Here is a 115,343-nt window from a genome sequence, read left to right as displayed (position 1 = left end):
CCGAGATAGACACGAGCTTGAGGAGCATTAATAATTTCAGATGCAATGGCGTTTTTGGTGCTGTTAGTTTGAAAACTATTATCTTTCATGACCACAACTACTCCCAAGCTTAATAAAGCAATCAAAACGAAGTTAAAAAGACGAGAGGTTTTCATAGTCCGTACCTAGAAAGAAAAAGTAGTTCTAACAGTTCCTATATAAATCGTGTCGCTATTGTATTTGTGTTCTGGATTGGTAATTACTAATAAACTAGGGGTAATAGCAATATTGTCGGTAGCTGGAAAACGGTAAAACAGTTCTAAATGCCAAGAATTAGCTTCGTCTGTAAACTCTCTGCCGTATTCGTTGCTAATAACTTTCGGCGGTTGACCAATAACAATGCCAGCTAAATCACCATCTTTCCCTGCATCAGGAAAGGCAAGGGTTATTGCATAGTTAAAAATATCTGCTGTTGGTTTGCTTGATAAATCTTCGGCTGTAGCTTGTGTAAAACCGACCCAACCCCCAAGATTAAAATGACGATTCAATCGCCAACTTCCTTGGACTCCATAAGAATTGGCTGTGATGCGATCGCTATCATTATCAAAGGGTTCGTTAGCAAGTTCGCTTCCAGTCCCCGTGTTGATATTGTTGTATGAGCGCACATAAGTTAAACCAATTTCCGCATTTTTTATCGGTTCCAAGGTCAACTGTGCAATTGCACCGTAAGGACTTTCACTAATTCCCACTTCAGGATCGTTAGCACGATCAGCAATATAACCTACACTCAAACTTACAGCATCGCTAAATTCGTAATTAATTCCTACTCCTGTACCAAAACCTTGACGGTAGATCGGGTTACGTCGCCCGAAACGCGAGATTGCACCACTACTACTACTGCTAAAAAAGGGATTGAGAATATCAGTAAAATCATTGAGTTCACCAGCTGTCGCCTCAACATAACCTCTTGCTTGTTTGCTAATTGGGAAGCGATATTCTAAGCGACTGATTTCTAATTCATTATTACTATCTCCATCAAACCCCAAACGAGCCATTGCAGTACCTGTAACTCTATCGAGTGAAGAAGTATTTGTAGCTTGCAAACGAACTCTCAGACGGTCTTCACCTGTGAAACTTGTATCAAAATTCAAACGTACTCGACTACCAACAAAGATATTATCGTTGATGGGTTCATCTCTATCATCAGCTTTATTTGTGCCAGTGAAGCCTGCGATCGCAAATATCGCTTCTCCGCTCAACTTGGTGGTTATGGAAAACTGCTGTGCTTGTAATTGAGTTGTCTCCACCTCCAAATTGTCAACTCGTGCCTGTAAGCTATTTAACTCGCCAGCAAATTCCGTTTGTAACCGCCGCAAGCTAGATAAATCATCTTGATTTACCAAGTGATTACTACCTGCGGCTATAAGTTGATTTATACTGAGCAAACAAGCATTCAAACTTATTGCAAATTCGGAACGAGTGAGAACTCGCTCGCCTTCATAGGGACTAAAATCAGCTTTGCAACCATAGCGTTTTACTAAAGATTGCAAAGCTGGAAATTCCCAGTCCGTAGGTTTGATATCTGCTAACTGAGAAAAGCTGGTCATCTGGGCTAAGGAAGAATTTTGTTGTTCTGTGACAGCAAAAGCCTTTCCTGTTAGCACGAGACTGACAGCTAAAACTACTGAACCTAGCTTAAAAACTTTGGACATTACAAATTCACGCACTGACCTTGTTTTTGCTTGGCGATATTATTACCACTAGGTAGGGGGCGGATTGTTGTCCTGACATAGAACTGCGGTAAATTGTGAAATTACAATCTTTTTCATGGTTTTCTCCTCACTAAACTGATTTATTTGTTTTGTAAATTTTTAAGCAGACAAAACTTTTTCTTCGCTGTCTTGAAACAACCGTGCGGTGAGACTATCACTGTTGAGCAGCACTTCTGGTGAACCTGTTTCAATCAACCGTCCATTTTCTAAGTACCAAATTACATCGGCACAGAGAAGACGCTCTTTGCGGTGGGTGATAATTAATACTGTGCCTTTGTGTTCCGCTAGTACGCGGTCTACAATGGCTGTAGCTTGGGCATCTAAATTAGCATCTACTTCATCAAGCAGTAATAGTGCTGGATTGCCTAAAATTGCCCGTGCTAGTGCGATGCGTTGGCGTTGTCCAGCTGATAAACTCTTTCCACCTTCAGAGACTTTGGTTTCCTCACCTTGGGATAGTTCTGCCAGCACTTGATCAATGCCGCAAAGTTGCCAAACTCTGGTAATTTCTTCAATGGGAGCATTGCGCCAGCGATAGCGGAGATTTTTAGCAACAGTTCCCCGCAGTAAGGGTAAATCTGGGCCAGCCATGCCAATTGCTCGGCGGACTGATTGTAGGCTGTGTTGTGATAAATCCTGCCCATCCAAGCGAATCACACCTTCATCGGGGTCAATCAGACGTGCGGCTAGAGAAATTAAGGTGGACTTGCCAGCGCCATTCGGCCCCACTAACGCAACAATTTGACCTGGTTGGGCGATCGCACTTACTTTGTGCAATGACCCCTCTAAGCTGACATCATCAAATTCTAAAAGTCCGTTCCCTAATTTGAGTTTCGGAGCATTTGCCTTTTGGGTGACTAAAGAAGGAGTGTCCAGAAACTGTTTAACCTTTTGCAGTGCTACCCGTGAGTTGTGCCAGTATTCCTGTACTCGGCCCAAGTCTCGCAGTGGAGGAACTAAAAGCCCGACAATGGTCATTGCCGCTACGACTACGCCGACAGAAGTGCGCCCAGCAGAGACTTCCAGCGCCCCCACAACCAAAGCTGCACCAGAAGCGATCGCGGCGGTTCCTTCTGTAATTCCCCGCAATTGACCAGCTACCATTGCCCGATCTACCATTGCCTTCTCTAAACGCCGACTCTGGCGAGCAATGCGCTTTTTCTCCCGTTGCGACTGCCCAAAAACTTGCACTACAGCAATAGACGCTACTTTTTCATTAATATTTGCCGCTAGGTTACTCAACCGCCGCCTAGACTCTTGAGCAACTAACTGCATTCGTTTACCCAACTTCAGGGAACTTAAGCCACCAATTGCCAAAACTAAGCCAACAGTCAAAGCTAAAGGAGTACTGACAATCGATAAAGCTGCTAAAGAGACCACAGTTGTAGTCATAGCTACAGTTAATCGCGCCAAACCTAAGCTTACCCACTGACGTAGAGCAGTCAAATCGCCCACGAAGCGGAGCATGACTCCTCCCTGACTGCGATTTTGGAGAGCGCGAGGCGCAAGGCTCATTAAACGCTCGTATAAAATCATCCGCATTTCGTAGGCGTAATCTTGACCGATCCGTTCAGCATCAGCTCGTTCTAGTACCCGAAGTAAGGCTGTGACAATTGCTGCTGCTGCCAAACCCAACCCAATCTGCCACAGCAGTTTGTTATTTAAACCAGGATTGACAGTTGTAATCAACTCGTCAAATGCCATCTCTACTAGCAAAGCATTTGCAACAGTAGCAGCAGCCTGACAAAAACCGTTAATTACCAAGCGGGTAAGGAACCAGCGACGGTTGCCACTAATTGCACGAGGAATCTGCATCATATCTCCGTAGCAATTAGTTGGTACTCACCTGCTGAGTCAGCATTAAATCGGGAAGAGGGCGAGGAGATGGAAGAACTATTTTTGCTGCTTTTATACTTTCTAATAAATCTGTCGCTTGTTCGCGCAGCATTTGGATATCGAAAATCGGTAAATTTGTGGCTTTTTCAGTTTCACGTGCAGCTAACGGAGATGCAGTTACCAAGCCACTAACTGCTAAGACGGGCAGATTAAAGCTTTGCAACCATTCTATGCCTGCGGCTGCTCCCAGAGCGCCACCAGTGGCAAACAAAACACCATCAATAGCCTCGCGGAAGGCAACAGAAGAAACTAATGCTGATGTTTCTTCTTGATACAATCCATCTGCTACCTCTAGTACGATCGCATCTACACCCTCTGCTCCTAGATAATTAGTTAGAGTATCTAGAATTCCTTCGACTTGTTCAGGGGTAGCTCGGTAAGTGGAGGGAAACCCGGCATGGGTGAAATCTAAAACTAAGCTAGCTCCGGCATCGCGCATCAGCCAAATGTCTCCACCCGCGCCAGTGCCAGTAATTTTGGCGGCTCCTACTTTCATACCTGCATTAACTAAGCCCCTAATCAGGTTGGCTGCTGTGGTAGTTTTACCTGAGTTCATCGATGTACCGACAACAGCAATTGTGCAAGGGCGCTGGCCGATATAGCTAGTTGGTGGTAAAGCCCAATCTGCAATGTTGATCCGTTTTCCTTGTTGATCGCCCAGTAAGCCAATAGGAGTAATGGCTGTGGGTGGTTTCATTTTGACGTGCTGGGATAAAACTTTTGCTGCTATGCCACCTGCTGCTGCGAGATTGCATGGTGACAAATCTTCGGGAATCTCCGCTTCAAATTGATCTGGGGCGTAACGATTCCCGTAACAAATTATTATTTCGTCACCGGGAAACATGATGGCTTTGCGACTATCGCAGAGTTCGAGACGCTCGTGCTGTCCTGTTTCGTCTACTCTTGCCAATACTAAATCACCACATTCAGGCTTTATGTCTCCGGTAATCAGTGTAGCGATCGCATCTACATCTACGTGACGCGTGGTGTACGCCATTTTCGCTTGAGCAAGTCTATCAGATTCTAATACTAAAATATTCATTGAATTGGCTCCTCAAATGCTGGAAAATTTTTCTTGAATCAGAATTTTCATGGATTTTAATCACAAAAACTCTGAACTATGAAGGATAAAAAAGAAAAATTAGTGGGAATTTCTTCATCTTCATAGATTCAATTTTTATTTCTAAACTTTCAGCATTTTCTCTGATCCCTCTTTATTTTTATTCTATTCCTAAAGAAGTATGCCTTTAGTAATAGACAATTTAAATTTGAATAAGCAAACAAATATTTGTCTGATTGCTATTATTTAGCTTCCCACATCAAAATAAGTTGAAATTAAGAAAAACATGAGAAAATTCTCATAATCCCAGTCGATAACCCATGCCTCTAACTGTTTCAATAAACTTGTTGCCTAGCTTCTTGCGGAGATAACCCACATAGACATCAACTATGTTATTGCCAGGGTCATGGTCATAACCCCAGACATGGCTCAGGAGTTGTTCCCGGCTGAGGACTTGTCCAGGATGACGTAAAAAAGTTTCAGTTAAGGTAAATTCACGAGCAGATAATTCGATTATGCGATCGCCTACTTTGACTTTACGAGTACGGAGGTCAAAAACAACATTACCTGTGCTGAGTATCATCTCATCTTCGCCGTTGGGTGAGTGGCGATCGCGCAACCGCGCACGCACCCTAGCTAAAAGTTCTTCAAATCGAAATGGTTTAGTAACGTAGTCATCAGCTCCTCTTTCAAAACCGTTGACTTTATCCTTCACATTGTCATGAACAGTGAGAATGATAATAGGCAACTGCTGCCCTTGTCCGCGCAATTCTTCTAAAACAGTCCAGCCATCCTTTTCAGGAAGACCAATATCAAGGATAAGCAGGTCAAAATTATTGCTGTTAGCCATAACAATAGCTTTCTCACCGTCTTCGACTACATAGGTAGTAAAGCCATTAGCCTTAAAACCTTTCTGTAAAAAGCTAGCAATGCGAGATTCATCTTCAGCAATCAGAATTCTTTTCATGTAAAAATACTTCCTGTGGCGGTTCTAAGGGAAGGATTAGAGTAAAAGTCGCTCCACCCATCTTACGACTAAAGACTTTGACCGTTCCTCCGTGAGCAAAGGCTATGGCCTGAACAATTGCCAATCCCAAACCAGCACCATCAGAACGGCGACCGTTAGATCCACGCGCAAAGCGCTGAAAAATCCGTTTTTGGTCGTTAGGGTTGATGCCGTTACCAGTGTCACGTACCCATAAACGCACCCGACCTTTTTTCAGGGATGAACCCAGTGCAATTACATCTACCTCCTGAGTATGCTGAGTGGCATTTACAGTTAAATTCATAATTGCCTGCGTCAGCCGTTGTCGATCAGCTACAATGCAACCTGAAGCTTTTGCCTCCAACCGCCAGTCTCGAACGCCTAAAGCTTTAACTTTGGCGTATAGTTCTTCAGTTAACGAACCAATTTCTACAGTTTCTAAGTTTAAAAAATCTGGTTGCTCTGCCTTAGCTAGTAACAATAGATCATCGACAAAACGATTCATCCGATCTAGTTCGTCGGTGACTAATTCTAGTGTTTCTCGTCGCTCTTTGGGGTCATCACCTACACCCAATAGTTCTAGATGACCCCGGATAATAGTAATTGGCGTTCGTAGTTCATGGCTGGCATCGCTGATGAAGTCTCTTTGACTAGAGAAAGCGGCTTCAAGCCGTTGCACCATGTCATTAAAGGTAACAGTGAGTTCAGCAATTTCGTCTGACCCTTGTACAGGAATGCGTCGACTGAAGTCAGATTCAGTAATCGAGCGAGCTGTTTCAGTCAGTAAACGTAGAGGGGAAAGTACTCTTCCAGCTACTACCCAAGCTAACAACGAAGCTGCAAACAGTACGGCTATAGTTACCTGAGTAACGATCATAATTGCCTCATTTACTTCTTGATTCTCAAGGGCAGTAGAATGAACTACTACCATTACCCCACGGTTTTTTTCCTTGATTACTGGTTCAGCTACATAGTAGATAAGAGTACCAGATGAAGTGATGTGTTTGCCTTGCTTGGGCTGGGTCAGCTGTGCCCAATAGTTTAATAATCCTGTATCTGGATATATAGATTTTGGAATAACTTTAGGGTCTGATTTATAAAATTTACCATTTAAGAGCGCAATGAAATACTCGTTTTCGTCAGGAAAGTTACGAGCCACGTATTTATCAAAGATAGAAATCACATCATCTCCAAATGGTTTACCTGTAGCGGGGTTTGTTCCTTGAACAACTTTTTGAAATTCTTTTAATTCTTGGATTAGAGAGTCTTCTATACGTTTTTCTTGACGGATAAAAAAAGCATGACGGATTACCAAAATGGATACTATGGCAGACAAAGCCATCAGGACTACATACCAGTTCAAAATACGTGCGCGAACGCCAAAGAAGTTTTGATAGCATTTAAAGGATGAATTTGTCTTTCTCACCAGTTAGCTTTATTCTCTAGACATATATAATAAGATTACGTGCTGCCTTAGCTTTTGGATACAATCCTAAGTAATAAAAAGCAATTGGAAATCGCGGCTATACAGACTAAACCCGCCTGCGCGGGTTTTAGAGAGTCCGCGCAGGTGATCACTGAGCCAGTCGTTGTGCAGACTTCGTTTGTATAGCCCCAGACTTCTAGTCTGTTCGCGTAGCGTGCGCCTTAGCGCAGGGCGATCTGCCAAAACGGGATGTTCCCAGTTATCGCGTCTTGCAAGACCTTTTTTAAAAATTGGGATACTGATTATAAATCTGGATTGATACATTTAAGATGCTCACAGCCAAAACCTTGAGTCATCATTGCAGATAGCTGTGGAAAAACTTGTTCATCAAAGTTGAGTTCTCGGATGATTTGGTCATAAGCTTGTCCTTGCGCTATCCGGTTTGCCATTTCCTGAAACTCTAGCCAAGTTAAATTACTCTCAACAAATGCTTTCGCAAGGATAATTACCAGTTCTTCATAATCATTGTCTTCTAATTTTGTCATCATTCGGTGTTCAATGTGAAGCGAATCATCGAAACAGTAATACCAGGATTTCGGTTGCTGCCTAAGTATTCTTCGGAAAAAATCCTGCTGTTTCGAGCGATTAACAGCACCATCTGCCTCACTACATACCATTAAGATTGGAGCAGAAACACAGCCTTGAGCCTTGTCTAAAACCTGATATCCCAATTCTAGAAATATCCGTAAGGCCTTGAGACGAAAACCTTTATAACCAAAATTCCCAGGTGCATCTTTGTTGAACCATTCAAAGTAAATTGGCAGAATTTTGATGAGTTGATCGAATACTAAATAGCGGCTACCTAAAAAAGGTGTGAACAATAAAGTACGGTCAATCTCTTCAGGATGCTCTAAAGCTAACCAAGCAGCTAAAGTTCCACCTGTTGATAATCCACCAATTACAACTTGTTGCCCTAGCGTTTTGGCAATCTGCAACCATTTGATGACAAATTGTTGATAAATCTCAATATCTGTTGGCAGCGGTGGAGGATTTTGAGACTTCCAGTCACCTGAGCGTCCATGACCGGGTTGTAAAGGAATTAAAACGTTATATCCCTTGTTGAATAAGGCTTTACCAAGCGGCTCGAACTGGTAAGGACCTGCTGTAAAACCATGCAAAAACAAAAAAACTTTTGACGTGAAGTCAGGATGAATCAAAAATTTAGAACGGCAAGCTTCATTTTTAAGACCTATTGTGGACTCTAATTGGTCAACTTGTTCTAAAATTTCTACTGTATTTTGAATGCCAACTTTCATTTATGTAATTATCATATTCACATATATAAATCTTACTTTAATCTTACTCAATATACTGAAAAATAAATCTTTGTCTGGCAAGCTTTGAAGCAGCTTAGTTATTCAAAAATTAAATATGAGTCTTATATATGTTACTTGATTAATTAAGTAGTTCCTCCGAATCTAGCAAAGGACATATTATTGAGTTGCCCTGTCAGAAATAAGAAATATTTTTAAAGTCGGATGTGTATTCACTCCAAACTAATTTTCCACAACCCCTCTAGCGGATTAGACTGTTGGAATTGACTATCATTGCTACCGAGCCAATTATTGTCATACACCAACCCCACACTGAATGTTCTATTTAGAGGATATTGTCCTAGTTTTCCAAAACCTTCAATATTCTTTGAGTCAGCGATCGCTTGCTGGTTCAACTGTATAGTTGTTTGGTTGCCGTCGTCAAAGTAAATTGTGGCTCGTTTGTTGTGAAAGCGCACCTGAACTTTGTAAACTCCACCAGTTGCATAGTAATAAGCTGTAGCAGGCAGCTTTTGACCATCAATATTTTGTCCTTTAAGCTCAACTGCCATAGCAGGACTGCATAACAACAGGACTGGCAGGACTAACCCTAAAACTTTCATTGGTAGTAACAAACACTTTCAATCAACTACTTTCTACTTTAAAACATAAGTAGAGTGACTTACAGCAGATTTCAAGTTGGTGAAGTACACAAGCTAACTCTGTTACCCAGATGTAAAACGTGTTTACTTCTGAATTCTGCTGTAAGTTTCACAGCCAATGCCAAAAAGCCGTCTTTCCATACTCTTGTAGAGAGACGCGAGATATCGCGTCTCTAACCTTACGCCCTACTCATTAAATAAATCCAAGTCTGTGACAGCACCAACACTACTAGAGGAAACTAACTTAGCATATTTTGCTAAGATGCCTTTTGTATAACGGGGTGAATGGGGTTGCCATTTGGCGCGGCGACTGGCTAATTCTGCATCAGAAATGTTGATTTGTAACAAGCGAGAATTAGCATCAATAGTGATGCTATCACCTTCTTCGACCAGAGCGATCGCACCACCAACGGCGGCTTCGGGAGCAACGTGTCCGACTACCATCCCATAAGTACCGCCTGAAAAGCGTCCATCAGTAATTAACCCGACTGCATCACCTAAACCCGCACCAATAAGTGCTGAGGTGGGTGCTAGCATTTCCCGCATCCCAGGGCCGCCTTTCGGCCCTTCGTAGCGGACGATAATTACATCACTAAGCTTTAATCTTACCTGCAAGGATGGCATCTAAGCATTCTTCCTCGGAATCAAATACCCGTGCAGAACCAGTGATAGCAGGATTTTTCACCCCGGTAATTTTTGCTACTGCTCCCTCTGTAGCAAGATTCCCTTTCAGGATGGCTAAGTGACCTTGTGCATACATCGGGTTATTCCAAGGACGAATCACATCTTGATTGCTTGGTGGTTCATCGGGGACATCTGCTAAAATTTCGGCGATGGTTCTACCTGTGATGGTGATGCAGTCACCGTGAAGTAATCCATGCACCAATAGCATTTTCATCACTTGGGGAATACCACCAGCTTGATGTAAGTCTGTGGCGACATATCTACCACTGGGTTTTAAATCGCATAAAACAGGGACACGACCACGAATAATTTCAAAATCATCTAAATTAAGTTCTACACCAGCCGCACGAGCGATCGCCAGAAAATGTAACACGGCGTTAGTTGAACCACCCACAGCCATAATTACAGAAATAGCATTTTCTATAGATTTGCGCGTGATAATGTGCCGGGGTAACAATTGATTACGAATTGCTTCTACTAATACCTTGGCTGATTCTTCAGTGCTATCAGCTTTTTCGTCATCTTCCGCCGCCATTGTGGAAGAATAGGGTAAACTCATACCCATCGCTTCAAAGGCCGAGGACATAGTATTGGCTGTGAACATCCCACCGCAAGAACCAGCACCAGGACAAGCGTGGCGTTCTACTTCCATCAGTTCGGTGTCGTCAATTTTTCCAGCACTGTATTCACCCACAGCCTCAAAGGAACTCACAACAGTCAAGTCGCGACCCTGGTAGTGTCCGGGTTTAATTGTCCCACCGTAAACAAAGATAGCCGGGATATTCATCCGTGCCATTGCAATCATTGCCCCTGGCATATTTTTATCACAGCCACCTATGGCAATTACGCCATCCATACTTTGACCATTACAGACGGTTTCAATGGAGTCAGCAATCACTTCTCGTGACACTAGGGAATATTTCATCCCCTCAGTTCCCATAGAAATCCCATCACTAATAGTAATTGTGCCGAAGATTTGCGGCATTGCCCCGGCTAGTTTAATTCCAGCTTCAGCTATGAGTGCAAGTTGATTAATTCCCATGTTACAGGGAGTGATGGTGCTGTAGGCATTAGCCACACCGACAATTGCTTTCTTAAAGTCTTCATCCTGAAAACCTACTGCACGCAGCATAGCCCGATTTGGCGATCGCTGTACCCCTTGTGTAACAACTTTACTTCTGAAATTCTCTGACGTTGTTTTTTCACTCATGGCTCTGGCCTCAATCAAATCTCTGTACGAGTATGATATTGAGCCTTTTTTGAGATGTCCAATATATATTTATTCAGAATTGAGACTTATAAAGTCTTAAAAAGATGGGACTACAACACCTGAGCTACTTTATTGCTGTAGCTGAGTAATTACATTTCAGCAGGAATTAGACAAACGTACAATTTTTATTCAGCCATAAATCGAATGGCTCTCTGCGTTCATATTACTCACCCACAGAAATTATCAACTCTCAACTCGCGCCACACATCAGACGGTTGCCAGCCAGAGTTACCAACGGAGCGCAAAGGGCGATAGTGTTCAGAGATGTAGTCTGATTCGGATGCTTCGATGTACACAGGTAGATTTGGTTCAACCACCGATTCAGGAATATCTTGACTCTCAGCCATCTCAATCAGTTCAGTCGATGGTGGAGTTACTTCTGTTGTCTTGCGAATTGGGTTAGAAGTTTTTTTGATCAGTCGTTGCATATTCATAGTCATTATTTGGCTTTCCACAAGGTAAGATATCCCAGAATACATTAAGTTATCAGAAAATCCGAAATATTTTGTTGGAAAGTTTTTCCAAGTGCGGATTGCTTTTCGCTTTTCAAAGATGGGAGCGTAACATGATTGCACTAATAGGCGTTGCAGAAATGCAGAATAAATTAGCTAAATACGGGTATTTATCTATACTCAAAATAGATAAGTAACAATCGAATTGAATACTCTTAAGCATATCTACTGATTTGGAATAGCATAATTTTTTCAATAGCGAAGCGGTAGCGACGTTAGAACCATCTGTAGGTGTGCAAGATAATCACGTAAATGTGTATTTTCACTTCTACTCTGGTCATATATGTTTTACTGACGATATGATCCTCTGGGTTAATAAAACTGGGGTAAACTTTCCATCCATCCGTTACATAAAAATAGCACTGCCAACAGCAAATAATGTCCCATAAAGCTTTAAATGTTTCAGCACTATGGTCTCCTAAGACCCAAGCTAAAATTCCCAAAATTTTCCCTCATCAAGAGGAATTTAACAACAAAAATAACTGATCATTTTACAAAAAAAATTATGAATAATACTAAATCATTTAATCAATTTAAACGCAGATTCATCGGTAATTTTGCTGTCAAAGCGCTGTTATTTACAATAACACTATTATTTACAATAGTTTTATTAAATCATAGCACTACTGGAGTAAGTCTTGTACCTCAAGCCCTGCGTCCTGATATCAAGGTTCGCAATATTGTTAATACACTATCAGTCTCTCCTTCTGTGCGGATTGTAAAAGACCCACGAAACAATACTCTCTATTACCTCAAACGAAATGGTGAGATTTATCAAGTCAATTTAGCCTCCTCTACTAGAACCCTTGTGTACAACTCTGGTAATCATAATATCAGTGAAACTCAAGGTATGGCCATTGGCCCTAACGGCACAATTTATTTAGTTGGCAATGCAGACCTTGTGAAGAACCAAACTCAAGGAATTATTGTTAAAGGTGTAATTAATTCGAGTACAAGACAGCGTATCTGGTCTATCTTAGCTAAGAGTGAAGCCTATCCCAAAAGCAAAACAGCTTATGACCATCGATTCAACGGCGTAGTTGTTAGCCTGGATGGTAACTTTATCTATGTAAATAGCGGTTCTCGTACCGATCATGGTGAGGTTCAGTCTGTTGATGGTCTATATCCCAATACTCGCGAAGTCGGATTAACCGCCTGTATACTCCGTCTTCCTAGTAATGGTAACAATCTTTTTCTGGCAAACAATCGAGCAACTTTAAAGACAGCTGGCTATATTTTTGCAGAAGGAATACGTAATACTTTCGATATGGCTTTTGCACCCAATGGGGATTTATTTGGCACAGAAAATGGCCCAGATCGCGACATGTCAGAAGAGTTAAATTGGCTACGTTTAGGTGGTAATTACGGCTTTCCTTGGCGTATTGGTGGAACAGACAATCCACAACAATTTCCCAATTATAATCCTGCCACTGACCGATTGTTAAGCCCTCAGTTTAACGCTATCCAAAGGGGCTACTATCGTAACGATCCAACCTTTCCTACTCGGCCTACTGGAAATTTGATTGAACCAATTCCTAATCTTGGGCCGGACGCAGATAATTACCGCGATCCTGTAGATGGAAAAATCAAAGATGCCAGTGTTATTGGGCAAACTTTTAGCACTTTTACAACACACCGTTCTCCTTTAGGCTTAGTTTTTGATACACAAGGAGTAATGAGTCCAGAATTCAACAGAGATGGATTTATGCTGAGTTGGACACCAGGCGATCCCACTGGTGAAACACTAATAGGCCCTTTTAAAGATGCCAGCCAAGACTTACTGCATTTAAAGTTAACTAAAGTAGGAAATACCAACTATGAACTTAATGCTACGCGCCTTGTCAGAGGTTTTAGTAATCCCATTGATGCTGAGATTATTAGCAATAAGATTTATGTTCTCGAATATGGCGGAAATCAAGGAATTTGGGAAGTCTCTATGCCTACCAAGTAAGGTAAATTCGACATTCGCCCAACAAGTGACAGCATCGACAAGGCCAAACGAAAATAGATTGCGAGAATCTAACGAGTACTGTTATTTTTAAGCCATGTTCATGTAAGTAACATGAATCTTGTGATGTCTTTTTCGATGCCTACAGACCTTAATTTGCCGTTGGTGTTCTTGGAGGATTGTGTTACGCAAAAAAAGCGATAATGCTATAGTAGTATAGGGAATTAAGCAAAATTTCCCTAAATTTACAGCATTTGAATGTACAATAGATACTCAAATGTCTGAATAAATAGTTGGAGAGGTGTCCGAGCGGTTCATGGTGACGCACTCGAAATGCGTTTTGGGGAAACCCAACGGGGGTTCGAATCCCCCCCTCTCCGTTCAAAAGATTACTGAAAATTTACTACAATGTGGCTGAAATTTGCCTACCTTTAGCAAGGGTCTTGAGCAACTTGTCTGTTTATTTGCAAGTTAGATAGGATTATCGCTTAATATTTACGTAGTCAAATATTTGCCAAAAACACTAAAATATACACCGCCAACACAGATTTTACAGATTTTTGGGATAAACTAATGCCATCGTGTGAGGAGTGAACGATGGTAGATCGCAGCTTGGGGCGAGTATTCTCATTTAGTCTGATCAGCATTGGTTTATATCTGGGTATTAGTATAGGAGTCATTATCCGGCTTGGTCAATCACAGCGATTGAACGCTGCTACTATGCCTACTAAGGCTGTGCAATTTCCATTAGTTATTCCTGTTACGCCATCAAAAACACAACAACAAACCTTTGCAGATACTATTACCATCAAAGCCGTTGGAGATATTATTCCTGGCACTAATTTCCCTAACTATAGATTACCCCGTTTTCGAGAACAATTATTACCAAAGTCAGTGAGAACTCACTTGCAAGGATCTGATATCTTGTTTGGGAATTTTGAAAGTAGCCTAACTAATTATCCCTATACTGCCAAAGATATTAGTCGAGGACAAGTCTTTGCCTTTCGCTCTCCACCTGCATACGCCCAGCTTTTTGCTGAGGCTGGTTTTAATGTGTTCAATATGGCAAATAACCATGCTATGGACTTTGGCCCAGTAGGGTTCAAAGATACAATGAAAAATCTTCAGGCTGTGGGCATTGCAACGTTAGGTCATAAAAATCAAATTCTTTATTTGGAAGCTAACAATATCCCTGTGGCAATGATCGGATTTTCTCCTTATGAAATGTATAATTCCATCCATAATTTAGGAGCAGCTAAAGCACTTGTGGCAGAAGCCAAAAATAAAGCCAATATTGTAATAGTATCGATGCACGCTGGAGCAGAAGGAACGGGGGCACTACACGTTAAGAATCAAACAGAGTTTTTTTATGGAGAAAACCGAGGTAATGCGATCGCGTTTGCTCGAAACATGATTGATGCCGGAGCAGACTTAGTACTAGGACATGGCCCTCACGTTCCGAGAGCGATGGAAATTTATCAGGGAAAAATCATTGCCTATTCTTTAGGAAACTTTTTGGGATATCGAACTTTATCTACAAATGCCCAAACAGGTGACTCAATGATTTTAGAAGTCAAACTCAACTCAGCAGGAAATTTGGTATCCAGTAAAATTATTCCCGTTCGGATGGATCGGCAGGGAATTCCTCATATCGATCAGAGTTTTCAAACTGTAAAACTTATGCGTTATTTGAATAATCAAGCTTTTCCGAAGAATCCGGTGAAGATTAATAAGAAGGGGGAAGTTGTTGTACAGAATAAACTTAATCCTTCCTAAAATAATTCGTAATTCGTAATTCGTTAATAGGAGTCAGCGTGGTGCTGGACTCACCGCGCTGCTTTACCAAAATCCAAAATTGACTAATTATTGTCATCTTGTGGCTTTTCCTCGAACTTCTGAATATTCTGGGATTCACTATTAGTCAGTGAATTTTGCTTTTCTAGTGTTGGTACTACCACAGCAGAAGGATCTGATTGTTTGGATTCTGTTGGTGGTGCTGGTCGTATAAGTAGAGGTTTTGATGGACTTACGGGTTGAGGGGAGGCAGGATTTTGACTAGAAGCAGGTAAGTTCTTTTGTGGAAATGGCAATGGTGCGGGGGAAGCATTCCGCTTATCTCGGAATGCCCGTAGTTTTTCCACTACCGAGGGTGTAGGTGAAACGCTAGGTGGAGGTGTGGATTGTTCGGAATCACCGCGTTGCGGTTCTCTTGTAGGGCTGCTGGTAGATTCTTCTTGGGAAGAACGACGATTGCGGCGACGCTGCTTGGAATTAGAGACGGGTGCTTTTTCGGTTCTTGAAGTAGTGTTAGTCTCTTCACCTCTGGGTGAAGATGTACTATCAAAATTAGGTGCTTTCGCGCCTGATTCTTGAGTTGGCTTTTCAACAAGTGGCTTGGCAGTCGGCTGCTGAAATTTGGGTAATATACTGGCGATCGCAAAACCTGCTGTCGCAGCAACTAGGGCTACACCCATACCAATAAATACTTTAGATGACCCCAGGTTTTTAGCCAGTACAGTTTCCTTAGCCATACCTGGGTTGGGCTGCGCCAACACAGATGGTCTATGAATAGAATTTTGGGCACTTTTCCCAATTAAAGTTACTGCTTGCTGGGCAGATAAATTGACAGTTGGCACTGCGTAAGTGGGTAAAACTTGCGGTGTTCCATTCACCCCATTTCCAGGTAGCAATTGCAGCCAGTCAGCAACTGTCGCTGGACGAAAACGAGACTCTACCGCCATACCGCGCATTACTGCCTGGTTGACAGCAGCACTCAAATGTGGTTGCAGTTCGCGGGGGGAAGGCATTTGTTCGCGATCGCGCAATAATGCTGGCATAGGAACTTGGGCTGTCAAGAGTGCATACAAGGTTGCTGCTAAACCATAAACATCCGTGGCGGGTGTGCGCGCCGCTTGCGTCATATACTGCTCAATGGGAGAATAACCCTCAGAAACCAAACCTGTGTGAGTCTGCCTGACACCGCCATTAAATTCCCTGGCAATGCCAAAATCAATTAGTATTACTTCCTGCGTTCCTTGACGAAGAATAATATTATCTGGTTTGACATCGCGGTGTAATAAGCCGTTGTTATGTACTACCTGCAACGCTGCCCCAATTTGCCGGATGTAATGAATTGCTGTGGTTTCAGGCAAAGTTATCCCTGGTAATACAAATGCGTCTCCCAAGGTTTCACCAGGAATGTATTCCATCACCATGTAAGGCAGTCCAGCTTCCACAAAAAAGTCACTAACTCGGACTATATTTGGGTGAATACACGTAGCTAATCGTCTGGCTTCATCTTGGAATTGACGCTCGAATTTGGCAAAATCAGGATGTTGTCGCAGCCGTTCATTGATGGTTTTCATCACCACCTCCTGACCCAAGTAGTGATGCGTAGCTTTAAAGGTAATGCCAAAGCCACCCCGCCCTATTTCTTGAATTAGGGTATATTTCCCATCCTGCAAAATTGTGCCTGCTAACATAAAGAGTCCTGAGTCCTGAGTGAGCAGATAAGTACCGAGTCCTGAGTTTTGAGGGATTTCCCAAAAATTTTCCCATATTTTTATCGGGCAGGGTTCTTGCCTGTCTATTTTACGGGATGATTTAGTTGTTGGAATTCCTGAAGTGAGAAAGACCTCCCCACGATCGCAACAGTTTTATCTTTCTCAGATGATAACGCGGGAGTGCGGCAAGCTTAAAGCGGAAGACGCGCTAAGGCTCTTTTTTCGGTTTTATAGAAAAGTAGGCTAAAGTTTAGTGTCAAAACAGAATTCAGAAGTCAGAATTCAGAATGGGCTAAACACCCCGCTAACGCTAACAGAATGAATGATGTACAACTGGCAAATTTTGGGAAATTTCTGTTTAAACTCACTAGAATTTTGCTTAGTTTTGGATTTTAGATGTCTCTGAAATCTAAAATCCAAAATCTAAAATCCAAAATTATTACAGTTGCCGCACTAATGGCTGACCATCTTTGACTTCGCCAATTAAAACTAAATCGACACAGTTCACAAAGATCCCATTTTCCAGAACGCCAGGAATGTTATTCAATGTCTTTTCTAGTCCGGCTGGATCTTCAATGGAGTCAAATCTGACATCTAAGACAAAGTTGCCTTGGTCAGTGATTACTGGCCCAGCTTTTTTTACACCCATGCGGAGTTCTGGTTTACCACCGAGTTTTTTGATGGCATTGGTGACAGGGGTAATTGCCATTGGAATCACTTCCACGGGTACAGCGAAAGTAGAACCTAAGCGTTCTACTAACTTGCCACTGTCTACTACGACGATGAACTGTTCTGCTAGGTAGTCTACAACTTTTTCGCGGGTATGTGCTGCACCACCGCCTTTAATCAAATTCTTCTGCGGATCGACTTCATCTGCGCCATCAATGGCAATATCGATGTGGTCAATAGCATCCAAGGTGGCGAGAGGGACACCGTACTGCTTCGCCAGCACTTCTGACTGAAACGAGGTAGGTATACCAATGATATCTTTGAGTTCACCAGACTTGAGGCGATCGCCTAAATACTGAATCGTATATGCTGTAGTTGACCCCGTACCCAACCCGACAATGGAACCCGACTTGACTAGGGCGGCGGCGGCTTTGCCAACTTCTTGCTTCATCAACTTTACGGGATCTGCTGCTGCTGTCATTCCCAAAACTCCTGAAAAACTGACTATAGTCCATAGTAGTGGGCGGATAACGCCAAAACATCAAAGGTAAAAAACAAGTTTTTGCTGATTTTTACTCCCTTGATGATGAAAACCAGCTAACGCACTACATAGCTACGCAACATTGCCTAGCCGAAATTCGTCATTAACTGAGACTAAATTTTGCGTTAACCTCAGTAACGTAGTTTTTTAATTCACGTTAGCAGCTAAAAGTAGTTATCATGATGCGTCAGCTTTCAATTACTCTATCTTTAATGGCACTACTACAAAGCTTGCCAGCAATTGCTCAAGTACCAGAATCTAATTCTGGAATAACAGCTGATTCCATTCAACAAGTAACTGCTGTCAAATGGATGACAAACTTTCCCGATGGCAAATTTTATCCAGAAAGATTACTGAGTCGGGCAGAATTGGCCTCGATTATGGTCAAAACATTTCGGTTAGATAGAAGAGAAGCTGTTACCAAAGAAAATTTAACTATTCCAGATGTTCCTCGTTCTTATTGGGCATTTAATGATATACAGACAGTTCTAAAAACTGACATCATGAAAGGCTATCGGGGCAATGAATTCTTCCCTAATCAAAAGGTGACAAGGGCAGAAGCTCTGGCTATTTTCGCTCAGGCTTATGGTGTATTTCAATTTCCTGATGCCGCTGTAAATGAGATTCTGGCTTCACATCCAGATGAAAAGTCTATCCCAACTTGGGCTAGAAAAGCGATCGCTACTGTAGCTACTGAGGGATTTCTAAATACAGATGCTCAAGGCAATATTTCCCCATTAAAACCCGTGACCCGTGGGGATATGGCTTATGTATTGAGTAAATATTTGCAACGACAACAGCAACAACCCGAAACACCGGAAGTTCCGATAATCCCAAATAGCCCACAATCTCCTTAGCTAGACTTTATCAAGCCAACGGACTCAAAATCAGTTTTGACCCGGATTTCTATACCTGTCTCGAAGTTGACGAAGATATACGGAATTAGACTGTGTTGGTTGCTGCAACACATTATTCCCATAGGTAGATTGTGGTAGTTGCGTCGGTTGCTGCAAGCCATAATTCCCATAATTAGTTTGTGGTAGTTGCGTCGGTTGCTGCAACACATTATTCCCATAATTAGTTTGTGGTGGTTGCATCGGTTGCTGCAAGCCATAATTCCCATATCCTACGGGGTTTGTGGGTGTGACAACACTTTGACTCGGACTCTGGCTAGAGTAAGGTACAGTATTACTTGGTGCTACGTTAGGCACTACTTGACCGTTATTTAAATAAGTGTAAGGATTTTGCGGTAAGTTCGTACCCGTAGTTAACCCATTATTAGGCACTACTTGACCGTTATTTAAATTAGTGTAGGGATTTTGTGGGAAGTTCGTACCCGTTGACGTGTTGCTTGTCCCAGGAGTTGACCCAGTGTTTGGTAGAGAATTCTGACTGGTTAAGCTATTGATGGGTGGCATTAGGGTTGTTCCTGGAGCGGGGACTTGCCCGAAAGCGTTTGTCTGAGTTGCAGTGTTGCCACTGAAGCTAGACAATTTTTGGTTTGTCGATTGATTAAGCGCTGCTTGCAGAGGGTTGATAGAGAGAGAATTTTGATTCTTATTGGTTTGATTTGTGAATCCAATACCCAGGCTAGAAGACGTTTGGTCTCCCCCTGTTGGTTCAGATGCCGCATTTAAGGTTTTAATACCTAGAAAGGGGTTACTATTATCAACTGTTCCAGTACGCAATAAATTGTCTGTTTGTTGGACAAAGGGATTTTTCACGGCTGGGGAGGTATCGCCGTTAACACCTAAACCAGGATTTAATTTGGTATTATTAGCAGACTTTTGTTTGTTGATGACATCATCTAATGAGCCTTTGGTCTTTTTTGCGTCGGTCTTTTCTTCAGGCGCATTTGCGTTTAATGAGAGAGTTGCTTGCTCAAAGTCATTAAATAAAACTGGTAGGTTATCAATATCTGCTGCAATAGCTTTGTTTTCTTCTGACAGTGAGGAATCAGCAGACTTTTGTAAAACGACTGGTTTTTTTTGCTTATAAACGAAAATACCTGGGTTTGACCAGTATTCCCAGGTTGCTAGCCCAACTACAGATAAAAAAATCGCAGTTCCCCAAAAACCAGGTCGCCCTAGATTCCATAACCTGGCTTTGAGATAGCGTAAGTAGGCGGGAGGATAATGACGATGTGGCATGGGATTTGCTAAATGAGATTTACTATAAATTGGTAGAATTCGACGGAAGAGGCATTGCTGTTTGATGCTTTTATTGTCTGGGAAGGAAATGTCTCAACTAAAGTTTGATTGTGATTTCATCGTAACTTCTCAAGAAATTATTAGTTACAAGTAAGTCAAAAATTAACTAATCACTATTTTAAACTAAACGGTTTAGTCTAAAAAATAATTTTGAGTATTTTAGCTGCGATCGCCCCAGTTTCAATTTCCTACAGGACTAGCCGACAGATTAGCAGAGGTGGCATCTCTGCGGTGAAAATGGTTGACCGCTATTGACTAAAGCGATCGCCAAGTCTATTTTTTATACCTGATAAAACTTGATTTATGAATTATAACTGTACAGACGGGCTATGACGCTCCTAACTTCTTCTTTAAATTATGATATACAAACTCCCTCAACAAAAGCTGTTGAGATGGATTGCATTGTTCCTAATTGGAACATTTCTGCAATTTTTGTTTTACATCCCGACACCAGTCTTATCTCAAAATTCCAATAGCTGTAGCAATATTACAACCCCGCTCACATCTGAAGAACAAACTTATGCTCGTGCGTCTTGGCAGTATTTTGTCAAAAATTATCAGCCAGCAACGGGATTTACCAATTCTACTGGGGGTTATCCTTCCGGTACACTCTGGGATATGGGTAACTACCTGATGGCATTGAATGCTGCCCGATGGTTGAATCTTACCGATCAAGCAGACTTTGATTCCCGCCTCAATAAGTTTTTGACAACTCTTAGCAGTCTGAAGTTATTTGAAGATGCTTTGCCCAATAAAGTCTATAATGCAGCCACAGGACAGATGGTTGATTATGGCAACAATCCCCTAGAGCGTGGTCTTGGCTGGTCTGCTTTGGATGTTGGGCGAATATTGGCTGCGTTTGATGTCATCCGTACCTGTCATCCTCAATATAATGACTGGCTCAAAGGAATTATAGCCAAGTGGCAGGTGGCGCGATCGCTCAAAGATGAACAACTTTATGGCGCTACTGTTCTCCCTGACAACAAAACCTTACTAGTACAAGAAGGACGACTCGGCTACGAAGAATACGCCGCTAGGGGTTATCAACTTTGGGGTTTTTCAGCACCCAAGGCTATTGCTTTAGAACCGTTTAAATTGGTCGAAGTTAATGGTGTGCAAATTCCCGTTGATACGCGTGACTTTCAAACCACCAACGCTAATAATTATGTTGTGAGTGAGTCTTATATCCTTGATGGGATCGAATTTGGCTTGCAGGGTGAGTTAGCTGATTTTGCTGCTAGGGTTTTAGATGTACAAAAACGGCGTTTTGATACCACAGGTCAGTTAACTGCGGTGACAGAAGATAATATCGACCAACCACCTTATTTTCTCTACAACACCGTTTACGCCAACGGTACAAATTGGGCAACTATTACCGATACCAATCAACCTTATCCACAGTTTCGCAGCCTCAGTACAAAAGCTGCTTTTGGCTGGCACTATCTTTTTCCAGAGAATGCTTATGCCCGAAAAGTTTTTGATGCAGTCAAGGATCTCCGCAGTCCTGAAGATAGCGGTTACTATGCTGGAATCTATGAAGAATCAAAACAACCCAACAAAGCTTTGACAGGTAATACTAATGGGTTAATTTTAGAGATTTTATACTACAAAGCTAAGGGAAATCACCCGTTAATTGCTTCCAGTTCTGCGAGTGTGTCTACTAGCAAGCCTAGTGAAAATGCTTCTTCAGCAACCCCTGCAAATCAATCGAATTCTACTGTTACGACTCCGAGCGCAACACCTGCAAATCAACCGAATTCTACTGTTACGACTCCGAGCGCAACTTCTAAACCTACAGAAGTAGCTGTTGCACCTATTCCACCAGTGGATAGTCCCCAGCCATCATCCAACCTGAAACTAGATCGACCACTAACGCCTGTTGAACGGCGCTATGCAGAGGCGGCTTGGCGATACTTCCAAGCAAATTATCACCCCAAAAGTGGGCTGATAGACGATCGCAGTGATTTTAAAGGTGCAACCCTTTGGGGATTGGGAGATTATCTTGCAGCACTTCATGCAGCGCGATCGCTTGATACAATTACCCCCAAAGAATTTGACCAGCGCACCCGCCATCTCTTAGGAGCTTTGACAAAGTTACCGTTATTTGCGGGTGAATTGCCGAGTCGGAGTTATAATACGCGATCGCTCCAACCAGTCGATTATGGTGGAAATCCAGTTCCCGAAGGAAATGGTTGGTCAGCTTTAGATTTGGGTAGAATGCTGGCAGCGCTTTACAACTTAAAAAGCTGTCATCCAGAATACACGGCTGCTGTAGATAAAATTGTCCTGGATTGGTCATACTTGCGTGTGGTGCGCGAAGGTATTCTTTCTAGTGCCACCGTTACCAAAGAGGAAGATGGGCGATATCTCACCCGCGTTAACCCCGAAATCCGCTTGGGTTATGAGGAATATGCCGCTCGTGCTTTTCAATTATGGGGGTTTAATCTCGATCGTTCTGCTGTTGGGGGTGAATATCAAACTGCCTCAGTGGAGGGATTGAAAGTCCCAATTCAACGCCATCGCACAGATACTAATTCCAAAGTTAACCAATACACAGTTAGCAATCCTTTTGTACTCTATGCATTGGAGTTTGGATTAGATCCAAAAATGCGATCGCTCTTTGAGCCAATTTTCCAAGCACAAGCTGAACGTTACCGCCGCCTAGGCACTCTCACAGCCTCAGCTACCACCTTAATCGATCGTAAACCTTACACTGTCCACAGTACAATTACTGCACAAGGGGACTCTTGGGTAGCTTTAGGAGATGATGGTCAACCAGTACCAAAGGGGCGATTGGTAAGTACAGCGGTAGCTTTTGCCTATAATGCCCTGCTTCCAGACAATAAGTATAGTCAACAGTTACAGGAAGGAACGACTGACTTATATAATCCACTAATTGGATTTTATGAGGGCTTCTACGAAACCACCGGCAAAACAGCAGTTGGTTTCACCAGCAGCACCAACAGTATGATTTTGCAATCCTTGCTATACAATGTGACAAATCGACAACCCTTAATTCGTCCGATTACCACTATGAAATCTCTTTGGTGGCAGACAGTTACCAAGGGAAATTCTGGGCGAGGTCTACCAAATAGTGCCACACAACAAACCAAGTTAACTTCTGATAGTTCTGGAAGTTACTGGGTTTCAAGTGGTGAAAATACTCACCTAGTAACTGGCACAAAATAACATAACCAAAACCCTCATTTTCAGGTAGGGGCAATTCATAAAACATTGGTGTCAACTTAAGCCGAGAACTATATCAGACAGGCGTTTTGCAAATCCCTCATGCCCTCATCCCCTAACCCCTTCTCCCAAAGGAGAAGGGGAATTGAATATCTAGCTCCCCTCTCACGGATGGGAGAGGGGGGTGAGGGCAAAACGTTGTCACCAAGGGGGTTTAGCGTTAATTTGACACCAATGTTCATAAAATTGCCCCTACAGTATGTAGTTTTGCATAAGTCTTAGTAATACCAAAATCCTTGTAGAGACATAGCATTGCTATGTTTCTATATCCAGATTCATAACTCAAATCAGCAACGCCAATTTTAGGTTGATTGAGAAAAAGTTGTTAGTCACAAATTTAACTAGGGAATACTTATTTTGATGGGGATGCAGATACATTAACTATCGGTACTAAGATGACTTCAGTTTCTCTGACAAACTTTTCTGGGAACAGCCGCTCATTACTCAAAAAAAGAACGCTATTATTTCGTTATTTAGCAGAAATCAATTTAATTTTTGGTATCTGGTATTTGCAATGGCGCGTCACCCATTCGATCAATCTTGATGCCCTCTGGATTTCTATTCCTTTGCTGATAGCTGAGATTTACAGCTATTTCGGTGGCGTAATGTTTGTAATTGGGTTGTGGCGACCTTTAGTCAGACAAGTTAAATCTCTCGACCAGATGACCCCACCCATACCCAGAGCCGACTGGCCAACAGTGGATGTGTTTATAACCTGCTACAATGAGCCGCCGGAAATTGTCGAAGAAACTGCCAAAGCGGCCCTAGCAATGGATTATCCGCCCATCAAGTTACGCGTTTATGTGCTGGATGATGGTAACTCGGCTGATATGCGAGCGATGACAGAGAGATTGTGTATTGAAGATTTGCAGTCAGAACAATTACAGCTAGAAGCGGAACGGATTGATGCAGAACATGCTGGATTGTTGGAGCGCTTGAAGCAACTGGAAAATCTGACACCTAATACTCAAGCTGCCGAACAATGGCTGCAAACATCAGAATCAGTGGTGAATCAGCCTGCGGCTGGATTTGTGCAAAGTTTGCGATCGCTGATTCTTTGGCTACCTCCGACTCATCAAAGTATTCGCGATCGCCTAATTACCGAACGGAAAGCTTTAGAAGAAGCTATTTACAAAAAAGAACTAGAACTAGTTGAACTCACTCGTTTTCGCTACATTGCTCGTCCTAAGACGCCTGGTGTGGCACATCATGCGAAAGCAGGCAACATCAATTACGCAATTTTTTCTGGAGAAACTTCAGGAAATTTTATTGTTACTCTAGATGCTGACCACATTCCCAAGCGAAATTTTCTCAAGCGAGTTCTGCCTTATTTCTACGCCTATAATCTTTCAACCGGAAAATACGACCAGAATCAAATTGCTTTTGTACAGACGCGCCAAGATTTTTACAATATCCCTCCAGGCGATCCTTTTGGACATCGAGCAAATTTATTTTATGGGCCACTTCAACAAGGTAAAGATGGCATGAATGCCGCGTTTTATACGGGCACAAATGCGATCCTCAGACGTGAGGCATTAGTTAGTGTAGGATTGCAAAACTTTGCTGATGAATTCGCCAAAGATGAAAAACGTTTAGATGAATTTGATTTAGTTGGTGGGGTATCCAGTAATAGCATTACGGAAGATATGAATACAGCCATGCGTCTACATAGTGCTGGCTGGAAATCTATTTATCACAATGAACTTTTGGCAGAAGGTTTAGCCCCAGACGATCTAAGTTCTACTCTTAAACAGCGGCTACGCTGGGCACAAGGAACTATCCAAGTGCTAGTGAGAGAAAATCCACTGACAAAATCAGGGCTAACGTTTTGGCAAAGGTTGCAATATTTCAAGACGATGTATAGCTATTTCTCTGGTTTTGCAACTCTGGTTTTTATTTCTTGTCCAATTATCTATTTTTTTACGGACATTGTTCCAGTCAAAACCTACGGCCCTGACTTTGCCATACACTTTTTCCCAGCTTTTATTATTAACCGTCTGACTTTCCTTACAGCCACCTGGGGCATTCCAGCTAGAGAAGTTTGGCGTTCTGAACAATATGCGATCGCTTTATTTCCCTTATTAATCCAAGCTGTATGGAGTGTGTTAATAGGGCAAAAACTCAATTTTCAAGTCACACCTAAGCAACGGCAATCCGGGATTTATCTCCGGCTCGTTTAGCCACAGTTGGTTGTTTTTATCCTTACCATCTTGGGAATGTTATGGAGCCTTTACCAATTCGCAATTGGCCATTTAAATAATCCTGATGTTCACCTACTCAATGGTGCATGGGCTATCTATAATTTATTACTTTTGTGGGCGATCATCCGCGCATCTGTTTGGCAGCCTCCAAAATAGGTTGAAAAGCTCAAAAAGATGGCTATTTTGGAGCTTTGGAAATTTATCGGAGATGGGTTGACGCTAGCTTTTTTACTGCCATAGCAAATAATAGTAATCAGCAAGTATTAAAACAAAACTAATTGTGGACTTTATCTCTTGCAGTTTGCATGAATTCAATGCCAAAATATAACTATACAATAGGGAAATAAAACCATGAATTTGAGTGTAAAAGTACTAGAAATATCTGGAATTTTAGATGGTATTAGAGGTAACGAACTACGTCGTGAAGTTAGAGGTATGCTAGCAAACGGGGCCGATATTTTGTTGATCGATATGAAAGAAGTCAAGTTTATTGATAGCTCTGGTTTAGGTGCTTTAGTATCAGCCATGCAAATGGTACGAACTGCTAATGCTAAACTGTTTGTTTGTTCGATAAGCGATCAAGTCAGGATGTTGTTTGAACTGACTAAAATGGATAGGATTTTTCAAACCTTTGCTGACAAAGATGAATTTCGCCGCCAAATATTGGCAACACAATAAGCTATTATTCAATCCCAAGTTAACTATGCATATTTGACTATTCTAACCAAAATTAACTTTTACTAAAGATAAGTCATCATCAAGATTGTCTTGAGCATTTAAGGTGAGAATTTTTGCTAATAGTTGATTGAGGTTGCAAGTATGTTTTTGACTATATTTGGTTAGTAATTCCATGAAAGCATCGATACCCCAAATTTTACCATCTGACTGATTAATTTCATAAGCACCATCACTAAAAATGTATAAAGTGCTGTTTTCTTCAATTTCAAAAATAGCATCCTCAAATTGAACTTCAGGCAAAAAGCCAATTGGTAAATCTAAAGAAGTTAGCTGTTTAACTTCGATGTTGTTAGTAGAGGTATTAGATAACAGTAAAGCTGGTGGATGTCCGGCGTTGGCATAAATGAGTTGACGTTTAAGGCGGTGATAAACTCCATACCAGATTGTAAAGTATTTATCACCGTGCTTACTCATTTGAAAGGCATGATTGAGAGCTTTTAGGACTTCACTTGGTTGACAAAAGTTAGTGTTAGGTAGAGATTGCGATCGCAAAACATTTTGTACGGATACCGATAGGAGGGCTGAACCCACCCCATGACCAGATACATCTAACAAATAAATTGCCAAATGATCCTCGTCAATCCAATAATGGTCGAAGCAATCACCCCCTAGCTGCGCTGAGGGAATAAACAGATTTTCTGTAGTTACTGCTCCTACAAGCGGTGAGGGTAAAAGCGATCGCACATAATCAGCGGCCTCAGCCAATTCTGCTTCCAAAATTTGCTTTTGAGTTTGCAAATCCTGATTTAGTGTCTCCAAAGCTTGCTTTTGACTTTGTAAATCCTGATTTAGCTGGTGTAACCTTAGTCCTGCTCTTACGCGTGCTTTCAATTCATTCATCTCTATTGGTTTAGAGATAAACTCATCTGCTCCAGCGTCAAGTCCCCTAACTCTATCTTCCTCTTCTCCTCGAGCTGCTCCCCTAGCCGTCAATAGAATAAAAAAAGTAGTTGCCAATTCTGGATCTGTTCTAATTCGACGACATACTTCTAGCCCATCTACTTGTGACATCATCCAGTCACAGATAATCAGAGCCGGATGTAGCAGTTGTGCTTGTTTAATTCCTTCTTCGCCATTGCTGGCTACAGTAGTCTCATAACCTTGCTTTTGGAGTGTACTTTTTAGTACAGCTCGTACTGTTGGGTCATCATCAATAACCAGAATTTTAAACATAAATTACAATTTACTAAGTAAAATGTTCGGTAAATAGTTGCTTTAATTTAAGTTATATGCAATTTAGTTTTTAATGTATAGTAAAAATACTCAAATTAAATAAACTAATTAAAGAATATGATTATTTCACAATATTTTCTTAGTTAAAAAGTGAATCATAAAATTTATCTCAAAGTCAATACAGACCTGACAGCTTCATCTCAAGTTTTGTCTTGGTTCGAGCAGATGAATCAACCACCTATTCCCGATCAACAAATGTGGTGGCAGTGTCAAACACTTTTGATAGAAGGCTTTACTAACATTGTTGAACATGCCCACAAAAATTTGCCTATTGAAACTCCTATTGAGATAGAAGCTGTGCGGTTAGATGAATATATAGAAATCCGCATTTGCTCTCAAGGACAGCCTTTTGACTTAGAGCAAAAATTACGGCAAACATCTGAATTTGAGAATAACGATCGAGAGCGCGGACGTGGTTTAAAAATCATGTCCACCATTGCTGACAAGTTAAGTTATGAGCCGACAGCAGATAATCGTTACTGTTTATTTATTATTAAATATTATTAAATATACTGATGTTGAAGAAGAATTCAGAATTCAGAATGGGCTAAACCTTAGCTATCCGCTAACAGGAGTCAGAATCAAGACGCTCGTTCGCCCTTGAGAGAAGACTCGCTTTCCCCCAGCGATGCACTGAGTTTCGACACTTCGACAAGCTCAGTGCATCGCTGCGCGGTAATCGAGCGACTTGTGCCGAGCGAAGTCGAGGTAAGTCAAGATTAAACTACCGTCTGTCGTTGTGTCGTACAAAATTCATTCTGAATTCTGACTCACCTCGACTGCGCTCGGCGAACACCTGACTCCTGAATTATGTTCGATAAAAGTGGAAAATTAGGAGTTAGGAGTTTTCATTAAAAACTCTTGAATGCGTTTAATAAAATCTTCTAACTCTAAGATTAAGTTACTAGTACCTCGACGCTCTTGTTTATAAGCTAATTGTTCTAGTTTTTCTGCTGCCAGATGCATGGTTGTAACTCCCATATTGGCACTAGAACCTTTAATTTGATGACCTTGGAGTACTATTTGATCAAAGTCATGATCTGCGATCGCTATTTTAATTAACTCTAGACGAGGTTGAATATCCTCAACAAATATTTGCAGTAGTTCCAATTCAAATTCTGGGTTATTTTCTGAGAGTTGGTGCAAACGTTCCCAATCAATTGGGAGGTTAACTGAACCTACATCTGTTGTAGAAACTGTTTGCTCTGTGGCAGCTGTTTCTTTTGCCTCGAATATCACATTTCCCCAACGCTCTAGCGTCGCCGCCAAATCTTCTTTGATTACTGGCTTGCTCAAATAGTCATCCATTCCGGCATCTAGACACATTTGTTGGTCTTCTCTCATCGCATTAGCTGTCATTGCAATTACTACCGGACGATAACCACTAGCAAAGTAGTTTTCTTGCCAACGATGAATTTCTTTTGTGGTTTCTAAACCATCGAGAACTGGCATTTGGCAATCCATCAGAATTAAATCGTAGGGAATTTTTTCTAATAGCTGCAAAACTTCTTTCCCATTCCCAGCAACGTCAGCACTATAACCCAGGCTTTTGAGTTGCTTCAAAGCGACTTTCTGATTCACCAAATTATCTTCGGCTAAGAGAATTCTTAATTTTTGGGAGTTACGAGGTGGAAGCCGCGAACTAGAAGAATAATAGTTGAGGTTGTTTTCAGAATTTTGCAGTTTTAAATCCTGACTTCTGTTAGAGAAGCGGGGCGTAGCCCATTCTAACTCCTGAATTTTGACTTCAGACTCCTCTTGCATCTGTGTTCCTAAAATAGTCATGATGGTATCGAGGAGCCGCGATGGCTTAATAGGTTTGACTAAATAAGCCGCAAATCCTATTTTTAGCGCTCGTTGGATTTCATCGCGTTGATTAGTAGAGGTAAGCATAATCAAAGGTAGCCCAGCGATCGCTGAATTTGCTTTAATTTGTTCTCCTAAAGTCATGCCATCTATTTTTGGCATCTGCATATCAATCACAGCTATGTCATAGAAATTTTTTTGCTTGGCAGCTTCCTGAATAGCTTTGAGAGCAACACTAGCCGAGGCAACCTGATCCACCAGCATCCCCCAACGGGTAGCTTGATGGTAGATAATTTTGCGATTAGTAGCATTATCATCTACCACTAACAAGCGCCGATTGATCAAAAGTTCGCGTTCGCCTTCTAAGGAAATAGAGTCAAGTTGCTTGGCAAAAGTTACTTCAAACCAAAACTTAGATCCTTTCCCCAAGCGACTTTCTACACCCATTTCTCCTCCCATCAAGCTTACTAGTTGCTTGCAGATGGCTAATCCCAAACCTGTGCCGCCATATTTGCGGGTGGTGGAAGCATCTACTTGGGTAAATGGCTTAAACAGTTTGGATTGATCTTCTGGGGTAATGCCAAGACCGGTATCTACGATCGCAAAATAGATGGTGGCTGTAGTTAGGGAAAGCGAACGCAATTCTGCGCGTAATACTACCTCTCCTTTACTGGTGAACTTGATCGCATTGCTAATCAGGTTCATAAGAATTTGCCGCAGACGGCCAGCATCGCCTTGGAGATGGGTAGGGACGTTGCTATAGATTAATCCTGCAATTTCTAATCCCTTATGATGAGCTGAGGGAGCCAATAATTCCAATACTTCTTCTACACAGGTAGATAAATTAAAATCTAGAGTTTCTAGTGCCATTTCCCCAGCCTCTAGTTTGGACAGATCCAAAATTTCGTTGATCAGGCTTAAGAGAGCATCGCCACTAATGCGAATTGTCTCCATAAAATCCCGTTGCTCGGAATTTAGGGGAGTTTCTAACATTAAACCTGTCATGCCTAATACAGCATTCATCGGAGTCCGAATTTCATGGCTCATGTTGGCCAAAAAGGCACTTTTGGTTTGAGAAGCTAATTCAGCTTGGTGACGAGCAATTTCGAGTTCTCGTCGTTGTTGAGTTTCTGCATCTAACATTTGGGCTTGGGCTAAGGCAATACCTACTTGGTCGGCTATTTGCCGTAAAAGATGAGTTTCAAAGCTAGACCATTGGCGGGAACTGCCGCACTGATGGACAATCAGTAAACCGCAGAGTTCTTCTTTGACAAGAATGGGTATGACTAAATTACACTGGACTCCAAATTGTTGTAGTAATTCGAGATGGTTGTTTTGGACTTCAGCTATATCCAAGTCAGCAAGCCCCAGATTCGGTTTTTGACGGTACTGCTGTAGATAGTACTGCTGGATATATTCGGCTTGAAAGTAAGCATCGACTAGCTCTTTATCTTTAATTGCCAGCCAGCCAGAAATTACTGCCTCAACCACGGTAGCTCCAGAGCCATCAGCCAAAGGTTGATAAATCAAAACTCGATCGCTATGGAGAATTTTTTGTACCTCAGTGACAGTGATTTGGAAAATTTCTTTGATTTGCAAAGACTGACGAATTTTGAGGGTGATTTCAGTAAATAGTTGCGATCGCAAGTTTTGGCGTTGGAGTTGTTCTTCTGCCTGCTTGCGCTCAATAAACTGCCCTACTTGCTCGCCAATCAAATTCATGACTTTTGCCAAATCTGGGTCAGCTTGCTGGATTTCATGGCTAAAGCAGGTAATGACACCGATGATTTTTTTACCACTACAGATCGGAAAACCAAAAGCTCCATGCAGTTCTGCTTCGGCAGCGATTTGAGAGCGAATGAAACTCCGATCTTTAACGACATCAGCGATCCAAACAGGTTCAAGACTAGCCCAGACACGACCAGGCAGCCCAATTCCTGGTGCAAATGTAATCTGCCGACTGAGGATGTCAAATTCTTGCATCTCAAAGGAGATTTTATACCATGCATTTAGCAAGGACAGTAGATTTGCTCGCCGATCCAGCATCCAAAATTCACTAAAATCCCATCCCAAACTTTCGCAGATTCCTTGCAAGATTTGGGGCATGGCTTCATTGATTGTGGTTGACTCTGCCAAGACACGGGTTGTAACATACTCTGCTTTCAAATGCTGTTCAGTTCGTTTGCGTAAGCGAAGTTCCTCAAAGACATCGCTGATGTCAATACCTGTAGCAACAATGTATTCAACGTGCCCCTCATAGTCTTTCAAGGTAGTGTTAGTCCAAGAAATAAGCCGCTGACTGCCATCCTTAGTTACCCAATAGTTTTCGTATTCTTTGGGCGCTTCACCAGATCGCAACTGCTCAAAAACTGCTTTAACCGACTCTACCTGTTCAGGAAGTAGAAATAGGTTCCAGAAATGCCTTCCTTTCACCTCATCAAATGAGTAACCAGTAATTTGTTCGCAAGCTTGATTGAAGCGAACGATTTGCCCTTTCGTGTCAAGAACTATTACTAAAGCGCTGGTTGTATTAAGGACTGCTGAGATAAAGTTGCGTTCTTGATTGAGTGTTTCCTCTGTTAATTTCCGCTCTTTTCCTTCACGGTAAATAAAGTAGTAGACTATAGCCAGAATCAAAAAACTTAGACAAATCGCGATCGCCAGTGTCAAAACCGTGTTGTTAGCACTGGCTTTTGCAGCTTGTGACTGTTGTTGAAGCAACCCTCTATCCTGATTTTCTATCTCATGGACGATCTTGCGGATATCATCCATGAGATGTTTTCCTTGATTTGTCTGGATTACCTGCAACGCCGCCTCAAATCCCTGATTTTGACGCAAGTATATAGTCTGCTTAAGTATGGCAAGTTTTGCAGCTATCAAAGATTCAAGAGTTGCGAACTGCTTTTGTTGGTTAGGTTCATCTGCAATTAAATCCTTCAGTTTTACAATTTTGCGATCGATGTTTCCAATTACTGCTTGATAAGGTTCTAGATAACTTTCTTGTCCAGTGAGGATGTAACCGCGTTGTCCAGTCTCAGCATCTTTTATCTCAGACAGTAATTCTTCTAGTTTATTGATTTTCTCTTGGGTTATTTGTACTTGGTTATTTGTATCAATCAATATATGTGTATTTTGATAAGAAATCACACCAATCAAAACTAAAACTGCCGATGCTAACCCAAACCCTCCAGCTATCCTTTGAAAAAATTGTTTGCGTGTCTTCTGGGACTGTTTGCGTGTATCACTTGCCAATACCAAACTTGCTAAATTGCGGCGCATTTCTAGTTGCTTAATTACCTGATGACCAATAATTCGTAATGCTTCAAGTTGTTCTGGAGAGAGGTTTCTTGGTACACGATCGATTACACAAAGTGTTCCTAGTGCATATCCTTCAGGGTTAGTTAGCGGTACTCCAGCATAAAACCGAACATTTGGGTCAGAGGTGACAAAGGGGTTTGTCGCAAACCTTTCGTCTTCTGTTGCATCAGGTACAACAAAAACTTCAGGTTGCAGAATAGCATGGGCGCAGAATGCCAAATCACGGGGTGTTTGTAGGGCATCCAAACCAACTTTTGATTTGAACCACTGACGATTAGTATCAATTAAGCTGATTAAGGCAATGGGAGTTCCACAAATATATGAGGCTAAACGGGTGAGGTCGTCAAAGGCTGCTTCTGAAGGAGTGTCGAGTATTTTATACTGCAAAAGAGATTCGATTCGCTGTGTTTCGTTATCAGGTAATGGTGCTTTCATTCTCCAGCCTTATACCATTTTGGATTTTAAAAACAGAATTCTGACTCCTGAATTCTTTTTTGTTAAAATTTGACCCGCAACTGTCCTGTGAAGGAATTACCACCGTAAGCACTTCCGCTGGTTTCTTGATTGCGGACATTACTAAAGCTATAGCCCAAGTCTGCTTCTATACTGGGCGACAGTTTTACCGTACAGCGCGTTTGATAGGTATTGGCGTTGTCAAATTCTCCTTTAAGTCGCTGCCGTCCTAAGTTGGCAGCAAGGCGACAGCGTAAGAATTGAGCAATATCTCCCTCCCAAGCTAACTCACCGTTGTAAACTAAGAAATCTGGTGGAGAAAAATAACCGCTTGTGCGTTCTAAATCGCGATCGTAACTCCAAGTGAATAAGTTAGCTGCCAAAGAAAATTGTCCGAACTTGCGCTCTAACCTACTAAAAGACTGCACCTCAGAATTACCATCGTTGTAATTACCCAAACGCAATGATGAAAATAAGCTGGTATTACGGTCAATCTGCCAGTATAAATCAGGCCCAAATCGCCAAACAGTAATTTGATTGTCTAAAGTTCGAGCATTAGATTTATGAGGCCCTTGTTCTAAATTACCTGATATTATTACTGCCGATAGCAATCGACCTGATGACGAAACTCGCGGCGGCGCAATCGGAGCATCCACCTTAACATTGAGATTGATAGCTGTGGGTAAACGATTGAACACATCGACTCCGGCTGCTGTTTGTAGAGTCACTTGTCCAATTTTTCCTTGCCATCCAACTTGCAAAGGAAAATTGGTAATTGATTCAACACCGCGTTGCTCAAAGAAGTTAAAACCTGTCTTGAAAAATATTTTATTGCCATTTCTCAATCGAAACTGAACTGTTGGTTCTAAGAAAAAATTAGTTTGGCCAAAGTTGTCTGTATCATAGCGATAGTCTGTATGAATACTTTCCAAAACTGCATCCGGTGTTTTTGCTTCGGTGGCAGTTGTTGGTGGGCTAGAATTCGGCTGCGGTGGTTCGGGTAGCGGTGGTGGGCTAGAATTCTGCGGTGGTTCGGGTAGCGATGGCGGTAATCGCAAATCAGGATTGAAGTTTTCGGGTGCCGCCAGCAAAATAGGTGTTGATTTTAATCGATAGGGGAGTGGTTTTGAGTATTGCTCTGCTGACTCAGGATTTATTGTGGTGACTTGCTCAGTCAATCCTAAAGGTGATTTCCAGGTCTGATGTGCTTGGGCTGCTTGTAATTGAGCTTCTGATAATATCCAAATACCTACGCTACAGATTACTCCCAATTGAATCTGTAGACATCCCAAAAGAAATACAGCGTACAAACTATATCGAGAAACAAAGAGATAAGGTCTAAAACTACATACCATCGGTTGATACTATATTTATAAATGAAAAACTTGCTGCCAAATAGTTTTCTGGCTGCTAGCTGATGTATTCGGACTGGGATTATGATGCCCATAATCGATGCTTGTTAAGACATAGGAAAGGCAAAAGGCGTAAAAACGTTAATTTGGCGGAATATAGAAGTTCCCAGGTGCATGAAGTGCATATTAAAAACTCACCCCCAACCCCTCTTTTTATTAAGAGGTTGGGGGTGAGGTTAAGTTATACCTCATTCTGATTAGTAAATGCTATATTCGAGTCGATATTTACTGTGATTTTGACCAACTGCCAACAGTTATTGTTGAGTCTGCTGTTTCTATCTCAGAGTTTTCAGTATTGTCAACCTCAAGACCTCGGAGCAATTCTCGAATTACATCTGTTGCTGGTCTTCCCGTGAGAGCGCAGTATTGTTCAAGTTTCTTCATTTCCTCGGTTGTAAGATTTACTGTCAGTCGTTTAACAGCCCATTTTTTCTTCATGTTCCTCTTTTATCTTGAATATGTTGCTTTTCTCGAAATCACCAAGTCATTACGATTACTCCCGTAGTGCATAGCCTACACCACGGACTGTATGAATCAAACGTTTTTCGTTATTTTCTTCTAACTTAAGTCGCAAATAACGAATATATACTTCAATAATATTAGAATCACCCATGAAATCGTAACCCCAAACTTTCTCTAAAATTTGATCTCTAGTAAATACTTGACGGGGATGTGAAAGGAGATATTCTAATAAGTCAAATTCTTTTGCTGTTAACTGAATGCTTCGTTTTTCCCGAAATACTTCACGAGTGCGCCGATTTAAGCTTAAATCTTCAAATTGCAACAAATCCTCGTCTGTTTCTTGCGTGCGCCGGAGATGAGCGCGAATTCTAGCTAATAGTTCCTCAATGCTGAATGGCTTAACTACATAATCATCGGCTCCTGCATCTAATCCGGCGACGCGATCGCTCACTTCATCTTTTGCTGTCAACAAAATCACTGGTACTGTACTACCTGTTGTTCGCAAACGCCGACAAATTTCCAAACCTGTCAACCCTGGAAGCATCCAATCTAGAATCGCTAAATCTGGTGATGAGTCTCGCGCCAGAGTCAAGCCCGCAATGCCATCATGGGCGACACTTACCCGGTAGCCTTCGCTATTAAGTTCTAATTCGACAAATCGCGCCAGTTTGACTTCATCTTCCACCAAAAGGATATGTGCTGTCATATTTTTGCTCCTAAAGCAGGTGATGTGAGAATAAAAGTGCTACCCATAACCTGGCTTTGAAAGGATGGCAATTTTGCCTCCCAGACCTTCGGTTAGGTGTTTCACAATCGATAAACCCAAACCCGCTTTGCCAGTTAAACGAGGGCTGCCTTTATTCTCACAGGAAACGGAGTGACTTCCAAATAGATTACCCGATGCTTAAATTTCTGGCATTGCTGATTAGATGTATGAATCTTGGTGTAGAAATGTTACATTACCAAGTATCTACAAAGGTTTTGAAATCAAGCAAAATCATTTTCATCCTGGAATTCAGCAACGCCAAGTTTATCTGTAATCTGTACTATATCTGCAATAAAATCAAGAAATTGGGGATCTGAGTCTTGCAAATTTTACAAATCAGATAGAGCTACTATAGCAATCCTAAATCATTTGTGAAAAATTAGATCCCCGACTTCTTTGAGAAGTCGGGGATCTAAACACCGTGCATTTTTACAAATCAGATAGAGCTACTATATGTAGGTAAACTGATTGTAAACATACTCCCTTCTCCTAACTTTGATTCCACACTGACACTACCTCCCATACCTTCTACAAGAGTCTTAACAATCGATAAACCCAAACCACAACCCCCAGTAGTATGAGAGCGAGATTCATCTACACGATAAAATCTCTCAAATATCCGTGCTTGTTGTTGTAAAGGAATGCCATAACCTTTGTCACAAACTTGAATAATGGCTCGATCTTGAAGCCGATCTAACTTAAAAATTATCGGTGTATCAGCATCAGAATACTTAATGGCATTATCAATTAAATTTAATAATACTTGTTTCAAGCGACTATAATCTGCTTTTATCTCAATTGGATAAATTTCTGACTCGATTGTAATTGTGCGATCGCTATATTTTTTTGCCATCATGACAACTTCTTCAACCAAGTCATTTAGCACATAAGATTTCATTTGAAAATATAAGTAACCACTATCTGCACGTGCTAAATCAAGTAAATCTTGTAGCAGACGAATAGTGCGTTCAGCTTCCGATGCCGCAGTTTCTAAAGCTTCTTGTTGAGTTTGGGTTAAGTTATTCTGCCTTCGTAAGACGCTTTGCAAATAACCATGTACAATTGTCAAAGGTGTGCGTAATTCATGAGAAACATTACTGACAAATTCTCGTTCTTGCTCCCATGATTGGGAAAGGCGCGATAACAGCATGGTTAAAGTTTGAGCTAATTCTTTAACTTCACTGGGTGCATTATCAAGATATAGCTGCGCTTGTCCTAAATCTTCAGCGGAAATCACAGAAGCCATTTGATTTAGCTGACGCAGAGGTTGCAGAGAACGCTTAATATAAAGTGCGATCGCAGCAGTTAAAACAATAATTGCCAAAATACTAGTAATACCTAAACTCTGCACCATTACTACAAACATTCTCTGTTCGCGGGTAATATCCTTGACTACAAATAACTCACCTAATAATTTACCTTGCACTTGTACAGAACTACCACATAGAACAAAGTAGCTTTGGTTCACTTTGTAAACTTGTGGTTTAATCGGCATCTTAGTCAGGGTAATTAATTCAGCTACCGTAGTATCAGATAATAAATTCAAAGTGGTAGATTTTGCTAAAATTTTATTATCAGGACTTTTTAGCCATAATAATGTATTGGTATTTGCTAAATTATTAATAGCTTTTTGTAACCCAGTTTCAGGTTGCATCATTTCACTATAAATTTGTACATCTTGCGGCAAGCGCTTGGCAATTTGTTCTATATTATATTTATGACTATCAACTAAAATTTGCTGCATTTTCCAACTAGTCCATGTAGCAAGACTACCTAATACCAAAGCTGAAAATGATGCAATACCAACCGTGAGGCGTAATTGTAAGGAACATGGATCTATATTTATCCCAAGTTTGATGATTTGCTTCACTGTTCAGGTTGCGTTTTAGGTGTTTAATAAAGCTTGAAAAATAAAACAGGAGTCAGAATTCAGAATTCAGAATATTCTACCCATAAAGGGATAGAGTTTTAAGGCGAGAATATTTTAATTTTTTTCGCCCACTATTCCACTCGCTTTTAAGCAATATTCAGACCTTGCAGACTCGCTTTACGCGTCGCTATCACCCACTCGTACATAATTCATGCTGAATTCTGACTCCTGAGTTCTGAATTCTTCTCATAAAATCAGACTGCTAAATGTAAAGTTACTGTTAACCGCTACATCTTTAGTTATAGCTGATTTTAACTTACCTCTGTTGCATACCTACAGTGAAAAGTGCAGCCATTCCAAAAAGATTGCTAAATATTTTTATTTAATTGCCATCTCAAATCCGCGAATTTTTATCTAATAATAATCTAAATGCATTTACTAGTAATTAAATTAATTTCTGCTGAGAATTACCTTAAAATTTTTAATCCTCGAAATTGATTCCGAGGCGGGGTGGTAACAACAAGCCTTTGTCACTATTTAGAGAGAATCAGATTTGGATGTCGGTTGTCTATTTGCCTTCGATCATCATTCCTGACGCCATATTTTCCTCCTAACACTAAAGCGTGTCTATAAACTTTTGAGGATTACTTCAGCATTACGTCTTTCCTCTTCTGAAGGATGTTAATTTCTTAAAAATTCTTGACAAAATCGACTTTGTAGATAGAACACGGTTCGGCATATCAACTCATTGTCGCAAACCAAGCACGCAAAACCTCTGCCACTGTCCACGCTTGGGCAATGCATCCCCGTGGAGTCATGGGGGCATCACCATCAAAAATTTCGCTGAGACTGCCAACACCGTGTGCAGTCAAATGATTAGCCATTGGTTCCAAAAATTGACGAGCCTGTTCGGGATTTTTGTAGACGCGCAGGTGTGCTAAGACGAACGGCCCCAACAACCAACCCCAAACTGTCCCTTGGTGGTAGGCTCCATCACGTTGATACTGATTACCACCGTATTTACCCTGATACTGAGGATGATCGGGGGAAAGCGATCGCAATCCATAAGAAGTCAGCAGCGATCGCCCGCAAGCTTCCACCACACCCCTTTGCTGAGAAGGTGTGAGCGGACTTTCTGGTAATGAAACAGCAAATATTTGATTAGGTCGCAACAACCCATCATCACCATCAGGACTGTCTAAAACGTCATAGCAATAACCTGTCTCTTCATTCCAGAAGCGAGAAAATCTATACTTTGCCCGCTCTGCCATTGCCTCATACTCTTGGTGTGGTTTCCCAAGTTGACGGGCAAACTTTGCCATTGTCCGTAAAGCATTATACCAGAGGGCATTAACTTCAATCGGTTTGCCAATTCGGGGCGTAACTACCCAATCATCAACTTTGGCATCCATCCAGGTCAGCTGTACACCAGCAACGCCTGCATACAGTAAGCCATCGGCGGCATCGAGGTGGATGTTGTAACGTGTACCGCGACAGTGCCAATCAATGATGTCTGCAAGTATGGGAAAGAGTTCACCAAGCAAGGTATCATCGTCTGTAGCGCTGTAGTAGACGCGGACTGCCTCAAAATACCAGAGAGTAGCATCGACTGTATTATATTCTGGTTGCTCCCCCGCATCGGGAAAGCGATTAGGTAACATTCCCTGGTCTACGTATCTGGCAAAGGTGCGAAGAATTGAGCGTGCTAACTCTGGACGACCAGTGGAAATTGTCAAACCAGGTAGACTAATCATCGTGTCGCGTCCCCAGTCGCTAAACCAGTGATAACCAGCGATAATGGTTTTGCCGTAGGGGTCTTCTGGCAATGAGCGATCGACAATAAACTGGTCAGCAGCTAGTACTAGATGGTTGATCCAGCTAGGTGATTCCTTAGTTTTCAGGGGTCGATTAGTTTTCCAAAATCCTGTTAACTTCTGCTCTTGAGCGCGACGTAACTTTAGTGCCGCTTCACCATTGAGATTTGGTTGTTTTTCTGTGCTGGCTACAATGGCGTAGGCGCAGCCCGTCGTAGACATCGCTTCCCCAGGATTCAGTGTAACTTCAAAGGTGGCGGCGTGGAGGTGGTCTTCTTTATCTCTCAATCCCCGATAGCGTTCAACTGCTAAGTCAAAGCCATGATACCAATTGTGGACAACAGATACACTAGGGCGTGAAGCGTTGCGTAGCTTGCCGCCGTAGGCATCGCCTTTAGGTGAATCACTCAGTAGATATAGTGGTACAGCACCCGGATAAGCAGTTACACAAATTCCCTGTTCCACCTCCTCAACAGACATCTGCCAACCATTGCTTTGAGTGTCGCTGTGATAATCGCGGTAGTTGACTATTGCTTTGAGCGTTAACTTTAGCGGTTGACTAGCACGACGCAAAGTATATTGGACATAAGTTGTGTTTGCGCCTTGTTGCATCCACACCCGTTTTTCTAGTAAGGCATCGGCAATAGCAAAATGCCATACAGGAATTGTACCTTCCAGAGAAAAACGTTCAATATGCTGATAACCGTGCGGATTGACAATACCATCTGCCCAACGATTGGTGTCTAGAGAATAAGAGCGAGTATCGTACAGGACAGTTTCATCTAGTTTTGCCAGCATTAAAGTGCGACCCAAAGGTGGTTTTAATGCTGCTACCAGTAGTCCGTGATAGCGGCGAGTCAACAAACCAGCCACAGTCCCAGAGGCGTAACCACCAATACCGTTAGTAACTAACCACTCCCGCGATTCTGCAATCTCAAGATTGCCGCAGATTTCCCGCCCAAATTCTATACACATAAGTCACGCCACTTTGCTCTAAATTCAAAATTAACAATCGCTATCATGCTTTTCTCTCTGCGTTTTCTATGCATCTACGGGTTGAAAGTAATTTATTGAACCACAGAGGCACAGAGAACACGGAGAAACTATCGTCCCAAAATTTTACCCACCTTGAAAGGGCTACTCCTAACAAAAGTTAGGTTGGAGATTGCTCCTCAGTGATTGGAGATTCATTCGCTAGAGGATTGAGAACGACTTCATTAGCTACACTATCAGCTTTCCGGGCACGAATTGCTGGACGCGATCGCTTGTAATCAGCTCTTTCAGCTTTTTGGTGTTCGTAATCAATCAATCTGCCATAATATTCATGCTTGCTTAAATTCATCGACAAGAAAATATGCTGGCGAGTATTACCAAAACCTTTGCGACTAAAAAACTTTAATGCTGAAGTATTGGTAGGGTCAGTGTCTACCAACATGAAGCGCGCCCCATCTTCAATCATCCGGGCGACGACTTTATCAACCAACTTGTCTGCAACTCCCCGACGCTGATATTTCGGGCTAACTCCCAGCCATAAAATATATCCATAAGTCCAGGATGCTTTGGTGATGATAGTTCCTAAAATGAATCCTGCTAATTCTCCGTCTGTTTCAGCCACAAGACAGTATTCTGGATCGGTGTTGTAAAGTCCAATCACCTCCCATTCATCCCAGGTTCGGTATAAATAAGGGTATAAATCGCTGGTAAATAAGCTTTCTCCCAAGTGATAAACGGGAGCAATGTCATCAATTCCTAATTCGCGTACATAAATTGCTTCAGTTTCGTCAAAGGTTGACATAAATTTACATAATTTTAAAAGTTATAACTTCTTTATACCCCGATTGGATTTTACAAACATCCTCTAATGTATAGGGTTGAGTGAGACTTCTTGAATACTGTCAAAATTTGGCAATGAGTCTTTCACTGCTTCTTCATTAACTTGTATGCGATCGCACCGTTTGGCAAACTGACAATAATCACAGTTTTTACTACCCTCCACCACTTGCGGAAACTGCTGGTTATTTTGGTAATTTTCCAGCCAATTAGTTAACTGACTTAATAGTTGATTAAGTTTCTTTCCTGTTTGTGCGTGTTGAGTAGTACTGTAATTAAATTTAATATTTTGCGGTTTACCCTCAGATTGGACAAACCAATAAGTCATAGAAATCTTTTCTGGCAAATAGTCGCTAGTTTCTGCCAATACATATAGATAAAGCCGTGTTTGCCAGTTGGATTCTAACTTGCGTTTATTGGGTGGTTTAGGATAAGTTTTCCAGTCGAGAATTTGCGCTTGTTGGTTATCTGCAATCAATAAATCATAGATAACTGTGAGCAAATAATCCTGAACTTGCAGAGTGCGGTAGTGTTCGCTTTCACGGAAAGTTTGATTATCAGATGCAGCCGTTAAAATTTCTGGTGCTGCATCAGCAAAACCCAGCATCCAGCTTTGCAGTTGAGCATCTGCTTCTAGGAAACTATCAATTGGCAAACCCATTTCTCGCTGCTGCATTAGCAAGTGAAAACGACTACCCAGAGTTTGCCGTTCTTCTTGTTCTGGATTTGAGGGAGAATTAAGTTTTTCGAGATAGGTATGTTGAAATTTACGCGGACAAGCTTCTAGTAAGTTAAGTTGTCCTTGAGAAAGTCGCAATAGTTGAGTGGGAGTTGACAGCATTCTTCTATTTTAGAAGTAAATTATAATCTGCAACTCACCTTTGGTAGACTATCAGTAAAAAACAGGTATTTTTACTGCCTTCACGTCTGCTATTTCAACTCGTCTCGATCTACCTCATCCTGGCGATCGGAATGTTTACTTTTTCCTTGGGACTTGATTGAGCCAAAGCTGTAGGCTATGGCTATTTTAACGATGTCAAAATATGCCGGGTGATTAGCTTTATTAACGATCGCTAAAGAAATTGACCCTGCCACTAAGATGATTAAAAGTGGCGAAAGTGTTTCTACCCCAGAGCCGTTGTTGTTAGGCATGATATCACTCTCCAAGTGAAAAGATTACGAAGCCTTTGGCTGACCTTCACTCAGCTAAAGGCTATTTATGGTCAATAGAGCGTTAACCCCAAGACTCAAACATCATGGCGATCGCAAATAGACAGACTAAAAAAATCGCTATCCTCGTAATCCATGACCGTAGACTTGCCGATAAAAGCATCCCAACGATCGCATTTGCCTCAAAAGTGTGAGACACAACAAAGGCTATTCCCAGCCCCAGCAGCCCCAGCAGAAAATATTTGAATCCTATACAAAACCACTTGAACAACAGATTATCGTTATCTTTGAGACTGGGTTTCATAGTTTTTTCCTGTTTTGAAAGTTGAATCTAGGTAGCAGTTTGCGCTCCCCCGACCACACTAAGGAAACAGCGAATCTCCACAGTTTTGCTCCCACCAAGTCAAGGTAGACAAAAGTCCTACTCCTGAGTGGAGTGGGAATACCAACAAAGGTGGTTTTGATATTTGCGGCTGATGAAAAATTAAGCTCTTTGATGAATTACCAGGGCAATCTGGATATCAAAAATTAGGCGTTCAATGCGCGTAGCAGCACAGAACGCGCATTACGCGCATTGAACCCTCGAAATTCCTACACGCAATTTGTATGCCTTTTTCAGAATTTGCAGTTCCAGTCTTTGCCTTTATGTATTACTCACTAAGTTTCTTTAATTCACCCGTAACCTTACTAAGTCACTGTGGTTTCTACTGTTAAACTCACTATAAAGTAACTAAGTTACTTAGGTCAAGGTAAACTATAAAGAAAATTATCTAAATAGCATAAGATACTATAAAAATGCCTGAAATATCTGGCTAAAGAGGGAAAAGAAAATCAGAAAAACTGTCCCTTATTCGCTGTCCCCTGTTCCCTTCGTCAATGAATGCTCACTTGTTGCAGGAAGATTGACTCACATAGTGAGCTAACATTGGTGTGTAGTGTGTTTTTGTGTGAGTATGAGTGTCATTCCCGAAAACCTTCTTTTGGCTTTAGCCGAAAAACGGCGCTTGTCTAGCAGCGAGATAGAGGTGTTTTTACACGCTGTTGAGGGACAATCGCCAAATGCGATCGCGAAAACATTGGCAATCAGTGCCGAGGCAGTACGCAAAAGATTGAGCGAAGTTTACAAGAAATTTAATGTTACTGGTAGTGGCCCAGGTAAGCTCACTAAGTTACAGCAAGTTATAGAATCTGAGTATCAAGCATCTTCAGACAATGAGAAATCCATTGCCCAAAACCGCCAAGATTGGGGTGAAGCGCCTGGTGTCTGCTTTTTTCGGGGACGCATAGCAGAATTGTCTCAGTTAACGCAGTGGCTCATTAAAGATAACTGCCAACTAGTGGCAATATTGGGAATGGGCGGAATCGGCAAAACTGCTTTATCTGTGAAATTGGCAAAGGAAGTTCAGGAAAATTTTGAGTACTTGATTTGGCGAAGTCTCCGCAATGCGCCACCTGTTGCAGAGATGTTGGCAAGCCTAATCGGGTTTTTGTCTGATGAGAGAGAAACAGATTTGCCAGAAAGCGTAGATGGTAGAGTAACGCTGCTGATGAATTATTTACGAGAGCATCGTTGTCTTGTGGTATTTGATAACACAGAGACAATTTTACAAGAAGGCGATCGCGCCGGACAATATAGACAAGAATATGAAGATTATGGTCAACTACTTAGTCGGGTAGGGGAAGAACCACATCAAAGCTGTTTGGTGCTGACATCTCGTGAAAAACCAAAAGAATTTGCTCCTTTAGAGGGAGAAGCATCACCAGTCAGAACACTATCGTTACTCGGCTTAGAAAAAACAGAAGGGCAAGAAATTCTCCAAGATAAAGGGTTATTTGGTTCACCACAAGAATGGGCCAAGCTAGTTGAGAAGTATTCCGGCAATCCTTTGGCATTAAAGCTAGTTTCTGAGCCAATTCGGGAGTTATTTGGTGGTGATATTGCTGCTTTTCTGGCTGAAGGAGAGATAATTTTTGGCGACACCCGGAATTTACTAGACCAGCAATTTGAGCGATTGTCAGAGATCGAAAAAGAAATAATTTATTGGCTAGCAATCAAGCGCGAGTTAGTTTCTCTAGACGAATTGCTCAATGATATTGTGCGTCCCTTGACCAAAAGGGAAGTGATGGAGGCGCTAGAATCTCTACGGAGGCGATCGCTAATTGAACAAAGAACAGCACTTTTCACCCTCCAATCTGTGGTTATGGAATATATCACCGACCAACTGATTGAACAGGTTTGTGACGAAATTACCACTTGTAATATTAGACTATTTATCAGCCATGCTTTAATGGAAGCGACGGCCAAAGATTATATTAGAAACACTCAGATTACCCTGATTATTAAACCAATTATAGATAGGTTATCAACTATTTTTAGATATGCTAAAAATCTTGAACATCATCTATATCAAATTTTATTGTCCCTGCGACAAACTCCCCAAACAGCAGGATATGCAGGTGGAAATCTGTTAAATATTCTTTGTCAACTACAAACTGATTTTAGCGGCTATGACTTTTCAAATCTGACCATTTGGCAAGCATATTTACAAAGTGTAAATTTGCATCGGGTGAATTTTGCCAATACCGATTTAGCTAAATGCGTTTTTGCAGAAACATTAGTTAGTATTTCGTCAGTTGCATTTAGCCCGGATGGAAAACTTTTGGCTACGGGTGATGCTGATGGCAAAACTTACTTGTGGCAAGTTGACGATGGAAAGCTACTGTTTACCTGTATTGGACATAGCAGTTGGGTAAAATCAGTTGCTTTCAGTCCCGATGGTCAAACTTTAGCTAGTGGCAGTGATGACCAAACAGTGAAATTATGGGATGTTCGTGATGGTAAATGCCTGAAAACCTTGCACGGACATAGTAATTGGGTTAGGTCAGTTGCCTTTAGTCCTGATGGTCAAACGTTGGCTAGTGGCAGTGAAGACCAAACAGTAAAGTTATGGAATGTCCACATCGGCAAATGTCTGATAACTTTGCAAGAGAACACCAATCGAATTATGTCAGTTGCCTTCAGTCCCGATGGTCAAACTTTGGCTAGTTGCAGTGAAAAGCAAACAGTGAAGTTATGGGATATTCGTGATGGTAAATGCCTGAAAATTTTGCAGGGACATAGCAGTTGGGTAAGATCGGTTGCTTTTAGTCCCAATGCTGAAATTTTAGCTACTGGCAGTGACGACCAAACCGTAAAATTATGGGATCTTCGTGATGGTAAATGTCTGAAAACCTTCCAGGGACATACTAATCGGGTATGGTCGGTTGCCTTTAGTCCCGATGGCCAAACTTTAGCTAGCGGTGGTGACGACCAAACCGTGAAATTATGGGATCTTCGTGGTGGTAAATGTCTAAAAACCTTCCAGGGGCATACCAATCGGGTAAGGTCAGTTGCTTTCAGTCCCGATGGTCAAACTTTAGCTAGTGGTAGTGAAAACCAAACAGTGAAGTTATGGAATGTCCAGGATGGTAAGTCCTTGACAACCTTGCAGGGACATAGCAATCGGGTAAGGTCAGTTGCCTTTAGTCCCGATGGTCAAATTTTAGCTAGTGGTAGTGAGAAGCAAACAGTGAAATTATGGGATGTCCGTAACGATAAGTTTCTCAAAATTTTGGAGGGGCATAACAGTTGGGTACGGTCAATTGCCTTCAGTCCTGATGGTCAAATTTTAGCTAGCGGCAGTGAAAAGCAAACAATTAAATTATGGGATGTTCAGACGGGGCAATGCCTGAAAAAATTGCAGGAACATACCAATCGAATTAGATCGGTTGCTTTTAGTCCAAATGGTGAAATTTTAGCTAGCGGCAGTGACGACCAAACGGTGAAATTATGGGATATCTACACCGGAAAATGTCTCCAAACCTTGAAAGGGCATACCAGTTGGGTAAGATCGGTTGCCTTTAGTCCCGATGGTCAAACTTTAGCTAGTGGCAGTGAAAACCAAAGAGTCAGGTTATGGGATATTTATACAGGAAAATGTCTCCATATTTTGGAGGGGCACAGCAATCGGATCAGATCGGTTACTTTCAGCCCAGATGGCCAAACTTTAGCTAGTGGCAGTGATGACCAAACAGTGAAGTTATGGGATGTTTTCATGGGCAAGTGCTTCACAACCTTGCAAGAACATACTAATCGAATTTGGTCAGTTGCCTTTAGTCCCGATGGTCAGACTTTAGCTAGTGCCAGTGAAGACCAAACGATAAAATTATGGGATGTCTATAATGGCAAGTGCCTGAAAATTTTGCAGGGGGCTAATTGGGTAAAGTCAGTTGCCTTTAGTCCCGATGGTCAAACTCTGATTTGTGGTAGCCAAGATGAGACAATTAAGCTTTGGGATGTATCGACGGGTAATTGCCTAAGAATACTGCGATCGCCACGACCTTATGAAAAAATGAATATCACCGGGGTTACAGGATTAACCGCAGCGCAGTTAGTGACGCTCAAAGCTTTAGGCGCAGTGGAAAATGGAGAGCAAAAATAAAAGGTAAAAGAATGAATTTTGCCTTTTTCCTTCATCCTTTTACCTTTTTTATGTACCTGATGCTTATTTCATGTTAGCCCGTGCGTCCTTCACTGCGGCAAAGAAAAATAATCCGGTGAGTGGAATGCTTAATACCAGGATAATTGCCGTGGCTGTCACACCAAAGTCTGGTTGTCCGTAACCGAGTTCAAAAATCGAACCAACGGCTGCGATCGCACTTACACAAGAACCACCGAGAAATAAACTGCTTTTTGGAGTTAAATACACTATTGCCCCCCTATGCTATTGGTTTCACCGCTTGATACGAGAAGCCATTCTTAGATAGCTCCTGGGCTAAAGTCAAGGAGTTTTCTACACGGTCTACAAATACCACGCCGTTAAGGTGATCCATCTCGTGCTGAATGCATCGTCCCAGGAGGTCATTAGCCTTCAATGTCCGAGGACGACCGTACTCGTCTTTATAGGCGATTTCCACGACTTCGGGGCGCTTCACGTCTAAATATACGTTGGGAATACTTAAGCATCCTTCTTGGGCAACAGAGGTATCGCGGCTGACTTGTTTAATGGTGGGGTTAATCAACACCAAAGGCTGATTAGCTGCGTTATCTGGTTCCAGGTCGATGACAATTAATTGTTTGTGAATTCCTACTTGGGGTGCAGCCAAACCAATGCCATCATTGCTGTACATAGTTTGCAGCATTTCACGCACTATTTGGCGAAGTTCGTCATCAACTTTAGAAATCCGCTTTGCAGCTTGACGCAGCACGCGATCGCCTAAATAATGAAGCTCCAATGGTGGATTTTTTAACTTTTTTTTCTCGACAGCAATTTCAGAGGGCATGAGTCTCGATGGCTAGATGGTGAAAATTCCTACTATTTTCATTCTATCAATCTCAGTTAGAGGATGTTTAAAAAGTCCTGGAGTATACCAAAAACCCATTTGCCATTTCTCTTTTTGCTTGCCTAACGGCAGACTGATGCCAAGAGGGAGAGGCTGTGAAACCCTTACTTTATCCTCAGTAAGGTTTGCTAGGGGGTTAAGTCTCCGAGGTTGTATTGTTAGCAATAATACTTTTTAAACATCATCTTAGACGTAGTACCAATCTCCAAAATAATTAGTGTGAAGTCACGTTGCACCATACTTGAAGCGATCCTTTTATCGAGGCTGACATCATTCAACAGTACTTTTAAAGGTGAAATTGATTGTCAGTCGTTCACCAGCCTATTTCTGATTCACATCTGATTGCAACTAGGATTCCTATACAATTTTTCTTAGTAAAAAGATTTTTCCAATCTATTTTTGATTGATGGAAACCTATGTTTAGCAATATTTTCTGGCATCCTCACCACATTCATTGACTAAATATAATAAACACTTAAAACGAAGACCAACTATCTGTTCATAAAGAGGGTTCAATTTACATAAAGGTGGAATGTGAAGCAGAGTCCGACCGAAAAGTTTAACAGTTCTTTCAAAAGGGCAATTGGAAGGAATTATTTTGCACAATAGTCTGGCTAGATTAGAATTATGTATTTCTACGGACTCAAGCTGATAGCGGATCTGGTTTAAGAAGCTATTGTCCAAATTGGCTTTATTTAATGAGTTCATGGTTCAACTTTCCTTCCATCAATCTGTTTCTCCCTATCAAATTACTACGATCCCCAGAGAAAAACATCGTATAAATACTAAACTATTTCCCCACTTTTTTGAGGTCAGTTTAAAGAACCGTAGAATTGCTTAGACACTAGAACAGCTAGCCAATTACTATCAATAACTGTTAAAAGCAATAGTGAATATATCTGTGGCAAATGGCATGAATATCAGGTAAATGGTCAAGGCAGCAGGAAGGAAGTAGCAATAGATAAAAGCTGATGTATTGGCAAACTTTGCACCATTGACTATAAATAGTGGTGTTATTGACGCAAAGACGCAAAGGCTGAACTTATTGCTTTGGCGTTAAGTTCAAATTTTGAGGTGATGTGTGTTTAAATCTTTCACGAAGCTTGACTATCTGCTGAAAGAAACTTTCCTCGGTTTACTGCGGGGAGGTTGGATGAATTGGGCTGCTGTCAGTACTGTGACGGTGTTACTGTTTTTATTCGGCTTGAGTTTGCAAACCTCTTGGCAAGTCGAAAAACTTCTCTATCAGTTTGGTAGCCAGCTAGAAGTATCAGTTTATCTCGAACCGGATACGCAAATCGAAAGTATTGAGCCACTAATCGCAAAAATGCCAGAGGTGGCGGCAATAAAAAGCATTACCAAAGAAGAAGCTTGGACTAAGTTAGTTAAGGAAATGAGAATTTCTGATATTGAGGGTGCTACCCAGCAGCTAGGTGAGAATCCTCTGGTTGATGAGATGAAGGTGAAAGCACGTAATTCTCAAGTTGTACCAACCTTAGCAACACAGTTGGCTAAATTACGAGGAGTTGAGACGGTGCAGTATGTCGATGAAGCAGTTAAACGCATTGCCCAGTTGCATCGGGGTCTGAACTGGATTACTTTAACAATTACGATGATTCTGACTTTAACAGCGATCGCAGTGACTACCACCACAATTAGGCTGATTGTCATGGCGCGTCGCCAAGAAATTGAAATTATGCAATTAGTGGGAGCGACTTCTGTTTGGATTTACCTCCCGTTTATTCTACAAGGAATTGCCTTTGGTTTGGTTGGTGGTGCGATCGCTTGGAGTTTCATTTCTGTGATTCAACAGTTTCTCGGTAAGTTGCTAGTCAATCAACCTGAGTTTATCCAAGTCATCACCAACAGAGTGCAACTCACTCCAGCAGAAATTTTATTATTGCCCCTGATTCTTTTGAGTTTCGGTGCAGGTGTAGGATTAATGGGGAGCTTATTTGCTGTCCGACGTTTTGCTAAAGGATAGTCATTGACAAATGACAAATGACAAATGACAAAATCACAATGGGAATGTTTTTTGCAGAATCTCGGTGTTTGGGAAGGTTCATTTACGAATTTTTCTCCCCAAGGAACACTTTTGAATGATACTCCTAGTCGTCTTTCCCTAGAACATTTGAATAATAGCCAGAAAGTGCGCCTAACTCTGAGCCGTTCGGGACAAGATGTAATCAGAGACTTTAATACCGTGGGAGGGGGTCTGCTATTTTTTGAAAATGGTTCATTTTCTGAAGGTTTAATTCAGCTAGGGCCATTTTCCGAATTTGGTGGAGAACTCGCTTTTGTTCATGAAAATCGTCGCTTGCGTCTAGTGCAACTGTTTGATAATACTGGTCAGCTAAAGGAATTAATCTTAATTCGAGAACATCTCTCTGGAACCCCAGCAGATGAACGTCCAACTTTACAGATAAATGATTTGTTGGGAGAATGGCAAGGTCAAGCAGTAACAATATATCCAGATTGGCGATCGCCTGATACTTACTCTACAACTTTAAAATTACAACTAGATGAGACTGGGCGATTAATTCAAAGTACCTCTTTTGGCGATCGCACAATTACCTCAACTGCTACCATCAAAGGCCCCATTGTTCTCTTTGACCAAGATCCCCAAAAGCAGGTGCAAGTATTATTTTTACCAGATGGCGCTTCTGCGACATCACCTGTCAAAGTGCAGTTACGCCAACCATTTTTTATCGAAGCGGGTTGGTTAATCCAGCCAAACCTGCGCCAAAGGATGATTCGCAGTTACAACGAGAAAGGCGAATGGGTTAGTTTGACATTAGTTACTGAAGAAAGAAAGCTTTGATCTCGTGTCCACTTGATTACTTGTCAAATATTTAACTGTTGCCAAAATGTGGGTAATGACAAAGCTTTATTTATGTATATTCAAATAGCTGTAGTTGCGATCGCAGTCATCTTAATAGCTGGAGAAAATCTAGANGGCGTTGCAGACTCGCAATCTTCTACTGAAGATGGCCCTAGTAGTATTGTGGCAACAAAACCAACTTTAGAGATAGAAGGAGGGTATGCAAAATATGGTGACTATATCGGATTAACTCCAGTAGATAATCAGTCTACCGAGTTTTCTCAAAGAATTGTCAAAGACATCCAAATTCGTTTTGTTAATAACAAAGATCAATTGCTCAATGACAAAGGTCAGCCGATCAAAGGACGTACTCAAAAAGAGTTTATCATTGGTCTGCTGAAACTAAAACCGGGTCAGGTATTCCGTGAAGATTTACTAGCAGCAGACTTGCAACGATTGCGGAGATTAGAGTCATTTAATGAAGTCAATGTTTATCGACAAGAAGATGCCAATAGCGTTAATCTTATCTATGAAATTAAAGAGCGTAACTTCCCTTCTCTAATTTTAGGAGGTGGTAACAACGACGATGTTGGATTATACGGTCGGGTGGGTTATAGAGATGAAAATATCAGCGGTCTTAACGATAAATTAGATACAACTGTGCAAATCAGCGGTAAAGATGTCCAATTTAATGGTCAGTTTACTAGTCGTTATCGTCCTCAAGAACCAAACCGCTTAGGCTACAGCATCAGAGCTTTTCGTACTCGTAATACATCAGGAACTTTCAACGACGATATCAGATTGTCTAACGGTGACAAGGTACGCGAGGGAAGGTTTGGCGGTTCTGTAGGGGTTTTACGATCTTTTGATCAGTGGGATGCAGCTATAAGTTTGAACTATACCAGAATTAGCCTACGCGATCGCGACTATAAAGTTTCACAGGTTGATAGTTTAGGGAATCCTTTATCTCTTAGCGGTACTGGTATTGATGACTTATTTACAGTATTATTTTCTGTATCCAAAGATCAACGCGATCGCCGAGAAAATCCGACTCAAGGATCGATTCTCACTCTCAGCACAGAACAAGCAATTCCGATTGGATTGGGTAATATTTCTAGCAACCGCCTACAGGGAGATTATATTCAGTATTTACCAGTCAGTTGGATCGGTAATGGTAGACCAACTGACAATCCAGAAATGTTGGCGATTAATTTCCAAATTGGTACGACTATTGGAGACTTTCCACCAGCTGATGCTTTTAATATTGGTGGACTAGATTCTGTTCGGGGTTACGGTTATGGAAAAGTTGCCAGTGGTCGGAGTTATGGTTTAGCTTCTGTGGAATATCGTTTCCCAATTTCTTACTCAATCGGGGGAGTTCTTTTTACTGACTTCGCCTCAGATTTCGGGTCTAGCGAAACCGTGCTAGGAGAACCAGGAGTGCTACGAGATAAACCCGGAAGTGGCTTTGGTTACGGCTTAGGATTGCGTGTTAAGTCATCCTTTGGGCTGATTCGAGGTGATTTAGGAATTAGCGATCGAGGAGAACTGAGATTTGAAGTGACTACAGGTCAGCGATTTTAACGGGTGGCGGAAAAGTTCTAAAAAACTACTGATGATTGCTTAATAACACACTCAGAGCTATTTGAGTGTGTCTAGTCCAAAAGGACATAATCAAGATATTAGAGATTACTTGCACATTTGTAACGTGCGGCGATCGCTAGCTGCGATCGAATTTAACTGATAAAAGTCTTGCAGAGCCAGGGAGTAAGCATAAGAATTTGACTCATCCTCACCAACCTTGGGCAGTCTATTGCTTGTAGCTACCTGATTTGATCGTTCAGAACTGGCTTCATTTGACGAACTATTAACCGTCATCGCCAACTCTCCTGATGGGTTGATTGTACCCTGAAAACAATTAAACTCTGATTGGGGCATATACAATGCACCCGTTACCTTATTCTGCTGCTTTTGAAATATGATATAACCTTGACCAAGCTGGTTTGGTTTTGGGGATTGGCCATAGAGGTAAATCCCATCTTTTACAGGAAAACTTGCTTTTGGTAAAACTCTTGCACTTTTTGTAGTTCCCCCATCGCCTGGAACCAGTGCTGTGATTGTAGGTACTGTTTTATCGCCTCCAGAAGCCGCATTCAGTTGACTTCTCTGCTCTCGAACTTTTCTCAGCTGCGACAAAAGAGAGCTTTCGGAGGTTTTCTGAATCCGAGCCGATGATAATCGAGAATCTGTAAATGATATTACTTGAGTCTGCTTGGCTAGAAAGCCCAAACCGAGAAGTAAGCCTAAGCCCGCGAGGGGAATTCCCCACTTTCGGGGAGATAATAACTCATGAAGGTTGTTAAGCACCCTACTTCTCCTGTTAAAAAACTAACTAAGTTCTCTAGAACTTACTTAAATCATAACCAAGTCTTAATTGTTAAAGACTTTATCCACGACTTATATTACTATTGTCCAAAAAAGAAAACTGTCAAAAACAAAAGTTTTTATTGGATTTGGTTCTACAATCTTAGATTACCATCAGTTAGAGTCTTTATAACAGAAGGTAGAACGTAGGGGGCAGGCGGCAGTGTTTCGACTCCCTTCAAGAAACTTGTATATCTTGTAGCTTTGCCACCATTTCTGCACGCGCCGAAACCTTCAACTTCCGAAACATCCTTTTTAAAGCTTGTTTGACGGAATTTTGCGTAATCCAAAGTTTTTCTCCGATTTCCGCATTCGTTAACCCCTGTGCCACCAACTCGGCAATTTCTAACTCACGCGCTGTTAAAGGACTAGCTAACAGGGAATTGGATATTTTCGGTTTTGTCCGTAGGGTTGCCATTTTTGATGACAAATGAATACATAAAGCACTCAAGTCAGCTAAATCGTTGCCATTAAAGGCAGGGTTTCCCTTGTCACGTGCCAAGTTAAGGGTTCCTACCAGACGACCATCGCAAACAATTGGCCCAGTCATCACGTGTTCGTGGTCGGAACGCGAACAAAAATGCTTCCAGTCTCCTGGCGATAATAATAACTGTTCGTGGGCGGGAGCATGACGCTCAACCACATAGCGCCCCACTGGATTGCTCTCTAAGCATACTGCTGGAATGCCTGGAACATTAATCTCAGTGGTTGGCTGCTCATCAAGGAGATAAATACCCCAATTTTGCACGCCAAAATGCTCGCTAATTTTATCCGTGAGAGCGAGTCTTAACTCTTGCTCATTCTGGACATTAGCGATCGCATGAAATACAGCGTGTAGAGAATTAGTCATAAGTGTACCCAGTTGGGGACTATCCAAGCCTCAACAATTACTTCTATGCTAATACCAAGGAAACTAAAACGCTAATTACAGTAGCGACTAGGAGAAGCACATGACAGTTACACAACTCTCTGCTCAGGAACTTTTCCGGGCTGCTTATGAAAACCGCTATACTTGGGACAAGAATTTCCCTGGTTATACTGCAAATATTACCTATAAGCATGATGATAAAGTGTTTACAGGCAAAGTTATCATCACTGCCAATCTCAAAGCCGAAGTTTTGGATGTAGATGATGAGTCAGCCCAGAAAGCAATTCATGGTCAAGCCTGGGAGATAGCAATTCACCGCGTCCGCCGCAGCTTTGAAGACACCCACAGCGCCAATACCTTTAGCTATGGTAAAACTGACGAAACTGGTGCGGTTGAGCTTTTAATGGGTGGTAAGGCTGAAGGCGATAAATACAAAGTCCGCAATAATGAAGTTTGCCATGTTCACCGTCTAATCCACGGTACTTTTGTTACCATCGACACCTTCAGCAGTCATGACACTGGTGAAGGCTACTTGTCCCACAGCTATGACTCTGTGTACCATGACCCCAAAACTGGGGAACAAAAAGGCGGTAGAAGCGAATTTATTGATGAGTATGAAAAAGTTGGTGACTATTTCATCCTAAATCGTCGGGAGATTCGCACCGAAACAGCAGGACAATTTTCTACTCAGGAATTTATTTTCTCTGACATTAAATTGTTGGAACCTGTTGCTGGTTAAGCTGAATTCTGTAATCCAAAAATTAGCGATCGCTCTTAAGTTAAAGGGAGCGATCGCTTTTATTTGTTGGGCATTCCATGCGTAGCTGTAGCCCATCCTAGACCTTGAGTTAAAGGGAGCGATCGCTTTTATTTGTTGGGCATTCCATGCGTAGCTGTAGCCCATCCTAGACATCCCTCAATCACGTTAAGATACTTAATTAGGTGTTCCTAATAAGCGTGGTAATCTACTTATGAGTCAACTTGAAAATATTCAAGCTGAGTACGAAAAGTTTCCTGAAGCATTTGAGAGTGTAATTATTAGCACTGTTAGCGCCCAGGCAATACCCAATGCTAGTTATGCTCCTTTCGTAATGGATGATTCCAAGAATATCTACATTTACGTCAGTGGTCTTTCGACTCATACCAAAAATCTCTATGCCAATCCTCATGTTAGTGTCTTGTTTATCGAGGATGAAGCTAAAAGTAATCTAATTTTTGCCCGTCGTCGTTTGAGTTTTGATTGCACGGCAACTTTGATAGAGCGTGAAACTGATAAGTGGAATCAAATTGTTGAGCAATTTCAAGGGCGGTTTGGTGAAATTATCGAGGTTTTGCGCGGCTTGTCTGACTTTCGGATTTTCCGGCTAACCCCAAGTGAAGGTCGTTTTGTAGTTGGGTTTGGGGGAGCATATCATATTAGTGGTGATAACCTTCATCAACTTGTTAAAATCACAGGAGATGCCGAGAAAAAACAAGGGTAAATGATGAGTGATGAATTGCAATAATTCAGCACCCAAGAGCAATGCCCTGAGCCTGCCGAAGGGTCAGAAGCTAGAATTTAGCAAAATGTTCTCCTGATTCTTGAACTATTTAGGGACTCCCAAATAAAAAAATATACAACTATTTATTGTGGGGTGGGCGACACGATAGCCCATAGTAAAAAGTGGGCAAGATGCCCACCCCACAAGATTGGATAATTTATTTCTTGGAAGTCCCTTAGACAAATGTATTTTGACTCCTGAATTAGTTTGACTGTATGTAAATTCAAATAAACTAAACTTTTTAATTTTATGCTTCAGTTTCAACCTCCTGGCTTTGGACATAAAGTCATTCATACATCCTTGGGAGCAATGGTTTACTATACCCAAACGAATGCACCTTGGACGATTGCTGACACTGAAGATTTACCCCCACTATTATTTCTCCATAACTTTGGTGGTGGAGCATCTGCTTATGAATGGTCTAAAGTTTACCCAGCTTTTGCTTCTAATTACCACATTTTAGCCCCCGATTTAATCGGCTGGGGAGAATCAGCCCATCCAGTCCGAGATTATAAAATTAGGGATTATCTCAGCACGATCGCAGAGTTTATCATCCAAACTTGTCACCAGCCTAGTGACAGTGGTAGCCTCATCTCTCACAGCCGCTTTTGCTATTCGCCTAGCTATTGTTCAACCCAATTTATTCAAAGCACTGTTTTTGGTTTCCCCTTCTGGATTTGATGATTTTGGGCAGGGTGCTGGACGCAGACTTCCGCTTTCGGTAATCAATGCACCTCTGTTGGACAATTTTATTTATATGCTTGGTGCTGAAAATGAAATTGCAGTCCGAAATTTTTTACAAAGTTTTCTGTTTGCTAAGTCACAACGAGTATCTCAAGAAATGGTGGAGGCTTATTTAACCTCGGCACAACAACCTAATGCCAAGTTTGCTGCTTTGGCATTTTTGCGGGGCGATCTTTACTTTGATCTGAGTTTATATATTCAACAACTAACAGTTCCCACCGTCATTTTTTGGGGAGAAAAAGCGCAATTTACCGACATTAAATTAGGGCAACGTTTGGCAAATTTAAATCCAAGAGCAATCCGAGATTTTTATGCGATCGCAGATGCCGGAATATTACCTCATTTGGAAATACCAGAAGTTTTCATTGGCTTATTGCAGCGGTATCTTGGGGAAGTGGAGAGTAGGGGAGCAGCACTTCGGCTCATTTCGGCTCCCTTCTCTACGAGAGGCTGCGCCAACGGCTCCGCTCAGGGCAAGCCGCTCAATGACCGAGGAGCAGGGGAGAATAACTAATGACAAATGACAAATGACTATTTAGAAAGTAACTGTGCGTTTAATGCTTTAGCAATGCGATCGCCAGAAGCTTCTAAGTGAGCTAAGGTGTAAACATCAAGGCTTTCGCCAAGTTGTTTAAGTCTGGCATCAATGGCTTTTTGGAGTTGGCGCAATTTATACCAAGCCAATGTCCGACCATCTTCAGGTGTATTAGTAGTACCCAACATCATCTGTAACAAAATATTCAGATGTTCCCGTTGCAATGAACGCCGGATGCTCGAAATTGGCTTTGGTTCTCCGGGGGCGAAAACTTCTGTCCAGATGCCTGTTTGCAGGGTGTCGAACAGTTCTGGCATAGAAAGCGCTTCTCCAGGCAGAGTTTTTAATTCTATATCTTGTAACCGATTTAGGCGATCGCTGTCTAATAGCGATCGCAATATCATACTTTGAAAACTCAAAATGCGATCGTGAATTGGATAATCAAGGCGGTTATTAGGTGCAGAATTGCCCCAGTGTTCCCAACGCGATGGTGCTAGTTGATTGAGCAATTGTGGTGAAAAGCTGAAAGCATTATCTGCAAATACATACTCTTGCAACTTTGTCAATGCTTGACGTTGTTTTAAAAGTGAAACTGGTACAAATGTCCAAGCAGCATCATTACTGGTATGGAGACGCCGAAAAGATTGTCCACCAATGTATTTAGCAAGCAAAGTGGCGTTCCGAAAATAATATTTAAGTACTTTATTAAACTTAAGGCGCAGGTTACTATAGCTTTCTCCTTTCGATAGATAACCCTTATCAAGACGCTGCCACATAAAACGAGCATTATCCATTTGCCACTGCGAATAAAGTAGCACATCACTACTCATATCCCAGACATTTGCTAAAGGATTGATGTCCCAGATATCTTCATCGCTTGCGTAAGATAATTCTGGTTGAGGCGATGCTAATGCAATCTGGTCTAAAAAACTTTTTTCTGATTCTGGAATAGTTACCTCAAGGACTGTTGATGGACATTTTTTATAACCATACTCAATTGCCCATTTGTCATAAGGCCCAATAACTCCTGGGAAATAGTCACCTTGCTGTACTCCCTGTGGCGCTATGTTCACAGGTACATAGTCCATCACCGAACCTACTAAACCTTTGGTGTGAGTGATTTCAGTATTATTTAATTCTTCTGGCGCTAACATGGTGCTGCCATGAAAATTATGGCGCAAACCCAGAGTGTGCCCGACTTCGTGAGCGATGAGAGAACGCAAATATTGATGCACATACTCCTTAATCGTTTCACTACTAGGTGTAGTGTCTGGCAACATTGACAACGCCAGCGCCCCCATAGCTGCTTGATTTGAAGATTCTATACCATAGCACGACTCTGAGGAGAAAAAGTGAGCAGAGGAAGAGGAGGCAAATTTATCCAGGAATTTCCCCGCGTCTTCACGTCCTTTCGTATTTTCTTGACATGAATTTGCCTCCATCAGTGCGTGATATTCTTGCTGAACTAAACGCACCATATTGGCATCCACAATGATATCTGCATCCAATATTTCCCCGGTGAATGGGTTGACGCGCATCGGTCCTTTGGCAAAACCTGCATCTAAAGAATTGAACCAGCGAATAGTGTTGTAATGTACATCTGCTGGTTTCCAATTAGCATCATCTGGCATTTGCTGCACTTCAATGGCATTTTGAAATCCGGCTTTCTCAAATGCTTTGTTCCACATCAAAACGCCTTCACGAATCGCATCGCGGTATTCTAGTGGTACAGCATTTTCAATCCAATACACAATTGGTTTTTTGGGTGGTGATAAAGGGGCGTCAGGATTGGATGGTTCTAGATGCCAGCGATTAATGTAACGTACAAATGATTCGTGAGCATTATTGTTAGAGAAATCTTGGAAAGCAGTAGTAAAATATCCAACTCTGTCATCGGCAAGTCTGGGAATATAACCATTGTTTTCTCTCAATTGAGAAAAGCTGTAGTGTACCTTCAGAGTGAGTGCCCTACTATCGGGTACGGCGATTAAATTTGAGCCTTCTAGTGATGAAAAACCGTAAATTGAATCAATCTCTATATTGTCTGGGAAGCTGTTAACATCACCAAAATATGACTTGCGTGCATCTAAGCGGTAATCAGCCTGTAAAGAGTATTTTAATAGAGGAGTTAATCCAGGAAAATCCTGCATTAGCAGTCCATTCAGGTCGATCAGAATATTTTTATTCTTTGGCTCGATAGTGGCTATTTCGAGTGAATAAAGAACTGAATCGCTAAATGAGCGAGCAAGCGATCGCTGTTCTGGTATACTATCTGTACGGAATTTTACATTCCGCACAACAAAATGCAATCTATTATTTACTCGTCGAAAATAAAAGATAAAATCAGAGAGAGGTAATCCACTATAAATTCCACTTTCCCCAACGCCTGATTCTAATGTCACTATAGCTAGATAGTCTTTATTTAGCTGCTCTGGCTTAAGTTCTAAGAAAACCTTTCCTGAATCCTCGCTACAATAAAGTGTGAAGAGTCCCTCTAATTTATCTACTCGATTAACAATCCCATTAAATCGGCAAAAATCTTCTTTTTTAATCTCAGCAAGATTCTTGTCAGCACTTGCTACGTTTTTAACTACTGGCAGTGTATTTAATTGCTGCACATCAATATTAGAAGTATTTGAAAGTTGGTTTGCTGCTGCATAATCATTTGATAGCAACAAGTTAGACAGTAATACTATACAGACTGCTAATTTCGTTATCCAGTATTTCATCCTTTGGCTTTCCACCTGAAGCAGTTCTCGTGTTAAGGAAAAATGTCGAGTAGTTTTTCGTCTGTAAACCCTTCAAATCTACTCAGTCAGATAAACAATGCCTCTAGTACAGCGCAGCAAAAATCCAACTACCATCTCAATTAACTAGACAAATTGTTCAAGCAACTTGCTAAAGTAGGCAAACTTCCGCCACAGTGTACTAGCCTAAAAGTCGTGTGACTGTTGATTGTTATTAGTAACTATTTAGGAAATATCCATTAAACATCTATCTCTTAAGGTTGATAATTTATATAACCAAAGATACATGTTTTTTTTACTTCTATCTGTATTAAAAGCCAAATGTAGCATTAAAAATGTATTTAGTGCTACATTTGGTAGCCGAAGGAATCTCAAGTATGATTTATAAATAAAGAGTAAGACTTATAAAAAAGCTGTTATTAAGCATTTAAATGCTTTTTTAGGATGAATTTTGGAAATTTATGCTAATCTCGACCGTTCTCTCACATTTTCCATTGTTCTCAATGGTCTTCAAAGCGTTAGGGACTTCCAAGAAATAAATTATCCATTTTGTGGGGTTGGCAACATGAGCGCCCTAAATCTGGGACGGGTGGGGACACCCATCCCACAAGAAAATTTGGGATGTTTTTTTATTTGGAAGTCCCTTATTTCCACACAAAATTAGCTTTTTTGCCTAATTATCGACTTTTTGCTCTAGCCAGCCAACCACAAACTAATTTTGAGCGCTTTGCTCTTATTTTGTGTAGAAGCAAAAACGAGTACACCAATTTCTACCGCNNNGGTGATGTCAAAATCAAGCAATATATAAAAAAAATCGTAGTTTACTAAATATTGCAGNNNATACATATCTGGTGAAATTAAATATACGTTATCCAGAACCCTGTAGAGACCTAGCATTGCTACATCTTTACANNNTTTTTCACTTCTATAAATGGTTTGATTTAGTTGATTTGCTTGCGGATGATTGGTATAGTCTCATCCCAGATTTTTCATAACTGAGATATGCCTTTTGTTAGAAGGATAATTATTTTTTTATAGTTAGTCTTTATTGGTACTCCAAAAAACAAGTTAATTGGCATGATAAATTTGATTTCTACGACTATTAGTCACATCAGTTCTCTGCTTAAAGGACTTCAAATAAAAAGTTTTTTGGCTATTGTCATAGTTGGTTTTTTAGTGCTGACGACGAATTTTGCTCCTGGGCAAAGTAGTACAGGCTTAAAGGAAAGAGTTCGCGAACAGATACAGCAAGATGATTCTCAAAGACCGAGAACAATCGGGGAGTGGAATAAAGAAGCTCGTGAAACGGAAGGTTCTCCCGGTAAACGACTTCAAAAGATTGGAGAAGAGTCAGCAGAAGCCTTTAAACAATTTGGATCTGGATACGTAGAAGGTGCTCAGAAAACTGCTAGTGATGTAGGAGACAGTGCAGCCCGTACTGGCGAAAAGATCCTTAACTAGTTCGATGCTAAATGCGTTGCAATCTTTACCTGGCAGTAAGTACTAATAACTTTTCGCCAATAAATGAGTAATATTAGGAAGGCTGGTGTCTAACCAACGAACTCTTCTAATATTTGGGTAACACCCTCATCCTTGCTGATAATAGATTGTAGCGTTTTATCAATTGCATTAAACATAGGTTTTTAGTAGGGGTGGTACACCTAGCTGTACCACCCCTTACTGCGTGCTATAATTTTATGTCTGTTTGATCGCTATTAAAATCGAAAAAGCCCAAAGACCAAACTTTGGGAAGAAATTAAGTGAAGCCAGTGCGGTATTTTCCCTACAGCCCTACCCGCATCCTACGACAGACGCCAGCATCACAGCCCTTCGTATACATTGCTTACTCCTTGTTGTATGGGTCTGCACTACAAAATTCATATTAATACCAGATAAAAAAGATTTTTCAGTAATACTGAGTAAATTGGTAGAAATAAAGTCAACTATTAAGGCTTGTCATTTGTTATTTACAAGTAGTCAAAGATACTTGATGCAGAAGCGCCAACATCTTTCTAGAGGGGAGAAAAAATGACAATCAATATAGTTATGTTTGTTTATACCCATTTATCTAACTATCCCAAACACTATATGTATATTTTTTTACAAATTTTTTAGGATTTTAAGAACGGGTAAGTAACTGTTGAATAACTGTTTTAAAACGTGAAACAATGAAGAAATAGCTAAGACAGTAAATCAAGAAAGTAGATTAATAATTAGTGATATGAAGCAATCTAAGAGCACGCGAAGGCGGGGACTTGTTCTAACGATCGCTGGGCTGAAGCGTTTACAAGGGGCGATTCTGGCTATAGAAAAGGTAGAGAACAATGGACATCGCTTCACTCTAGAAGATTTAGGCGATCGCATGAAGGTATCTACCAAAACTCTGAACCGATTATGGTCGTTGAATACAGGCGTGGATCAAAAAACCTTGAAATTGTGCTTTAGCGCCTTTAACCTAGAATTATGCAGCGAAGACTATGGAATCCTGAGTGAACCGAATCATACTGAAGGCTTTCAACCCCTCTCAGTGAGTTTAGACACAGGAGAAAGAAAATTATTTCCGTCTTTACCCTTAGATTATCTTGCGACTCAACACCATGACCAACTCGAAAATCTTTGGTCATACCCAGATGGCCCCGTACCTGTAGATTCCCCCTTTTATGTCGATCGTCCTCCCATCGAGGAACTTGTTTATCGAGAAGTAATTCAACCAGGCTGTGTGATTCGGATTCGAGCACCAAGAGAAATGGGAAAAAGTTCTCTTGTGCTGCGGCTGTTAGCCTTTGCCAAGATGCAAAGTTATCGCTCGGTGAACGTGAATTGCAACCAAATCGATTCAAGCTGTCTGACAGACTTAAATAAACTTTTGCGTTCTCTTTGCTAAGCAAATTGCAACAGAATTAGATATTGACCCTAAGCTAGATGAAAACTGGGATGAGGAAATAGGGTGTAAGTTGAGTTGCAGTTTATATTTGCAATCTTATTTGCTCAAGCAATGCAAAAGTCCAGTAGTTTTAGTGTTAAATGAGGTTGACCGCTTTTTTGAATATCCAGAAATTGCTCCAGAGTTCTTTGGTTTGTTGCGCTCTTGGTATGAAGAAGCACGACAAGATGCCAACTTGCAAAAACTAAGGTTAGTGGTAGTTTACTCCACAGAAGTATATGTCTCGCTGGATATCAACCGTTCTCCATTTAATATTGGACTACCGATCCCTCTGCCAGAATTTACTGACCACCAAGTAAAATACTTAGCCCAACGACATGGTTTAGATTGGACTTCTAATAATGAAGTTAACCAACTAATGTCTCTCGTGGGGGGACATCCAGCACTGATTCGGATTGCTCTATATTATCTATGCTGTCAAGGAATGACCTTAGAAGAACTGATACAAGATGCGATCGCTAACGGCGGCATCTATCGCTATCATTTATGGCGACACTGGGCAATCTTACAAGAAAATCCTAGTTTAGTAAAGGCGTATGTTCAAGTTGTAGCCGCAAAACAAAGCATTTCTCTCAATCCCATTGACGCTCATAAGCTCGAAAGCTTGGGTTTGATCGCTTATGAAAGCGATCGCATCCTACCGCGTTGTGAACTCTACCGTGCTTACTTTAAAAAACAACTAGGTGTTGCTGAATTTGAATATAAATCATTGCAAAAACGTGCTTGATAAAAAACTATCACAGACTCTTTTTCTGACGCTCACCGTAACGATCCTCTAGGATTAGAAACAAGGTTTTCAACGAAAAATAATTAATTGTTTGACCAATAAAGCTGATAATCCTCGATATAAAATTTTCCATTATTGGAAGACATTTTGAAAAAGAAGTAATAATCTTCTGGCTCCCAAATACCAAATTCTTGCTCTTGTTCTTGAAAACTAGCTGTCGAACCACTATTAGGGATAGTCATGCCAGCAGTTAGTGTTCCATTTTGTGTTCTCATTAGAAAAATTTCTAGCAGACAGAAACCCTGTAGTTCAGCAGAATAACGAATTTTGAAACGAATTCTTCCACCATTGCGTAGGGTCTTTTTAATATAAAAATTTTCTGTTTTAATGGGATTGCCAGACAGATAAATACCTTGGCCTTGTGTTAGTATATAATTTTGTGTTTCGTTGAATGAATTCATGATTTTTTCTCCTCCAAAATAATAAAAGTGATTGAGATAATTGCATTCTTGACAAATAAATCTTTGGAAAGATGGGTTCTTTCTGTGCTTCTGAATGTCACGTTTGTATTTTCTCGCTATCTTCAAAAAAATGCAATGACAGTTAAGACAGTTAAGACAGTTAAGACAGTCAAGAAGATAATTAAAAACTGAATTCTGAAGAGCGATACCTGCGGCGGGCTACGCCAACGCAACCTACAAAAATAGAGATTAACGATTCGTCACTCGATTTTGGATTTACGATTTTGAATTAACCCATGCATGAATGCAGGGGCTTGAATAATGAAATTGTTTGATTCTCACTCGCGTCTGAAGTCGTTAGTTAACAGTAGACTTCTTGCATAAATCCAAAAAGGAACCCCACCCCGTCTTTGACTTACGTCAAATTCTCCCCTCCCCGCAAGCCTACGGTGTACACACAAGTCCTAAAAACCTAGCTTGATAAGCATTTTCTCGTTTTCCTCGTTCCCAGTCGGAGACTGGGAACGAGATAAACGATGCCTAAATTTAGCCATTTCAAATATTAACAAGTAGTGCTTCTTTACCACATATTTGGGTCTGTTCGCGAAGCGTCTCGTAGAGAAGCCCCGTGCTGCACGCAATGCTTTAAAGTAATGAGTGGATGAAAAATGGGTATTTACTCATTACTTATTACTTATTACTCATTACTCCTTCTTAAGAGCGCCTTTAGGTCGGTGAGGATGTCAACCACTATTACAATCAAGCTAACATCCATCCAGGGAAATACCTTTTAACAATCATTCAATTTGGCAACAGACTTCTAATTGCTAACTCTTTCATTTGGCACTTGCCAAGCATTATTTTGGCTTTGAACGATCTTCTTTATGATTTTCATACATCTGTCTTCAGTAGGGTAAAATTCCAAATGTACATTTGATAACATTACTTAAGAATAAATAAGTAATTGCAATTGAAGTTAATCATGACATACACACAAACTAACGATCCAACTATTCGCGAACACGTTCAAGCTTGGCAACAGTTAAATGTAGATCAACAACTTGCTTTGTTTTGGTTTATCTATAAAGAAATGGGGGGTTCAATTACTCCAGCTGCTCCTGGAGCCAGTACTGTTTCTCCAGAAATAGCTGAAGGTTTATTTAACCAAGTTAAGGAATTATCTCACGAACAACAATTACAAGTTCAGCGTGATTTGATTAATAAAGTGGATACCCAAATTTCTCGTGAGTATGGCTCTTTGGGTGATACGACAAAACTCCTGTTTTGGTATCGATTATCTCAAGGCATGGAAGATGGCACTATCATTCCTGTACCTGATGATTATCAACTTCCTTCCGAAGCTAAAGCTTTGTTTGGCAAAATTCAAGGATTAGACTTTGAACAGCAGATTACTGTTTTCCGTGATTATGTTTCGCCAATGGGTGCTGAAGCAAAATCAGGTGCTGGAATTTAGCACCTTTGAACTTTTGAGGATGCTTAAGGGTATCTATTAAGTGATTTATACCCTTCCTTTCAAAGCTTGCTAAATTCGCCAGTCGCTTAATATAAAACCAAATTTTGATGACTGGCGTATTTAGAAACTTTTATTTCATTACTTTGAGATGTTTATGACTTCTATAAACATCAATTTTTTAGAACAAAGTGTATCAGAATTTGCGAATTTGGATATAAAATCTCGCTTGATAGTTATAGCGTTACTGTATACTGAAACTACCTCATACAATTCCAGCGATCGCTGCAATAATTAGCTTGGAAATGGATAAGTTTAAGGTAATTCTAGTACGCTAGCAGAATTAACATCTAAAAACAACGTCGCTTGTGGTTGTTGACGGAGAATAGAAGCCGGACAGTCTGTACCGATATAACTTTGCAGCATTTCTTTTACAACATTCGCTTTGCGTTTTTCTGGAGCAAGACAAATAATTTTTTTAGCTGAACAAATTGTTGGGATAGTGACAGTAAAAGCATACTGTGGGACAGTTTCTAAATTCGGAAAGTGACCTGTATTTACTTGTTGCTGACGGTTCACAGTATCCAGTTTTACCAGCTTCACGCTGTAAGGATCTTGAAAATTTGCTACAGATGGATCGTTAAAAGCTAAATGTCCATTTTCGCCAACACCAAGACAGCATAAGTCAATCGGTTGTGCTTGCAATAATTTGGTGTAGCGATCGCACTCTGCCAGTGGTTGTAATATATCACCATCTATATAGTGAAATTTCTTAGGATTAACCTTTTTCTCTACACGTTCTCGCATATAACGCCGAAAACTAGCAGAATGGTCAGCAGTAATTCCCAAATATTCATCTAGATGGAACAGAATAATCCTTGACCAATCTACACCACCCAATGCAATCAAAGCATCAAGAAATTTTAGTTGAGAGTTACCTGTAGCTAACAATACAGCAGCTGTATCTTGAAGATTAAGAACTTGCTGTAAATACTTTTGCACGATTTCGGCAACATCCTCAGCCATTTCGACTTCAGAGTTGTAAATCTGCACTAATAAATCATCAACGCGAAAAAAGTTTGTGGCGGCTACCATTTGCTTACGAAGAAGGTTATCAATTATACGGCAGTTTGCCCAGAGGTTTTACCTGTCTACGCTTATATGCCCTATCCAGTATAGATTTTAGGATTTAGCAGATTAATTTCTGACTCTTGAAATTTTCTTCTCTAGTCCCCAATCCCCGTATTAACAAAGGAACAATCACTAAAGACAAAAAACAATGTAAACTATTTAAATTAAGTTAACAATTATTTACATTCTACCCAAAAATCATGCTGGCTGCAATTCTCTTTGACCTAGACGGCACTATTGTCAACACTGACCCTATACACTACCGAGCTTGGCGGGAAATGCTGTTAAATTACAGCATAGAAATAGACGAAACATTTTATAAATCTCGAATTAGTGGAAGGCTAAATCCAGAAATTGTTAAAGACATTCTGCCACAATTATCAGCAGCAGAAGGGCAACAATTTGCAGACGAAAAAGAGGCGCTGTTCCGCAAACTCGCCCCACATCTCAAACCGCTAAGTGGATTTTCTGAACTACTAGCATGGACAAAAACACATCAGTTAAAACGTGCCTTAGTAACTAATGCTCCTAGACTAAATGCAGAATTTATGCTAGAAGTTTTGGGGATAAAAGAAGCTTTCCATACAATTGTTTTAGCGGATGATTGTATTGCAGGTAAACCCGATCCTACGCCCTACCAAGTTGCCCTGAATAAATTGGGGATTACAGCAGAAGAAGCGATCGCTTTAGAAGACTCTCCCTCTGGTATTCGTTCCGCAGTGGGCGCAGATATTCGCACCATTGGCATCGCCTCCACCCACGATCCGCAAATTTTGCAGTCAGTCGGTGCATTTATGGCAATTCCAGACTTTACTGATTTGCAGTTATGGACATTGCTAAACTCACTCATCGAGCCAGATTTAAGTGCGATCGCTTCTAATTTTTGAGGACATGGGGCAAAGAAGCGGAGGGGCAGAGGGGAAAAGACTTACTGCAACTTCCCCCCTGCTCCCCTGCTCTCCTTCTTCCCTTCCCCCTCATCCCCCATCCCCCAAAACTCCACTTTTTAACCGAGCCATATCACGCAACGGTGGTGCGCCGAACAAGCGACTGTATTCACGGCTGAACTGTGAGGGGCTTTCATAACCTACATAATGACTAGCAGTCGCCGCATCCATACCTTGCCCCAGCATCAGACGACGGGCTTGTTGAAGCCTAAGTTGTTTTTGATATTGCAAAGGACTCATGGTGGTGACTGACTTGAAGTGATGATGAAGCGACGAGGGACTCATGCGCGCTTCACGAGCGATCGTATCAATCCGAAATGGTTTTTCGTAGTTCCATTTCAGCCAGTTAATCGCTCTGCTAATTGCTTGGAGTTGTTTATCGACTAAAGCAATCTGTCGCAATGTAGCACTGTGTTCGCCTGATAATAAACGGTAAAGAATTTCTCGAACAATCAAAGGTGCGAGGATGGCAATATCTTGAGGCGTTTCCAACAATCTTACAAGTCGGATTGCGGCATCAAGTAGTTGCGGACTAACAGGATTAATAGACAAGCCCGGTTCCGGTTGTTCGTTCGCTGGAGCCTCTAGTTTTGCCTCCATCATCAGTGTGCTGAGTTCTCCCATATCTAAATCGAGCCGAAGACACAGATACGGAACGCTTGGCGTTGCTTCAATCACTTGACCGACAACAGGCAGATCGATGGATACCACCAAATATTGGTCTTGACCATAAACATACAGATTGTCTGCCAACATTACCTGTTTCTTGCCCTGAGCGACGATGCACAGGGCAGGCTCATGCAGAGCATGGAGAGGCGCAGTCGGTTGTAAGGAACGGATCAGGAATAACCGCTCGATCGCTGTGGGATGGACACCATCTCCATTACTGTTTTGTGCAATCAGAGCGGCTAGCTCGGACTGCTGCTTTCTAACAGTCTGTTCCATAATGTCGTTTGAAATCCTTTATGAAACTAACATTCAGGGCAGCCGCAATCTATTTAGCCGCTGAGGTCAGTTTATCTTTTCATGATAAACAATGAAGAAAAATGCAGGATTAGGCAAGAATTTCGCAGGTTCAGATTACCGCATCAAGCTTTGACACTCTTAATCTAAGAGTGTGCTAGAGAATACAATAACTTGGAGATCCGGTTTTATGACTACCAACCAACAGAAAGTCGTACTAATTACAGGCGCAAGTAGCGGTATCGGTGAGGCGACAGCACGTCTACTCGCTCGTAAGGGCATCCACGTCATCCTGGGCGCACGACGCACGGAGCGGCTAGAAACCCTCGTGGCTACAATCCGCGCTGAGGGAGGCTCGGCGGAGTATCAGACCCTTGATGTTACTAATCGCGCCGACTTCCAAGCCTTTGTAGAATTTGCTCAGAGCAAATTTGGCCGCATTGATGTCATCGTCAACAATGCAGGCGTTATGCCCCTCTCGAAGCTAGAAGCGCTGAAGGTTGATGAATGGGACTGGATGATTGACGTGAACATCCGTGGCGTACTCAATGGCATCGCCGCTGGGCTACCGCTGATGAAACGCCAAGGATTTGGCCAGTTCGTCAACCTGTCCTCCATCGGCGGACATGCGGTGTGGCCAACCTGCGCCGTTTACTCAGCAACTAAGTTCGCGGTGTTGGCAATTTCGGAGGGGCTGCGTCAGGAAAATACCGACATTCGCGTTACAGTTATTTCGCCAGGCGTAACGGAGTCAGAACTGGCCGATAGCATTACTGACGCCGAAGCTGGTAAAGGTATGCAGGAATTCCGCAAGATTGCGCTTCCGGCTGAAGCGATCGCCAGAGCGATCGCCTTTGCAATCGAACAACCAGATGACGTTGATGTGAATGAGATTATCGTGCGCCCTACAGCCAACGTATAGTTATGCAAAGATGCGGAGAATTTTTAACCTAAACTAGTAGTAAAACAAGTGATTTGCAAATCGAGTACTCCCTGATTAGCCGTAGTGCTAAGAGCGAGATTTTTCCTGTACTGGAAGAACTTGGTATTGGTGTGACTGCCTATGGTGTGTTGTCGCGAGGCCTACTGAGTGGCTCCACTCCAGCCACACAGAGTCTTACTACGAGCCTCTACTTATTTTTCAGCCAGAATCGTGTAAATTTCACGTTTAACTTGTTCTAAAAGCTCGCGCACCCGATTTATCCGCTCCATATTGCCACTACGAGCAACCTGCACCACCGCAGCAGCTAACTCTGTGGCGGCATTCCGCAATTCGATAAACTCTTGGGGCTTACCTGTAACAAAACTTTTGAAGGCATCCCAAGGAGTATCTGAAGGTTCTTGTTGGGTACGTTCTGCCAATAATTGTTTACCCTCATCCGTAATCGTATAAATCCGCTTGCCCCCTTCCTGTGCGCTTTTGAGATAACCACCTTCTTCCAGCAATTGGAGTGTTGGATACACTGAGCCAGGACTGAGGCGACGGAAACCACCATAACGAGTTTCCATCTCTTTAATCAGGTCGTAACCATGACTAGGATGCTCGGATAACAATTCCAGCAGAATGAACTTGATGTCACCCCGACGAGTCCGGTATTCATCTCCCCAACCACGACCAAACATTTCATTATCAAAGCGTTTGTCATGATGTCTACCATGATGCTTGTCATGATGGTTGCCATGTCCAAACCACGACCTGATAAGCAATGAATCCTCTTCGCTAACTCCTGCCCATGCAGGTGCGCCAAAACGTGACCGAAAATGTCTAAACATAAGTAAATCTCAAATCAACTTTCTCTAATATACGATATATCGAAATATATCGCGATATATCGGAATAGAATTTTGATGAAGATTTGTAACGAAAGCAACTTCGACTAGCTAAGAGTCTGCGCTGTTTGGCACCAAGAAAAGATACAGCCCTTGCTCTGAATGGTTCCCAGCCTAGAGGCTGGGAACAAGATGACACAAGCCTGTGGGCTTTTCTTAGTTGCCATTCAACTCTACCCATTGCAAAAATGCTTAATCTACGATTAAACGCCGTAGATTAAGCATTTTTGCTTAACTCTGAAGTGATAGGTGTAACAAAGAGTTCAGTCCACAGATAAAACCCTGTATCTTTACATGGTTTGCTTTTTTCGTGTCTTGTCTTTCTAGATAAAATATGTATAAATACGAGATATTTTAGTTAAATATTTTATTGATATCGGTGCTAATTACAGATGTGAATATAAGAATTTATTGCTAGTTCAAATTATTAAAACTAATTTTGTAAATTTATAAAATAGTTTATTTTTTTGTATAGATTGTGAACTTAACTTGGGAATACTAAGTGTAAGAAAAGTTAAAATTATACATAAACTGATGATTGCTTAACTTTTTTACTAGCATTCGCTGCTAAATAATCTAGATTCCTTTTTTGAACCACAGTAGGGAACTAATCGGGTTCAATCGAAGCTGACTAGTTCTCTCAAAACTCTCATTGACCCCAACAACAGTTTATTTGCACTTGCTTGATTCGTATATCCCGTTTAGTTAAGAATCACTTTAGGTTCAATACTATTCGGATAAGATAACCCCGCCTGGATTTAAGGGAGTGAAGGAAAAAATAGTCTCCCTTTTAAAGAAAGAAAGCTAGTGTATTGCGAACTTTCCTAAATTTATAGGGACAGGTGTCAGCAAAGCCGACTACCAGTTTTCTATTGAAGAAAAGCTGATTAAATATTTTTGTTTTGGTTGAGATAATAATGTTAGGAACTGACAGTGGCGAACGTGGTAGTGGCAGATAGGAAGAGTGTAAAGTTCTCTTTTGATTATTTGTAGGAATTTTTGAGTGTTGCGATCAAAAAACTGAAATCCCTCATGCTTATAGTCGGGATATAAGCTTAACTCGCGGCAATGACTTTGCTAATGGCAAAATTGAATGGTGTGAGTTCGACTTGACGAGTGCCTTCATGTCCATAAGTCAAACTCACGCTCAGATAACTATCTGGTTTGTAGGGCAATCGTTCCGCCCATTCAACTGCCACAATTCCTGGTATCACTTCAATACCTTCCCAGTAACTTTCTAAATTTAGGGTTGCAACTTCTTGCGGTTCCAAGCGATATAAATCCAGATGGTAAAGNGGAAAGTGCCCTTCTGTGTACTCATTAATCAGCGTGAAAGTGGGACTGACAATGGGTTCAGCAATTCCTAAACCTTTACCAATGCCTTGAACTAAAGTAGTTTTACCAGCGCCTAAATCACCTTCTAGTAAAATTACACTCCCAGGTGTTAGGGATTCGCCAAGAGTAATACCTAAGCGCAGCGTCGCTTCTGTATCTGCAAGAAAAATTTTCATGATTGAGGTATAAATTTTTATCTTCCTTAATTTTGAATTTTGAATTTTGAATTTTGAATTCCCCGAAGGGACTGACTTCTACCGTACCACCGCAATAACACTTGTGCTAGTTTCTGCGGATTGTGACGTACAAAACCTGTTTCATCTTCATACAAAACATTAGCTGGAACAATCCGTCGCCCTAGTTGAGTTACGGCTTCTCTATCGAGGAAAACGGGATGGGAGTTTTGTTGGGCATAGCGGATAAGTGATTGCTCCGAAGGAGATTTTTTGTGTATTAATACAGCATCGAATAGTCGTCTTTCTCCACAAGCAGCATCAATTGCTCTGATGTGGTCGGCAACAGTGTACCCTTCAGTTTCTCCTGGTTGAGTCATGATATTGCAGATATAAATACGGGGGGCATCTGATTGAGCGATCGCATCGGCAATTTCTGGTACTAATAAATTAGGAATTAGGCTTGTATAAAGGCTACCTGGGCTAATAATGATGTAATCAGCTTCTTTAATTGCCTTAATAGCTGCTGGCACCGCCGGAGGATTAGCCGGGATGCAGCCAATTTTGACAATTTTACCGCCAGCTTTGGGAATACTAGACTCCCCCTCAATACGACGACCATCGGCTAATTCTGCCCAGAGGCGAACATCACTGAGAGTTGCTGGTAGTACTTGTCCTCGCACCGCTAGAACTTTAGAACTGGCTGCAACTGCTTGTTCTAAATCTCCAGTAATATCACTCATTGCCGTTAAAAACAAATTGCCAAAACTGTGGCCAGTTAACCCATCTCCAGCCCGAAAACGGTATTGAAACAATTCTGTTAATAACTTTTCTTCATCTGCTAGTGCAGCCAAACAATTGCGAATATCCCCTGGTGGTAGCACTCCAAACTCTTGACGCAAACGCCCAGAAGATCCACCATCATCAGCGACAGTTACAATTGCAGTAATATTAGCGCTGTAGGTTTTCAGTCCCCTCAACAACGTAGAAAGTCCCGTACCACCACCAATTACCACGATTTTTGGACCGCGGTACAATCGACGATGGGCCAGCAAGACATCAATGAGTTCCTCTCCGCCTTCTGCTCTTAGTACCTTAGTAATTGAACCTACAGTGCGAGTTTGCCCCCAAAGCACTAATAGCAAGCCGCCAAGCAGCACCAAAGGCCCACTGATATAGTTCGGTAAGAGATTGGCGATGACTCCCAAGAAACCTCTAACCAACTCAATCATCCAAAAAATTGGGGTTAGCTTAATCCAAATGGCTAACCCCAAACTCGCCAGCAGTACACCCCCAACACTAATCAACAACCAACGTTTTACCGATAGTCCAGGGGATAACCATTTAAACCACTGGTTAACCCGATAGGAAGTACGAGAGCGCGACTGCTTTTGCAGGGCGTTGAGGGCTTGTCTGAGAAAACCAATTGACATACCTGATTTGGAGCAGTGCTACAAACAATAATTAACAGAAAATTTACACCGCTTGGTTTAAAAGACCAGGCGTGAAACTATTATATTTATCAATCCTATTAGACTAAGAGCAAGTCGTGAACATTGCCAGTATTTCTAGTTAAACAATAACCCTGGCTTGGTAAAAGTGAATTTAATGGAAAAACGAATTTTAGGATTAGATCCAGGACTGGCAATTTTAGGATTTGGGGCAATTAGCTGCACACAAAATCTCAACAAAGTACCAGAGACTACAGTAAATATGCTGGATTTTGGAGTCATTAAAACGTCAGCAGATGTAGAAATGGGACAGCGCCTATGTACCTTGTTTGATGATTTACACACCGTGATGGAGGAATTTCAACCAGATTTAGTGGCGATCGAGAAACTATTCTTCTATCGTATGTCAAGTACTATCCTGGTTGCACAGGCGCGGGGTATAGTCATTTTAGTCTTAGGCCAGCGTCGTCTTCCTTATGTAGAGTTTACTCCGGCTCAAATTAAACAAGCTTTAACAGGCTATGGCAATGCTGATAAGTCAGAAGTGCAAGAAGCGGTAGCACGGGAGTTGGATTTAGATGAAATTCCTAAGCCAGATGATGCTGCGGATGCTTTGGCAGTGGCTTTGACGGCTTCTTATCAGACTGTAGTTATGTACGCAAACAATAAAGTTCTTTACTAACTGTCACAGAGTAAAAATACTTACGCCGACTTACTTACCTTTAAACTGAGTTAAGCAATTGCCAAAGCTTTTTGGTACAGTATTCTAGAAAATCTAGATGACAAAGAAAGGCGTTCGCCCTTGGCGTTGGCGCAGCCATCGCTAATTGCAATTGCCAGTTTATTGCTGAGAATCAAGAATGCAGTTGCTATGATCAAACGCCTGCTTGTGGTCGAGTCTCCCGGAAAAGTCAAAAAACTCAGTCAAATTCTGGGTTCAGATTGGAAAGTTCTCGCTAGTTGTGGTCATATCCGAGAACTCAGCAATGAAGGGGATGATTCCTTGGGCTTTGTCATGGACGGCAGTAATGTCCGGTGCAATTACGTCCCGCGTGACCAACGAGCAAAAGAAACAATCCAGAAGCTCAAGTCTGCGGTTAGACAGGTTGATGAAGTTGTTTTAGCAACTGACCCAGACCGGGAAGGTGAGACAATTGCTTGGCATCTCAAAGAAACGCTAGGTTTAAGGGAACCGAAACGAGTAATTTATACTGAGATTACAGCATCGGCGGTGCAGAGTGCGATCGCTAATCCCAGAAAGCTAGACCAAAATTTAATCGGTGCTGGGTTGTGCCGAGATTGCCTAGATAAGTTGGTAGGTTATAAAGGTAGTCCTTTAGTTTGGGCATTGAATAACGGTGCTAAGAGTGTTGGCAGAGTCCAAAGCGCCACGTTACACCTGATTTGTCAGCGAGAAAACGAAATTCTGGCTTTTGTCCCCCAAGATTACTGGAGTGTCTGGGTAGATTATGCGGAAGGATTTCGAGCTTTTTACAAAGGGACGGTGGATTCTGCGAAGGATGCAGCAGACCAAGAAAATGAAACTCATGATGACGCGAAAGTGGGTAATAGTCCAGAAACACCGGAGTCTAAGCGTGTTCTTTCCGAAGCAGAGGCTACACGTTTAGTTGAAGAAGCACAGCGACATCCTCATCAGGTGATTCATTTTGAAGGAAAAATCGTTAATCGCCAGCCACCGCCACCATTTACAACTTCCAGCCTTCAGCAAGCAGCTAGGTTCAAAGTTGAGGTTTGCTCCCGATAAAACTATGATTGTGGCCCAAAAGCTTTATGAGGCAGGGCTGATAACATATATGCGAACAGACTCAGTAATGCTGAGTCCAGAATTTTGTGCCAGCGCCCGTAAATGGTTAGAGCAAAATGATCCGCCGAATGTACCGCAGCAAGTCGCCAAGCATCGCAGTAGCAAATCGGCTCAAGAAGCACATGAAGCGATTCGTCCCACGGATGTGTTTCGTCCATCAGTTCAATTGCGTTTAGAACTTCCTGATGATGAGTTTAATTTGTATGTGATGATCTGGAAACGGTCAATTGCCTCTCAGTGTCGTGCTGCTCAATTGCGTAAAACTTTGGTGATTACTCAGTCTGGTTCCCTACTGTGGTCAGCTAGAGGGCAAGTAATTGAATTTTACGGTTATGCTCGGTACTGGAACAATCTCAGCAAGGATAGTGTTTTACCTTCATTACAACAGGGACAAGCATTGAAACTGGAGAATGCTGGACATGAAAAGAAGCAGACTCAGCCACCACCCCGTTATAGTGAACCAAAATTAGTGCAATTGATGGAACGTAAAGGAATTGGTCGCCCAAGTACCTATGCTCCTACTGTTGCTACCTTAAAAAAACGCAATTATGTCGAGTTGAAAAAAGACCATCTGCAACCGACAGCGTTAGGGTTAGAAGTTGATGCGTTTTTGCTCAAAGCACTGCCGGATTTACTAGAGGCGGAATTCACAGCGAAAATGGAAGATGCTCTTGATGCCATTTCCGAAGGAAAAAACTCTTGGCAGCATTATTTAACTAGTTGGAATCAGAATTACTTTGTCCCAGCACTCACCAAAGCTAAAACTGTAGTTGCGAGTTCCTCAATAGGTAAAGCTAATGTGATAACTGAGCGCAAATATGAAACTTCCAAGACGCGATGCCCTGAATGCAAAAATTTTCTTGCCAAAATTCCGAGTACTAAGGTTAAAAAGAAATATTTCCTCAAATGCACAAAAGGCTGTGAAAATGTCGTGCTATTTTGGAGCGACTTTAACAAAACTTGGCAGCCACCACAAACTAAAGCAGTCCAAGCTGAGAATCAACAAAAGCCTCCCGTGAAGATCACAGAATATCCCTGCCCAGTATGTAAGAAACCTCTAGAGGAGTACAGTTACATCAAAGAGGGACAGAGTAAGACAATGTTGCGATGTTCTAACGCACAATCGCGTAAAGATACCAAACATAAAGATGTGGCTTATTTCAGTACGCCAAAAGGGTGGTGGAGTCCTAAGTTTGGGGAGATATCAAAAACTTAACTAAGTAAATTGACGCGAAAGAACCTAAGTATGTTACCAAACGCAAACAGGCTGAAAGCCCTTAATAATGACCGATGATAAAAGACACCCCCCTCCCAATACTGCTCGGTTAAACATTTTAGGCTAGGAATTTGACTTATTAACGTGAGTTCGATGAACCTCTCCCTCCCAGCCTCCCTCTCCGAAACGGAAAGGGAGGAGAAACGAAAAATTAAGCTTTTTGCTCCCCTCTCCGCGTCGGAGAGGGACTGGGGGAGAGGTCAAATAAGACTTGTCGAACTCACGTTGGCTTAGGAAAAAGGTTAAAGGTTTTTTCTTTCCCCTTTCCCAGGTTGAAATCCAAAAACTGGGGGTATTCGGGGGTGAAAATGCGACTTTCTGAGTATCAATTTCACTAGTCTGTTAAGTTAGTCTAGTAATTTATTTAAAATCTGTATAATTAGAAGCCCAGAGCGATATCTCTGGGCTTTACACATTCTATTAGACTGCTAATTAAGAAGGCTGTAAATTGATAGGAGATATTTTTTTCAAACTTTCAGATTCTTGTGCAGCATTCCAAAGATCGTAGTTTTGCTGAAGATTTAACCAAAGTTCTGGAGTCGTTTGAAAAGCTATTGCTAAACGAAGCGCCATAGTGGGAGAAATACCAGCTTGCTCATTTACAATTTCTGAAACTGTTTTACGCGAGACATCTAAAATCTCAGCTAGCTGAGTATTGGTCATCTTTAAAGGTTCTAAATATTGACGCTTAATCAAAGCACCAGGATGTCTCGGCTTTCTTTTAGTTATCATAATCAAATTCCTAGTGATAATCTTCGTAATCAACAACGTAAGCATTACCATCTTCAAATTGAAATGTTAGACGCCAATTTCCAGATACTTTTACCGACCATTCATTTTTTCGATCGCCTTTTAACTGGTGAAGGCTAGAACCTGGGTATCTCATGTCCTCAACTTGAGAAGATGCATGAAGTCTATCAAGAATATCTAGTAATTTTTCTGCGTGTTTAGGCTGAATACCGCTTCTATCATCAAGTTCAAAAAGTTTTTCCAGTCCTTTATGCTTAAACGTTTTAATCACTGTCTGAATCGTAACCCCAAGGGTTACATTTGTCAACTGCACATATATTACTCGGTTAGTTGTAATTTCTGATCAAAAACAAGATCGCATCTCGCGTTGCCTCAATTGGCAGCTTATATCCGAAAAAAATTACCCATCATATCATGTCCGCGTAATTAGTTATGCTAACCGCAGTCATTACACCCCACACGCCAGTCGCTCATGGGGGAAACCCCCAAGACCGCGCTGGCTCCCCTTAATCCCCTCCTCGCTTGCGGGGAGGGGAGACAAAGCGTAGCTTTGGCGGGGTGGGGTTCTTCGGGTTTAATAAGCAATCAAGCGGACATGATATCACGAATGCCTTCAAACACCTTCGGAGTCAAATTGTTGTATGCTTTGGATCTCAGGGTCTACACTCTCACAATTAAAATAAATCGGCACGGAAGCGCCAAGGTTCTAACGCTGTCAGAGATGTAAGTAAATATACTAAAATTGGCAAAATATAGTAAAAAATCTGGTGAGCCAAAAAAGCTCACTTCATAACTTTTTTGAATTCTTAATTATCAACACGAACTCACTTTACCCGCAAGTTCTGCGATGTTCATCTGCTCGTAGTGTTCAAAAGGTTGATGAATCCAGGGGTTTTCAGGCAGATAATCAACATAATAATTGGGTGCTATAACTGAACAAGCTTTATACCAAAGAACGGCAGTGCGAATTTCCTCAATGGGGAAATCAGTATTTTGCTTGAGCCAAGGTATAGTCTGCTGGAGTGTTACCCCAGAGTCTACTAAGTCATCCACTAGGAGAATGCGCGAACCTAACTTTTCGGCAGTCATTGTCAAGTGGCGGGAGAAAACTAAATTACTTCTTTCTTGCTTACCACTGCCACTGTAAGATGAGGTTGCTAAAATTGCCAGTGGTTGCTGGTATATACGGGAGAGAATATCTCCAACTCGTAGTCCTCCTCTGGCAAGACAGATAATCTGGTTAAATTCCCAACCGCACTCATAAATCTGAATAGCCAGTTGTTCAATTTTTTGGTGATAATCTGACCAAGAAACATAAAGGTCTGGCATAAGTTTAACGGGAGTGATAGATGGCTGTATTGAAGGCGATGTCTACGACGGGCTATTTGGCGTCGCAGATTTTTTATTTTAGTATGAGTGCAAAGTTTTATGAATGATTCTACAGCTGATGGCGGTGCCAAACGAGATGTTCTCAGTGAAAAACTCGACCTAAAAACAAAGCTGGCTTATGGTGCAGGAGATTTAGGGCCAGCAATCACCGCAAATATTTCCGTCTTTTTTCTGCTGGTTTTCTTCACGAATGTCGCTGGTATCCCTGCGGGTTTAGCGGGCAGTATTTTGATGATTGGCAAAATCTGGGATGGCATAAACGATCCGTTTGTCGGGTTCCTGACTGATAAAACGAAATCTCGTCGCTGGGGCCGTCGTCTTCCTTGGATGTTTTATGGAGCAATTCCCTTTGGAATTTTATTTTTCTTGCAGTGGATTGTACCGCAATTTAGTGCAAATAGGAGTGATAACATTTGGCCGCTGTTCTGGTATTACGTAGGGATTGGTGTATTATCTCAGGCGTTCTACACGGTTGTGAATTTGCCTTATACGGCGATGACTCCAGAACTGACTCAAGATTACGACGAACGCACCAGCCTTAACAGCTATCGCTTTACATTTTCTATTGGTGGCAGCATTTTATCGTTGATTTTAACGCAAATTGTTTTTTCACTGATTGCCGATCGCCAACAACAATATCTTGTTTTAGCAGCAGTTTGTACAGTAATTTCGATTTTAGGATTATATTGGTGCGTTTTTGGAGTCCGCGATCGCATCTTAGCTTTTGAGGCTAAACGCAGCCAAACCGAGGAACCTGCATCTCTCCCTTTCTTTGAACAGCTAAAAATTGTCTTTAGTAACCGACCTTTTTTATTTGTTATTGGTATATATCTTTGTTCTTGGCTAGGTGTGCAGGTAACAGCCAGCATTATCCCCTATTTTGTAGTCGATTGTATGGGACTCAAAGAATCAGATGTGCCCACAGTCATGATTGCAGTCCAAGGAACTGCTCTGTTGATGCTATTTGTCTGGGGAGCGTTGAGTAAAAAAATCGGCAAAAAAGTTGTTTATTTTCTGGGAATGAGTTTGTGGATTATAGCAGCAGCCGGATTATTTTTCTTACAGCCTGGTCAAATAGTTTTGATGTATGTGATGGCTGTGATGGCAGGTATTGGTGTATCCACAGCTTATCTAATTCCCTGGTCAATGATTCCAGATGTAATTGAATTAGATGAACTGCAAACCGGACAACGCAGAGAAGGCATTTTTTATGGCTTCATGGTTTTGCTGCAAAAATTTGGTTTAGCTTTGGGACTATTTTTGGTAGGAAATGCTTTGCAAGTAGCTGGTTTCAAAGAATCTGTAGCCGGAAGTCCGCTACCCATCCAACCGGAATCAGCACTGTTTGCTATTCGCGTTGCCGTTGACCCTATACCGACAGTTTGTTTGATTTTTGGTTTAATTTTAACGTATTTTTACCCAATTACCCGCGAGATGCACGCTGAAATTATGCTGAAACTCAAAGAAAGGCAAGAGAAGAGGGGGAGTTAAGGGAGCAGCTGACTTTTCACGGGATCTGGAAAACCCCTCTCCAAACCTCTCCCCTACAAGGAGAGAGGCTTTGATTTCTCCCCTTCCCTTGTAGGGAAGAGGGGGCTGGGGGGTTAGGTTTTCCGTTGGCTTTTCCACATGACGTGAAAACTCAGGATTGCTTCCCCGTCAGTAGGCTTCCACTCTGACGTACATAGATCAAAGATAAATAAAGTAAAGTCACAGATCGCAACGGCTTAAAAAGAATTTCTTTCCAAAAGGGGTAGGCTAAAAAATAAATTATTAGTACACTAATGTTTAGTTTAACTAATATTGCGCTTATCTAATTAGAATCAATCGCAACCAGCCATTTTGCGGAAGATGCGATGTCTAAAGACAAGCTAGTATGTGTCTGTGCTTCCCCTTTCCCCCAGATTTTTGATATGCGCTGTTTAGCTCCTGTTCAGACGATAAAGCCTTCGTCTTTGGCTGCTGAAACTGTTCCTCGTTTTCAGAGCATTATTCAAAGAGGGCAGTTTTCGCTACTTATATTAAGTCTAGCTTACTTGTGTAGTGCCTGTAATGCTTCCGAAGCCCAATCAAGTGGCAAAGAAGCAGGAAAAAAACGAGCCGTGCCAGTGGTGGTTGCTACTGCGACTCAAAAAACGATTCCAATACAGCTATCGGCGACGGGAACGGTCGAAGCATATTCTACGGTATCTGTCAAGTCTCAAGTGGGCGGTCAGCTTACTGGTGTCTATTTTCAGCAAGGACAGAACGTTAAAAAAGGAGACTTGTTATTTAAAATTGATTCTCGCCCTCTACAAGCTGCGCTGATGCAAGCTAATGCTGCCAAAGCGAAAGATTTAGCCCAGGTGAAACAGGCACAGGCAAATGTCCTCAAAGCGATCGCTCAAGTGAACCAGGCAAAAGCGAATGTAGTCAAGGATAAAGCCCAGGCAACAAATGCAGATGCACAAGCGCAACGTTATAGTAGTTTGCTCAAGGAAGGGGCAATCAGTAAAGAACAGGCCGAACAGTATCAAACTAGTGCTGATGCTCAACAGGCGACAGTGAATGCAGATCGAGGTGCAGTAGCAAATGCTCAAGCAGCAGTGGCGGCAGCCCAAGCAGATGTCCAAAATGCTCAGGCAGTAGTAGCATCAGATGAAGCTGCGATCGACAATGCCAAAGTTCAGCTTTCTTATAGTTCTATTTACTCACCAATTGCTGGACGCACAGGTAGCTTGAAGCTAAATCAAGGGAACTTGGTACAGGCGAATGCTACCGATCCGCTGATTACAATCAGCCAAATTCGCCCGATTTACGTCAACTTTTCTATTCCCCAGCGATTGCTGCCAGATATCAAGAAATACAGTGCAAATAACGGCAAATTAAAAGTCGATGCTTTACCTCCTAAAGATGCAGGGCATCCGGTACGGGGCGAACTCACCTTTGTTGATAGTGGAGTCAATACCCAAACAGGCACAATTCAACTTAAAGGTACTTTTGCCAACGCTGATGAGCGCCTGTTTCCGGGGCAGTTTGTCAATGTAGTACTCAAACTCAGCGAAGAACCAAATGCCATTACTGTTCCTTCTCAGGCAGTACAGAGTGGACAAAAGGGGCAGTTTGTGTATGTAGTTAAACCTGACAAAACAGCAGAAATGCGTTTAATTACCGTCGGCGACACCGTTGGGAATGAAACGGTAATTAAGCAAGGCTTGAAACCTGGCGAGCAAGTAGTTACTGATGGACAATTCAACCTCGTGCCTGGTGCCACAGTCCAAGTGAAACCGGAAGTGGGAAGCAGGGGGGCAGAGGGGCATGAGGGCAGAGGGGCAGGGGAGCAGAGGGGCAGAGGTGATGGAAAAGATGACCAATGACAAATGACCAACTACTAAGATGAACATTTCCGAGCTATTTATCCGGCGTCCAATCATGACGACTCTAGTTATGGTTGGCATTTTGATATTTGGGCTGATCGCTTACCAACAGCTACCCGTTAGCGACTTACCCAATGTAGATTATCCAACACTCCAGGTAACAGCTAATCTGCCCGGAGCTAGTCCCGAAACGATGGCTGCCTCAGTTGCAACTCCCTTAGAGCAGCAGTTTTCTAGCATCGCGGGAGTGAGTTCGATGAACTCTACCAGTTCTTTGGGTAGTGCGCAGATTACGCTGCAATTTGACCTAAATCGGGATATAGACGGGGCAGCCCAAGATGTGCAATCTGCTATTTCTAAGGCAGCGAAGCAGTTGCCTACGAATATGCCTAATCCGCCATCTTATCGAAAGGTAAATCCGGCGGATCAACCAGTGCTTTATATCTCCCTGAATTCGTCTATTTTGCCTCTGTCAACTGTAGATAAGTATGCTGAGACATTGCTGGCACAACGTCTATCAATGGTAGATGGGGTGGCGCAAGTGCAGGTTTTTGGTTCTCAAAAGTATGCGGTACGAATTCAGCTTGACCCCGAATCACTTAGTGTAAAGGGAATAGGAATTGATGAAGTAGCAACTGCGATCGCTAACGGAAATGTCAATCTACCTACTGGGACACTTTACGGTAAGCAGCAGAATTCTACCATCCAAGCAAATGGTCAACTCAACGATGCCGCCAGCTATCGCTCCCTAAATGTGGCTTATCAAAACGGCGCACCAGTGCAGTTAGGTGAACTAGGTCAAGTTCTGGACAGCGTGGAAAATGATAAGATTGCAAGTTGGTATTTTCCTGTCAAGAAGGAGAGTAGGGGAGCAGGGGAGAAGTCGCAATCTAAAGTCCAAAATTCTGGCGTGCGGGCGATCGTTTTGGCAATTCAGCGGCAACCGGGAACTAATACTGTTCAAGTAGTGGATGCAATCAAGAAACTGTTACCCACCTTTCGGACACAGATTCCGGCGGCTGTGAACATGGATATTCTCTACGATCGCTCCCAGTCAATTCGCGAGTCGGTGGATGATGTACAATTCACGCTGTTACTCACTATCGCTCTGGTGGTGTTGGTAATCTTTCTGTTTCTCCGCAATATCTCTGCAACAGTCATTCCCAGTTTGGCAGTGCCGCTTTCGATCGTAGCGACTTTTGGGGTTATGCTGTTGCTAGGCTTCTCCCTCGATAACTTGTCACTGATGGCGTTGACTCTTTCAGTCGGTTTCGTAGTTGATGATGCCGTAGTCATGCTGGAGAATATTGTCCGCCACATGGAAATGGGTGAAAGCCGTATGGAAGCAGCCCTAAATGGTTCTAAAGAAATTGGTTTCACAATTTTATCTATGACCATTTCTTTAGTAGCAGTATTTATCCCGATACTTTTCATGGAAGGCATTCTGGGGCGACTGTTCCGCGAGTTTGCTGTGACTATTAGCGTTGCAATCTTGGTATCTGGCGTAATTTCCCTCAGCTTAACGCCAATGCTGTGTTCCAGATTCTTGAGTCCACCTCATCATGAGGAAGAGAGTGAGAGGGAGCAGGGGAGCGTGGGAGTAGGGGAGCAGATGAGTATGGAAGAAATTCTTAATTCTCAGTCTCCAGTCTCTAATTCCTTATCCCCAGAGGAGGCTCCACCTTCCCCAGCACCTAGTCTTCAGTCCCGAATCAAAAATTTCAACCGTCGTCTTTATAACTTTTCAGAAAATATTTTTAATGTGATATTGGGCGGATACGATTGGAGTCTGAAGAAATCACTCAAGTATCACCGCACAACGATGGTGATTTCGGGAGCGATTCTTGTAGCGACAGTGTATCTATTTATCATTGTGCCTAAAGGGTTTGTTCCCAACGCAGATGTCGGACAAATTACGGCAACTACTCAGGCATCAGAAGATATATCCTTTGATGAGATGGTAAAACATCAACAGGCTGTAGCTGCGATCGCTTATCGCGATCCGAATGTCGATTCTATCAACTCTAGTGTCGGGGCTGGCGGGCCAAATGCTTCTGCTAACGCAGGACGACTTTTAATTGAACTCAAGCCTCGCCATAAGCGCCGTCTCAGCGCTGATGAAGTTGTCCAGGAACTCCGACCGAAGTTATCAGTTGTGCCTGGAATTAAGGTATTCTTACAAAATCCCCCAGCCATCAATGTGGGTGGACAACAGACAAAAGCGCAGTATCAATTTACTCTACAAACTCCCAATATTCAGGAACTTTACCAGTATGCTCCAGCTTTAGAAGAGAAATTGCGATCGCTCTCAGATTTACAAGATGTCAACAGCGATTTGCAAATCAAGAACCCCCAAGTCAAAGTAGACATCAACCGTAACCAAGCTTCGGCTCTAGGTTTAACCGCCAATCAAATCGAAACTGCCCTGAGTAATGCTTATGGTACTCGCCAAGTTTCTACCATCTACGCCCCCGATAGCCAATACCAAGTAATTATGGGCGTGGAACCAAAATATCAGCAAAATGCCAACGCCCTAGATTTACTCTCAGTTCGTGCCCCTAGCGGACAACTTGTACCTCTTAACGCTGTCGCAACCTTGAGCAAAGATGTGGGGCCGCTGACTATAAACCACAAAGGGCAACTAGCATCTGTCACCTTCTCCTTTAACCTCAAGCCAGGAGTTTCACTGGGTAACGTCACTGGGAAAATTGAGCAACTCGCCCGTCAAACACTGCCGCCTACTATTAGTACAGCTTTCCAAGGTTCGGCGCAAGCATTCCAATCTTCAATTCAGGGTTTAGGATTGCTACTACTAGTGGCTATTTTGGTGATTTATATCGTGTTGGGGATTCTCTACGAGAACTTCATTCACCCGCTAACAATCCTTTCTAGCTTACCCTCTGCTGGATTTGGAGCAATACTAACCCTGTTGCTGTTTCAAGTTGACTTGAATATTTACGCCTTCGTCGGCATTATCCTGCTAGTTGGGATTGTGAAGAAAAACGGGATCATGATGGTTGACTTTGCGATTATTGCTCGTCAAAACGGTAAAACCCCCTATGAAGCTATCTATGAAGCCTGCTTAGTGAGATTCCGTCCAATTATGATGACGACAATGGCAGCACTTATGGGTACGCTACCCATCGCCCTTGGTTTAGGAGCCGGAGCAGATACACGCCGTCCCCTTGGTTTAGCTGTAGTTGGGGGGTTAGTGTTCTCGCAGTTTCTCACACTTTATTTGACGCCCGTTTTCTACACCTACATGGAGTCTTGGCAAACCAAGCTGAAAAAACGCAACTGGCGCAAACAGCCAATTTGAAACTCCCCCGACTGAACAAATAACGCTTGGTTCATTTGTTCAGTCGTGTTTTAACGATTCATATCAAGTTCGGGTGATTACTTATAATATAAACTTATCAATGTAGGTTGGGTTGAACGGCAGTAAAACCCAACATGAACAAGGATCAAGCGTTGGGTTTCGTTCCTCAACCCAACCTACAGATATTATAAGTATTTAACCGAACCTGATATCATTCTGGGGAAAATAGAATTTTTTTATTAAGCCTTTATTAAATATTTGCTTAACTGTCTTAATTGTCTTATCTGTCCTTGCATTTGCATTATGAAAGTCAGAATATAACATCAAGTATTCCAGTATCAATAAAAACACACAAAAAGTAGGATGATGAAAAATACAATTATTAAGTTAGTAGCTGTGGCTACTCTCGTTTTCTCTCTTGTCTTTTCGTGAATTCCAACCCCTGCTTTTGCTTTTAATTTCAGCAGTTTGAATACGCTGATGGCAATAAATAGTGGTGAAACTGTAGATAATACAATTTACAAAGTTGTAGTAAATCATGAGGAGCAGTATTCAATATGGCCAGCTGAACGAGAGAATCCCCTTGGTTGGCGGGATGCTGGCAAAACTGGCTCAAAAGCAGAATGTCTGGCTTACATCGAAGAAGTTTGGACTGATATGAGACCACTTAGCCTTCGCAAGAAAATGGAAGAAGCTGCTCGTAACCAGTCTTAGCGCATTTCCTAGCTAGTTCTATCCTTACAACCCATTTACAAACTAACAAAAGCTCCCTACAAGTTATTCTAAAACTGTAGGGGGCTTTTGATATAGGCAAAAGTTGCTACAGACTGTGCAAAACACCGAAACGTGAAGGCAAAAGTTGCTACAGGCTGCGCAAAACACCGAAACGTGAAGGTAGAAGTTGCTACAGGCTGCGCAAAACACCGAAACGTGAAGGCAGAAGTTCTTACAGGGAAGACGGAACCTGCTACAGGCTGCGCGAAACACCGAAACGTGAAGGCAGAAGTTCTTGCAGGGAAGACGGAACCTGCTACAGGCTGCGCGAAACACCGAAACGTGAAGGCAGAAGTTAATTTTTAACTTGCTTAACTTTACTATAATTGCGATCGCCTGGGTTGGGTGCTTGGTGCGATCGCGAGGATCAAAAAAGTCGGGGAGCTTCTTTGTCACAATTGATTTAAGATTGCGATATCAGTTTTGCTTTGAGGAATAAAACCATGACTCAAGCCTTACGCAAACTAGTTACATTCGATGAATTTGTTGCTCAATACCCAGACAACCCACAACGACATTCTTAATTTGCTGTTTGGAAGAAGGTGAGTATCTAATTAATAAATTTCGAGGTAATGACCGTATCCAATCACCAACTTTCCCAGAATTGAATTTAACCGCAGAACAAATTTTTTGCGCTAGTGTGGTCAGCTAAATTTCGAGTCTCTATTAAAATTACATTAGAATTCAAGACTCACAAAGGAACACACGCGCAGCTGTTTACGCCAATCTCCTTAAAATTATGTCTAATGACGCAATTATTCAATCTGAATTATTAGAACACAAAGCTGATAAAGAGCAAAATATCTGTAAAATTCTCAGTGTACAAGAATTAAGTCTTCTAAACGATCGCTCCAATAGCAAAGGACTAGTTCAACTGATTTTGCACCTTACAGTCATGGGTTGCAGTGGCTACCTATGGGCAACAAACTTTGGTAATTGGTCGGTGGCTATACCAGCACTGTTAATCTACGGCTTCAGTCTGGCTGCGATGTTTGCACCGATGCATGAATGCGTTCACAGAACGGCTTTCGCTAACAATCGTTTGAATGATTTTGTAGCTTGGTTTTCCGGCTTACTTTCATTTTATAACAGCACATTTTTTCGCCGCTATCATAAATGGCATCACCGTTACACTCGCGTTCCTGACAAAGATCCAGAATTGACCGATCCCAAACCGAGCAATCTCGGCAAATACTTGTTGATAATTAGCGGTTTACCGTGGTGGTGGGGTAAAATAAGCGGGCATTTTCAAGTTGCGACTGGTCAATTTGACAATTTTCCATTTGTGCCAGAAGCAGCACGAGTCGAAGTTATTCATTCTACACGTTGGCAACTAGGTATTTATGCAGGTGCGATCGCTCTTTCAATTGTAGCTAATCAGCCTTGGTTTATCCTCTATTGGCTGCTTCCCCTACTTGTCGGTCAACCGATTCTCCGGTTTATTCTGCTAGCAGAACATACAGGTTGCACTCTTGATGCAAATCTGCTCACCAATACCCGCACAACGCTCACACTTTGGCCTGTACGATTTTTTATGTGGAATATGCCATTTCATGCAGAGCATCATTTGTATGCATCAATTCCGTTCCACGCGCTACCAAAAGCACATCAGCAATTGAGCAAACACTTTACTCACATTGAACCTGGCTATCTAAAAGTCAACTGGAATATCTTAACTAATCCGTAATTCGTAATTGGGCATTGCTTATTTCTCCTTGTCCCCCACTCTCTACTCCCCATTCCCTTTAATTTTAATTTGCTCTAAACTCGACCTGAACGCACCTTTATCAGATCATGAAGAATGATTAAGAAAAACGAGTATAGACAAACATGATAAAAATGCTAGCTGAAAACTTGATGGGAATTGAGACAAGCTTACAAATTAATTGGGTTTGGCTAAATGCCAGCTTAGAGTTTGCTAGTTGGGCACTCTTCTCACTTTTACTTGCTGAGATATTGAGAGATAGTTACCATGCTTTGTGTCACCAAGTCAATTGGCTTGCTAAATGGCACAACAAGCACCACATGGCTTATCGCCGGGATTTATCGATAGTTTCCCTAAAAATTTACCAAGAATCCCAGCTTTATCACGACATTTTAGAATCGAGTCTATTGCTGGTGGTATTGGTAGTCGTTGCTTTAATTGTCCAGCAAATGGGGTTATGGCTGGGCGTAGCTTATGGTTGTACCTTTTTGTATGGCGCGTCTGTGCGATATTTTCAGGGAAAAATTGATACGGATTACAACCACCTACCCGGCCCTTTAGAGACAATACCATCTATTTGGTGGGTGAATCGGTCTTACCATTGGCGGCATCATTTTGATGATGTCAACGCTTACTACAGTGGTGTCTTTCCTCTAGTGGATAAAATTCTGGGTACAGGACTGTCTCTCAAAGGTAAAACCATCGCTTTAACCGGAGCATCAGGAGCGTTGGGGCAAGCGTTGGCGGCTGAACTTGTCAAGAATAATGCTAAAGTCGTGGCATTAACCACTAATCCAGAAAAATTAGTCGAGCAAGTTGGGGTAAAGGTGGTTTCCTGGCAGTTGGGCAACGAAGCCAATCTGAAGGAGAGTTTAGAGAAAGTAGATATTTTAATTATCAATCACGGAGTCAATGTCTACGCCAGCCGTACATCGGAAGCTATCAATTCCTCTTATGAAGTGAATACCTTTTCAGCATTGCGGTTGATAGATATATTTTTGACAACTGTAACAGGCCCACAAGCAAAAGCAACGAAGGAAATTTGGGTAAACACTTCTGAGGCTGAAGTTTCTCCAGCACTGAGTCCGCTTTATGAACTCAGCAAAAGAGCGCTAGGAGATATTGTTACACTCAAGCGTTTGAATGGGGATTGTGTAATTCGCAAGTTAATTCTTGGCCCGTTTAAGAGTCAACTGAATCCTTATGGAGTGATGTCTGCACAGCAAGTTGCTCGTGCGATCTTATTTTTGGCACGGCGCGACTTCCGAAATATTATTGTGGCAATAAATCCTCTCACCTATCTGCTGTTTCCCTTAAAGGAAACTAGTACGTCACTATACTATCGAGTCTTCAGCCGGACAGCAAAAGTGAACAGGACTTACGCAAACAATAGTCGAAAATAATGATTTTGAGGTAGTGGTTCATCGCATTAATTTTGCGGGGCTGCTAGATCCCCGACTTCTTCAAGAAGTCGGGGATCTGAAGAACAGGACTTACGCAAACAATAGTCGAAAAGAATGATTTGAAGGTAGTAGTTTTTCAAGTTTAAATTGATAGGTAAGCAAGTTTGTAGTAAGGACTTTAGTCTTTATTTTCTCAGCACTGAAGTGCTTACTACAAACCCTCAAAAGTGAAAGTGAGTGCCTTAGCCTTGCAATAGTTTTGACAAGCAAGGGCGCAGGCGATCGCTAAATTGAAACAGAATTTGAATAAACTTGAGCAAGCGATCGTTTTTTAATAGCCATCATCCTAACTCCACCATTAGGAGCAAGGGTAAATCCACGTCGTTGCAGTTTAATAGGTTTATTTTCTACTAAGGTAAGTTGATAATTGGATAAAACTGTTGCGAGGACTAATTTGATTTCTAACTGAGCCAGGGCATATCCTAAACAGCGCCGAATTCCACCACCAAAAGGAATAAATTCCCAAGGGGAATACTGGCGTTCTAAAAAACGTTCGGGATTAAATTGTTGAGGATTAGGATATAAGTCTTCCCGGTGATGCAGAAGGTAGATACTTGGCATTAAAGTTGTATCAGGAGGAAACTCATATCCTGCAATGTTTATGGATGATTTGGTAATCCGTGGGAAAAGCACTGGTAGGACTGGATACATCCGCAGGGTTTCTTGGCAAACTGCGCTTAAGTAAGGAAGTTGGGCAATTTCCATCGGGTTTGGATTTTCTCCCAAGCTGTCGAGTTCCTGCTGCAATTTTAAGAGGACATCTGGATTTTGGTGAATTTGATAGAAAGCCCACGCTAGGGTTGTTGCTGTAGTTTCATGTCCAGCAAATAAAATTGTGATCAATTCATCTTTTAATTCATCATCGGTCATTGCTTGCCCATTTTCATCCCGTGCTGCCATCATCAAGCTCAGAACATCTCCTTGGCTCTGATTGTTCTTTGTTCTTTTCTCTACAATTTCTGCTTGAAGTAGCTCATAAATATGGCTTTGTCTACTTTTCATCTGCCCCCAAGGAGTCCATTTTCCCCAATCTTGTTGTAAGAATGGCAAAAATAGCATACTGGAGCGCAAAGGAGAATCAGTCATATCCAACCAACTAGTAAGTAGAGGTAAAATTAGTTGATAGCGTTCCCCTTCACTTAAACCAAAAACAATTTGTAAAATGACTTCTAGACTAACTTTCTGCATAGCAGAACGAGCCACAAAAGGTTGACCGATTTGCCATTGACAGGCGATTTGCTCAGTAATTAAACAGATTTGTTGAGCATAAGTCTGTAGCCTTTCTCCATGAAAGGGGGGCATTAATAATTTTCGTTCTCGTCGATGGCGGGCACCATCTATTAACATGAGAGAATTTCGCCCAATCAAAGGTTCTGCAATTTTATTACCACGACCAATATCAAATTTAGAATCTTGACTGAAAATTTCTTGAATGGCTTGGGGATGGCTAATAATTACATAAGAACCGAGTCCACTCAGTTGCATGGAAAAAATATCTCCATATTTTTGACTATACTTTTGCTGAAATCCAATCGGATCGGCAATCCACCCGATCAATTGCCACCACGAAGGACTAGTAATGTAATTGGGTAATTGACTAAGCATAATATTTACCTGTGATTCCACTTCATAATCTCAAACAAATACACCCATTATCCCTGAGTAACCGTATTTAGGGACTGGCTCATGACCGCATTTATTAAGCTATCTAGCAAGCGATCGCGTGATAAAAATGTCAGTTCTTTTCCATACAACATTTCTTGTACAATCACGTAGGATGCCAGCGAACCAAAAAAAATATGAGCCATTGCTTCTGGGTCGGTGATTCCTAATTCTGGATGAGATGCGAAATACTGACTTAGGATTTGCCGACCGCGTAGCACAACGGTTTGGGTATAAAGTTTGGCTAGTTCTGGAAAGTTTTGTGACTCGGTGATAATCAAACGCAACAATGCCAAATAATTGGGATTATCAGCGACTTCGGTTAAATAAATTTCAGCAATTTGACGCAAAAAAATCGCTGGTTCATCATGTAATTTTTCGGTGCAAAAAATACTTTGAAAACAAGCTATAGTCAACCGTTCTATCAACGCTTTAAACAGCCCTTCTTTATCTTGAAAGTGACTGTATATTGTTTGCTTAGATACTCCAGCCGCCGCACTAACACGATCCATACTTGTTCTAGCGTAACCCTCCTTCAAAAATACCTGTATAGCTCCTTGCAAAATTTTCTCCTGTTTTGGAGCGATCGCAGGTAAAGGATTTTCTAGTTGAAAAGTAGGGTCTATGGGCATGAAGAGTAAACTTTTTTACGTAATATCTTGTATTATCATACTAGACAGTCTAGTATATGACACTGAATTCAAAATTTTCAATTTACCAAATATTTTTCAAAATCCAGGGTGATACCATGACTCAGACTATCCCAACATCCCCGGAAAATCTCAAAGATGCAGTATCAAAGCAGAAAAGCCGCAAGAAACCGATCCTTTTAACGATTGGGGTGCTGTTAGTGGCTGGTGGTATTGGCTACGCGGTGTGGCGCTCTCAACCGCAAGTATCGGCAAATATACTGCAAGTTAGTGGACGGATTGAGGGTTATGAAACCGAGATTGGGATCAAGCGTTCTGGAAGAATTGAGACAATTGCCGTGCGGGAAGGGGCAGCAGTTAAAAAGGGGCAAGAGTTAATTAAGTTAGACGACATAGACGATCAATTACTGCAACAACAACTACTTGGTACTCAAGCGAGAGTGACATCTGCTAGATATGATGAACAGCAGGCAATTTCAGATGTAGAGCGAGTCACTAGAGAAATTCAAGAAATTAACAGCCAAATTAACGAAGCTAAACTTAATTTGCAGCAGTCTCAAGGGGATACCCAAGGAAGAATTGAGCAGGCACAGGCAAATGTAGCAGCAGCTAGAGCCACATTAGTGCAAGCACAAGCGCAAGTTAAACAGGCAGCAGCAGAAGTTAATTTAGCAAAAATCAACCGCGATCGCTATGCCCAATTGGTAAAAGAAGGGGCGGTAAATCAACAACAATTCGATCAAGCCCAAACTACTCTAGATACCGCAATCGCAACCCTAGAAGCACGACAGGCAGCAGTGAATGCCGAACGCCAGCAATTAAAGGCGACATCAGGAGCGTTAACTCAAGTTAATACTACAGGTTTCAATCCTGACATTCGCAACGCCCAGTTAACAGCTTTAGTCAGAAAGCAGCAACAAAGTTATGCTCAACTTAAATCTGCACAGGCAAAAGTCAACTCTGCCCGTGCCAAAGTCAAAGATGCCCAAGCATCAAATCAGCAAATCCTCACCCAGATTGCAGACTCTAAAAAAGATGTAAATGTAGTTAGTCCTTTAGATGGAGTAGTGACAGCCCGTAATGTCGAACCAGGTGCAATAGTTAGCAATCAGACTAATATTTTGACAATTGTTGACCCCAAAACAGTGTATTTTAGAGGTTTTATTCCCGAAGGCGATATTGGCAGAGTGCGTCTAGGACAAACAACAAAAATCTTCATTGATTCTGCACCAAAGAAACCATTAGAAGGTAAAGTAATTGCCATCGATTCGCAAGCTTCATTTACACCAGAGAATATTTACTTTCAAAAAGATCGAGTCAGACAAGTAGTAGGAATTCGGATTAAAGTTCAAAACCCTGATAGCTGCTTTAACCCCGAAAAACCTTATAGTGAATCAGATTTACCCTGCGCCAAAATGGGGATGCCAGCAGATGCCGAAATTAGTTTGAAGGCAGGGGGCAGGGGGCAGGGGGCAGAGGAGCAGGGGAGTAGAGGAGCAGGGGAGCAGAGGGGCATACTTCTCTACGAGAGGCTGCGCCAACGACTGCGCTCAGTAACCGGGGGAGCAGGGGGGAGGATAGCGCAGTGGTAGCGAGTCCGCGAACAGTGGCAGGAGGTAGAAGGGAATGAAACAGCAAATTACTACTTTCTCTCGAAACTTACCGCTATCATCTAGTTTGCCAACCACAGCAATTGAAGTTCGCGGTTTGCACAAGCACTATGGAAACTTAGCTGCTGTGCGGGGAATTGATTTGAGTGTCTACAAAGGTGAAATGTTTGGATTGATTGGCCCTGATGGTGCGGGGAAAACTAGTACATTTCACATTTTGGGTGGTGTGATGGAAGCAACGGCGGGGGAGGTGCAAATATTGAATCAACCTGCACGAGATGCCCGATTAATCACAGGTTATCTTACTCAACAGTTTTCGCTGTATTTGGATTTGAGTATTGATGAAAACTTGCGTTATGCAGCAGGGTTGCGGCAAGTAGCAGATGATTTGTTAAGGGAACGCCGCCATAAATATTTAAAATTAATGAATTTAGAGCGATTTGGCGATCGCTTAGTGGGACAACTTTCTGGTGGGATGAAACAAAAACTGGCGCTGTGTTGTGCTTTGGTTTCGCAACCAGAAGTATTGTTACTAGATGAACCTACCACAGGTGTCGATCCAGTTTCCCGGCGGGAGTTTTGGGATGTGCTGGGGGAATTATCAGCCGAGGGGATGACAATTGTAGTTGCGACACCATACTTAGACGAAGCTGAACGCTGTCACCGCGTGGCTTTAATGTACAGTGGGCAAATTCATGAAATTGGTACACCCAAAGAATTACGGGCTAACTTAGGCTTGCATCGTTTAGAAGTGCGAACAGCCAACCTGGAAGCGACAGAAGAAATACTCTCCCAGGCTACTCAGAAAAATATAGTAGATGTGCAAACTTTTGGCGATCGCTTGGATGTCCTCGTTGAAGATATAAATTCTGGCGAAACCCAAGTTCGCGAACTACTGCAACAACATCACTTACCTTCTCCCAGTATCGAACATGGCGAACCCACATTAGAAAACGTCTTTGTCACGCGCCTGCGACAACAAGGTTCCGCGCCGCAGTTTTTTCCATTTCCTCGTTATCGGAAGAGGGGAGCACAGGGAGTATTTAATACTCAGCACTCAGCGCTAGCGATATATGCTCGCAACCTCAGCCGTGTTTTTGGCAAGTTCCAAGCCGTTAAAGATGTCAACGTCGAAGTGCGTTATGGGGAAATTTTTGGGTTGTTAGGTGCTAATGGTGCTGGAAAAACCACCACCATTAAGATGCTGTGTGGATTACTAGAAGCAAGCGGCGGTGAAATTTCCTTGGGTGGTGAAACCGGAAATCTGCGTAGTGCAGACTTACGGCGACGCATTGGTTACATGAGTCAAAAATTTACCCTTTACGACGATTTAACTATTCTGCAAAATCTCGAATTTTATAGCGGAGTTTACGGTGTACCTCGCAAACTTCGACGGGAAAAAATTGATTGGGTAATCGCTACCTGTGGCTTAGAAGGACAAGCAAACATGATTACAGGGCAGCTACCAGGTGGTTGGAAACAGCGAGTTGCTTTCGGTGCTTGCGTGATGCACGAACCAGATATTTTATTTTTAGACGAACCAACATCAGGAGTAGATCCGTTAGCGCGTCGCCAATTTTGGAAGTTGATTAATGACTTCGCCCGCAACGGTACAGCCATTTTAGTGACAACGCACTATTTAGAAGAAGCTGAACAGTGCAACCGGATGAGTTTTATGGTTGCAGGAGAAACCGTTGCCGAAGGTTCACCCAGTTCTGTCAAAGCATCGCAACCGGGACAACTAATAGAAATTATGGTCAATCAAAACCAAGTAGCCTCTAAAATACTAAAACAACACTTCGAGTCTTGGCGCGTCTCAATTTTTGCTGATAGTTTACACGTTGTTCTCGATCATCCAGAACAGGAAATAAATCAACTAGCTCAACTTTTAAAATCTAATCAAATTACCATCACTTCTTTACGTCCGATTCCTTTTTCTTTAGAAGATGCCTTTATTGGTATAGTACAGCGATCGCAAGAATAGAAAAAGAGTATGCAGCAAATTATCCTCCCAAAACCTCTGCGTTACTCTGCGCTAACCTCCGCGTTCCTCTGCGTTTAAAAACACTCTGATTTTTGCCAAAGCCGTACTTAATATATATGAAACGAATTATTGCTCAATGTGTAAAAGAAATAGCTCAATTCCGCCGCGATCGCCTGACGTTGGCACTAGCTTTTTTATTGCCATTCATAACTTTAATAATTTTTGGCTTTGCCATTAGATTGGAAAGTAAAGATATTCCCTTAATTGTGCAAGATTTCAACCGCACAAATTTAAGTAACAGCTATATTGAAAGACTGTATGCTACCAATCAATTTGTGCCTAAAAAATGGTCTGGTGGCAATCCCACACGCGATGCTATAGATAAGGGAATTGCCAAAGTCGCAGTCATTATTCCACCGGAATTTAGCCGTAATATTCAAGCAGGTAGAAGTACAAATGTGCAAGTATTAATCGATGCCACTGATGTTAACAATGCCCGTGTAATTAGAAATAGTATTCAGAGAGTGACAAACTTTTTTCTGCAAGAGCATGGGCTACTACCTGCTACTAGTCGTATTACAGCACGAATGCGCCTATGGTTTAATCCTGGGAGATTAGAATCGCTGTATATTGTGCCAGGAACTTACGGAGTTATACTCTGGATTTTTCCTTCATTGCTTGCTGCGATCGCAATGGTACGGGAAAAAGAAAAAGGGACAATTTTACAAGTCTACGCTTCTAGTATTAGTGCCACTGAGCTATTACTTGGTAAAGGATTGGCATACCTATTAATTGCCATCGTCGAGGCATTAGTAGTTATGATATTAGGCTCAATTATTTTCCAAGTCGGCATAGTTAACAACCCCATAACATTAATATTTGGCACTTTACTATTTCTGACAGATAGCGTTTTTTTCGGATTACTTTTAGGAGTCCGTAGTAGTAACCAAAATGCTGCTGTTCAAGGCGTTTCTCTCGTAGGCTTTATCACATCATTATTACTCTCAGGTTTTATTTATCCCCTCAACAATATTCCTTTCCCCTTATCACTACTACCTAACATAATTCCGGCGCGTTATTACATCGATATCACTCGTGATGCCTTCGTGCGTGGTACAGGATTTGGCGGAGTTTGGTTTGATTTGCTCATGCTTGCAGCTTTGGGATTAGTGTTTTTCAACGTATCACGCCGAGTTTTAAGCCGAATGCAATTATCAAATTAATCTATCTAGCTTTTGTACGGTTTAATAAAAAGGAATTTTATGAAACTTATTCAGCGATTATTTGATAGTCCATTTTGGGCATTAATGCGGAAAGAAATTAATCAAATTCTCCGCAATAAGCAATTAATTGTTTTGTTAGTTGTCCCGCCAACAGTCCAATTATTGCTGTATGGCTTCATCCTCAATCCCGACGTTCATAACTTACGATTAGGTGTCATTGACTATGCCAACGTCAGCGCTAGCCGGGAGTTAGTTTCAGCCATGACATCAAATCGAATTTTCACCTTAGAATCTGTACCAAGCAGTGAAAAAGCATTGAGTCGTCAGGTAGAAGAAGGAAAATTAGATGTCGGGGTAGTAATTCCTCCCGATTTTCCGCGTCAACTGGCACAAAAATCAGCAGAAATTCAAGTATTTATCGATGCTGTAAATGCTAATACAGCCGGGATTGCCGGAAATTATATGAATCAAATTATCCAGCAATATAATCTACAATTAGCCCAAGGTAAATTAAATCCCCCAGTTGCACCTGAAGTTGTATTCCTTTACAATCCCGGACTGACAAGTAGTTGGTTTTTTGTCCCAGGAGTTATGGGTTTAGTTTTAACATTAATTGGCACATTAGTATCAGCAATTACTGTTGTTCGAGAAAAAGATACCGGAACTTTAGAACAATTATTAATGACTCCAGCTGCTAACTGGCAAATATTACTATCAAAAATCGTCCCTCTAGCATTTTTATTGATGGGAGATGTTTTATTAGCTATTACTTTAGCAACAGTAATATTTCATGTACCATTTCGAGGTAATTTTCTGCTATTTCTCGCCCTATCAAGTATGTATGTATTTGTCGGGATTAGCTTGGGTATTATGTTGGCGACTGTGAGTAGTTCGCAACAACAGGTAGTTTTGACATCTTTCTTTATTAATTTACCAATGGTACAAACTTCTGGAGCGATCGCACCCATTGAAGCCATGCCACCTTTGTTTCAAACCCTATCGCTACTCAATCCCCTGCGCCATTATATTGCGATCGTTCGAGGTATTTTGCTCAAAGGTGTTGGCTTAGATGTATTGTGGATGAATGTTTTGGCTTTAGTCGCTTTTGCTGTTGTGTTATTAACTATTAGTGTTAGTAAGTTTCGCAGTCAGTTAAGCTAAAAGACAGGCTAACTTGAAAAGAGTTTATATCATGTCCGCCTAATAGTTATGATTCCCAAATCTATGCAGAAAGCCCAAAAACCCTCCCTTCTGTACCTCTATAGTCTTAATGATATAGCAATCCTAAATCATTTGTGAAAAATTAGATCCCCGACTTCTTCGAGAAGTCGGGGATCTGGACACCGCGCATTTTCACAAATCAAATAGGATTCCTATAAGTCTTTAACCAGACATGATATCACAGGTCATTTTTAGGAATTTCCTCACGAAATTCTATGACCAATTGCATAGTTTCCACTACTAAATCGCGTAAATCTCGATTGAGCGCTACAGAGCCTTGAGACCCAAACCAACGGTCAAAAATAGTGACATATCGCTGATTACCATTGACGAATCCTTGCATGAACTTGACCAGAGAATAGTTGACTGTATCCAAAAATTTAGAGTTATTTTCTGGCACCATGCAAGCGATACCTTCTCGTGAATAGGGGCGATCGGGTACGATCGCAAAAGCATCTGGATTTTTTTGCTGTTGCAGCCATCCCTCTAAAAGAATGCTATCGGATGAGAAAGCATCAATAGTATCTTTTTCCAAAGCTGCGTATCCCTCTGCCCTAGTTTTAAAATATATCAGTTTAGCTTTGGGTTGTACACGAGCGATCGCTTGCTCATTTGTGGTTCCTGCCAGCACACCAATTCGCTTACCAATAAGTGATTCAGGAGAACCTAGATTACTTCCTTTCTTAACTAATAATTGGGTTCCAGTCGCACCGTAGCTGACAGAAAAATCTACTTTTTTATCTCGCTTCCATGTAAAACTACTAGCATCACAGACAATATCAACTTCTTGATTAACTATTTTAGGAATCCGCTCAGATGGGCTAAGACCAACTAATTGCAGTTTAATTTTTTTCCCTGTTTCTTTTTCTAATTGCTCTTTAATCAGAGTCAGCATGTCTACAGAATAGCCATTTAACTTTCCTTGACTATCCACATAGGCAAAAGGTAGCGCATCTCTACTAGTACCAGCTGTTAATACTCCTGTTCTGGCGACTTTTTTCATTACAGTCTCAGCAGCTACCACATTAGACATGAGCGTTGCAAACATGAGACTTAAAATAGGAATAGCAATTTTTTCATACATAAGCTTTAAGAGTAGGTAATTTTTTGAAAAAATCAAATCTGATTTACAGCGTATTTCTGGTACAAGCGATCGCACTAGTACAGCATGGCGTAAATAAACATACCATTCCAAACGGCGCAAGAAGCTCGGAATATAATTCTTTTAACTTTTGACTTCCGCCTTGCGGTACTAGGCTCAGGCTGGAGAGTTTCACCATCTTCAAGACGCTACGCGATAGTGCAAAGCACTCGCCAAAGGCGATGTCTACGCAAAACTACATAATTCGGTAAAATTGGGTAAAGCAATTTTTGCGCTCGTTAAACAAAGGTATCAGCAAACCCATGCAACTGAAACTCAGTGCATCTCGACTTCCCTTCGCCTCCCTGTTGTTAATCGCCCCCTTTTTCCTATGGGGGACGGCAATGGTAGCCATGAAAGGAGTCATACCCCATACCACACCGCTATTCATGGCAGGTGTGCGTCTGATACCAGCAGGGATGTTAATTCTGATTGCAGCAGCATTTATGGGTAAACCCCAGCCGAAGGGTTGGGTTGCATGGCTGTGGATTGCCTTATTTGCCCTAGTAGATGGGACGCTGTTTCAAGGCTTTTTGGCGGAAGGATTAGTCAGAACTAGTGCCGGATTAGGGTCTGTGATGATTGACTCGCAACCTTTGGCTGTTGCCTTGCTGTCGTTGTGGCTATTCCAAGAACACATTGGTTTTTGGGGATGGCTGGGGCTAGGCTTGGGAGTCACGGGCATTAGTTTAATTGGCTTACCTGATGAGTGGATTTTACATTTTTTCGACTCAGGCGCGAATATGACAATGGGCAACTGGCAAGATTTGTTTGCTAGTGGCGAGTGGTTAATGCTGTTAGCAGCACTATCAATGGCAGTGGGAACAGTGTTGATTCGGTTTGTATGCCGACATGCTGACCCTGTAAGCGCTACAGGATGGCACATGATTTTGGGCGGATTGCCACTATGGGGAGTTTCATCAGTTGTTGAATCCCAGCAGTGGGAGAATCTGGGAGGAGCTGATTTCATCGCCTTGGGTTATGCTACCGTATTTGGCAGTGCGATCGCTTATGGGTTATTCTTCTACTTTGCCTCTAGTGGCAGTCTTACGAGTCTTAGTTCTCTCACCTTTCTGACACCCGTCTTTGCGCTACTATTCGGCAATCTTTTCCTCTCAGAAGTCCTCAGTCCGTTGCAGTGGGTAGGAGTATTTCTCACTTTAATCAGCATCTATCTCATTAACCAACGTGATACTTTAGGAGGACAAAACGACACAGTTACTGTCGGCGAGATAGCTAATATACAGCAACCAGTTTTAGAAGCATCTGCCAAAAAATTGAACCCCATCAGCCTAGCAGTTAGAGAATCGAAGCCAGAAATTTTACCTTAACTTGTTAAAATAATTCTTAATTAGTAATTGAGTAGGAGATGAGGGAGAAATCAATTCAAAATTCAAAATTTAAAATTAAACAACTTCTGCCTCCTTTTTCCTAATGCCCCATGCCCACTTGCCCTGAGCGAAGTCGAAGGGATGCCCCATTTTCAATTAAAAATGACAGTTAACATTTGGTCGTCTAGAATCTATTGTGGTATCGAAGATTTGAAAAGCACGTTCAGGCTGGAACTTGCAATATGAGGCTATGCCGTTCCTCAATTCTGATATTTACCTGTTTGTCTTGCGTGGGTTTTTACCCAAATCGCTCAAGCGCAGCCACACATAACCTAGCACCTGAAATTTTAGAACTTGCACAAGCTAGTTCGACAATTACTGCTAGCCCGGCTGTTTTGAGATATGGTAGTCGAAAATCAGATGTGCAGAGACTACAAACCCAATTAACGCAGTTGGGATACTACAGGGGCGTAGTAGATGGACAGTATAACGCTAGTACGGAAATCGCTGTAGCTAAATTCCAGAAAGTAAAAGGTTTAAAATTAGATGGGATTGCTGGCCCGGCGACTCAGGAGAAACTGCAAGTAGCAATAGAGGCTAAAAAGCAGTTTGTCACCTCTCCAAAAGTTACCTCTCCAAAAGTTACCCCCCCAATAGTTACCTCTATTGCTCAGACTTCTGCAAATCCCAAAGCATCCGAGAGAGGTTTTATCTGGTGGTTACTATTTGCCATTGGAGTTTTAGGATGTAGTGGCGCACTTTTTTTTCTACTGAGGTCATTTCAGAAGGGAAAGCAAGTGCAAAAGTCCGAAATATCAGAGCCTAAAAGTTTGAGTGAAGCTAACAAAGAACCGATTACACCACCTTTCCTGGAGACTGTCACTACTCTACAAACCCCTCCACCAACATTTTCCACACAATTATTGCTACCAGAAAAAACTTCTCGTCTTGCTAAACTCAATATCGTGGAGGAATTAATTCAAGATTTACGCAGTTCTGACCCAACCAAGCGGCGCAAGGCTATTTGGGATTTGGGTCAGCAGGGAGATTCACGGGCAATTCAACATCTGGTTGACCTGATAATTGATGCTGATTCTCAAGAAAGCAGCTTAATCTTGGCAGCTTTGTCAGAAATTGGCATCCGCACACTCAAACCAATGAACCGTGCTTTAGCAATTTCAATTCAAGATGAAAGTCCACAAGTGCGGCAAAATGCGATCCGTGACCTGACGCGCGTTTATGACATGATGGGTCAAATGAGTCAGATGTTGCACCATGCGCTACAAGACCCAGATGCCGATGTGCAAGCAACAGCACGATATGCTTTAACTCAGATGAATCGAATACGAATACGTGACTTGCCGGAGCAACAGAGTCTACAGGAAGATTCAGACAATGATTCACAACATTGACACTCCCCCGCTAACCGCCAAGCGGTGTAGCGGGAGATTCTGGTTTCACGGAAACTGAATCTGCTATCAGCTTAAAAGTATTTCAACTGGATTTGGATATTGGTATCTGGCCCTGCCACTAAAAATGCTGCTTCGCTAAATTTGGGCGCTCTTGTGCGAATTTCTGGGTTGCTGGAAAATCCAAAACCTTCGCTTGGTATACCAAAAATATTGCTATTGAGAGTGCGGTCATTATTTTGATCGTGGAAGACAGCAACGGCGTAACTACCTGCTTTCAAGTTATCAAAGGTAATTGGTAAGGGATTTTCAGTAATCTTGGTACACTGCTTTTGTAAGACGCGATCGCGATCGCTAGGAAATCCTTCACTGCTAGCAAATATACTGGCACAGACTTGTCCTTGTTTATTCTTCAAGCCATCAATTTCCACGGTGAGTTTGCCGTTAAAATTTGCTTTGGCACTAAATGACCATGCCAAATTTCCCATCACTGCCAATAGCAGCATACTAACTCTTAAGCCTTTAAGCATAAAATTTTCACAAGGTAAAATGCGATCGCTAAATTATTGAAGGAGTCAGGGAGCAGGATAGCGCAGCGTTTTTCTTCAGGGGGAGACACTACGCGAACTGTAGGCTTGTCTGCGTCACGCTATGCGAGCTTGCTTCCCTGTAAGGGTACGCCAACGGCATAGCTTTTCTACCATATGCTACCGACGAGGAGCGTCGGGCAATTTTCCTCCTGCCTCCTGCCTTTCTTGATAAAGCACTAATCAGACAAAAAGTAGGAGGTATAAAACCCCCTACTTCTCTCTGCTTGGATAGAGAATTTTGCGGAATCAGTTCAATCTACTAATGGTGTCTTGGTAGCTCATATCAAGAATATGCCAGAGGATGAACCAAAGAAATATTTCCCCTAAAGTCTCCCAATTGAGCCTTGTTCATCAGAAAATCCAGTTGCATCACCTTCTTTGAGAAATCCACTGTAGGCTTCCATACCGTGTTCGCCGATATCCAAACCTTCTAATTCCTCTTCTTTGGATACTCTAATACCTAAAGTCGCTTTTAGTGCCAACCAAAAAATACTACTGAGTAAAACAGTGAAGCCACCTACTGAGAGAACGCCCAGCAACTGAACACCGAACTGTCCAAAGCCACCACCTGAAAATAAACCTTTTTCTGGGCCAAGTGTATACCAAGTAAAAACACCAGGACCAACAGACCATAGACCAACTGCTAGGGTTCCCCAGATACCACAAACTAAGTGAACTGAGGTAGCTCCCACTGGGTCATCAATGCCAAGCTTGTCAAAGAATGTTACAGAGAAAACTACTAGTACTCCAGCAATGAAGCCAATTACTAAAGAACTAACGATACCTACATAAGCACAAGATGCTGTAATCCCAACCAAGCCAGCCAAAATACCATTGATAATCATTGACAAGTCTGGTTTACCTAAGTACAACCAAGCTGTGATGGTGGCGGCAATTCCACCAGCAGCAGCAGCCATGTTAGTGGTTAGAGCAATATGACTGATTGCACCAGGATCGGCAGCCATGACAGAACCTGGGTTGAAACCAAACCAGCCCAACCACAGAATTAAACAGCCCAAGGTAGCAATACTCATGTTGTGACCGGGCATTGCTACAACTTGCTTGTCTTGATATTTACCAAGACGGAGTCCAAGAAATGCTGCCCCCATCAAAGCTGCCCAGCCGCCTACAGAGTGAACCACTGTACAACCAGCAAAATCCCAAAAGCCTCTGTCTGCTAGCCAACCACCACCCCAAATCCAATGTCCGGTAATGGGATAGGCAATGCCTACGAGTAAGAGGCTGAAAATTAGGAAGTCAATAAACTTAATCCGTTCGGCTACTGCACCAGAAACGATTGTTGCTGCTGTTCCAGCAAACACTAGCTGGAATAAAAACTTAGCTGCTAAAGGTACACCAGCCCAATTAAGGGCACTGAAGATCCCTTTATAAGCGTCTGCTGTGGCGGGACTGTTATCTGCTCCTTTTAAGAAAAACCCATTCAATCCAATGAAGTCATTGCCATCACCGAACATTAAGCCAAAACCGATGACCCAAAAGGCAATGGTAGACAGAGCAAATACAATCAAGTTTTTGGAAAGAACATTGACAGCGTTTTTTTGGCGACAGAAGCCAGTTTCTAGCATACCAAAACCAGCGTTCATGAAGAACACTAAAAAAGCAGCGATCGCAACCCACAGGGTGTCAATAGCAATTTTGAGTTCTGCTGTCGTTGGCCCTGCGGCTGGAGCTTGGGCAACTGCGGCATAACCCCAACCCAACACAATCAGACAAGCGATAGGTAAACAAGCTTGCCAACTAGGAGAAAGTCGCTTAATCAGATTAAATAGCTTGACGTTGGAGTTGGATTGTGAATTGACAGCATAATTTCTTGCAGACAAATGCCTCTTTTTTGTTTTCGATTTTTGTTTGTACATGAATTTAAGCGTCATCCTCTAAAACCATCCTCAAAAAAAGAAAAAAACAGGTTAATCAGAAAAAACTGTTGTCCGAAGTTAGATCCAGTGGTTTTTGATATTTTTCTTTTAGACCACTTGTTTAAAAACCAGAAACTCAAATAACCTTAGTAGGAGTTTAAGAAACTATTGGCACATTTGTAAATATTTTTTATAGTTCTTCGTAAGAAATTTATGATGTATTTTCTGAAATAGTCAAGTCTTCTTCACTTAATCTTTAATCTTTGAAAAAAGTTGGCTGAGAAAGTGCCCAAAATTGTCTTGAATAATGTCAATAAAAAATCAGGTAGAAAGTAGCAATGAATCTGTGAAATATACATTATGACTACCGTAAAATGGCTTTTTTCAGCGAAAAGTGTGATTATTGGCTCTATTCACTATCGAGAACACCGATTCCTGAAGTCTGAGTCTGATTTTTGTCTTCTTCTGCAATAAATTGCTCGATTGTATAAACATCAGGCCATACTGACGCGCCGTGTTCGTAGGCATCGATCCCAATGCGATCGGCTTCGGGAGCGACACTTAAGCGTCCCAGCGCTTTTAGACCACCAAACATCAAAAAGCTAAAGCCGACGGTGAAAACTGCGATCGCTACTACACCTAAAATTTGTATACCTCATAAATCAAAGCCGCCACCTAAAAATAACCCTGCCTTTTTGTTAAGGGTTAGTTCTGCTTGACCTAAAAAGCCAACACAGAAACCATGAAACTAGTTCCTGATTTTACTTTGGTAAACTTATGCCTCAACGGATAAATTTGACTGATTGTCTATTTAGTCAAACCAAAAAACTGTATTATAAAATACAGTTTTTTGGTTTTGGTGATGAAATATAACTCATTGATGCAACAAAAAAGCAACTATATCTTTTCTAGCTAGATATTTCCGACATCATCATCAATTGGACAATTATGGATGTTGTTAACTTTTTATACAAAGAGTTAATTATTTGTGACTTTAAAGGTATGTCAATTTATCACTACACTCAAAGTTTTGTATTAAAAGCAACGCAGATTTTCCACTCTTATCCTGAGATGGCAGCTTGGTCGAGCTATTTATACAAGATACAGCGTTTTGCAACTACATGACTGACATCGAATTGTTACAACAAGGCTAACAAACCTAATTTCCTGAAAAAAACCGGGTTTAGAGTGCCTTTAATATGGGAAACTTGGCAATATTCCCTATAAATCAGATTTAAGATGAGTAACACAATTTCGGATATTGCAGTCAAGACCATCAACGGTGAAGATAAGCAATTAAACGACTACACTGGTCAGGTACTCTTAATTGTAAATGTGGCTTCCTTCTGTGGTTATACTTCTCAATACGAGGGGTTAGAAAAGTTGAACCAAAAGTATGGAGAAGCAGGTTTACGTATTTTGGGGTTCCCTTGTAACGATTTTGGAGCGCAGGAACCAGGAAGCAATGAGGAAATTGTGCAATTCTGCACGAGTAAATATAGTGTTACCTTTGAACTATTCGATAAAGTTCATGCCAAAGGCTCACAGCAGCATCCACTTTATGAGCGACTTACTAAAGCTGTTGAGCCAACGGGAACTGTTGCTTGGAACTTTGAAAAATTTTTAGTTAATAAGCAAGGTGAAGTGGTAGCTCGATTTAATAGTAGTGTCCAGCCAAATTCACCAGAGCTAATTGCCACAATTGAGAAGGAATTAGCAAAATAGTCATTAGGTAAAAAGTTCTGTACTATTAATGATTGACTGTTAGCTCTGGACTGTTAAAATTATTTACTTCTAGAGAATTAATTGAGAAAATCGTCTCAATGAGTAGTTTAATTTATTTGTGTCTAATTTGTCATGAACGTTGCAATCATTGGTTGTGGTTATGTTGGTTATAAAGTTGCTCAATATTGGCAGCAAGATATGAATTTTGTTGTCAGTGTAACCACAACTTCGCCTGAGCGTGTCCCTGCCCTACAATCAGTATCTCAAAGAGTTGTAGTTACCTGTGGTAATGACATAGATAGTCTAAAATCAGTTTTGCATAATCAAGATGTTGTACTTTTGAGTGTTGGGGCAAAAAATAGCGAAGTTTATGAAGAAGCTTACCTACAAACTGCCCAAACTTTAGTTTCGTGCTTACAACAGATTAAGAGTGTAAAACAATTAATATACACAGGTAGTTATGCAGTATATGGTGACAGAAATGGTGTATGGGTAGATGAAGAAACACCGCTTGCACCTCCTAATTTAAATGCCCAAATTCTCCGAAAAACAGAAGAGGTGTTACTATCAGCATCTAGTGAAAATCTCCGTGTTTGTATTTTCCGCTTAGGAGGGATTTATGGAACTGGTAGAGAACTGTTGAAAATATTTGGTAGATATTCTGGTACAACCCGTCCGGGCAATGGTGAAGATACCACAAATTGGGTTCATCTAGATGATATTGTTGGTGCGATAGAATTTGCCCGTCACCGTCGTTTGCAAGGAATTTACAATCTGGTAGATGATGCACATCTCACCAGCCGAGAATTGCTAAATAGCTTATTTGAAAAACATAATTTACCCAAAGTAGAATGGGATACATCTATCAAGAATACTCGGCCATATAATGCTTGGGTATCGAATGAAAAGCTCAAAGAAGCTGGATACCAGTTGATTCATCCACAGATAATTTTTTAGCAAGTATTAAAAACTAGGAATTATGCAACCATCTGCTGTAGCTAACACAACTAATCTGACAGCATCTCCTAGCCAGTTTTACAGTTGGCAGAATTATCGTTGCGCCTACGAAGTTCATCAACCAATTAATACAACATCTGAAGGCGTTCCCTTACTGTTAATTCATCCGATTGGCGTGGGATTGTCGCGGCGATTTTGGCAACGATTTTGTCGCGAGTGGTATAATTTAGGTCAACGTAATTCAATTTACAACCCTGATTTACTAGGATGTGGTGAAAGTGAAATGCCACGTATAGCTTACACTCCTAATGATTGGGCAGAACAGTTGCAGTTCTTTTTACAAAAAGTAGTCCAAAAACCTGTTATTCTAGTAGTACAAGGTGCTTTATTGCCAGTTGCTATCCAATTAGTCCAAAAGGAATCAAATTTAATTGCCGGACTGGTACTTTCNTGGGCGCCAACGTGGGCTTTGATGACAACTAAACCACCAGAATGGCAGGAAAAATTCCTTTGGAATGTGTTAGATTCGCCTTTTGGTAGTGCTTTTTATCGCTATGCACGCACCCCAAAATTTTTACGTTCTTTTTCGATTCGTCAACTCTTTGCTTCTGAAAGCGCTGTGGATGCAGAGTGGTTAAATACATTGCTTGCAGGTGCAGAAAATCCTGCTACTCGCCATGCAGTGTTTTCTTTTTTAGCAGGGTTTTGGCGAGATGATTATACTAGTTTGATTGCCTCGATTCAGCAACCAACATTAGCGGTTATGGGCGAAACTGCATCGAGTATTAGCCAAGACAATAAAAAAGAAACGCCAGACGAACGCTTGGCTCACTATCTTGCTTGTTTGCCTGAAAGTCAAGGTATAAAAATAAACGGACGTAATGTTTTACCCTATGAATCAACCGCTGAGTTTGTAGCAGCGATCGCGACCTTCATTAATAAAGTCTTTTAGCTGATTGATAGTTACATTGTACCAGTTCTCCCATGATAGGTTATGACTGGAATTGATTACTAAAGGCAAGCAAAATTATGTTACCCAATCATCGAGGACAAAGAGTACCCAATGTCACTTTTCATACTCGCAAGGACAACCAGTGGGTAGATGTGACAACCGATCAGTTATTTGCTAATAAGACAGTAGTTGTCTTCTCTTTACCGGGTGCTTATACTCCGACTTGTTCATCCACTCATCTCCCTGGATACAACGAATTGGCCCCGGTTTTCAAACAAAATGGTGTCGATGAGATTATCTGTATTTCTGTTAATGATGCCTTTGTGATGAACGAATGGGCAAAGGATCAAGAGGCAGAAAATATCACACTAATTCCTGATGGAAATGGTGAATTTACTGAAGGCATGGGTCTATTGGTAGATAAATCAGACCTGGGGTTTGGGAAGCGATCGTGGCGGTATTCTATGCTGGTTAGAGATGGTGTAATTAACCAGATGTTTATTGAACCAGAAGAGCCAGGAGATCCCTTTAAGGTATCGGATGCTGAGACAATGCTCAGATACATCAACCCCCAAGCAGTAAAGCCCGAAGTAGTTTCTCTGTTTGCGAAAGTGGGTTGTCCCTTCTGTGCCCGTGCTAAGGCAATGCTCAAGGAACATGGCATCAACTACGAAGAAATTACCTTGGGTAAGGATATCACCACGCGATCTTTACGAGCAGTTGCAGGTGCGACAACAGTTCCCCAAGTATTTATCGATGGTAAATTAATTGGTGGTTCTGAGGCATTAGAAGCCTACTTCGCTGCTAAATAGGTTTCAGAAATATGTAGGTTGGGTTGAGGAACGAAACCCAAGATTTAGTAGGGTTTGTTGGGTTTCGCTATTGCTCAACCCAACCTACGAATATTCTTAAACCTAGCAGTATTAAGTAGAGTTGCACAGCCATCAACTGTTTCAACTTTAGGTGAAAGTCATGATATTTTTGACTGTAGCCTGATTTTTGAGAATTGAAAACCACAAATCCCCGACTTCTCGAAGAAATCGGGGATTTTGTTTTTCGCCAGCAGTTAACAAATCTTCAGATCGATAGATGTATTTTTGTCCAGCTATTCACTAATGATCGGATAAAATTGATTCGGATTAAATTTACATTTATTTAAAAGATAATATGTTTGCCAGAATTCGCCGAATTTTGAATCAATTTTTTAGTAATTCAAGAACAATAAACAACGAACCACTGAATAAAGTCAGTTTAATTGTCATTATTATAATTGATATTTTTATCTTAATTAATGTTTTTACCGGACTCGATGATATTAGTAGATGGCATATCAGTCCGACTGAGGCTTACCCATGTTATTCAGAGTGGCAAAATTACCGGACAAAAACTACTAAAGATAAAGACTATGAAATTGTTAGACTTTCATTGCCATCTTACACCAACAATCAACTCAATTTTCGGCGGAACTATCAACAAGCCGAAGCAGGACATCTGGGTAAGGTTTCTCAAACTTGTTTGCAATATGCCGATTACAAAGATAAGATTAACAATCCTGAAAAGCAGCAAATTATTAGAACTATCGATCAAAAACAAGCAAAAATTAGTAGACTTCAACAAACCAATGGCACTATTAAATCTCAGTATGACTCAACGCTATTAGAAAAAATAGTAGGTCAAGGTCGCGAACAATCAATTAATCAAGTTAGTGCCGAAAAAGCTAAACAGGCATTAGAAGAAAATAATCGCCAAATTTCTACTCTTCAACAAGAAAATTCTACTCTTAAAAATGAACTACTTGCCAAACCGGAAAGTATTAGCTTTATAACATTTATTAAAGATGATAATCGATTCCAAGAAGTTGACAAAGGCTATCAGCAGGCATCATTTTGGTATCCAAGTATTCAGCTTGGTTTTCAGTCTCTCTTTCTTTTACCACTGATTCTCATTGCTTTATTAGTTCATAAATTTGCCCAAAGAAGAGGATATGGACTCGTCTCGCTAATTAGCTGGCATTTGCTAGTTATCTTTTTTATCCCATTAATCGTTAAAATATTTGAATTTCTGCAAATAGGTGCAATATTTAAATTTTTATTTGATATAGTCAGTGCCATTTTTGGCGGTTTACTTTTCCTGATAAATTATGTTTATATCTTGCTGATTCCAGTTATTGGTTTTGGAATTATCCAGTTTTTTCAAAAGTTTGTCTTTAACGCTAAAGTCCAAGCAGCTAGCAGAGTTCAAAAATCAAGATGTGTCAATTGTGCCAAGAAAATTCGACATCTTGATACTTACTGTCCACACTGCGGTTATTATCAGTACATTGAATGCCATAACTGTCATAATCTTACTTATAAGCATTTGTCGTACTGTAAACATTGTGGAACTTCTCAAGTTTCCAGTAGTTTGTAATTAGTGAAGTCATCGATCGCCTTTTAAATTTAGACATGGAAAAAGAGAAACAAATTAATAAAGAGAGTCAATCGCCGCTTGATTTTCTGAAAAACCTGTTGATTGCTCGTTGGCGATCGCTCTTACTCCTTTTGATCGGAGTCTATTTACCTTTGCAGATATTTGAAATCCTGACAGTGAGGATATGGGAGAATCAAGCGGGCTTTCCGTGGGATGTGCCGATTCTGTTAGCAGTTCATTCTACAGCAAACCCACAGTTAGATATTTTAGCTGTCACCCTAGCTACCATTGGGTTGCCTTGGACGGCGATTCTAATTTTGGGGGCGATCGCACTAATATTACTACTTCAAAAACGCTGGCGATCGCTAGCTTATTTACTCACCGCCTCAGCAGGAAGCGTCATCATCAACCGCACCGCAAAGCAATTAATGCATCGAGTGCGTCCACAATTGTGGCAATCCATTGCACCTGAGTCTAGTTTTGCATTTCCCAGCGCTCATGCGATGACGAGTGTAACGCTGGTAGCAATTTTGCTGTTCTTAACTTGGGCTACCTCTTGGCGCTGGTTAGTTCTCATATTTGGCAGCTTATACATCATCGCGATTGCGTGGTGTCGTCTCTATCTGGGAGTTCATTTTCCTAGTGACATTCTCGCAGGTTGGACGGTTGCATTAGGTTGGACAATTGGTGTCAGTCTGATTATCAAACCCTATAGAACTATAGCCAAATCCTTAGATGGCGAAGGTACTAAAGATGAAACTACCTTACTACCAGAAGAAATAAAGTCGATAAATGAGGAGTAATATCAGCCCTCACCCTAAATCCCTCTCCTAAGGGAGAGGGACTTTGAAATTGCCTCTCCTTCTCGCAATTTTGGGAGAAGCAGGGTGGATAGGAGTACAGGGGCGATCGCCTCTACGGATCAACGCTCGTATCCGTGCTTGCAGTTCTTCTAAATCTAAAGGTTTGATCAGATAATCGTCTGCACCTGCATCAAGTCCCTGAATCCGCTCTCTACTACCGTCTTTCGCCGTCATCAGCAGAATCGGAGTGAAGCAACCACCAGAACGCAATCGCTGACACAATGTAATTCCGTCCAGTTTCGGTAATCCGACATCTATTAGTAACAGGTCATCGTTTGTACTTTGCGTGTATTCCCAACCCATTTGTCCGTCTTGTACGACATCAACAACATAATGTTGCTTAGTCAGAGACTTCAACAAGACACTTGCTAAAATTTCTTCATCTTCGATTAGCAAGATTCTCATACACCCGTCCAAAATATAATTTGCTACTTCACCCAAAAAAATAGTACAGTAGGTGACTATTTTTCTACAAGAAAAAAATATAAGAATTTAGCAAGTCTTCTTATTTCGGTTACATTGAATTCACCTTATACCTAACAGTCTGGCAAGCCAACAATGATTGGTGAGGACTGGGGAAAGGGGAAAGGGAAAAGGGTAAGGGATTTAAACCCTTTCCCCACCAAGTTCCCTTGGCGTACTACTAGTACTCTGTCAACCCAAAAATGCGCTTGTGAGGGCGGGGGTAAAGGGGAAGGGATTTAAAACCTTTCCCCATTCCCCTTTACCCTTTACCCCGCTTTCGTCACGAAAGCGAACTACTAGCTATTAACTTCTCGCTCTAAAAAATGGTTCCTTCCAAACGAGTTTATTTATTATTGGTTTTAGGTATTGCGATCGCCCCGATCCTATGCTTATTTCTTACCATTAGAGCAACCATCGCTATCACAGTGCTATTTGATGCCATTATTCTCGGACTGATGGTTGTAGATGGTTTGCGGGTGCGGCGTTCTCGCGTGCAAATTACCCGCGAATTACCGTCACGATTATCCATTGGGCGGGATAATCCCGTAGTGCTAAAGGTGACATCTCCCAATACCGACGCCCAAATTGAAATCCGCGACTATTACCCAACAGGATTTGGCGTGTCTGCACCTGCACTCAGCGCCATTATTCCCAGTAACAGCACTGAGGAATTGACGTATACCGTCCACCCGACACAACGGGGAGAGTTTCCTTGGGGAAATATTCAAGTCCGACAGATGGGGCTTTGGGGATTAGCTTGGGATGATTGGCAAATTCCTCAAAGTCTGCCAGTGAAAGTTTATCCTGATTTAGTGGGATTGCGATCGCTCACAATTCGTCTGACATTGCAATCATCTGGATCGATGCGCCAATCTCGCAAAACTGGTATTGGTACAGAGTTTGCCGAATTGCGAAACTATCGCACTGGTGATGATTTGCGGTTTATTGATTGGAAAGCTACTGCCCGTCGGGTTGGGGCTTATGGTAATGCCATGCCACTGGTGAGGGTTCTAGAACCAGAACAGGAACAAACATTACTGATTTTACTCGATCGCGGACGGCTAATGACGGCAAAAGTACAGAATTTGCAGCGATTTGACTGGGGATTGAATGCAACTTTATCCTTAGCTTTAGCAGGTTTACATCGAGGCGATCGCGTGGGTGTTGGTGTATTTGACCGCCAAATGCATACGTGGATTCCCCCAGAACGCGGCCAACATCATTTGAATCAGCTAATCGATCGCTTAACTCCAATTCAACCAGTGTTATTTGAATCTGATTATTTGGGGGCGGTAACAAATGTTTTGCAGCGACAAACTCGCAGGGCGCTTGTAGTAGTGATTACCGATTTAGTTGATGTCACTGCCTCTACAGAACTTCTAGCTGCACTCTCCAAGTTAGCACCCCGCTACCTTCCATTTTGCGTGACTTTGCGAGATCCACAAGTCGATCGTCTAGCACACACTTTTACAGACAATGTTGCAACTGCCTATACCCGTGCAGTAGCACTAGATTTATTAATGCAACGACAAGTAGCTTATGCCCAACTGAAACAAAAAGGTGTATTGGTGCTAGATGCACCAGCAAATCAAATTGCCGATCAGTTGGTTGAGCGATATCTGCAACTCAAAGCGCGAAATCAACTTTAGTAATTGTCACTTTAAGTTGTGTATTTTTATTCAATTATTTAGCGGAGGCATAAACTTTGCTTAAAATTATCCAGGTAGAGACTGATGAACATAAACTTCAGATACAAGAGGTATTTTGGGAATATTTTAATGAGACTAAGGTGATGTTCAGCAATCAATTCGGCATAAATTTAAATGCTCATACATTCTTTGAGCAATATATGACTCAACTCCACGAATTTCTACCACCTTCAGGGCGCTTACTTTTGGGACAATATGAGCAAAAAATAGCTGGCTGCGTTTGCTTACGAAAGATTGGTGAAGATATTGGCGAAATTAAAAGAATGTATGTAAAACCAGAATTTCGTAGAAAAGGAATTGGTCGGTCTTTATTAGAATTTATCATCAACGAAGCTGCCTACATTGGTTACTCAAGGATACGTTTAGACAGCGCCCCTTTTGCAAAAGAAGCACACGCACTTTATCATGTATTTGGCTTTCAGAATATTGAGCCGTATTTGGAAAAAACCGAGATTCCTCTCGAACATCGAGCCAACTGGATTTTTATGGAATTAGTTTTAAAATGATCGATATCCGTTGTGAAACTCTGTCAGACTACACAGCAATAGCTGAGGTTAATACACTAGCCTTTGGGCAAGAAAACGAGGCTAAACTTGTAGAGAAAATTCGCAATTCTGACCGTTATATTTCAGAACTTTCTCTAGTTGCAGAGGTTGAAAATATTGTAGTCGGTCATATTTTATTCAGCTACATTGACTTGGTGGGTGAAGAAACACTCCAGGTACTTGGTTTAGCGCCTTTGGCAGTTCGTCCACAATTTCAAAGACAAGGAATTGGCAGCGCACTAATAAAAGCAGGGTTAGAACTAGCAGAAGCAAAAAAAGAAGCCATAGTAATTGTACTAGGTCATCCCCACTTCTATACTCTCTTTGGTTTTCAGCCTTCTGTTGTTTATGAAATCGAATCTCCTTTTCCAGTACCAGAGGAATTTTTCATGGTGAAAGCACTACAAAGTTATCAAAAGCAGTATAAAGGCAAGGTTGTTTATCCGGCTGCTTTTGATGAAGTATAATATTATTCCCATGTGAAGTTTAGTTAAAGCAAGAGACGCATGAATCGTCGTCAAGACGAAAGACTATTGTAGAGACGGCGATTTATCGCGTCTTTGTGTAATAAATTAGATTTTTCAAACAGCCTATGAGTTAAGAGCGTTTAAAATTACTGGTGCTGAAATTACACCTTTGTCCTCTAACGCAGCTGCAACCCGTAAAATTAAGGCTTCATTATATGGTGCTGCGATTAATTGCACCCCTAAAGGTAATGCATTTTGGCGCTGAATTGGTACTGATAAAACGGGTAAACCAATAAAAGATAATGGCTGAGTAAATAGCCCTAAATGAGGACGGACAAGAATTTCTTCGCCATCCAAAATCATAGTTTGTTGACCAATTAATGGTGCAGAAATTGGTGTCGTTGGGGCAAGAATGACATCGACATTTTGAAAAACTTCCCGAACGCGATCGCGATACCATCTTCTAAATCGTTGTGCTTGGATATACCAGCTACTAGGAATTAACGCCCCAGCCAAAAAGCGATCGCGTGTTGCTGGATCAAAATCTTCAGGATGCAATCGCAATTTGTCTAAATGCAGATTTGCACCCTCGCTAGCTGTAATCACAAAGGCTGCTGCACGGGCGCGGTCTGCTTCTGGTATGATTACGTATTTAGTGACTTCTATTGCATCAGCTAGTTTTTGCACTGCTGCTAAAGCTGCTGGTTCTGCACCTTTGGTAAAATAATCAGCTGCAATGGCAATTCTAATATCAGAAATATCTTGTTTGAGTTGTGGTAAACATAATTCAGGTGGACGCTTTGTACAAATGGGATCGCGATCGTCTTTTCCCTGAAGCACATCAAACACCATCGCGATATCCTGCACCGAACGCGCCAAAAGGCCAATGTGGTCAAAACTGCTAGAAAATAAAGCTACCCCAGCACGAGATAATCTTCCATAAGTTGGCTTGAAACCAAAAACGCCACACAACGCCGCCGGAACGCGAATTGAACCATTAGTATCAGAACCCAATGTCAGCGGTACTAACCCAGCCGCAACCGCCGCCGCCGAACCACCCGATGAACCACCAGCAACTCGCTGTAAATCATGGGGGTTGTGAGTAGCACCGTAATGGGAGTTTTCTGTTACAAACCCATAAGCGTACTCATCCATATTCAAAGCACCAAGCAAAACAGCACCCGCTTGTTTTAGCTTCGCTACTGCGGTTGCATCTTGACTAGCTTCTGGGTTTACTGCATTGATTTTCGATCCCGCCAGAGTCATAAAACCAGCGATATCGAAGAGATTTTTCACCGCAAAAGGCACACCAGCAAGCACTCCAGGATGATTACCTTGAGCAATTTCCCTATCAATCAGTGCTGCATCTGTTAAAGCTGTCTCAGCAGTGATAGTCGTAAAACAGTTGAATAGATGATTCCGCGTTGCGATTCGTGCTAACGCAGCTTTCGT

Annotated in this window: 85 protein-coding genes, 1 tRNA gene and 7 pseudogenes (2 of these 93 only partly in view); 45 read left to right on the top strand and 48 right to left on the bottom strand. The window is 41.7% G+C overall.

The genetic code is table 11. The features are described 5' to 3' along the window. From QUD05_RS23635 to QUD05_RS23585, 11 genes and pseudogenes are all read right to left on the bottom strand, one after another. Positions 1 to 155, bottom strand: the beginning of a protein-coding gene (locus QUD05_RS23635) for a M36 family metallopeptidase (RefSeq protein WP_289798232.1). Its footprint begins 1,243 nt before the window's first position; the window shows 155 of its 1,398 coding nt (coding positions 1-155); the start codon lies at positions 153 to 155; its stop codon lies off the left edge, out of view. Positions 156 to 164: 9 nt separating this feature from the next. Continuing rightward, positions 165 to 1,691, bottom strand: a complete 1,527-nt coding sequence (locus tag QUD05_RS23630; protein WP_289798231.1) for an iron uptake porin — start codon at positions 1,689 to 1,691, stop codon at positions 165 to 167. Between the two features lie 159 nt (positions 1,692 to 1,850). Continuing rightward, on the bottom strand, positions 1,851 to 3,569 hold the full coding sequence (locus QUD05_RS23625) for an ABC transporter ATP-binding protein (protein ID WP_289798230.1): 1,719 nt from the start codon (positions 3,567 to 3,569) through the stop codon (positions 1,851 to 1,853). A 13-nt stretch (positions 3,570 to 3,582) separates the two neighbouring features. Continuing rightward, positions 3,583 to 4,689 (bottom strand): molybdopterin-guanine dinucleotide biosynthesis protein MobB, encoded by a 1,107-nt coding sequence (locus tag QUD05_RS23620; protein WP_289798229.1) that lies wholly within the window; start codon positions 4,687 to 4,689, stop codon positions 3,583 to 3,585. Positions 4,690 to 5,005: 316 nt separating this feature from the next. Continuing rightward, a complete protein-coding gene (locus tag QUD05_RS23615; RefSeq protein ID WP_289798228.1) occupies positions 5,006 to 5,674 on the bottom strand; it encodes a response regulator transcription factor in 669 nt (222 codons plus the stop codon). After that, positions 5,652 to 7,118, bottom strand: coding sequence for a sensor histidine kinase (locus QUD05_RS23610; protein WP_289798227.1), 1,467 nt, complete (start codon positions 7,116 to 7,118; stop codon positions 5,652 to 5,654). The genes QUD05_RS23615 and QUD05_RS23610 overlap by 23 nt, the downstream gene beginning before the upstream one ends. Before the next feature lie 302 nt (positions 7,119 to 7,420). Next, on the bottom strand, positions 7,421 to 8,434 hold the full coding sequence (locus QUD05_RS23605) for an alpha/beta hydrolase (RefSeq protein WP_289798226.1): 1,014 nt from the start codon (positions 8,432 to 8,434) through the stop codon (positions 7,421 to 7,423). Positions 8,435 to 8,664: 230 nt separating this feature from the next. Next, entirely contained in the window at positions 8,665 to 9,003 is a 339-nt protein-coding gene (locus QUD05_RS23600; RefSeq protein WP_289798225.1) for a hypothetical protein, read from the bottom strand. Positions 9,004 to 9,279: 276 nt separating this feature from the next. Continuing rightward, positions 9,280 to 10,987 (bottom strand): annotated as a pseudogene (gene ilvD / locus QUD05_RS23595) (dihydroxy-acid dehydratase). Positions 10,988 to 11,214: 227 nt separating this feature from the next. Further along, the gene (locus QUD05_RS23590) at positions 11,215 to 11,487 is read right to left on the bottom strand and encodes a hypothetical protein (protein ID WP_289798224.1); all 273 of its coding nucleotides are present in this window, start codon (positions 11,485 to 11,487) and stop codon (positions 11,215 to 11,217) included. 182 nt (positions 11,488 to 11,669) lie between these two features. Further along, positions 11,670 to 11,999: pseudogene (locus QUD05_RS23585) on the bottom strand (IS1 family transposase); the annotation flags it as partial. Between the two features lie 65 nt (positions 12,000 to 12,064). Here QUD05_RS23585 and QUD05_RS23580 point away from each other — a divergent pair. The 3 genes from QUD05_RS23580 (at position 12,065) to QUD05_RS23570 (ending at position 15,283) form a co-directional block, all read left to right on the top strand. Continuing rightward, the gene (locus tag QUD05_RS23580; protein ID WP_289798223.1) at positions 12,065 to 13,510 is read left to right on the top strand and encodes a PQQ-dependent sugar dehydrogenase; all 1,446 of its coding nucleotides are present in this window, start codon (positions 12,065 to 12,067) and stop codon (positions 13,508 to 13,510) included. Between the two features lie 292 nt (positions 13,511 to 13,802). Beyond that, positions 13,803 to 13,887, top strand: a tRNA-Ser gene (locus QUD05_RS23575). Positions 13,888 to 14,104: 217 nt separating this feature from the next. Then, positions 14,105 to 15,283 (top strand): CapA family protein, encoded by a 1,179-nt coding sequence (locus QUD05_RS23570; RefSeq protein WP_289798222.1) that lies wholly within the window; start codon positions 14,105 to 14,107, stop codon positions 15,281 to 15,283. Positions 15,284 to 15,366: 83 nt separating this feature from the next. Here the strand turns inward: QUD05_RS23570 and QUD05_RS23565 are convergent, their stop codons facing one another. Together QUD05_RS23565 and rpiA are read right to left on the bottom strand one after the other, a co-directional pair. Further along, positions 15,367 to 16,989 carry a serine/threonine protein kinase gene (locus tag QUD05_RS23565; RefSeq protein ID WP_289798221.1) on the bottom strand — a complete coding sequence of 541 codons (1,623 nt, stop codon included), beginning with the start codon at positions 16,987 to 16,989 and terminating at the stop codon, positions 15,367 to 15,369. Between the two features lie 460 nt (positions 16,990 to 17,449). Beyond that, complete coding sequence (gene rpiA / locus QUD05_RS23560) at positions 17,450 to 18,160, bottom strand: ribose-5-phosphate isomerase RpiA (RefSeq protein ID WP_289798220.1); 711 nt, start codon at positions 18,158 to 18,160, stop codon at positions 17,450 to 17,452. 242 nt (positions 18,161 to 18,402) lie between these two features. Here rpiA and QUD05_RS23555 point away from each other — a divergent pair, with 242 nt between their 5' ends. Continuing rightward, on the top strand, positions 18,403 to 19,077 hold the full coding sequence (locus QUD05_RS23555; RefSeq protein ID WP_289800056.1) for an S-layer homology domain-containing protein: 675 nt from the start codon (positions 18,403 to 18,405) through the stop codon (positions 19,075 to 19,077). Positions 19,078 to 19,107: 30 nt separating this feature from the next. Here QUD05_RS23555 and QUD05_RS23550 read toward each other — a convergent pair whose 3' ends face one another. Then, on the bottom strand, positions 19,108 to 20,370 hold the full coding sequence (locus tag QUD05_RS23550) for a hypothetical protein (protein ID WP_289798219.1): 1,263 nt from the start codon (positions 20,368 to 20,370) through the stop codon (positions 19,108 to 19,110). 417 nt (positions 20,371 to 20,787) lie between these two features. On the opposite strand from QUD05_RS23550, the gene QUD05_RS23545 reads away from it, so the two are divergent. From QUD05_RS23545 to QUD05_RS23535, 3 genes are all read left to right on the top strand, one after another. Then, positions 20,788 to 23,619, top strand: coding sequence for a DUF3131 domain-containing protein (locus QUD05_RS23545; RefSeq protein WP_289798218.1), 2,832 nt, complete (start codon positions 20,788 to 20,790; stop codon positions 23,617 to 23,619). A 452-nt stretch (positions 23,620 to 24,071) separates the two neighbouring features. Continuing rightward, entirely contained in the window at positions 24,072 to 25,856 is a 1,785-nt protein-coding gene (locus QUD05_RS23540) for a glycosyltransferase (RefSeq protein WP_289798217.1), read from the top strand. 372 nt (positions 25,857 to 26,228) lie between these two features. Continuing rightward, positions 26,229 to 26,555: an STAS domain-containing protein gene (locus tag QUD05_RS23535; RefSeq protein ID WP_094351411.1), complete on the top strand. Its 327-nt coding sequence runs from the start codon at positions 26,229 to 26,231 to the stop codon at positions 26,553 to 26,555. Positions 26,556 to 26,597: 42 nt separating this feature from the next. On the opposite strand, the gene QUD05_RS23530 is transcribed toward QUD05_RS23535, so the two are convergent. Next, entirely contained in the window at positions 26,598 to 27,788 is a 1,191-nt protein-coding gene (locus QUD05_RS23530; protein WP_289798216.1) for a SpoIIE family protein phosphatase, read from the bottom strand. A 150-nt stretch (positions 27,789 to 27,938) separates the two neighbouring features. Between QUD05_RS23530 and QUD05_RS23525 the strand changes: the two genes are divergently transcribed. After that, a complete protein-coding gene (locus QUD05_RS23525; RefSeq protein WP_289798215.1) occupies positions 27,939 to 28,355 on the top strand; it encodes an ATP-binding protein in 417 nt (138 codons plus the stop codon). Between the two features lie 324 nt (positions 28,356 to 28,679). Here QUD05_RS23525 and QUD05_RS23520 read toward each other — a convergent pair whose 3' ends face one another. The 10 genes from QUD05_RS23520 to QUD05_RS23475 all read right to left on the bottom strand — a co-directional run bounded on the left by QUD05_RS23520 (position 28,680) and on the right by QUD05_RS23475 (position 43,053). After that, the gene (locus tag QUD05_RS23520; RefSeq protein WP_289798214.1) at positions 28,680 to 33,407 is read right to left on the bottom strand and encodes a response regulator; all 4,728 of its coding nucleotides are present in this window, start codon (positions 33,405 to 33,407) and stop codon (positions 28,680 to 28,682) included. Positions 33,408 to 33,469: 62 nt separating this feature from the next. Next, complete coding sequence (locus QUD05_RS23515) at positions 33,470 to 34,780, bottom strand: hypothetical protein (RefSeq protein WP_289798213.1); 1,311 nt, start codon at positions 34,778 to 34,780, stop codon at positions 33,470 to 33,472. 282 nt (positions 34,781 to 35,062) lie between these two features. Further along, positions 35,063 to 35,275 carry a CopG family transcriptional regulator gene (locus QUD05_RS23510; RefSeq protein WP_289798212.1) on the bottom strand — a complete coding sequence of 71 codons (213 nt, stop codon included), beginning with the start codon at positions 35,273 to 35,275 and terminating at the stop codon, positions 35,063 to 35,065. Positions 35,276 to 35,330: 55 nt separating this feature from the next. Beyond that, complete coding sequence (locus QUD05_RS23505) at positions 35,331 to 36,005, bottom strand: response regulator transcription factor (protein ID WP_094351405.1); 675 nt, start codon at positions 36,003 to 36,005, stop codon at positions 35,331 to 35,333. A gap of 496 nt (positions 36,006 to 36,501) precedes the next feature. Next, a complete protein-coding gene (locus QUD05_RS23500) occupies positions 36,502 to 37,935 on the bottom strand; it encodes a sensor histidine kinase (RefSeq protein ID WP_289798211.1) in 1,434 nt (477 codons plus the stop codon). 740 nt (positions 37,936 to 38,675) lie between these two features. Then, positions 38,676 to 40,724, bottom strand: coding sequence for an amylo-alpha-1,6-glucosidase (locus QUD05_RS23495; protein WP_289798210.1), 2,049 nt, complete (start codon positions 40,722 to 40,724; stop codon positions 38,676 to 38,678). Positions 40,725 to 40,902: 178 nt separating this feature from the next. Then, entirely contained in the window at positions 40,903 to 41,544 is a 642-nt protein-coding gene (locus QUD05_RS23490; protein ID WP_289798209.1) for a GNAT family N-acetyltransferase, read from the bottom strand. A 63-nt stretch (positions 41,545 to 41,607) separates the two neighbouring features. Next, positions 41,608 to 42,420: a PD-(D/E)XK nuclease family protein gene (locus tag QUD05_RS23485; protein WP_289798208.1), complete on the bottom strand. Its 813-nt coding sequence runs from the start codon at positions 42,418 to 42,420 to the stop codon at positions 41,608 to 41,610. Between the two features lie 89 nt (positions 42,421 to 42,509). Beyond that, positions 42,510 to 42,731 carry a hypothetical protein gene (locus QUD05_RS23480; RefSeq protein WP_289798207.1) on the bottom strand — a complete coding sequence of 74 codons (222 nt, stop codon included), beginning with the start codon at positions 42,729 to 42,731 and terminating at the stop codon, positions 42,510 to 42,512. A gap of 82 nt (positions 42,732 to 42,813) precedes the next feature. Beyond that, entirely contained in the window at positions 42,814 to 43,053 is a 240-nt protein-coding gene (locus tag QUD05_RS23475) for a hypothetical protein (RefSeq protein WP_289798206.1), read from the bottom strand. A gap of 649 nt (positions 43,054 to 43,702) precedes the next feature. Here QUD05_RS23475 and QUD05_RS23470 point away from each other — a divergent pair. Beyond that, positions 43,703 to 47,230 carry a WD40 domain-containing protein gene (locus QUD05_RS23470; RefSeq protein ID WP_289798205.1) on the top strand — a complete coding sequence of 1,176 codons (3,528 nt, stop codon included), beginning with the start codon at positions 43,703 to 43,705 and terminating at the stop codon, positions 47,228 to 47,230. Positions 47,231 to 47,293: 63 nt separating this feature from the next. Here the strand turns inward: QUD05_RS23470 and QUD05_RS23465 are convergent, their stop codons facing one another. From QUD05_RS23465 to QUD05_RS23455, 3 genes are all read right to left on the bottom strand, one after another. Then, positions 47,294 to 47,497, bottom strand: coding sequence for a hypothetical protein (locus QUD05_RS23465; protein WP_289798204.1), 204 nt, complete (start codon positions 47,495 to 47,497; stop codon positions 47,294 to 47,296). Between the two features lie 10 nt (positions 47,498 to 47,507). Then, positions 47,508 to 48,071 carry a peptide deformylase gene (def, locus tag QUD05_RS23460; protein WP_289798203.1) on the bottom strand — a complete coding sequence of 188 codons (564 nt, stop codon included), beginning with the start codon at positions 48,069 to 48,071 and terminating at the stop codon, positions 47,508 to 47,510. Between the two features lie 480 nt (positions 48,072 to 48,551). Beyond that, on the bottom strand, positions 48,552 to 48,839 hold the full coding sequence (locus tag QUD05_RS23455) for a Mo-dependent nitrogenase C-terminal domain-containing protein (RefSeq protein ID WP_289798202.1): 288 nt from the start codon (positions 48,837 to 48,839) through the stop codon (positions 48,552 to 48,554). A 373-nt stretch (positions 48,840 to 49,212) separates the two neighbouring features. Here QUD05_RS23455 and QUD05_RS23450 point away from each other — a divergent pair, with 373 nt between their 5' ends. The 3 genes from QUD05_RS23450 to QUD05_RS23440 all read left to right on the top strand — a co-directional run bounded on the left by QUD05_RS23450 (position 49,213) and on the right by QUD05_RS23440 (position 52,536). Then, positions 49,213 to 50,115 carry a cell division protein FtsX gene (locus tag QUD05_RS23450; protein WP_289798201.1) on the top strand — a complete coding sequence of 301 codons (903 nt, stop codon included), beginning with the start codon at positions 49,213 to 49,215 and terminating at the stop codon, positions 50,113 to 50,115. Positions 50,116 to 50,139: 24 nt separating this feature from the next. Then, positions 50,140 to 50,952: a DUF3598 family protein gene (locus tag QUD05_RS23445; RefSeq protein ID WP_289798200.1), complete on the top strand. Its 813-nt coding sequence runs from the start codon at positions 50,140 to 50,142 to the stop codon at positions 50,950 to 50,952. A 72-nt stretch (positions 50,953 to 51,024) separates the two neighbouring features. Continuing rightward, the gene (locus QUD05_RS23440) at positions 51,025 to 52,536 is read left to right on the top strand and encodes a BamA/TamA family outer membrane protein (protein WP_289798199.1); all 1,512 of its coding nucleotides are present in this window, start codon (positions 51,025 to 51,027) and stop codon (positions 52,534 to 52,536) included. Between the two features lie 105 nt (positions 52,537 to 52,641). Here the strand turns inward: QUD05_RS23440 and QUD05_RS23435 are convergent, their stop codons facing one another. Both QUD05_RS23435 and QUD05_RS23430 read right to left on the bottom strand, forming a co-directional pair. Next, the gene (locus QUD05_RS23435) at positions 52,642 to 53,319 is read right to left on the bottom strand and encodes a hypothetical protein (protein WP_289798198.1); all 678 of its coding nucleotides are present in this window, start codon (positions 53,317 to 53,319) and stop codon (positions 52,642 to 52,644) included. A gap of 235 nt (positions 53,320 to 53,554) precedes the next feature. Next, positions 53,555 to 54,226, bottom strand: a complete 672-nt coding sequence (locus QUD05_RS23430; protein ID WP_289798197.1) for a LuxR C-terminal-related transcriptional regulator — start codon at positions 54,224 to 54,226, stop codon at positions 53,555 to 53,557. A gap of 100 nt (positions 54,227 to 54,326) precedes the next feature. On the opposite strand from QUD05_RS23430, the gene QUD05_RS23425 reads away from it, so the two are divergent. The 3 genes and pseudogenes from QUD05_RS23425 to QUD05_RS23415 all read left to right on the top strand — a co-directional run. Continuing rightward, positions 54,327 to 54,983 (top strand): DUF3386 domain-containing protein, encoded by a 657-nt coding sequence (locus tag QUD05_RS23425; RefSeq protein WP_289798196.1) that lies wholly within the window; start codon positions 54,327 to 54,329, stop codon positions 54,981 to 54,983. A gap of 232 nt (positions 54,984 to 55,215) precedes the next feature. Then, complete coding sequence (locus QUD05_RS23420; RefSeq protein ID WP_289798195.1) at positions 55,216 to 55,725, top strand: HugZ family pyridoxamine 5'-phosphate oxidase; 510 nt, start codon at positions 55,216 to 55,218, stop codon at positions 55,723 to 55,725. 309 nt (positions 55,726 to 56,034) lie between these two features. Further along, positions 56,035 to 56,917, top strand: a pseudogene (locus tag QUD05_RS23415) (alpha/beta fold hydrolase); the annotation flags it as partial. 143 nt (positions 56,918 to 57,060) lie between these two features. On the opposite strand, the gene QUD05_RS23410 reads toward QUD05_RS23415, so the two are convergent. Next, a complete protein-coding gene (locus tag QUD05_RS23410; RefSeq protein ID WP_289798194.1) occupies positions 57,061 to 59,793 on the bottom strand; it encodes a zinc-dependent metalloprotease in 2,733 nt (910 codons plus the stop codon). Positions 59,794 to 60,888: 1,095 nt separating this feature from the next. Here QUD05_RS23410 and QUD05_RS23405 point away from each other — a divergent pair. Continuing rightward, the gene (locus QUD05_RS23405; protein WP_289798193.1) at positions 60,889 to 61,272 is read left to right on the top strand and encodes a hypothetical protein; all 384 of its coding nucleotides are present in this window, start codon (positions 60,889 to 60,891) and stop codon (positions 61,270 to 61,272) included. 760 nt (positions 61,273 to 62,032) lie between these two features. Beyond that, positions 62,033 to 63,482: pseudogene (locus QUD05_RS34500) on the top strand (AAA-like domain-containing protein). Positions 63,483 to 63,565: 83 nt separating this feature from the next. Here the strand turns inward: QUD05_RS34500 and QUD05_RS23395 are convergent. Further along, positions 63,566 to 63,943 (bottom strand): hypothetical protein, encoded by a 378-nt coding sequence (locus QUD05_RS23395; RefSeq protein ID WP_289798192.1) that lies wholly within the window; start codon positions 63,941 to 63,943, stop codon positions 63,566 to 63,568. Positions 63,944 to 64,925: 982 nt separating this feature from the next. Between QUD05_RS23395 and QUD05_RS23390 the strand changes: the two genes are divergently transcribed. Then, positions 64,926 to 65,417: an orange carotenoid protein N-terminal domain-containing protein gene (locus QUD05_RS23390; RefSeq protein ID WP_289798191.1), complete on the top strand. Its 492-nt coding sequence runs from the start codon at positions 64,926 to 64,928 to the stop codon at positions 65,415 to 65,417. 312 nt (positions 65,418 to 65,729) lie between these two features. Here QUD05_RS23390 and QUD05_RS23385 read toward each other — a convergent pair whose 3' ends face one another. Then, on the bottom strand, positions 65,730 to 66,509 hold the full coding sequence (locus tag QUD05_RS23385; RefSeq protein WP_289798190.1) for a glucosamine-6-phosphate deaminase: 780 nt from the start codon (positions 66,507 to 66,509) through the stop codon (positions 65,730 to 65,732). Positions 66,510 to 66,745: 236 nt separating this feature from the next. Here QUD05_RS23385 and QUD05_RS23380 point away from each other — a divergent pair, with 236 nt between their 5' ends. Then, complete coding sequence (locus tag QUD05_RS23380; RefSeq protein ID WP_289798189.1) at positions 66,746 to 67,432, top strand: HAD family hydrolase; 687 nt, start codon at positions 66,746 to 66,748, stop codon at positions 67,430 to 67,432. A gap of 90 nt (positions 67,433 to 67,522) precedes the next feature. Here the strand turns inward: QUD05_RS23380 and QUD05_RS23375 are convergent, their stop codons facing one another. After that, the gene (locus tag QUD05_RS23375) at positions 67,523 to 68,437 is read right to left on the bottom strand and encodes an AraC family transcriptional regulator (RefSeq protein ID WP_289798188.1); all 915 of its coding nucleotides are present in this window, start codon (positions 68,435 to 68,437) and stop codon (positions 67,523 to 67,525) included. A gap of 208 nt (positions 68,438 to 68,645) precedes the next feature. Between QUD05_RS23375 and QUD05_RS23370 the strand changes: the two genes are divergently transcribed. Both QUD05_RS23370 and QUD05_RS23365 read left to right on the top strand, forming a co-directional pair. Continuing rightward, a complete protein-coding gene (locus QUD05_RS23370) occupies positions 68,646 to 69,377 on the top strand; it encodes an SDR family oxidoreductase (protein ID WP_289798187.1) in 732 nt (243 codons plus the stop codon). A 53-nt stretch (positions 69,378 to 69,430) separates the two neighbouring features. Beyond that, the gene (locus QUD05_RS23365) at positions 69,431 to 69,637 is read left to right on the top strand and encodes an aldo/keto reductase (protein WP_289798186.1); all 207 of its coding nucleotides are present in this window, start codon (positions 69,431 to 69,433) and stop codon (positions 69,635 to 69,637) included. Here the strand turns inward: QUD05_RS23365 and QUD05_RS23360 are convergent. From QUD05_RS23360 to QUD05_RS23350, 3 genes are all read right to left on the bottom strand, one after another. Next, positions 69,590 to 70,228: a PadR family transcriptional regulator gene (locus tag QUD05_RS23360; RefSeq protein ID WP_289798185.1), complete on the bottom strand. Its 639-nt coding sequence runs from the start codon at positions 70,226 to 70,228 to the stop codon at positions 69,590 to 69,592. The two genes, QUD05_RS23365 and QUD05_RS23360, sit on opposite strands and share 48 nt — an antisense overlap. A 1,112-nt stretch (positions 70,229 to 71,340) precedes the next feature. Continuing rightward, the gene (tsaE, locus tag QUD05_RS23355; RefSeq protein WP_289798184.1) at positions 71,341 to 71,796 is read right to left on the bottom strand and encodes a tRNA (adenosine(37)-N6)-threonylcarbamoyltransferase complex ATPase subunit type 1 TsaE; all 456 of its coding nucleotides are present in this window, start codon (positions 71,794 to 71,796) and stop codon (positions 71,341 to 71,343) included. Positions 71,797 to 71,822: 26 nt separating this feature from the next. Beyond that, complete coding sequence (locus QUD05_RS23350; RefSeq protein WP_289798183.1) at positions 71,823 to 73,226, bottom strand: gluconeogenesis factor YvcK family protein; 1,404 nt, start codon at positions 73,224 to 73,226, stop codon at positions 71,823 to 71,825. 175 nt (positions 73,227 to 73,401) lie between these two features. Between QUD05_RS23350 and ruvC the strand changes: the two genes are divergently transcribed. Together ruvC and topA are read left to right on the top strand one after the other, a co-directional pair. Beyond that, a complete protein-coding gene (ruvC, locus tag QUD05_RS23345; protein ID WP_289798182.1) occupies positions 73,402 to 73,926 on the top strand; it encodes a crossover junction endodeoxyribonuclease RuvC in 525 nt (174 codons plus the stop codon). Between the two features lie 189 nt (positions 73,927 to 74,115). Beyond that, positions 74,116 to 76,285, top strand: a pseudogene (topA, locus tag QUD05_RS23340) (type I DNA topoisomerase). Between the two features lie 492 nt (positions 76,286 to 76,777). Here the strand turns inward: topA and QUD05_RS23335 are convergent. The 3 genes from QUD05_RS23335 to QUD05_RS23325 all read right to left on the bottom strand — a co-directional run bounded on the left by QUD05_RS23335 (position 76,778) and on the right by QUD05_RS23325 (position 78,424). Then, complete coding sequence (locus QUD05_RS23335; RefSeq protein WP_289798181.1) at positions 76,778 to 77,077, bottom strand: HigA family addiction module antitoxin; 300 nt, start codon at positions 77,075 to 77,077, stop codon at positions 76,778 to 76,780. Positions 77,078 to 77,087: 10 nt separating this feature from the next. After that, entirely contained in the window at positions 77,088 to 77,408 is a 321-nt protein-coding gene (locus tag QUD05_RS23330) for a type II toxin-antitoxin system RelE/ParE family toxin (RefSeq protein WP_289798180.1), read from the bottom strand. 500 nt (positions 77,409 to 77,908) lie between these two features. After that, a complete protein-coding gene (locus QUD05_RS23325) occupies positions 77,909 to 78,424 on the bottom strand; it encodes a phosphoribosyltransferase (RefSeq protein ID WP_289798179.1) in 516 nt (171 codons plus the stop codon). A gap of 99 nt (positions 78,425 to 78,523) precedes the next feature. Between QUD05_RS23325 and QUD05_RS23320 the strand changes: the two genes are divergently transcribed. From QUD05_RS23320 to QUD05_RS23290, 7 genes and pseudogenes are all read left to right on the top strand, one after another. Beyond that, positions 78,524 to 79,975, top strand: coding sequence for an MFS transporter (locus QUD05_RS23320; RefSeq protein WP_289798178.1), 1,452 nt, complete (start codon positions 78,524 to 78,526; stop codon positions 79,973 to 79,975). Between the two features lie 365 nt (positions 79,976 to 80,340). After that, on the top strand, positions 80,341 to 81,840 hold the full coding sequence (locus tag QUD05_RS23315) for an efflux RND transporter periplasmic adaptor subunit (protein ID WP_289798177.1): 1,500 nt from the start codon (positions 80,341 to 80,343) through the stop codon (positions 81,838 to 81,840). A gap of 19 nt (positions 81,841 to 81,859) precedes the next feature. Then, positions 81,860 to 85,159: an efflux RND transporter permease subunit gene (locus tag QUD05_RS23310; protein WP_289798176.1), complete on the top strand. Its 3,300-nt coding sequence runs from the start codon at positions 81,860 to 81,862 to the stop codon at positions 85,157 to 85,159. A 480-nt stretch (positions 85,160 to 85,639) separates the two neighbouring features. Next, positions 85,640 to 85,873: an MbtH family protein gene (locus tag QUD05_RS23305; RefSeq protein ID WP_289798175.1), complete on the top strand. Its 234-nt coding sequence runs from the start codon at positions 85,640 to 85,642 to the stop codon at positions 85,871 to 85,873. 556 nt (positions 85,874 to 86,429) lie between these two features. Further along, positions 86,430 to 86,585, top strand: a pseudogene (locus QUD05_RS23300) (Uma2 family endonuclease); the annotation flags it as partial. An 87-nt stretch (positions 86,586 to 86,672) separates the two neighbouring features. After that, positions 86,673 to 87,620, top strand: a complete 948-nt coding sequence (locus tag QUD05_RS23295; RefSeq protein WP_289798174.1) for a fatty acid desaturase family protein — start codon at positions 86,673 to 86,675, stop codon at positions 87,618 to 87,620. Between the two features lie 143 nt (positions 87,621 to 87,763). Then, on the top strand, positions 87,764 to 89,041 hold the full coding sequence (locus QUD05_RS23290; protein ID WP_289798173.1) for a bifunctional sterol desaturase/short chain dehydrogenase: 1,278 nt from the start codon (positions 87,764 to 87,766) through the stop codon (positions 89,039 to 89,041). Positions 89,042 to 89,326: 285 nt separating this feature from the next. On the opposite strand, the gene QUD05_RS23285 is transcribed toward QUD05_RS23290, so the two are convergent. Together QUD05_RS23285 and QUD05_RS23280 are read right to left on the bottom strand one after the other, a co-directional pair. Beyond that, positions 89,327 to 90,706, bottom strand: a complete 1,380-nt coding sequence (locus QUD05_RS23285) for a cytochrome P450 (protein WP_289798172.1) — start codon at positions 90,704 to 90,706, stop codon at positions 89,327 to 89,329. A gap of 47 nt (positions 90,707 to 90,753) precedes the next feature. Then, entirely contained in the window at positions 90,754 to 91,395 is a 642-nt protein-coding gene (locus QUD05_RS23280; protein ID WP_289798171.1) for a TetR/AcrR family transcriptional regulator, read from the bottom strand. 116 nt (positions 91,396 to 91,511) lie between these two features. Here QUD05_RS23280 and QUD05_RS23275 point away from each other — a divergent pair, with 116 nt between their 5' ends. From QUD05_RS23275 to QUD05_RS23260, 4 genes are all read left to right on the top strand, one after another. Then, on the top strand, positions 91,512 to 93,005 hold the full coding sequence (locus QUD05_RS23275; RefSeq protein ID WP_289798170.1) for an HlyD family secretion protein: 1,494 nt from the start codon (positions 91,512 to 91,514) through the stop codon (positions 93,003 to 93,005). A 34-nt stretch (positions 93,006 to 93,039) separates the two neighbouring features. Then, positions 93,040 to 95,007 carry an ATP-binding cassette domain-containing protein gene (locus QUD05_RS23270; protein ID WP_289798169.1) on the top strand — a complete coding sequence of 656 codons (1,968 nt, stop codon included), beginning with the start codon at positions 93,040 to 93,042 and terminating at the stop codon, positions 95,005 to 95,007. A 116-nt stretch (positions 95,008 to 95,123) separates the two neighbouring features. Then, positions 95,124 to 96,230 (top strand): ABC transporter permease, encoded by a 1,107-nt coding sequence (locus QUD05_RS23265; RefSeq protein ID WP_289798168.1) that lies wholly within the window; start codon positions 95,124 to 95,126, stop codon positions 96,228 to 96,230. A gap of 39 nt (positions 96,231 to 96,269) precedes the next feature. Next, positions 96,270 to 97,391: an ABC transporter permease gene (locus QUD05_RS23260; protein WP_289798167.1), complete on the top strand. Its 1,122-nt coding sequence runs from the start codon at positions 96,270 to 96,272 to the stop codon at positions 97,389 to 97,391. A 238-nt stretch (positions 97,392 to 97,629) separates the two neighbouring features. On the opposite strand, the gene QUD05_RS23255 is transcribed toward QUD05_RS23260, so the two are convergent. Beyond that, a complete protein-coding gene (locus QUD05_RS23255; RefSeq protein ID WP_289800055.1) occupies positions 97,630 to 98,535 on the bottom strand; it encodes an amino acid ABC transporter substrate-binding protein in 906 nt (301 codons plus the stop codon). A 320-nt stretch (positions 98,536 to 98,855) separates the two neighbouring features. Between QUD05_RS23255 and QUD05_RS23250 the strand changes: the two genes are divergently transcribed. After that, positions 98,856 to 99,923, top strand: a complete 1,068-nt coding sequence (locus tag QUD05_RS23250; protein WP_289798166.1) for a DMT family transporter — start codon at positions 98,856 to 98,858, stop codon at positions 99,921 to 99,923. A gap of 242 nt (positions 99,924 to 100,165) precedes the next feature. Next, the gene (locus QUD05_RS23245) at positions 100,166 to 101,335 is read left to right on the top strand and encodes a peptidoglycan-binding protein (RefSeq protein ID WP_289798165.1); all 1,170 of its coding nucleotides are present in this window, start codon (positions 100,166 to 100,168) and stop codon (positions 101,333 to 101,335) included. Positions 101,336 to 101,406: 71 nt separating this feature from the next. On the opposite strand, the gene QUD05_RS23240 is transcribed toward QUD05_RS23245, so the two are convergent. From QUD05_RS23240 to QUD05_RS23230, 3 genes and pseudogenes are all read right to left on the bottom strand, one after another. Beyond that, complete coding sequence (locus QUD05_RS23240) at positions 101,407 to 101,862, bottom strand: DUF2141 domain-containing protein (RefSeq protein ID WP_289798164.1); 456 nt, start codon at positions 101,860 to 101,862, stop codon at positions 101,407 to 101,409. 383 nt (positions 101,863 to 102,245) lie between these two features. Beyond that, positions 102,246 to 103,799, bottom strand: a complete 1,554-nt coding sequence (locus QUD05_RS23235) for an ammonium transporter (protein ID WP_289798163.1) — start codon at positions 103,797 to 103,799, stop codon at positions 102,246 to 102,248. A 409-nt stretch (positions 103,800 to 104,208) separates the two neighbouring features. Continuing rightward, positions 104,209 to 104,532, bottom strand: a pseudogene (locus QUD05_RS23230) (ammonium transporter); the annotation flags it as partial. A 506-nt stretch (positions 104,533 to 105,038) separates the two neighbouring features. Between QUD05_RS23230 and QUD05_RS23225 the strand changes: the two are divergent. The 6 genes from QUD05_RS23225 (at position 105,039) to QUD05_RS23200 (ending at position 110,645) form a co-directional block, all read left to right on the top strand. Beyond that, positions 105,039 to 105,524 carry a glutathione peroxidase gene (locus QUD05_RS23225; protein ID WP_289798162.1) on the top strand — a complete coding sequence of 162 codons (486 nt, stop codon included), beginning with the start codon at positions 105,039 to 105,041 and terminating at the stop codon, positions 105,522 to 105,524. Positions 105,525 to 105,656: 132 nt separating this feature from the next. Beyond that, the gene (locus QUD05_RS23220; protein WP_289798161.1) at positions 105,657 to 106,481 is read left to right on the top strand and encodes an SDR family oxidoreductase; all 825 of its coding nucleotides are present in this window, start codon (positions 105,657 to 105,659) and stop codon (positions 106,479 to 106,481) included. A 22-nt stretch (positions 106,482 to 106,503) separates the two neighbouring features. Then, positions 106,504 to 107,433: an alpha/beta fold hydrolase gene (locus QUD05_RS23215; RefSeq protein WP_289798160.1), complete on the top strand. Its 930-nt coding sequence runs from the start codon at positions 106,504 to 106,506 to the stop codon at positions 107,431 to 107,433. 77 nt (positions 107,434 to 107,510) lie between these two features. Beyond that, the gene (locus QUD05_RS23210; protein WP_289798159.1) at positions 107,511 to 108,245 is read left to right on the top strand and encodes a glutathione peroxidase; all 735 of its coding nucleotides are present in this window, start codon (positions 107,511 to 107,513) and stop codon (positions 108,243 to 108,245) included. Between the two features lie 355 nt (positions 108,246 to 108,600). Next, positions 108,601 to 109,842, top strand: coding sequence for a hypothetical protein (locus tag QUD05_RS23205; RefSeq protein ID WP_289798158.1), 1,242 nt, complete (start codon positions 108,601 to 108,603; stop codon positions 109,840 to 109,842). 35 nt (positions 109,843 to 109,877) lie between these two features. Further along, positions 109,878 to 110,645 carry a phosphatase PAP2 family protein gene (locus tag QUD05_RS23200; protein WP_289798157.1) on the top strand — a complete coding sequence of 256 codons (768 nt, stop codon included), beginning with the start codon at positions 109,878 to 109,880 and terminating at the stop codon, positions 110,643 to 110,645. Between the two features lie 27 nt (positions 110,646 to 110,672). Here the strand turns inward: QUD05_RS23200 and QUD05_RS23195 are convergent, their stop codons facing one another. Next, on the bottom strand, positions 110,673 to 111,110 hold the full coding sequence (locus QUD05_RS23195; protein ID WP_289798156.1) for a response regulator transcription factor: 438 nt from the start codon (positions 111,108 to 111,110) through the stop codon (positions 110,673 to 110,675). A 383-nt stretch (positions 111,111 to 111,493) separates the two neighbouring features. Here QUD05_RS23195 and QUD05_RS23190 point away from each other — a divergent pair, with 383 nt between their 5' ends. Genes QUD05_RS23190 through QUD05_RS23180 form a run of 3 tightly spaced genes read left to right on the top strand, consistent with a single transcriptional unit; the run spans position 111,494 to position 113,891 of the window. Further along, positions 111,494 to 112,819, top strand: a complete 1,326-nt coding sequence (locus QUD05_RS23190; protein ID WP_289798155.1) for a DUF58 domain-containing protein — start codon at positions 111,494 to 111,496, stop codon at positions 112,817 to 112,819. Positions 112,820 to 112,875: 56 nt separating this feature from the next. Next, the gene (locus QUD05_RS23185) at positions 112,876 to 113,385 is read left to right on the top strand and encodes a GNAT family N-acetyltransferase (protein ID WP_289798154.1); all 510 of its coding nucleotides are present in this window, start codon (positions 112,876 to 112,878) and stop codon (positions 113,383 to 113,385) included. Next, positions 113,382 to 113,891 (top strand): GNAT family N-acetyltransferase, encoded by a 510-nt coding sequence (locus tag QUD05_RS23180; RefSeq protein WP_289798153.1) that lies wholly within the window; start codon positions 113,382 to 113,384, stop codon positions 113,889 to 113,891. The genes QUD05_RS23185 and QUD05_RS23180 overlap by 4 nt, the downstream gene beginning before the upstream one ends. A gap of 123 nt (positions 113,892 to 114,014) precedes the next feature. Here QUD05_RS23180 and QUD05_RS23175 read toward each other — a convergent pair whose 3' ends face one another. Then, positions 114,015 to 115,343: the 3' portion of an AtzE family amidohydrolase gene (locus QUD05_RS23175; RefSeq protein WP_289798152.1), read on the bottom strand. It continues 75 nt past the right edge of the window; only the last 1,329 of its 1,404 coding nucleotides appear in the window; the start codon falls outside the window, past its right edge; it ends in the stop codon at positions 114,015 to 114,017.

The organism is Nostoc sp. GT001 (assembly GCF_030382115.1).
GTDB lineage: Bacteria > Cyanobacteriota > Cyanobacteriia > Cyanobacteriales > Nostocaceae > Nostoc.
This window is presented reverse-complemented; position numbering and strand designations above follow the sequence as displayed.

Coding starts and splice junctions, on each gene's coding strand:
- QUD05_RS23550 (WP_289798219.1), bottom strand. CDS start 20,370: ATGCCACATCGTCATTATCCTCCCGCCTACTTACGCTATCTCAAAGCC.
- QUD05_RS23630 (WP_289798231.1), bottom strand. CDS start 1,691: ATGTCCAAAGTTTTTAAGCTAGGTTCAGTAGTTTTAGCTGTCAGTCTC.
- QUD05_RS23360 (WP_289798185.1), bottom strand. CDS start 70,228: ATGTTTAGACATTTTCGGTCACGTTTTGGCGCACCTGCATGGGCAGGA.
- QUD05_RS23370 (WP_289798187.1), top strand. CDS start 68,646: ATGACTACCAACCAACAGAAAGTCGTACTAATTACAGGCGCAAGTAGC.
- QUD05_RS23515 (WP_289798213.1), bottom strand. CDS start 34,780: ATGGTATGTAGTTTTAGACCTTATCTCTTTGTTTCTCGATATAGTTTG.
- QUD05_RS23470 (WP_289798205.1), top strand. CDS start 43,703: ATGAGTGTCATTCCCGAAAACCTTCTTTTGGCTTTAGCCGAAAAACGG.
- QUD05_RS23240 (WP_289798164.1), bottom strand. CDS start 101,862: ATGCTTAAAGGCTTAAGAGTTAGTATGCTGCTATTGGCAGTGATGGGA.
- QUD05_RS23555 (WP_289800056.1), top strand. CDS start 18,403: ATGCGTCAGCTTTCAATTACTCTATCTTTAATGGCACTACTACAAAGC.
- QUD05_RS23490 (WP_289798209.1), bottom strand. CDS start 41,544: ATGTCAACCTTTGACGAAACTGAAGCAATTTATGTACGCGAATTAGGA.
- QUD05_RS23325 (WP_289798179.1), bottom strand. CDS start 78,424: ATGCCAGACCTTTATGTTTCTTGGTCAGATTATCACCAAAAAATTGAA.
- rpiA (WP_289798220.1), bottom strand. CDS start 18,160: ATGACAGCAGCAGCAGATCCCGTAAAGTTGATGAAGCAAGAAGTTGGC.
- QUD05_RS23620 (WP_289798229.1), bottom strand. CDS start 4,689: ATGAATATTTTAGTATTAGAATCTGATAGACTTGCTCAAGCGAAAATG.
- QUD05_RS23395 (WP_289798192.1), bottom strand. CDS start 63,943: ATGAATTCATTCAACGAAACACAAAATTATATACTAACACAAGGCCAA.
- QUD05_RS23570 (WP_289798222.1), top strand. CDS start 14,105: ATGGTAGATCGCAGCTTGGGGCGAGTATTCTCATTTAGTCTGATCAGC.
- QUD05_RS23590 (WP_289798224.1), bottom strand. CDS start 11,487: ATGACTATGAATATGCAACGACTGATCAAAAAAACTTCTAACCCAATT.
- QUD05_RS23475 (WP_289798206.1), bottom strand. CDS start 43,053: ATGAAACCCAGTCTCAAAGATAACGATAATCTGTTGTTCAAGTGGTTT.
- QUD05_RS23225 (WP_289798162.1), top strand. CDS start 105,039: ATGAGTAACACAATTTCGGATATTGCAGTCAAGACCATCAACGGTGAA.
- QUD05_RS23305 (WP_289798175.1), top strand. CDS start 85,640: ATGGCAATAAATAGTGGTGAAACTGTAGATAATACAATTTACAAAGTT.
- QUD05_RS23540 (WP_289798217.1), top strand. CDS start 24,072: ATGACTTCAGTTTCTCTGACAAACTTTTCTGGGAACAGCCGCTCATTA.
- QUD05_RS23600 (WP_289798225.1), bottom strand. CDS start 9,003: ATGGCAGTTGAGCTTAAAGGACAAAATATTGATGGTCAAAAGCTGCCT.
- QUD05_RS23385 (WP_289798190.1), bottom strand. CDS start 66,509: ATGGTAGCCGCCACAAACTTTTTTCGCGTTGATGATTTATTAGTGCAG.
- QUD05_RS23425 (WP_289798196.1), top strand. CDS start 54,327: ATGACAGTTACACAACTCTCTGCTCAGGAACTTTTCCGGGCTGCTTAT.
- QUD05_RS23255 (WP_289800055.1), bottom strand. CDS start 98,535: ATGTATGAAAAAATTGCTATTCCTATTTTAAGTCTCATGTTTGCAACG.
- QUD05_RS23320 (WP_289798178.1), top strand. CDS start 78,524: ATGAATGATTCTACAGCTGATGGCGGTGCCAAACGAGATGTTCTCAGT.
- QUD05_RS23295 (WP_289798174.1), top strand. CDS start 86,673: ATGTCTAATGACGCAATTATTCAATCTGAATTATTAGAACACAAAGCT.
- QUD05_RS23375 (WP_289798188.1), bottom strand. CDS start 68,437: ATGGAACAGACTGTTAGAAAGCAGCAGTCCGAGCTAGCCGCTCTGATT.
- QUD05_RS23430 (WP_289798197.1), bottom strand. CDS start 54,226: ATGACTAATTCTCTACACGCTGTATTTCATGCGATCGCTAATGTCCAG.
- QUD05_RS23535 (WP_094351411.1), top strand. CDS start 26,229: ATGAATTTGAGTGTAAAAGTACTAGAAATATCTGGAATTTTAGATGGT.
- QUD05_RS23285 (WP_289798172.1), bottom strand. CDS start 90,706: ATGCTTAGTCAATTACCCAATTACATTACTAGTCCTTCGTGGTGGCAA.
- QUD05_RS23545 (WP_289798218.1), top strand. CDS start 20,788: ATGATATACAAACTCCCTCAACAAAAGCTGTTGAGATGGATTGCATTG.
- QUD05_RS23270 (WP_289798169.1), top strand. CDS start 93,040: ATGAAACAGCAAATTACTACTTTCTCTCGAAACTTACCGCTATCATCT.
- QUD05_RS23205 (WP_289798158.1), top strand. CDS start 108,601: ATGTTTGCCAGAATTCGCCGAATTTTGAATCAATTTTTTAGTAATTCA.
- QUD05_RS23235 (WP_289798163.1), bottom strand. CDS start 103,799: ATGTACAAACAAAAATCGAAAACAAAAAAGAGGCATTTGTCTGCAAGA.
- QUD05_RS23615 (WP_289798228.1), bottom strand. CDS start 5,674: ATGAAAAGAATTCTGATTGCTGAAGATGAATCTCGCATTGCTAGCTTT.
- QUD05_RS23310 (WP_289798176.1), top strand. CDS start 81,860: ATGAACATTTCCGAGCTATTTATCCGGCGTCCAATCATGACGACTCTA.
- QUD05_RS23275 (WP_289798170.1), top strand. CDS start 91,512: ATGACTCAGACTATCCCAACATCCCCGGAAAATCTCAAAGATGCAGTA.
- QUD05_RS23200 (WP_289798157.1), top strand. CDS start 109,878: ATGGAAAAAGAGAAACAAATTAATAAAGAGAGTCAATCGCCGCTTGAT.
- QUD05_RS23510 (WP_289798212.1), bottom strand. CDS start 35,275: ATGAAGAAAAAATGGGCTGTTAAACGACTGACAGTAAATCTTACAACC.
- QUD05_RS23350 (WP_289798183.1), bottom strand. CDS start 73,226: ATGTCAATTGGTTTTCTCAGACAAGCCCTCAACGCCCTGCAAAAGCAG.
- QUD05_RS23280 (WP_289798171.1), bottom strand. CDS start 91,395: ATGCCCATAGACCCTACTTTTCAACTAGAAAATCCTTTACCTGCGATC.
- QUD05_RS23220 (WP_289798161.1), top strand. CDS start 105,657: ATGAACGTTGCAATCATTGGTTGTGGTTATGTTGGTTATAAAGTTGCT.
- QUD05_RS23530 (WP_289798216.1), bottom strand. CDS start 27,788: ATGTTTAAAATTCTGGTTATTGATGATGACCCAACAGTACGAGCTGTA.
- QUD05_RS23210 (WP_289798159.1), top strand. CDS start 107,511: ATGTTACCCAATCATCGAGGACAAAGAGTACCCAATGTCACTTTTCAT.
- QUD05_RS23505 (WP_094351405.1), bottom strand. CDS start 36,005: ATGACAGCACATATCCTTTTGGTGGAAGATGAAGTCAAACTGGCGCGA.
- QUD05_RS23520 (WP_289798214.1), bottom strand. CDS start 33,407: ATGAAAGCACCATTACCTGATAACGAAACACAGCGAATCGAATCTCTT.
- QUD05_RS23625 (WP_289798230.1), bottom strand. CDS start 3,569: ATGATGCAGATTCCTCGTGCAATTAGTGGCAACCGTCGCTGGTTCCTT.
- QUD05_RS23485 (WP_289798208.1), bottom strand. CDS start 42,420: ATGCTGTCAACTCCCACTCAACTATTGCGACTTTCTCAAGGACAACTT.
- QUD05_RS23195 (WP_289798156.1), bottom strand. CDS start 111,110: ATGAGAATCTTGCTAATCGAAGATGAAGAAATTTTAGCAAGTGTCTTG.
- QUD05_RS23605 (WP_289798226.1), bottom strand. CDS start 8,434: ATGAAAGTTGGCATTCAAAATACAGTAGAAATTTTAGAACAAGTTGAC.
- QUD05_RS23260 (WP_289798167.1), top strand. CDS start 96,270: ATGAAACTTATTCAGCGATTATTTGATAGTCCATTTTGGGCATTAATG.
- QUD05_RS23390 (WP_289798191.1), top strand. CDS start 64,926: ATGACATACACACAAACTAACGATCCAACTATTCGCGAACACGTTCAA.
- QUD05_RS23335 (WP_289798181.1), bottom strand. CDS start 77,077: ATGATAACTAAAAGAAAGCCGAGACATCCTGGTGCTTTGATTAAGCGT.
- QUD05_RS23290 (WP_289798173.1), top strand. CDS start 87,764: ATGATAAAAATGCTAGCTGAAAACTTGATGGGAATTGAGACAAGCTTA.
- QUD05_RS23190 (WP_289798155.1), top strand. CDS start 111,494: ATGGTTCCTTCCAAACGAGTTTATTTATTATTGGTTTTAGGTATTGCG.
- QUD05_RS23495 (WP_289798210.1), bottom strand. CDS start 40,724: ATGTGTATAGAATTTGGGCGGGAAATCTGCGGCAATCTTGAGATTGCA.
- ruvC (WP_289798182.1), top strand. CDS start 73,402: ATGGAAAAACGAATTTTAGGATTAGATCCAGGACTGGCAATTTTAGGA.
- QUD05_RS23420 (WP_289798195.1), top strand. CDS start 55,216: ATGAGTCAACTTGAAAATATTCAAGCTGAGTACGAAAAGTTTCCTGAA.
- QUD05_RS23445 (WP_289798200.1), top strand. CDS start 50,140: ATGACAAAATCACAATGGGAATGTTTTTTGCAGAATCTCGGTGTTTGG.
- QUD05_RS23380 (WP_289798189.1), top strand. CDS start 66,746: ATGCTGGCTGCAATTCTCTTTGACCTAGACGGCACTATTGTCAACACT.
- QUD05_RS23580 (WP_289798223.1), top strand. CDS start 12,065: ATGAATAATACTAAATCATTTAATCAATTTAAACGCAGATTCATCGGT.
- QUD05_RS23315 (WP_289798177.1), top strand. CDS start 80,341: ATGTCTAAAGACAAGCTAGTATGTGTCTGTGCTTCCCCTTTCCCCCAG.
- QUD05_RS23265 (WP_289798168.1), top strand. CDS start 95,124: ATGAAACGAATTATTGCTCAATGTGTAAAAGAAATAGCTCAATTCCGC.
- def (WP_289798203.1), bottom strand. CDS start 48,071: ATGCCCTCTGAAATTGCTGTCGAGAAAAAAAAGTTAAAAAATCCACCA.
- QUD05_RS23180 (WP_289798153.1), top strand. CDS start 113,382: ATGATCGATATCCGTTGTGAAACTCTGTCAGACTACACAGCAATAGCT.
- QUD05_RS23405 (WP_289798193.1), top strand. CDS start 60,889: ATGATAAATTTGATTTCTACGACTATTAGTCACATCAGTTCTCTGCTT.
- QUD05_RS23245 (WP_289798165.1), top strand. CDS start 100,166: ATGAGGCTATGCCGTTCCTCAATTCTGATATTTACCTGTTTGTCTTGC.
- QUD05_RS23250 (WP_289798166.1), top strand. CDS start 98,856: ATGCAACTGAAACTCAGTGCATCTCGACTTCCCTTCGCCTCCCTGTTG.
- QUD05_RS23455 (WP_289798202.1), bottom strand. CDS start 48,839: ATGAACTCATTAAATAAAGCCAATTTGGACAATAGCTTCTTAAACCAG.
- QUD05_RS23565 (WP_289798221.1), bottom strand. CDS start 16,989: ATGTTAGCAGGCACAATTTTGCAGGATGGGAAATATACCCTAATTCAA.
- QUD05_RS23410 (WP_289798194.1), bottom strand. CDS start 59,793: ATGAAATACTGGATAACGAAATTAGCAGTCTGTATAGTATTACTGTCT.
- QUD05_RS23480 (WP_289798207.1), bottom strand. CDS start 42,731: ATGCCTAACAACAACGGCTCTGGGGTAGAAACACTTTCGCCACTTTTA.